Raw genomic sequence first — 85,720 nt, 5'->3', positions numbered from 1 at the left:
CAGCGGTCGAGTAGGATTGTCCTGCCCGACGGTAGTACTGTTAGATTTGGCGACTCGTACGGAAATGGTGGCTTTCCTCGTCCTGCGGGAAGGCGACGCACTCCATAAAGGATTTCATGATGGAAATCGACCGACTAGCGGATGAATTGCCTTTCCCGCTATCAGAATGGGTTCTCGTGCACTACGATGATCAGCCAGTAGAGGACGCTACCTTGTTCCATCTGCCGACTAAATCCGGGACTCTGATCGAAATTGACGATGAAGAGCACAGAGACTTGACCCGTCGTCTTATCGCCAGCGGTATGCCCGTCATTCACGAATTCTTGCGAGACTGACGGGGTTTCCTGTAATGGAGGTTGACGGCTCCGCGCAGTAACATTCACGTCTTGTGAGGCTGTCGGCCAAGCGTTGAGGATGGCTTTCGTGCTAGCGGTTTCTGCGGGGTCGTCGGTGATGGCGTCGCGGGTCGCGACTCGCCGGGCTGAGCTTGGGGTGTTTGCCGGTCCCTGGCCGGATGTGATGCGGTGCGCGGAGTTGGAGCGGATCAAGCGGCTGTACCTCAATATTGCCACCGCGGATGCCGGGCCACTACGCGACGAATTGATCGACTCCCTCAAGAAGGGCGCACCCGTCCACCCATGGACTGTCGGGGGGTCCGCCGATCACATCCGATCATCGGCCAGAATCCACGAGGCGATCGAGGGCGGCGATCAAGCTCACACGGCCCTGCAGAATACCGACCCGGCCACCGAAGCGCCGGTTGCCGTCGTCCGGCCCGACCAGCGCAGGCAACCCAAGCGCCGCGCCTCGTCAGCGAGCAGTCAGTCAAATGATTGCAACCCGTTGATAACAGGCGTCACCAACGCACGGTTCACCGCAGCTCTAGGCCACCACGCGACCACAAAGTCAGGCTCGCTTCGGCCAGGTCACCGCGCTCTCAAGGCGGTAGCGCCGGTTCGAATCCGGTCGGGGCTACAGTCCAATGGGTCCACCCTGTTCACGGGGTGGGCCCGTTCGCGTTGGTGGACTTCCGCATCCCCCGCGCAGCGGCTCCGCCGCCGCTCCCCAGTGGGGGATTCTCACCCCACGCCCCCAATGCTTCGCTTCGCTCGCACCGCTCGCTGCGCCTCGCGGGGGCGGGGCTTGCTTCGCATCGCACCGCTTTGGGCTGCTCGCCCACCCGAATCGGCTGCGCCGCGCCGTCAGACTTGCCCGCATCGCGCATAACGTCGACCAGCGCTCACGAGAGCGCAGCACCAGCCGAAACCGGACGGCCCCACCCCAAGGCACCACGCCGGCCAGAACCCGCCCCCACCCCGTTCCACGCCCGTCAGCCCACAGGACAGCGCCGCACCACCCGAAACGAACCGCCCCGAGCGCCACGCCACCCGCCCCATCCCCGCACCACACCCACCGGCCCATACGGGTGTCGCGCCGACAGGGTTCGCCTCGCACGGGGAGCCGCGGCGCTCAGTGCGCGCACTGGGATTACGAGCAGCAATGCCGCGCGGGTGCCACCCCACGCCGATCAGCGTCGCCAGACCGCCATACACCGCTGCGCGGACCACCTTGGCGGGTGCCCAGCAGGGGCAACACGCCGGCCAACCGGCTCAGCACCCTCCAGCTCGACGCTCCAGAGGGACAGCGGGTCGCTGCATACCCCCAGCGACCCGCAACCGCGTCAGGGTCGGCTCGGACAGTCCCGGGCCGTCGATCGTGTGGCCGCCTCGCACTGCCGGCTTCCCCGCACCGCCCTACAGCTCGGCGGTCTGCATGGCGCCGGGTAGCTCCGCAGGGCAGGCAGGGGCGGCGGGTGTGCTCGCCGGTCGCCGGCCGTGGGTGTTCGGCCCGCCGGAGCGCTGCGACGCGCCGGGACCGGCCGACGGCCGCTGCGTCGGATCCGTGCTGTCCCTCTCCACCGCGCTGCCACCGTGGGGCGAGGAGCTCTGCCGGCAGGCGGACCGGGCCCATCTGGAAGAGGTGCGGGAACCGGCTCGCCTGAACCGCGACAGGAGCAAGCCGGGAAGGCCCTTCGCGTCGGGAGGCGTCGGGAGGTGGGTCAGGCCGATGGTTGTCCGGGCGGTGGCTCGTCGAGGTTGAGCTTTGCCTTGCAGCCGGGGGATCCGCTCGTCCTGATGAGGACCTTGCCGTCCACGGCGATGCTGCATTCCAGCATGATCTCCAAGTCCTGCAGTCCGCGGTCGGATATCGCCTCCAGTTGGACCGTCCCCCCGGCCGCGGTCACATCCTTGGTCCAGTCGATCTCGCCGAGCTTGGTGTCGGTGCCCGTCTGGCCGCTGCTGGCGGTGTACCCGAAGATGACCTTGCTCTTCGTCGTGCCGCCCGTCACGTGGTAGGTGACCTTCTTCTTCGGCGGCTCCGAGGAGCACGCGGTTCCGGTGATCACCAGCAGCGCTGCGAGGCCTACGTGCGCGATCTGCCTTGTCCACACAGGAACGATCCCTCTCGCCACCCGCCGCACATTCATGGTCGATGATACGCGGCGGGGGCACCCGAGTGGGTCAGGCGTCGCGCTTCTTGAACAGGTAGGCGGCGACGGCCAGAAAAAGGGCGGTCCAGCCGGCGAAGACGGCCAGGCCCTGCCACTGGGTCAGCAGTGGGTCCGGGGGGAGGGTCGGCTTGTAGATGAGCTGGCCCGCGTTGGTGGGCATCCAGGCGTGGATGTGGGCGCCCCACGTGCCGGGGAGCAGGGCGGTCAGGTTGGAGACGACGAGGATCAGGCCGAGCACGCCGGTGATGGCGCCCGCGGTGTGGCGGATGATGGCGCCGAAGGCGAGGGCGAAGAGGCCCAGCACCGTCAGGTAGAGGCCGGCACCGAAGACGGATCTGGTGATGCCCGGGTCGGAGAGGGTGACCGGGATGTGGTCGGACATGATCCAGCGGCCGGTGAAAAAGGCGGCGAAGCTCAGGACCTCGCCGACGGCGAACATGAGGAGCGCGAAGACCAGGACCTTCGCGGACAGGACCAGCAGGCGGCGGGGCTGGGACTGGAGGGTGGAGCGGATCATGCCGGTGGTGTACTCGGCGGAGACGACCATGACGCCCAGGACGGCGACGACGAGCTGGGAGATGAAGACGGGCTGGTCGATGATGATCTGGAGGGGTTCGGCGGCCAGGGCGGCCTGGTCCTGCGGCGAGAACTGCGGCCACTGGCGCATGAGGAGCCAGGCGATGAGCGACATCAGGCCGACGGAGATGGCGGCCATCGCCACCAGGGACCAGGTGGTGGAGCGGACGGTGCGCAGCTTCGTCCACTCGGAGCGCAGCAGGCCGTCGAAGCCGGCGCGGCGGGCCGTCAAAGTCGTCATCGGGTCCCCCGGTATTCGACGCTGTCCTTGGTGAGCTCCATGAACACCTGCTCCAGCGACGCCTGCAGGGGCGCCAGCTCGTGCAGGCGCAGGCCGTGCGCGAACGCCAGGTCGCCGATGTCGCGCATCGGTAGCTCCGTGACGAGCAGCGAACCGTCGGGCTCGGCGACGGCGGTGGCGCCGGCCGCTCGTACCAACGCCGCCAACGTCGACACGTCGGGCGTGCGCACGCGGGTGGCCAGGACCGAGTTCTGCTCGATGAACTCCTGGACCGTGCAGTCGGCGATCAGCCTGCCGCGGCCGATGACGAGCAGGTGGTCGGCGGTCAGCGACATCTCGCTCATCAGGTGCGACGAGACGAAGACGGTGCGGCCCTCGGCGGCGAGGGACTTCATGAGGTTGCGGATCCAGAGGATGCCCTCGGGGTCCAGGCCGTTCACGGGCTCGTCGAACATGAGGATGCGCGGGTCGCCGAGCAGGGCCGTGGCGATGCCGAGCCGCTGGCCCATGCCGAGCGAGAAGCCCTTCGACCGCTTCCGCGCGACGGCGGTGAGCCCGACGATCTCCAGGACCTCGTCGACGCGCCGGCGCGGGATGTTGTTGGTCTGCGCGAGGCAGAGGAGGTGGTGGTACGCGCTGCGCCCACCGTGGATCGCCTTGGCGTCCAGCAGCGCGCCGACCTCGAGCATCGGGTTGTTGAGGCGGCCGAACGGGCGGCCGTCGATGGTGACCCGGCCGCTGGTGGGGGCGTCGAGCCCGAGGATCATCCGCATGGTGGTGGACTTGCCTGCGCCGTTCGGGCCGAGGAACCCGGTGACCTGGCCCGGCCGCACGGTGAACGACAGCTGGTCGACAGCGACGCGGTCGCCGTAGCGTTTGGTGAGGCCGACAGCCTCGATCATGGTGTGCCTCCCGTTGTAGCTGCAGCGGAAGGTATTCGAGTGTTGCTGTGGCGAGGGTGAGAGGACCTGAGACGGGCCTCAGCCGATCACGTTCACCGCGCGGGCCACGACGAGCAGGACGGTGGCGAGCGAGACGGCGGACTCGACGAGCATGCCGACCTTGGCCCAGGTGGACATCGGCAGGGTGTCGGTCGGGCTGAACGCGGTGGCGTTGGTGAACGACAGGTAGAAGTAGTCGAAGAACCCCGGCTCCCAGTCGCGGGGCACGAGGTCGCCGGCGGTCATCTGGGCGAAGAGGAAGTCGGGGTGCGGGTTGCTCCCCTCGGCGCGCGCCGCCGGGCCGCCGCGGTCGCCTTCCCAGAACCAGAGGGCGAACACGATGACGTTCGTCAGCCAGATCGCGGCGGCCCACAGCAGCAGGTGCGACGGCGCGATGTGCCCCTGCCCGAACAGCGCCCGCACGAGCAGCGCCGCCGACCACGCGGTCGCGACGCCGAGCAGCGCGGCCAGGCCGATGCTCAGCGGCCGCAGGATGCGGGTCTCCCGGTTGATCCGCAACGGGTTGACCACGACGACGCTGATCAGCAGGGCCGCCTCCAGACCCGGCAGCAGCCAGCGCGGGCGGGGCGCCAGGTCGGCCGGCAGCAGCAGGTGCACGGCCACCGCGACGGCGATCGCGAGCGCGGCGGGCCACCGCTGCTCGGCCTCGGTGCGCCGCAGCCAACCCGGTCTCGCATCGCTGCTCACGCGGCTAACGTACCGTGCGACGTGTGGCGAATCACGACCTGCACGCACACGTGACCTGTGTGGCCGCCCCGGCGACGTGGTTGTCAGGGCCGTCCGGTCAGCTCACCGGCGGCGCCGACGGGCTCTACGTCGAGGACCGCCGGGTGCTCGCCCGGCTGGAGGTCACGGTCGACGGCGTGGCCGTGGCGGCGCGGGACGTGCGTCGCACCGGTGCTGCTTCAGCGGTTTTCGCGGATGTACGGGGAAACCTCGCCATCGCACGTAACCGGCTGGCCGAGCCGCTGGGTGGCACCGAGACCATCTCGTTGGCCAACAAGGGCGACGAGCCGCGGGTGGTCACCCTGGCGGTGGCGGCCGCGACGGACTTCGCCACCACCGGTGCGGTCCGCGACGGCTCCACAGTGGACATCGTGCCGCTGCTCGCCGAGGCGCGGGCCGAAGACGGCATGTCGGTCCGCCTCGACGCCACGCCGGCGCCCGATGAGGCCGGCGACGCGTTGCGGTGGACCGTCACGCTGACGCCCGGGGCACAGTGGACGGTCGAGCTGCGCTTCACCCGCACCGACGTCCCGCCGATCCCGCGGGCCAAGCGGTTCAGCACGCTGCGGGTGGCGGCCGGCGACGCCCGGCTCGACGCGCTGGTGCGCACCGGCGTCCAGGACCTCGACGCGCTGCGCCGCGGCGACCTGTACTACAGCGCCGGCAGCCCGTGGTACCTGACGCTGTTCGGCCGGGACGCGCTCTGGTCGGCGCGGCTCGCCCTGCCGCTGGGGACCGACGTCGCCGCCGGCACACTACGAACCCTCGCCGCCCACCAAGGCACCGTGGCCCGTCAAGGCGCTTCGGCCGAACAGGACTCCTCGAAACAGCACGGCACCGCGGCCCGCCAAGGCGCTTCGGCCGAGCAGGACACCTCGAAACAGCACGGCACCGCGGCCCGCCACGACATCTCGTACACCGGCGAAACCGAAGAAGAGCCCGGCCGGATCCCGCACGAGATCCGCCGCGAGGACGCCGCGCACCGACTGCCGCCGGTGTATTACGGCACCGTCGACGCGACCGCGCTCTTCGTCTGCACCCTCGCCGACGCGTACCGCTGGGGCATGCGCCCCGACGCCGTGGAGGCCCTGCTGCCCGCCGCGGAGGCCGCCCTCGCGTGGCTCGCCGGGCACGATGGCCTCGTCACCTACCGCACCACCGGCGCCGGCCTCACCCACCAGGGCTGGAAGGACTCCGCCGACGGCATCCAGTTCGCCGACGGGCGCGTCGCGAGCGGGATCCTGGCGTTGTGCGAGGTCCAGGCGTACGCGTTCCAGGCGTTCCGCGAAGGCGCCGGCCTGCTCGACGCGTTCGGCCGCCCGGGCGCCGCGCGGTGGCGCTCGGCGGCGGCCGACCTCGCGGACCGGTTCCGGGCCGCGTTCTGGTGCCCGGGCGGCTATCCGGCGCTCGCCGTCACCGGCACCGGCGAGCAGGTCGACGCGGTGGCGTCGAACATGGGCCACCTGCTCGGCACCGGCCTGCTGTCACCCGCCGAGAGCACCGCGGTCGCCGGCTGGCTGACCCGCCTGCGCTCCCCGTTCGGGCTGCGGACCCTCGCCGAGTCCTCGGCCGGCTACGACCCCGGCTCCTACCACGCCGGCTCGGTCTGGCCGCACGACACCGCGATCGCGCTGCTCGGCCTGGCCCGCGACGGCCACCGCAAGGAGGCGGCGGCGCTGGTGGGCGCCCTCCTCGACGCCGCCGGGCGCTTCGATTCCCGGCTGCCCGAGCTGTACGGCGGCGACGATGCCGCGACGCCGTTCCCGGCGGCGTGCCGCCCGCAGGCCTGGGCCGCCGCGGCCGGTCCGGCGGTGCTCGTCGCGCTGCTGGGTCTGGACGTCGACATCCCCGCAGGCCGCGTCACGTTCGACCCGCTCACCCCGTCGCCGGTCGGCGCGTTCCGTGTCCGGGGCCTGAAGGTCGCCGACGGCCTGCTGGACGTCTCCGTCTCCGCCGACGGCGCCGTCACGGTCCACAATGGACCCGTCGGCGTCGCGTTCCTGCTCGCCGACGGCACCCCCGCGAAGATCGGGTCTACTTCGGCGGGGTGAGGCGCAGGATCGTACCGGCGAAATCATCGCTGACAAGGATGGAGCCGTCGGCGTCGAGGGCGGCGTCCACCGGGCGGAGCCAGGGCTTGCCGGCCTTCGTGTCGACGAGGCCGCTGAGGAGGTCGACCGGGTCGCCGGGGCCGCCGGTGGTCCACGGGACGAAGACGACCTTGTAGCCGACGGGCTTCGTGCTGTTCCACGAGCCGTGCAACGGCACGACGGCACCTTCAAGGGCCGGCACGAAGGTCAGGCCCAGCGGCGCGGTGTGCGCGGGCAGGCCGAGGTCGATCGGGTCGGCCTTGGCGCAGTCGGCCTTCTGGCCGTCACGGTTGAGCTCGTAGTCGCGGTGGAACGGCAGGTCGTGGGTGCCGTTGTCGCTGTTGGGGTTGCAGAACGGCCAGCCGTAGAAGCCGCCGTCGCGGACCTTGATGAGCTCCTCGACCGGATACTGGTCGACGAACTGGCTCATCCGCTTGCCCTTGTCGGACTTGCCGTCGCCGTCGACGTCGCGGTCGTCGGGGACGAGCGTGTTGTCGCGGTTGTTGACCACGGCCCACAGCTCGTCGGTGCCGGGCCGGAAGGCCAGCCCTTCGGCGTTGCGGATGCCGCGCGCCAGCAGGTGCTTGCCCGCGTTCTTCCCCGCGGCGTCGAACGTGTAGATCGCGGCGCGCTGCGGGTCGCTGACGGTGTCCTCGACGCACGCGTTGCAGGTGGAGGCGATCGACACGTACAGCTTGCCGTCCTTCACCGCGATGTTCTTCAACACGTGCGCGTAGTTGCCGCGCAGCTCCGGCGTGCTGGTGTCGGGAAGCCCGTCGACGACCACCTGGCCGTCGTGCGCCTTGAGGTCCCCGCTCTGGTACGGGTAGCGCACGACCTGGTCCGCCTCGGCCACGAACAGCCACGTCGCCCCGCCGACCTCGGCGAACACCATGTCGTGCGGCCGGTTGAGCCCGGACGCGAACTCGGTGACCTTCCCGCCCCGCACCACGCGGATCTTGCCCTGCGCGGGCTGGGACACCAGCAGGTCACCGCTCGGCGTGACCGCCAGGAACCTGGCCTTCTCGACCCGCGCGTAGACCGACGCGCTCCACCCCGCCGGCATCGTCACGTTGCGCGCCACGTCGAACGGTGCCCCGTTCACCCCCGCGCCCACGGCGACCTTGACGCTCGTCGGCTTCCCGAGCGCCAGTGCCGGCGCCCCCGTGGAGGCGCCTCCCGCCGTGGACGAGCTCGGCGCCGCCGGCTCGCCCCGCTCCTTCGGCTCGCCACCACACCCCGCGAGCAGCAGTGTGCAGGCCGTGGTCGCGACGAGCAGTGCACCGAGCTTGCGCATGCGTGTGACGGTACAACCTAAGCTTGTCGCGTGCTCTCAGACGACGCCCGCAGGGCCGCCCACGAGGCACGGGTCGACCAGTGGATCGTGCCGCACCTGGAGCGCCGTCGCCGCGGCGAGAAGCACCCGGTGCTCGACTTCCTGTTCACGTACTACTCGTTCCGGCCCGCGCAGCTGCGCCAGTGGCGTCCGGGCGGCGCCCCGCACCGCCGGCCGGAGACCGTCGCCTGGGTCCGGGACCTGCTCGTGGCGACCGCGGCCCGACCCCCGCACCTGGGCTGCTTCGGCCTGCACGAGTGGGCGATGGTCTACCGCCAGACGCAGGACGAGCTCCGCCACAACGCCTGGCCGCTGCGCCTCGGCCCCACCGGCACCGACGCCGTCGTCGAGGCGAGCCGCATCCGCTGCAGCCACTTCGACGCCTTCCGCTTCTACACCGCCCCCGCCCGGTCGCTGAACCTGCTGCAACCGACCCGCGAAACCCAGCTCGCCAACGAGCAACCAGGCTGCCTGCACGCCAACATGGACCTGTACAAGTGGTCCTACAAGCTCAGCCCGCTGACCCCCGGCGAACTGATCGCCGACTGCTTCGAGCTGGCCGCCGACATCCGCACCCTCGACATGCAGGCCAGCCCGTACGACCTGGCCGCCCTCGGCTACCCCCCGGTCCCGATCGAAACCCCCGAGGGCCGCGCCGAGTACACCCGCCGCCAACGCGAACTGTCGGAGCGTGCGGCACCGCTGCGCGCGGCCCTCATCGCCGTCTGCGACGAGGCGGGCGCGCAACAGCCGAACGATTGACGGAAGGACTCGACGTGCCCGCAGAGTTCGAGGCGAAGGTGCTCGACATCGACCCGGCCGCGATGGCGGACCTGATTCTTTCCAGAGGCGGCAGCGAGGTCAGCGCCTCGACGCTCCAGCGCCGCTACGTGTACGACATCGTCGCGGGCGACGAGAGCAGGTGGATCCGGCTGCGCGACAACGGCACGAAGGCCACGCTCGCGGTCAAGGAGATCTCCCACGACGGCATCGACGGCACCTACGAGGTCGAGGTCACCGTGGACGACCTGGACGCGACGAACGAGCTCCTGGGCTTCCTCGGCTTCCACCCGAAGTCCTACCAGGAGAACCGCCGGACGAGCTTCACCCTCGACGGCGCCCAGCTGGAGATCGACGAATGGCCGATGATCCCGCCGTACCTGGAGATCGAGGCCGGTTCGCCTGAAGAGGTGCGCCGCGTTGCCGCCCTCCTCGGTTTCGAGGAGTCGCAGCTCACGAGCGAGAACACCACGAAGGTCTACAAGCGGTACGGCATCGTGCTTGGCGAACATGAGGTCGTGAGCTTCTCGTGACCTCGGAGCCCCCCTCTGGGCAGTCCGCTTGATCGGTCCCCCGGCCGCCGGCTCCGGGCAGCGGCATGGCGTGCGGTGTCGGGTTGGCGGCGTGACCGTTCGGCCTGAATCCGCTCAACGGCGCGATGACCCATGCAGAGCCGGCCAGGCGACGCGGTGACCGTGTGGGGTGGGCCCAGCGGCGTGGATGGATCACGTTGGACGCAGGAATGGCACGACCGCCCACCTGGATTGAGCGGACGATCCCACGATGCTCTGCGCGGCTATGCGCTGTGCTGATCTGCGCTGTGCCGGCCCACGCCGCGATGCTCTGTGCCGTGATGGTTCGTGTGGCGAGCGCCGACGCCGTGGTGGTCAGATGCTGCCCCGCGTGGCATGACACCCCCGTGCGGTGCTGATGCAGCGGTGCGATCGTCGCCCCGGAAGCCAACCGAGCGGCCCGGTGACCCGCGCGGGATGGGGCGGCCGGCTGCGGCGTGATCCTCGAACGCCTGCTCCGCGGAGAACACTCGTTGATCGGCATCACGTTCGTGACCCGGGCCGGTGCAGAGCCGGCCCACGACCTCACCCTCGAGCAAGCCACGCTGCTGGCGACCCAGATCGCCGACGCCGTTCACGAGGCCCGCCGGGGTCAGGTGAGCCAGGTGTAGACGTTCCAGGTGATGCCGGCGGTGGCGGCCAGGGTCAGGGCGGCCAGGTAGGTCAGGACCAGGCGGGTGTCGCGCAGGACGCACTTGGAGCGGGTCAGGCCCTGGCGGCGGGCGCGGAGGTAGCCGAAGAAGCCGAGCAGGGCGAAGCCGAGCAGGGCGATCGGGCCCAGGAGCCACGCGAGGGCGGCGATCGTCGCGTACACGCAGAGGCGCAGCGGATCGTAGGGCTGCGCGGGCGGGGTCGTCACAGCGCCCTGGGCAGGCGTTGGGCGGAGAGGGCCGGCCAGGCCTGGACGGCGCAGAACGGGGCGCACTGGTGGGCCCGGGAGCCGTCAGCGGCGGCGGCGACGGTGGCGACGTGCACGCAGCACTGCAGGAGGCGCTCCTCGATCATCGTGTGCATGTCCATGAAGGGCTTGACCGTGATGCGTTTGACGCGTTCGCCGAGCATCTTGCGCAGGCGGTTGCGGCCGCCGGGCAGGGACGAGGAGACCAGCGTGGTGAGGGTCGAGATGCCGAGGTCGCAGTTCTCGCAGATGTCGCGCCAGAGCGATCCGACGTCGGGGTGGGACAGCGAGGACTGCTCGGACAGCAGGCCCAGCAGCGAGTCCTTGACGGCGGTCCGCAGCGCCAGCGGGAGCTGGACGTCGGCGATGCGGTTGGCGACGAGGTCCGGGGAGAGGTCCAGGAACGTCAGGAGGCGGTCGTGGCCGATGAGCTTGGTCATCGACTGCCACTCCCCCGCGTCGTCGCGCAGCAGGTACCCCACGGAGCAGCAGTGCGGGTGCGAGCAGGGCAGGGCGGTCAGGTCGCGCCAGGTGACCTGGTCACCGGTCTGCGGGCCGAGGCGGGCCAGGACGCCGGTGTGGGTGAGACGGTCGAGGGGGTCGATCGCACCCGAACGACCGGACCCGAACTGCGGCTGCAGGGAGACGCCGCCGACGTACGGGGTGTCGAGCGCGCGCTTCACGACGGCGCCGATCTCGTCGTCGTTGACGCCGAGGGCGCACGTCATGGTGAGGGTGGTGAAGATGCCGCGGGAGGAGAGCCGGTCGACCGCCTGGTCCTTGAGGCGGCGCAGGTCGGCGCCGCGGTGGTGGCGGGCGGCGCGCTCGGAGACGCCGTCGTACTGGAGGTAGACCTCGACCCGCTCGCGGTGCTCGGTGAGCAGGTCCAGCAGCGCGTCGTCGCGGGCGATCTTCACGCCGTTGGAGTTGATGAGGATCCGCACGACGTTGCGGGCGGACACCTCCCGCAGCAGCTCGGCCAGCCGCGGGTACAGCGTGGGCTCGCCGCCGGACAGCATGAGCACGTCGATGCGCCCGTTCTCCCGGGACAGCTTCGTGTCGACGCCGGCCAGCACCTCGGCGAGCGGCACGACGCCCTCGATCGCCGGGGAGGAGTCGGTGAAGCAGGTGGGGCAGCGCAGGTTGCAGCTGTCGGTGAGGTCCGCGAGCAGGATGCACGTGTGCTGGGTCTGCATCTCCGGCAGGCCGGCGAGGTACGCCGACGGCACGGGCGCGAAGTTCCCGGCGAGGTCCGGCACGTGCGACTTCGTCGGGGCGGTCCACTGCTCCAGGTACCGCAGGATCTCCGGCGACTCGTCGTACAGCGTGCGGACGAGACCGTGCGAGGGGCAGCCGCGCTCCAGCCAGATCCGGCCGTCTCGCTCGGCGAGCCAGCCCGACAGCCGCTGCACCGTCTCCAGTGGACGGTCGGGGCGCTCGTCGTGGCACTGTGGACAGAAGGCGTTGACGTACCGGTGGATCCGATCCCCGCGAAGCGGCATGCCCGTGCTCATGCTGTCCCCGTGTTCGCGTTGACGATGGCGAGGCAGACGCCGATCCCCGCGATGGGGAAGACGATGACGCTGACCGCCCAGCCGATGAGGATGCCGATGCCGAGGCCCCGGTCGCGGCGCACGATCCAGACGATGCCGACCACCAGGCACGCGACGAACAGCACCACCTGCAGCAGCATCTCCAGGTAGACGCCGAGCAGCGCGTTCTCGCTGTTGTCCGACGCGCCGAAGGCGATCGTCACGACCACGCCGATGATGATGACGAGGACCTGCGCGGCGGCGGCGATGCCGAGCCCCGCGGCGACCTTCCTGCCGCGGATCGGGCGCTCCCCGCCCGGCGGCGGCGTCGGCACCGTCCAGTTCGGATTCATGCGGCCACCGTTTCCTTCTGTCGCACCAGATCCTTGACGAGGCCCGCCACGATGAGCGGCAGGCAGGCCAGGAGGAACAGCTGCGGCCGGGTCAGGCCGGCCCACACCACCTCGTTGCCCCGCACGAACTCCACCATGAAACGGAACGCGGCGTAAGCGGCCAGATAGATTTTGAACAGCGCGCCCGGCGCGGTCACCTTCCGGCGCAGCGCGAGCAGCGCGCCGAACGCGACGGCGTGGAAGAGGATCTCGTACGCGAAGGACGGGTGCAGCGGCACGCCGGCGGGCGTGTGCATCGCCTCGGCCTGCGCCGCGTCGAGCGTGATGCCCCACGGCAGGGCGGTCGGGGTGCCGGGCGGCTCGGCGAGCAGGCAGCCGACGCGGCCGACCGCCATCCCAGCCGCGACGGCGGGGGCGAAGAGGTCGCCGGTCCGCCACGGGTAGCCGGACACCTTCTTGGCCACGATCGCGCCGACGTACGCGCCGACGAGGCCGGACAGGATGCTGCGGTTGCCGTACGCCCACTGCTCCAGCAGCGACGCGTTGTCCCGCGGGTCGAGGTGCTGCGCCCACGTGCCGAGCCGGGCGAAGAGCGCTCCGCCGACGAGGGCGCCGGCCAGCACGTACCAGAGCCGGTCGTCCTGCGCCCGGCGGCGGCGGACCTCCCACAGGAAGACCAGCGCCGCGACCGCGATGCCGGCCGCCACGCACACGTCGTGGGTCAGGATCGCGACCGGGCCGAGCCGCACGATGACCGGATACACCTGCGCAGCGTAGTAGGCCGCCGGCGGGTTCTGTGAAGATTCTCAGCAGGGACCGGGCCGGCTGGCGCGCCTCGCCTACCCTGGCGGAATGGTCAGCACCGAGGAGTTCGCGCCCGCCGCCGAGATCTCCCGGCGGCGGCGGCCGTGGCTGACCGTGCTGCTGTGGCTGCTCATCGCGCCCTTCGCGGCGTGGGCGGCGGCCCGGGTGTTCGGCTTGGAGAGTGGCTTTCCGACGGTCCAGCTGATCGCGTTCACCCCTTATGTCGCGGTTGTTTCGCTGGTACCGCTGGCGATCGCCCTGCTGACGAAGCGGATCTGGCCGGCGGTCGCGGCGGCGGTGGTGACCGTCGCGTTCGCGGCGTGCGTGCTGCCCCGCTGGATCTCCGACGGCGACGCGGGCACGACCGAGGGGCCGACGCTGCGGGTCATGAGCGTCAACATGCTCATCGGCCGCGCCGACCCCGACCGCATCGTCGGCCTCGTGCGCGCGGGCTCCGTCGACCTGCTCGCCGTGCAGGAGTACACCGACGAGGCGCGCACCGCGCTGCGCCGGGCCGGCCTGGAGCAGCTGCTGCCCAACGCGGTGTCCTACCCGCGCCCCGGCGTGAGCGGCTCGGCCGTCTACAGCCGCTTCCCGCTCACCGACAAGGGATACCGGCGGTTCACGTCCGACTTCGGTCAGGCGCAGGCCGGTGTACGGGTCCCGGGCGCCCTCGAGCTGCACGTCGAGTCGGTGCACCCGTGCGCCCCGTCGGACGGCTCCCGAGACTCCTGCTGGGTGTCGGATCTGGCCGCGCAGCCGGCCGCCACCCCGGCCGGACCGGTCAACCTGCTCATCGGCGACTTCAACGCGACGCTCGACCACGAGGCGCTCCGCGATGTGCTCGCGAAGGGCTACCACGACGCCGCGGACGTCGTCGGCGCCGGGCTCGACACGTCGTGGCCCTACGACGATCGGTGGTTCATCCCGGGCGTGACGCTCGACCACGTGCTGACCGATGAGCGCGTCGGGGTGCGGAAGGTCGTGATCCACAAGATCGCGGGGACCGACCACAAGGCCGTCTTCGCCGAGCTGGTGCTCCCAAAGGCCGACGCCTGACCTGTCCGATCATGCCGAATGGCGCCCGAAAGATCACTCGCGCGTACCTCCGGCTATACGCGGTTCGTTGGCCGGGAGTACCTTCACGTACGGATCGGGCGGAACGCCCCGACAGAACCACGTTGGAGCAGATGGGTGACACGAACCTTCCGCGGCATCGCGCTCGCCGTCATCGCGCCGGTTGTGCTGACGAGCGTCCTTGCGGGCTGCTCGGACAAGAAGGATGACTCGGGCGAGTCACCGTCCGCCGACCGTCCGACGGTAGAGGTGACCGCACAGCCGCAGGACCCACAGACCGCGCAGGTCACGGCGGAGCAGGTGTTCGAAAACCTGTCATCCGGCGACTGGGCCGGAGCCTGGGAGCTCTGGACCGACACCGCGCAGTCGGCCATCAACAAGGACGCCTACGTCGACCTGGTGTCGACCTGCACCGGGCTGCAGGGCGACTACCTGGTCACCGGCGTGACACCGGTCGACGACTCCACGGCCACGGTCAAGTGGACGCGGACGCCGGCGACCGGGGCCGCGGCGAGCGGCACCAACACCATCAAGTATCAGAACGGCCAGTGGAAGTTCGAGCCGGACGCAGCATCACTGACCGCCTTCCGGCAGAACAAGTGCCCGTGACGGGTGGGGCCGCTGACGGCCCCACCCTTCGGGTTCGCTACACCCGCACCTGGCGGGACAGGCCGTAGCTCAGCGCGTCGACCAGCGCGGTCCAGCTCGCCTCCACGACGTTCTCGTGGACGCCGACGGTCGTCCAGTCCTCCCCCGTCGAACGCGTCTCGACCAGCACCCGCGTGACGGCACCCGTGCCGTGGCTGCCCTCGAGGATGCGGACCTTGTAGTCGGCCAGCTCGAAGCGCGACAGCTCGGGGTAGTGCCGGGTCAGCGCCACCCGCAGCGCCTCGTCGAGGGCGTTGACCGGGCCGTTGCCCTCCGCCGTCGCGATGATCCGCTCACCCCGGACGCGGACCTTCACCGTCGCCTCCGACACCACGGCGCCGTCCTCGCGGTGCTCGACGATGACGCGGTACGACTCCAGCGCGAACGGCTTCGGCACCGCACCGTCGGCGAGCTCGGCGCGGGCCAGCAGCTCGAACGACGCGTCGGCGGCCTCGAACGACCAGCCCCGCGCCTCCAGGTCCTTCACGCGGGTCGTGACCCGCGACAGCGCCTCCGGATGACCGGACAGGTCGACGCCGAGCTCGCGTGCCTTGAGCTCGATGCTGGCCCGTCCGGCCATCTCGGTGACAAGGATCCGCATGTCATTGCCCACGACGACCGGGTCGATGTGGTTGTAGAGCACGGGATCCACTTTGATCGCGCTCGCGTGCAGGCCCGCCTTGTGAGCGAACGCTGACGACCCGACATAAGCCTGGTGGGTGTCGGGTGCGATGTTTGCGATCTCTGCGATGGCGTGCGAGACGCGCACCATCTGCTCGACGCACCCGTCCGGTAGGACCGGCATGCCGAGCTTCAGCTGAAGGTTGCCGACCACGGCGAAGAGGTCGGCGTTGCCGGGCCGCTCGCCGTAGCCGTTCGCGGTGCACTGGAAGTGCGGGACGCCCGCCTCGACGGCGGCGACCGTGTTGGCGACCGCGCACGAGGTGTCGTTCTGGCAGTGGATGCCGAGCCGGTCGACCGCCTCGGCCTCGGAGATCCCGAGCGCGACCGAGAGCCTGCCCTTGACCTCGCCGATCGCCCTGGTGATCAGCGACGGCAGCATCCCGCCGTTCGTGTCGCACATGACCGCCTTCTCGGCGCCGGCGGCGAGCGCGGTCGCGGCGACCTTCGCGGTGTACTCCGGGTCGAAGGTGTACCCGTCGAAGAAGTGCTCCAGGTCCAGGAACACCCGCCGCCCCTCGGCCACCAGGTATGCGACGGTGTCGTGGACCATCGCCAGGTTCTCTTCCGCCGTGGTGCGCAGGGCCCGCTCCACGTGCCGCAGGTCGGACTTGGCGACCAGGGTCACGGCCGGCGTCTCCGCGTCGAGCAGCGCCCGCACCTGCTGGTCGTCCTGCACCCGGACGCCGGCCTTGCGGGTGGCCCCGAACGCGACGAACACCGCGTGCTTGAGGTCCAGCTCGGTCCTGGCTCTCCGGAAGAACTCCGTGTCCTTCGGCATCGCTCCCGGCCAGCCGCCCTCGATGAACCCGACGCCGAACTCGTCGAGCAGCCGGGCGACCGCCAGCTTGTCGACGACTGAGTAGCTGATCGCCTCGCGCTGGGCCCCGTCGCGCAGCGTGGTGTCGTACACCTGCATGGTCTTCTCCTGGCTTTGGGCTTGGGGATTTTGCTTCTGGGCGGCCCTGGGCGGCCCTGGCGGCTACCGGCGGGTGGACCAACAAAAAGACCCCTCGCGAATGCGAGAGGTCTGCGCGGCCAGCGAGGGGATGCTGGTCGCGCTAAGGGCCAATAATGAGCCGAGTCACGTTGGGTAGCTTGCCACGACCGCGCGATCCGTGACATGTGATTCCGAATTCTGAGAACCCAGGTGATCTGCTTCACGATTCACCCTGTTCGTCATGTCCCCGTAACGAGCGTCGGTCAAGGTTGGAACCAGTCAAGCGAACGCACCAAGGAGGTTCCTGTGCTCACCGTTGGTGAGGCCCGTCCGGGTAGGCCGTCGGTCTGATGTCGATCGAGGCACTGAAGGCCGCGCTGCCGTCGTATGCGAAGGACGTCGAGCTGAACCTCGACGCCGCCCTCGCCGGCACGCTGCTCACCAAGCAGCAGCTGTGGGGCACCGCGCTCTCCTGCGCGATGACCACACGGAGCGCCTTCGTGTTCCGCTCGATCCTCGCCGAGGCCGGGAATCATCTGAAGCCTGAGGCTGTTGAAGCAGCCAAGGCGGTTGCCGCGCGCATGGCCGTCCACAACGTATATTTCCGCGCCAAGCACCTCATCGGTGACGAGGCGTACCAGCACCTGCCGGCGCGGTTGCGCCGCCAGGTGACCACCTGGCCCGGCGTCGGCACGGTCGACACCGAGCTGTGGTCCATAGCAGTATCCGCGATCACCGGGTGCGGGGTGTGCCTGGAATCGCACGAAAGATCACTTCGTGGTGCAGGGGTGTCCCGCGAAGTGGTCGACGAGGGTTTGCGCGTCGCCGCGGTAGTTCACGCGTTGGCCGTGACCCTCGATGCAGAGGCAGCTTCCGTCTAGGGGCTTTCCTCTTGTACGGGTGTCGGAGTGGCGGCTCCGGCACCCGTACTCTGCATTCCGCCCAGGTTCGCCCCAGGCGACCAGCCACACGACACCCGCAAATCCGACGCCGCAGCCAGCCCGATGTGCACTGGTCCTGAAACCAACGACGCCGGCGGCCGGTGTGTGGTGGACGGGTCGTAAAGCCGACGACGGTGTGGAAGCACCGGACGACGCCCTCGACGGCACTGGACCATGCGAGAACGGCGGCCGGAGGAACATCACCGCGACCACAGCAAGGACGGTGACGACGAGAGCCGACCGCCACCATGATCGAAGGACAACCTTGGCCGCCCGGACAGCCCCCACGCGACTTCGATCCCCCCAACCACGGCCCCGACCCACAGAGAAACCCGCGACGACGGAAGCCAAACCCGCGGCCAGGTCCGTTGCGCCGGTCGTGAACCACGGCGGCGAGCGCGACGGCGGCGGCCGGTGTGTGGTGGACGGATCGTGAAAGCCGACGACGGTGTGGAAGCACCGGACGACGCCCTCGACGGCACTGGACCATGCGAGAACGGCGGCCGGAGGAACATCACCGCGACCACGCCACCTGGCGCCCGGCCCAGCCGGGCGGAAAACCCCGCCTCCGCGCTGGCCTGACCCCCAGACGGGATCAGCGAACCCGCACGCGGATAGCAACCACCACCTCCCCCGTAGAGCACCCCCGATGGCATCGAACCTATCGCCGAGGTATGACACTTTTCGGGTCGTTGTGGGCTGCCGGTTCGGGTGGGGTTTTGGTCGGGCCGTGGGGTGTTTGTCCTGGTCGGACCCGGTAGCGCAGGGGGACGGTGTCGCCCGGTCGTGCAAGTTGCGCACAGCGTGTCTGCGCCGGGGCGGGATCGGCGGTTACCGTTTCGGCAGCAGTCGCCGGAACGCGGGCCGGCGGCGGTGGGACATGGAGCCTGGGGGCGACGGAAAATGATCGACGAGGGTGTTCCGCCGGGATCCGGTGGCGAGGCGGGGGGTGAGCCGCCGCTCGAGCCTCCGTTCGGCTGCGCTGATCCGATGCTGTGGCGCGTCGCTCGGGCGCTGCACGACGCGCACAAGCCGCGGACCGACAACTTCTGCGAATGCAAGGCGTTCTGGCCGTGCCCGGACGCGCAGCTCGCCGAGGAGGCGTTGCTGCTGGCGTACGAGCGGCCGACCCCACGCGGCGTCCGCCCCAGCTACGGGCGGACGTCCAACCTGGGCCGCTGGTCCGCGTAACAAACCCGGCCAAAACCGGCGAACCAGCACGCGCCTGACAGAAGCCCGACAGTACGAACGCCCGTAACACGCGGGTGCTACAGGACGCGGTGCACCCAGCCGTGCGGGTCCGCAGCGGTGCCGCGCTGGATGCCGACCAGGCTCTCCCGCAGGTCCATCGTGACCTTGCCCGCGGCGCCGTCGGCGATCGTGAACTCGCCGTCGCGGTCACGCACGACGCCGATCGGGGTGATGACGGCGGCGGTCCCGCAGGCGAAGGCCTCCCGCAGGCGGCCGCTGCGCGCGTCGGCCTGCCACTGCTCGTACGAGTACGGCTCCTCGCGGACGGTCATACCCTGGTCGCCGGCGAGCCGCAGCACGGACTCGCGCGTGATGCCGGGCAGGATCGTGCCGGTCAGCGGCGGCGTGAGCAGGCTGCCGTCGTCGAAGACGTAGAAGACGTTCATGCCGCCGAGCTCGTCGACGTAGTGCTGCTCGACGGCGTCGAGGAAGACGACCTGGTCGCAGCCGTGCTCGATGGCCTCCGCCTGGGCGACGAGGCTGGCGGCGTAGTTGCCGCCGCACTTGGCCGCGCCGGTGCCGCCCGGGGCGGCGCGCGTGTAGTCGCGGGAGACCCAGACGCTGACGGGCTTGACGCCGCCCTTGAAGTAGCTGCCGACCGGGGAGGCGATGACCAGGAACAGATACTCGGAGGAGGGCTTGACGCCGAGGAAGACCTCGCTCGCGTACTGGAACGGGCGCAGGTAGAGGCTGCCCTCGGGGTCGGAGGGGACCCAGTCGCGGTCGACCCGGATCAGCTCGCTGAGCGCGTCCAGGAACAGCTGCTGCGGCACGGGCGCCATGGCCATGCGGGCCGCCGACTGCTGGAAGCGGTCGGCGTTGGCGTCGGGGCGGAAGAGCGTGACGCCGCCGTCGGCCGCGCGGTAGGCCTTCAGCCCCTCGAAGATCTCCTGCGCGTAGTGCAGGACGGCGGTCGCCGGGTCCATGGGGATCGGCGCGCGGGCCTCGACGCGGGCGTCATACCAGCCCTTGCCCTCGGCATAGCGCACCGTGACCATGTGGTCGGTGAAGATCCGCCCGAAGCCGGGGTTGGTGAGCAGCGCGGACCGCTCCGCGGCGCTCACCGGCGCCGGGTTGGGACGGATCTCGAAGTCGAGCGTTTCCCCGCCGTTCATGGTCTGCCTCCAGTTGCGCGTCGTGTCTGCAACTTACCCCGAACGGTCGTTCAACCGCATTCAGGCCACGGCTTCGGCGAGCTGGTCGCCGATCGCCTCGGTGGACAGCACCGATCCGGGCGTGCGGGCGGCCACCGAAGCGCCCACGGCGGCGGTGACCTTCTCGGCGGCCTCGGGGTGGCCGAGGTGGTCCAGCAGCAGCGCCGTGGACAGCACGGCGGCGGACGGGTCGGCGATGCCCTTGCCGGCGATGTCCGGCGCGGAGCCGTGGACCGGCTCGAACATCGACGGGAAGGCGCGCTCGGGGTTGATCGAGCCGCTGGCCGCGAGGCCGATACCGCCCGTGACGGCGGCCGCGATGTCGGTCAGGATGTCGCCGAAGAGGTTGTCGGTGACGACGACGTCGTAGCGCTGCGGGTTGCTCACCAGGAACATGGCGGCGGCGTCGACGTGCTGGTACTCGGTCTCGATGTCCGGGAACTCGGCCTTCACCGCGTTGAACGTGCGGGCCCACAGGCCACCGGCGTGGGTGAGCACGTTGGTCTTGTGCACCAGGGTCACCTTGCGCCGCTCACGCTTCGCGGCCCGGGCGAACGCGTCGCGGATGACCCGCTCGACGCCGTGGCGGGTGTTGAGGCTCTCCTCGGTGGCGACCTCGGCGGGCGTGCCCGGGTGCAGGTTGCCGCCGGCCCCGACGTAGAGGCCCTCGGTGCCCTCGCGGACGACCACGAGGTCGATCTCGCCGGGCTTCACGCCGGCGAGCGGGCTGGTGGTGCCGGGCCACAGGCGCGACGGGCGCAGGTTCACGTACTGGTCGAAGTCGAACCGCAGCTTCAGCAGCAGGCCGCGCTCCAGCACGCCCGGCGGGACGGTCGGGTCGCCGACGGCGCCGAGCAGGATGGCGTCGTGGCCGCGCAGCTCCTCCAGGACGCTGTCGGGCAGCACCTCGCCGGTGCGGTGGTAGCGGGCGGCGCCGAGGTCATAGTCGGTCGTCTCGACGTCCGGAAGGATGACCCGCAGGACCTTGAGCGCCTGCGCCACCACTTCGGTCCCGATGCCGTCCCCGGCCACGACCGCGATCTTCGCCACCACTGTGCCCCTTTCCTCGGACCTGCCCACGGTACGCGCTTGTCCTAGAGCGTGGACGCGCATCTCAAACAATGGACAGCGGATGAAATAAGACGGGGGCAGGGAGAGCCGCCACTCTCCCCGCCCCCTAGGAGGAACGTCTTACTCGCCCGACAGGTCGACCGTGCTCGCCGCCGTGGCGCCGATGGCCTGCTGGGCCTCGTTGAGCAGGTCCGCGTGCACGGACTGGTCGACGGTCAGCGTCATCAGCGCCTCGCCGCCGGCTTCGCGCCGGGCGACCTGCATCGCCGCGATGTTGACCCCCGCAGTCCCCAGTATCGACCCCACCAATCCGACGACGCCGGGGCGGTCGGCATATCGGAAGAACAGCAGCACACCCTCCGCGGCGAGCTCGAGGCTGAAGCCGTCGATCTCCGTCAGCTTCAGGGCCTCTCGCGGTCCCGCGACATACGTGCCGGACACGGAGGCTACCCTGCCGTCGGGCAGTACACCGCGCACGGTCACCAGGTTGGTCTGATCGGCGGACTCGGTGAACACCGCGAGGGCCACCTCGACCCCCCGATCGGCCGCCAGATGCGGTGCGTTCACATAGGTGACCTGCTCTGCGACGACGCTGCTGAACAGGCCTTTCGTCGCGGCGAGCTTCAGCACCGACACGTCGTGATGCGCCACCTCGCCGTGCACCTCGACGGTGACGGCCGAGGCGATCCCGCCGGCGACCGCGGTGAAGGCCCGGCCGAGCTTCTCCGCGAGCGGCAGCAGCGGCCGCACCTCCTCGGCGACGACGCCGCCGACCTGGACGTTGACCGCGTCGGGGACGAACTCGCCGTCCAGCGCCAGCTTGACGCTGCGGGCGACGGCCAGCCCGGCCTTGTCCTGCGCCTCGACCGTCGACGCGCCCAGGTGCGGGGTGGCGACCACGTTGTCGAACGCGAACAGTGGCGAAGCGACGCATGGCTCCTTGGCGAAGACGTCGATGCCGGCACCGGCGACCCGGCCGTCGGCGATCGCGTCGGCGAGGGCCTGCTCGTCGACGAGGCCGCCGCGGGCCGCGTTGATGATCCTCACACCCGGCTTGACGATGCCCAGCTCACGGGCGCCGATGAGGCCGACGGTCTCCGGGGTCTTCGGCAGGTGGATCGAGATGAAGTCGCTCTCGCGCAGCAGCTCGTCGAGGCCGAGCAGGCGCACGCCGAGGGCGGCCGCACGGGCCGGCTGGATGTAGGGGTCGTACGCGACGAGCCGGACCCCGAACGCCGCAATCCGCTGGGCGAACAGCACGCCGATGCGGCCGAGGCCGACGACGCCGACGACCTTGCCGGACAGCTCGACGCCGGTGTACTTGGACCGCTTCCACTCCCCCGCCTTCAGCGCGGCGGAGGCGGCGGCGGTGTTGCGGGCGACGGCGAGCAGCAGCGCGACGGCCTGCTCGGCGGCGGAGACGATGTTGGACGTCGGCGCGTTGACGACCATGACACCGCGGGCGGTGGCGGCGGGGACGTCGACGTTGTCGAGGCCGACGCCGGCGCGGGCGACGACCTTGAGCCTCGGCGCGGCGGCGACGGCCTCGGCGTCGACCTGGGTGGCGCTGCGCACGATGATCGCGCTGGCGTCGGCGAGTGACTTGAGCAGCGCCGGACGGTCGGTGCCGTCGATGTGACGGACCTCGTAGTCGTCGGCGAGCACCTCTAGGGCGGAAGGAGCGAGCTCCTCGGCGATCAGCACCACCGGGCGTTCAGGAGGGAGGGTCATACGGACCTCGACTCTCGGGCTTCGGCTGGCGTCGATGCGAGGCGCGCGGCACTGCACGCCACGCACGTGGAACGGCGACGGGACCGGGCGGGGCGGCCTCTTCCGCCGATGGTAGGCCCGGGGCCGCGACCGCCCGTCCCCGCGCGGACGTGAGCGCGATCACAGCTGCCCGTTCGGGTGACCGGCCGGCAACGACCCGACCTGCCCCTTCTGAAGCCCCTGGCGCACCCGAAGGGTCCGCTTGACTCTCCTGCCACTGGAGACCTGACGCTGGTCGTACCGACGCAGCAAAGGAGACGAAGATGGAGAATCCCTACGCGGAAGAGGCCGAGCAGCGGTGGGGCCAGACCGAGGCCTACCGGCAGTCGGCGGAGCGGACCGCGAAGTACACGCCGCAGGACTGGGAACGCATCAAGGCCGAGGCGGCCGCGAACACGGCGGCGTTCACCAGGGCGTTCGTCGACGGCGAGCCGGCGCAGGGGGAGCTGGCGATGGATCTGGCCGAGGCGCACCGGCAGCACCTCAGCCGCTGGTTCTACGACTGCGGCAGTGAGCTCCACCGCGGCCTCGGCGACATGTACGTCGCGGACCCGCGCTTCACGGCGAACTACGACACGGACCACCCGGGTCTGGCGCAGTTCATCCGGGACGCGATCCACGCGAACGCGGCGCGCGCGTAACGAAGAAGGGGGGCCGAGGCCCCCCTTCCCAGATGTCAGGCCGTCTCGGTGATGGGCCGGTCGACCCAGCTCATCATCGAGCGCAGCTTCTGGCCGGTCTCCTCGATCGGGTGCGCCGCACCCTGCTCGCGGAGCTTGGTGAAGTTGGGGCGGCCGGCGTCGTCCTCGGCGATCCACTCGCGGGCGAACTCGCCCGACTGGATCTCGGCGAGGATCTTCTTCATCTCCTCCTTGGTCCGGGCGTCGACGACGCGCGGGCCGCGGGAGTAGTCGCCGTACTCGGCGGTGTCGGACACGCTGTAGCGCATCCGGGCGATGCCGCCCTCGTACATGAGGTCCACGATCAGCTTGAGCTCGTGGAGGCACTCGAAGTAGGCGATCTCCGGGGCGTAGCCCGCCTCGGTGAGCACCTCGAAACCGGTCTGGACGAGCGCCGAGGCGCCGCCGCAGAGGACCGCCTGCTCGCCGAACAGGTCGGTCTCGGTCTCCTCCTTGAACGTGGTCTTGATGGCGCCGGCACGGGTGCCGCCGATGCCGGCCGCGTACGCGAGGGCGAGGGCGAACGCGTTTCCGGTCGCGTCCTGCTCGACCGCGACGAGGCACGGCACGCCCTTGCCGTCCACGAACTGGCGGCGGACCAGGTGGCCCGGGCCCTTCGGGGCGACCATCGCGACGTCGACGTCGGCGGGGGGCGTGATGAACCCGTACCGGATGTTGAGACCGTGACCGAAGAACAGCGCCTTGCCGGCGGTCAGGTGCGGCTCGACCGACTCGGTGTAGAGGGAGCGCTGCGCGGTGTCGGGCGCCAGGATCATGATGACGTCCGCCTCGGCGGAGGCCTCGGCCGGCGAGAGGACCCGCAGGCCCTGCTCCTCCGCCTTCGCCCGGCTCTTGGAACCCTCCGGAAGGCCGACGCGGACGTCGACACCGGAGTCACGCAGGGACAGCGCGTGGGCGTGGCCCTGGCTGCCGTAACCGAGGACCGCGACCTTGCGGCCCTGGATCAACGACAGGTCGGCGTCGTCGTCGTAGAACACCTCGGCGGACATTGTGTTTCCTTTCAACATTTGTCAGGACGCGGCGCGCAGCGCCGGGCCCGTGGTGATGGAGCGGGAGCCACGGCCGATGGCCACGACGCCGGACTGGACCATTTCCTTGATACCGAACGGCTCCAGGTCCCGGAGCAGCGCGTCCAGTTTTTCCGACGTGCCGGTGGCCTCGATCGTGAGGGCGTCCGGCGAGACGTCGACCACGCGGGCCCGGAACAGGTTCACCGTCTCCAGGACCTGAGAGCGGACCGGCCGCTCGGCGCGCACCTTCACCAGCAGCAGCTCGCGCTGGACGCTGGCGTTGCCGTCGAGCTCGACGATCTTCAGGACCTGCACCAGCTTGTTGAGCTGCTTGGTCACCTGCTCGAGCGGGCTGTCCTCGGCGTTGACGACGATCGTCATCCGGGAGACCTCGGGGTGCTCGGTCTCACCGACCGCGAGGGAGTCGATGTTGAAGCCACGGCGGGCGAACAGGCCGGCGACCCTCGCGAGGATGCCCGGCTTGTTCTCCACCAGGACTGACAGGGTGTGGGTGGTCATCTCAGACGTCGTCCTTATCGAACTTGGGCGCGACCCCGCGGGCGAACATGATCTCGTCGTTGCTGGTGCCGGCGGCGACCATCGGCCACACCATGGCGTCCTTGCCGACGACGAAGTCGATGACGACCGGCTGGTCGGTGACCTTCATCGCCGCCTCGATCGTGGCGTCGACGTCCTGCTTGCTCTCGCAGCGCAGGCCGACGCAGCCGAGCGCGTCGGCGAGCTTCACGAAGTCGGGGATGCGGTGCTTGTGGGTGCCCAGCTCGGTGTTGGAGTACCGCTGGTCGTAGAAGAGCGTCTGCCACTGCCGGACCATGCCGAGGTTGCCGTTGTTGATGACGGCGACCTTGATCGGGATGCCTTCCAGGGCGCAGGTGGCGAGCTCCTGGTTGGTCATCTGGAAGCAGCCGTCGCCGTCGATCGCCCAGACGACCTTGTCGGGCCGGCCGACCTTGGCGCCCATCGCGGCGGGCACCGCGTAGCCCATCGTGCCGAGACCGCCGGAGTTGAGCCAGGTCGCCGGGTGCTCGTACTTCACGAACTGCGCGGCCCACATCTGGTGCTGGCCGACCCCGGCGGTGTAGATCGCCTCGGGACCGACGATCGCGCCGATGCGTTCGATGACGTACTGCGGGGCAAGGGTGCCGTCGGACGGCTCCTCGTATCCGAGGGGGTACCGGCCGCGGATGTCGTCCAGCGTCGCCCACCAGTCGGTCAGCGCGACCTTGTGCCCCGCGGTGTGCTCTGCGGTGACGGCGCCGATCAGCTCCTCGATGACGTGCTTGGCGTCGCCGACGATCGGCACGTCCGCCACCCGGTTCTTGCCGATCTCGGCGGGGTCGATGTCGGCGTGGATGACCAGCGCGTTCGGCGCGAACGTGCTCAGGTCGCCGGTGACCCGGTCGTCGAAGCGGGCGCCGAGGGTGATCAGCAGGTCGGCCTTCTGCAGCGCGTAGACGGCGCCGACGCTGCCGTGCATGCCGGGCATGCCCAGGTGCTGCGGGTGCGAGTCGGGGAACGCGCCGCGGGCCATCAGCGTCGTGACGACCGGCGCGCCGGTCAGCTCGGCGAGCTTGCGCAGCACCTCCGACGCGTGGGCCTTGATGACGCCGCCGCCGACGTAGAGCACGGGCCGCTTCGCGGCGGCGATGAGCCGGGCCGCCTCACGGATCTGCTTGCCGTGCGGGTGCAGCGTCGGGTGGTAGCCGGGCAGGTCCAGCGTCGGCGGCCACTTGAACGTCGTCTGCTTGACCAGCACGTCCTTGGGGATGTCGACGAGGACCGGGCCGGGGCGGCCGGTCGAGGCCAGGTGGAACGCCTCGGCCAGGATCCGCGGCAGCTCCTCGCCGGTCTTGACCAGGTAGTTGTGCTTGGTGATCGGCAGCGTGATCCCGGCGATGTCGGCTTCCTGGAACGCGTCGGTGCCGATGGAGGCCGAGGCGACCTGGCCGGTGATCGCGACCATCGCGACGGAGTCCATGTACGCGTCGGCGATCGGCGTGACCAGGTTGGTCGCGCCCGGGCCGGACGTCGCCATGCAGACGCCGACCTTGCCGGTGGCCTGCGCGTAGCCGGTCGCGGCGTGCCCGGCGCCCTGCTCGTGGCGGACCAGGATGTGCCTGACGGACTCGGAGTCGAACAGCGGGTCGTACGCGGGGAGGATCGCGCCGCCGGGAATGCCGAAGACGACGTCCGCGCCGAGCGCCTCGAGCGACCGCACCAGCACCTGAGCGCCGGTCAGAAGCTCCGGCTTCTTCTCTACGGCCGTCTTGTCCGACCGGTCGGCGGCGGCCGGCGCGGTGGAGCCCGGCGGCGTCGCCGGAGCGGCGGGTGCGGCCGGGTGCGCTCGGTGGGCGAGGACTTCAGGCGTGGGTCTCGTCATCGCATTTCGCACTTTCGCTCGAATGGTGTCTTGGTCGCGGCTCGGACTGGCTTGGACATGAAAAAACCCCTCCGTGCGATGCACGAGGGGCTAGCGCGCTGACGGCAGGCGTCGGCGCGCTAGATGATAAGTACTCGCAGCGACCTCGACGACATTCCCCCACTCTTGCGCATCTCACCGCCCGAGTCAACCGGTCCCACGATCTGGAACGTGTCAGACTCACAAGTATGCCCGAGCTGCGATCCAAAACCTCCACTTCTGGTCGCAACATGGCCGGCGCACGCGCCCTCTGGCGCGCCACCGGCATGACCGACGCAGATTTCGGTAAGCCCATCGTCGCCATCGCCAACAGCTTCACGCAGTTCGTGCCGGGCCATGTCCACCTGCGCAACCTCGGGATCATCGTCGCGGACGCGGTCGCCGAGGCCGGTGGGGTCGCCAAGGAGTTCAACACCATCGCCGTCGACGACGGCATCGCCATGGGCCACGGCGGGATGCTCTACTCGCTGCCCAGCCGCGAGCTCATCGCCGACGCCGTCGAGTACATGGTGCAGGCGCACTGCGCCGACGCGCTCGTGTGCATCTCCAACTGCGACAAGATCACGCCCGGCATGCTGCTCGCCGCGCTCCGCCTCAACATCCCCACCGTCTTCGTCTCCGGCGGCCCCATGGAAGCCGGAAAGACCGTCGCGATCGAGGGCGTCGTGCACGCCAAGCTCGACCTCATCGACGCGATGATCGCCTCCGCCAACGAGGCGGTCACCGACGAGCAGCTGGGCCAGATCGAGCGCTCCGCCTGCCCGACCTGCGGCTCCTGCTCCGGCATGTTCACCGCCAACTCGATGAACTGCCTCACCGAGGCGATCGGCCTCGCCCTGCCCGGCAACGGCTCCACCCTCGCCACCCACAGCGCCCGCAAGGCCCTCTTCGAGCGGGCCGGCTCGCTCGTCGTCGAGCTGTGCAAGCAGTACTACGAGGGTGATGACGCGTCGGTACTGCCGCGCGCGATCGCCACCCGCGAGGCGTTCGAGAACGCGGTCGCCCTCGACGTCGCCATGGGCGGGTCCACCAACACCGTCCTGCACCTGCTCGCGGCCGCCCGCGAGGCCGAGGTCGACTTCAGCGTCGCCGACATCGACGGCATCTCCCGCCGGGTGCCGTGCCTGTCGAAGGTCGCGCCCAACAGCCCCAAGTACCACATGGAGGACGTCCACCGCGCCGGCGGCATCCCTGCCATCCTCGGCGAGCTCAACCGCGCGGGCCTGCTCCGGGACGGGGTCCGCAGCGTTCACTCGCCCGACCTGTCCAGCTGGCTGGCCGAATGGGACATCCGTTCCGGGACCGCTTCCGACACCGCGCTCGAGCTCTTCCACGCCGCGCCCGGCGGGGTCCGCACCGTCGAGCCGTTCTCCACGTCCAACCGCTGGGCGACGCTCGACACCGACGCCGCCGAGGGCTGCATCCGCTCCAAGGAGCACGCCTACAGCGCCGACGGCGGCCTCGCGATCCTGTTCGGCAACATCGCCCCCGACGGCTGCGTCGTCAAGACCGCCGGCGTGCCCGAGGAGAACCTCGTCTTCCACGGCACGGCACGGGTCTTCGAGTCGCAGGAGTCCGCGGTGGACGGCATCCTCGCCAAGGAGGTCGTCCCCGGTGACGTGGTGGTCATCCGGTACGAGGGCCCGAAGGGCGGGCCGGGCATGCAGGAGATGCTCTACCCGACGTCGTTCCTGAAGGGGCGGGGCCTGGGGCGCGCCTGCGCGCTCATCACCGACGGCCGCTTCTCCGGCGGCACCTCCGGCCTCTCCATCGGTCACATCTCGCCCGAGGCGGCCGGCGGCGGGCTCATCGCCCTCGTCGAGGACGGCGACCGGATCGAGATCGACATCCCGCACCGCTCGATCAGCCTCATCGTCGACGAGGACGTGCTGACCGCGCGCCGCGTCGCGCAGGAGAAGCGCGAGCGGCCGTACACGCCGCTGGACCGGCAGCGACCCGTCTCGGCGGCGCTGCGCGCGTATGCGTCGATGGCCACCGCGGCCAGCGACGGCGCCTACCGCAAGGTGCCGTAACGGTCGTCACCCCGGGCCAGTTCGATCGGATTGGCCCGGGGTTTCTGCCCGGTCGTGCACTAGCATCGCTGGTACTGCGACTGGCGCACATCAAGGTGGAACCGACCACCGGGGAGCTTCCTGCATCGCTGGCACCGCGCGCCTGGGTGTCACGGTCACCCGTATGGGAGGAAGCCCCATGCATGTTCCCGCCCTGCCGTCGATCACCTCGGCCGACCCCGACCTCGCGGACCTGATCCAGCGCGAGGCCGCCCGGCAGCACGACACGCTGCGGATGATCGCCTCCGAGAACTACGTCTCCCAGGCCGTCCTCGAAGCGACCGGCACCGTCCTCACCAACAAGTACTCCGAGGGCTACCCCGGCAAGCGGTACTACGAGGGCCAGCGCTTCATCGACCCGATCGAGGAGCTGGCGATCGCCCGCGCCAAGTCGGTCTTCGGCGTCGAGCACGCCAACGTGCAGCCCTACTCCGGCTCCCCCGCGAACCTCGCCGTCTACATGGCCCTGGCCGCCCCCGGCGACACCGTCATGGGCATGGCCCTGCCGATGGGCGGCCACCTCACCCACGGCTGGTCCGTCTCGGCGACCGGCGCGTGGTTCCGCCCCGTGCAGTACACGGTCCGCCGGTCCGACGGCCTCATCGACTTCGACGAGGTCCGCGACATCGCCCTGCGGGAACGCCCGAAGCTGATCTTCTCCGGCGGCACGGCCATCCCCCGCACCATCGACTTCCCGCGCTTCGCCGAGATCGCCCGCGAGGTCGGCGCGGTCCTCGTCGCCGACGTCGCGCACATCGCGGGCCTCATCGCCGGCGGTGCGCACCCCTCCCCCGTCGGCCACGCCTCCGTCATCACGACCACCACCCACAAGACCCTCCGCGGCCCTCGCGGCGCGATGCTCCTCTCCACCGCGGAGTACGCCAAGGCGATCGACAAGGCCGTCTTCCCAGGCCTGCAGGGCGGCCCGCACAACCACACGACCGCGGGCATCGCCGTCGCGCTCCGCGAGGCGGCCCAGCCGTCGTTCCGCGCCTACGCCCACCAGATCGTCGCCAACGCCCGCGCCCTCGCCGCCGCCCTGCTGGAGCGCGGCTTCGACCTGGTCTCCGGCGGCACCGACAACCACCTCATCCTGATCGACCTCACCGGCAAGAACATCGGCGGCAAGCCCGCCGCCCGCGCCCTCGACCGCGCCGGCATCGAGACGAACTACAACACCGTCCCGTATGACACCCGCAAGCCCTTCGACCCCTCCGGCCTGCGCATCGGCACGCCCGCCCTCACCACCCGCGGCCTCACCGAGGCCCAGATGCCCCAGGTCGCCGACTGGATCTCCCGCGCCGTCGACGCCGCCGTCAAGTCCGACGACGACGCCTTGGACACGATCGCCGCCGAGGTCCGCGAGCTGCTGTCCGCGTACCCGATGCCCGGCTGGCACTGACCCCACAACACACGGGGGCGGTTCCGGTTCGTGTGACCGGATCCGCCCCTCGTGTGGTTGTTCGTCGCTACTTGCCGCGACGCAGGAACCGCCGCGACTTCTGGTCGGGATTCTTGGGCTCCTCGTCGAGGTTGAGCTCCAGAGGCGCCACATCGTCGTCGAACACCATGTCCCGCGCCCGCTGTCGCTGCCCCGGCACACCCCCGCCGAACCCGCCCCGCTCCCCCCGGCCACGATCCCCGGCCCGCTCGACGTCCTCGCCGCGCCCGCCGAGCCCACCCCGGTCTTCACTGCGGCCGCCGAGCCCACCCCGGTCTTCGCTGCGCCCGCCGAGCCCACCCCGGTCTTCGCTGCGGCCACCCGGCCCGCCGCGGTCCGCCCCACCCCAGTCCCCACCGCGATCCGAACCGCCGCGGTCCGAACTGGCCCAGTCACCGCCACCCCGGCCGTTGTCAGCACCGCGCCCCGAACCACTGGCCCAGTCGTCGCCGCCCCGGCCGTTGTCGCCGCTGCGGTCCAAGCCGCTGGCCCAGTCGTCACTGCCCCGGCTGTTGTCGCCGCTGCGGTCCAAGCCGGTGGCCCAGTCGCCGGTGTGGTCGGGACGGGTGGAGCCGGTGGTGCCGGTGGTGCGCGACGCGGAGCCGGCACGCCGCTCGGACGTGAACTCCCCACTCGGGTCGCTCTCCCAGCCGGTCGTCGGGTCGGTCGCCCAGGAAGGCCGTCCCGCGGGCGTCGAGGGATCGGCCGCCCCGGCCCGTTGCCCGGCCTCCGTCCCTGCGGCCCAGTCACTCCCGGCCGCAGGCGCTCCGGACCCGGGACGCCTGGCCGGGGCATCGCCCGCAGCAGACGCGGCGGCGGTTTGGCCTTTCTTGCCCTTCCCCGCCTTCGAGAACCCCCACCGCGACCGCTTGGCAGGCTGCTCCACCGGCGCCTCGTCGACACCGGCCCGGGACCCTGCCGCCGCCTCGGCGTCCCACCAGTCAGCGCCATCCTCAGTGGCACCCGCCGCCCTCATGCCCGGCTGCGCACCGGCCCGGTCGTCGTCTCGTCCACCCGCTCGCGATACGCCGCTCTGCCCCTGCTCCGACCACAAGGCTGCAGAAGCCCCAGCCCTCGGAACCCCCACCTGCCCCTCGTCCGACCCCGCCCGATCCGACCAGTCCTGCTCCGACCGCGCAGACTCCGAACGCCAAGACTCCGAACGCGAAGGCTCTGGACTCGAAAACTCCGAACGCGAAGACTCTGGACGCGAAGGCTCCAGACGCGAAGGCTCCGACCAAGCGCGATCCGAACCAGCCACATCCGAAGCAGCTCGATCCGAGCTCGGAGCGTCTGACCAGTTCCGATCGGAGCGGAGATGATCCGTCTGCGAAGAGTCAGACCAGGACGAGCCCGACCACGAATCCTCGGAACGGCCCTGCGCCGGCCGCGCGGAGTCCGACCATGAGGAGCCCGAGGACGATCGCTCCGCCGGTGCCGGCCCCGCGGACGAGCCCTGCGACCAAGAGTCACGTCCCCACGAAGGTTCCGGCAACGCGTCCGCCCGGGACGGCGTCGACGGCGGGACGGAAGGCCGCTCGACAGGGCCGGCGGAGGGGGCCGGGCCGGCAGAGGCAGGCGAGGACACCGGCCATGCACCAGAGGGACCGTCCGACGAGCTCCCGAACGCAGAGCCGTCGAACCGGGAGCCGCCCGACCCCGGGAAACCGGAGGCCGGCGCACCCGACGTGGATCCACCGTAGGCCGGAGCACCTGACGTGGGGCCGCCGAAGGTCGGCGCGCCGGACGTGGGGATGCGGGAGGTGGGCCCGCCCGACGTCGGGATGCCGGAGGTGGGAACGCCCGACGTCGGAGCGCTGGACACGGGGTCGTCGGCGGAGTTGTGGGTGGCGGAGGGCTGCTGGCGCTCGCGCCGGCGGAGGGAGCGGGCCTCGGGGTCGGCCTGCCAGGAGCGGCTGAGCTCAAGGGGCTCGGCGACGAGCTCGGGCTTCTCGCCGTCGAACAGGCTGCCGGTCCATGCCGGCCGCTCGGCCGGCCGCTCGACGGGGCGCCGGGCCGGGCGGTCGCTCGCCGGCGTGCCGAAACGCACCGGGTCTGCCGGAGTCCGGCCCGGACCGTCCAGGTCGGAGAAGCCACCGCGATCCGACGCCCGGTCGCCGAGATCCGACGCCGGCCCAGGCTCCGACGACCAACCACGCTCCGACGAGCCACCGGCCAGATCCGCCGCCGGCTCACGGGACGAGGACCAACCGCGGTCCGGCAAGGCACCGGCCAGGTCCGACGACGACCCACGAGAAGACGACCAACCACGATCCGACGAATCACCGATCGAATCCGCCGCCGACTCACGAGACGACGACCAACCACGCTCCGACGAGCCACCGGCCAGATCCGCCGCCGGCTCACGGGAGGACCAGGCACGGTCCGGCGAGGCACCGGCCAGGTCCGACGACGAAGCACGAGAAGACGACCAACCACGATCCGACGAATCACCGATCGAATCCGCCGCCGACTCACGAGACGAGGACCAGCCAACCGGCTCCGCCGCCGACTCAAGGGACGAGGACCAGCTGCGATCCGGCGAGCCACCGGCCAGATCCGACGACGACCCACGAGAAGACGACCAACCACGATCCGACGAATCACCGATCGAATCCGCCGCCGGCTCACGGGACGAGGACCAGGCACGGTCCGATGAGCCATCGGTCAGATCCGGCGACGACCCACGGGGCGAGGACCAGGCACGGTCTGTGGAGCTGCTGGGCGACGTCGAGGGCGGGGTGTCCGGGTCTGCGGGCGTGTCCAGGGCGAACCCGAACCGGTCAGGGTCGCTGGCGATCTGGTCGAACTCGGACATCAGCGACGCGAACCGGTCGGCCGACGGCTCCGGTGCCGGAGGAGCGGGCCGGAACTCGGGAGTGGGTGGCAGCGTCGACGCGGCGGGGGACGGCGGCTCAGCCGACGCGGCGGGCCAGGTCGAGGGCGGCGGGGACGACGGCCGGGACGGGAAGGGCTCTTCCTCGGGAGCGCGGCGGCGGCCCACGCCCCTGGGCGCATCCGACTCCGCCAAGGCCGGCTCGGCTCGGTCCGACGACCACGAGAACCGGGCTTCCCCGTCGCTGTCGGACAACGACGGGGAAGAGGAGGACCGGCGGCGGTCAGCGGCCGGCCGGCTGCCGAAGTCCTCAAGCGGCACGTGGTCGTCAGCGTCCTCGTCGGCACGGGGATCGGCGCCGGAGCCCGCCGCCGCCCACGCGGCCAACTTGTTGGCCGACTCGCTGTCCCACGAGCCGACCAGCTCCCGGGTGGTGCGGGACTCCCACGAGTCGCTGGCCGGGACGGCCGACTCAGGATCCGAGGAGGAAGACGGAGAAGACAGGTCCGACGAGCGGCCGAAGCGGCTGCGGACCGAGCCGTCCTCCTCGTAGTCGCCGCGGCGGGGCGAGAACCCGTCGTCGTCGGATAAGCGGTCGCGCACCGAGCCGTCCTCGTCATGGTCGCCGCGGCGGGAAGCCGGCGGGGAAGTGGGGTTGGCCGAACTGGCGGAGCGGCCGAAGCGGCCCCGGGTGAGCCGGTCGCGGAGGGAGGCGGGCTCCGCGTCGGTGGACGTGCCGGCGGCCGCTGCGAAGGCGGCGTCCGCGACGGTGGGCGACGCCGGGACGGTGGGGTGCGAGCCGGTGGTCATACGGGCGAAGGAGCGGGCCAGGGGCGACGGCTCGGGCAGCTTGTTGCCGGCGGCGATCACCAGGAGGCGCTCCATGACGGAGAGCTCGACCCGGTAGGGCTCGGCGGCGAGCCAGCGCCCCGCGGCCTCGACCATCTCGTGGGCGTGCACGAGGTGGAGGTGCTCGCCGGGGGCGACGGAGATGACGAGATCCTCGCTGACGTCGCCGCGTGAGGGGGCGACGACGAGGTAGCCGCGGACGGCGCCGCCGACCTTGCCGAGCTGCTCGCGCCAGGTGTGCACCTCGGCGGCGAGGCCGTCGACGTCCTCGGAGCCGGGGACGAAGAGGCGGCCGCCGCGCAGGACCTGGCCGGAGGCGTCCATGGAGAACTCGCCGTGTGGCCAGACGGTCGGCAGGAACAGGGCGACCCGCCGCCCGGCGACGACGAGATGGGTGCAGCCGCCCTCGCCGAGGGCGAAGAACCGGGCCGACGGCAGCACCTCGAGCTCCTTGAGCCGCGGCAGGTGGTCGTCGGGCTTGCCCCACCAGCGGCGGCCGCTGACCGCCTCGTCGATGGCGGCGCGGGACAGCCGGCGCGCGTCGAGCATCAGCGCGGCGAGGAAGGCGCCGATGAGCGGCACGTCGAAGCCGAGGTTGACGCCGATGAACTTGATGATGCCGAGGAAGTCGGTCCAGCCGCCGGGCAGCCAGGTGCGGGTGGCCGCGCCCCAGGCGACTGCGCCGGTGACCGCGGCGAGGATCGCGAACATGGGGAAGCCACGCAGCGTGAGGACGAGCACACCGATGAGCGACAGGACCGCGGCGACGCTCCAGATGAGGCTGAGCTCCATGACGCCCCAGCCGGCGACGGCGAGGGCGAGCAGGGCCGCCGCGACGATCAACGCACCCGCGAGCACGCCTGTGGGGCGCACGCCGACCCGGCGGCTGCTCTTGACGCCGGAGTGCCACGTGTTGCCGGTCAAATCCGGGCCTCCAAGCAGCCGCGACCACCGGCACGCCGACTTGTCGCGATCTCGACGAACACGGCACCGAGCGTAACCCTGAGCGCTGTGCCGGGCGAGAGCCGCCCGTCCCGATCCTGCTCCCCCACCGCGCCAGTATGCCCCGACCCACCGACAAGAAGCAGTTCCACGAAAGGTGCGAGACTTGTCCTCGTGACCACCCGAACCACACGTCCCAAGGTCAGGTTCCGGCGCAGCGCATCGCTCGCCGTGGCGGCCGGCATCGCCACCATCGGCGCCATCCCGCTGCTGGCCGAGAGCCTCTGGTTCCTGCCCGTCCTGCTGGTGCCGATCGCGATCGCCGTGTGGGCGTGGCGGGCCGGCACCGACGTGGACGACGACGGTTTCACGGTGCGGGCGCTGCTGGGCAGCCGCCGCGTGCCATGGGCCGCGGTCGACGGCCTGGTCAGTCAGGAGGGGGTCGTCCAGGCCCGCCTCGCCAACGGACATTTCGTGAAGCTCGACGCGGTCCGCCCCCAGGACGTCGAGCGCATCACGGCGATGACTCAGTAGCCGTCGACCACCACGTTGATGAGCGGCTGCCCGGCGGCGAACCGTCGCACCTGGTCTCCCGCCAGCGCATAGGCACGGCGGAGCAGACCTCGTACAGAACCCGCGACGTGCGGAGTGATCAGCACGTTCGGCAGGTCCCAGAGCGGATGTGACGCCGGCAACGGCTCAGGGTCGGTGACGTCCGTCGCAAAGCCGAGCCGCCCCGACGCCGTCTCGGCGAGGATCGCGCCGGTGTCGACCACGGGTCCCCGTGCCGCGTTGACCAGCAGCGCCCCGTCCGGCATCGCCGCCAGGAACGAGGCCGAGACCAGTCCGGTCGTCTCGGGCGTCAGCGGCACCAGCAGCACCACCACGTCCGCGGACGGCAGCAGCGACGGCAGCTCCTCCACACCGTGGACGCCGTCCCGCGCGCGCCGGGCGACCGAGGTCACCGACACCTCGAACGGCGCCAGCCGGGCCTCGACCGCGGCGCCGATCGAGCCGGCACCGACGATGAGCACCCGCTTGCCCGCGAGCTCGTCGGTCTGCCGGTACGACCACTCCCGTCCCGTCCGCACGAAATGCGGGAAATCGCGCAGATAGGCCAGGATCGCCGCCACCACCCACTCCGACGTGGACGAGTCGTGCACCCCGCGGGCGTCGCACAGCTGCACGCCGGGGCGCAGCCGGCCCGCCCACCGGTCGGCGCCGGCGCTCATGAGCTGCACGACCGCGAGCCGCGGCAGCGACGCCGCCAGCTCGACCACGTCCGGCGAGGCGAGGAACGGCGGCACCCAGAACTCGACGTCGTCGGGCGTGACGGAGACGGTGACCGAGACCTCGGCGGGCAGCGGGCCGAGCAGCGCCAGCCCGTCCTCGTGCGGGATGCAAACCTTCACCGGCGAACAGTAGCGATCAGGACTCCCAGTCCGAGACGAGCCTCTCCCCGAACAGCTGCGGCACCTCCTCCAGCAGCCACGTCGAGCCGATCTCCGCCCCGGTGGCGTCCCGGACGGAGACCGGCCCGGGCCGGGCGTTCGTCACGGCGACGCCGCCGGTCAGCGCCGCGCCGAGGCCGCCGATCTCCGCCCGGACGTAGGCCTGGGTCGCTCCCGGCTTCGCTGTGAAAATCAGCACCCGGTCGCCGAGCCGGCCCGCAGGGGACGGCACCCGGATGACGATCGTGTCCGGGTCGGCGCTGATGGAGGTGGACACCACCCCGGAGCCGCCGCGGCCGGGCGCCGCCGTGAACGTGGTCGCGACGGTCGCCGCGGCGGGGGCGTCGGCGAGCACCACCGCGACGGCCCCGGAGGGTAGGCGGGCGGTCGACAGCGTCCACGTGCCGGCGGATCCCTCGATCGGACCGCTCCAGCGCTGCCGCAGCGGCTCGTGCTGGATGCCGGCGGAGGAGATCAGGCGCTCGTAGGAGGAGGTGTCGAGCACGGCCGGCGCCTCCGAGCGGATCTTGCCGTCGCAGCTGACCCGCCAGCGTTCCTGCGGGTCGGGCGCCGCCCAGACCGTCCAGCTGCCGTCCGGCGCGCCCGCCCACTTGTGCTCGACGGTGTCCTCCGGGCTGGCGGAGGCGCCGATGGACCGTTCGATCGCGCAGGCCGCCGGGGCGAGCCCGATGGTGACCGGCACGGCGGTGCTGGTGACGGTGACCAGCGGCCCGAGCGGCCCCGCGACAGCACCGCCGACGAGGTCCTCCACGGCACCCTGGATGGGGATGTCGCTGTGGTACAGCGTCGCCGAGCGCTCGTCGTAGCGCACGTACACGAGGAACCGGCGCCCCGACACGTCGCCGAGGAACAGCACCTTGACGCCGCCGGAGAAGGAGGAGCCGACGGCGCGCAGCAGGTCCGCGTCGCCGGCGAGCGAGCCGCGGGTCGGCGAGTCGAGCAGCGCCCGCGTCCACGTCGACAGCGGCGGATACGGCCGCTGCTGCTCGGACGTCGCCGGCTGCACGGCGGGGACCACCCCCGCGACGATCGCGACGGCGACCGTGGCCAGCAGCGACAGCAGCCCGGCCCACCGGCGCCGGCGGCGGCGCAGGAGCCGGCGCATCGGCTCCGGCCGGGGCACGACGGTCCCGGCCGCGTCGCGGAAGGCGTCGCGGAGCGCCTGTTCCAGCTCGGTGCTCATGACGCCCTCCCGGCCAGCAGATCCACACCGAGCACGCCGCGCAGCCGGGCCAGCCCGCGCGACGCCTGGCTCTTCACCGATCCGACCGAGATGCCCAGCAGCGAAGCGGTCTCCGTCTCGGTCAGGTCCTCCCAGTACCGCAGCACCAGCACGGCCCGCATCCGCGCCGGCAGCCCGTCCAGCGCCTCCAGCAGCATCCGCCGGACGAGGATCTGATCGGACGGATCCGCCCCCGGCCGGTCCGGTGGATCGCCGGTCAGGACCTCGGCGTTGCGCAGCCGCCGCCAGATGCTGGTGCGCTGGTTGACCATGACCCGCCGCACGTAGGCGAGCGGCTCGTCGACCCGGTCCCAGTGCCGCATGACCTTCAGCAGGCTGCTCTGCAGCAGGTCCTCGGCGGCGTGCCGGCTGCCGGTCAGCAGAAACGCGGTGCGCAGCAGGTCGCCGTATCGAACCTCGACGAAGTCCTGGAACTCCTCGGCCGCCATGTGGCTCCTCTGCACAAGGTCGCAACGCACCGTCACACCAGCAGACGCCGACCCGCGGACAAAGGTTGAAAGGAAGAAGATGTATCGCAACGCTAGTCTTGGGCGGGTGAAAGCCCGGACGTACGCGAAGTGCCTGGCGGCGAGCGCCACGGTCATGCTGGCCCTCGCCGGCTGCTCGTTCGGCCCGCCGCCCCCTGATGAGCTGGGCTCCCCGCCGAAGCTGTCGCCGTATCCGAGCGCGTCGACGTCCGGCGGCGAGGAGGAGGGCGGCCAGACGCAGGTCGCGACGACCGTGCTGGCCAAGGGCCTGGCGGTGCCGTGGGGCATCGCGTTCCTTCCGGACGGTTCCGCGCTGGTCACTGAGCGTGACAGCAAGAAGCTGCTGAAGGTCGGCAAGGAGTCCACGTCCGACGGGCTCACCGTGACGACCGTGCAGACCATCGACGAAGTCGTGCCGGGCGGCGAGGGCGGCCTGATGGGCATCGCGGTGTCGCCGCAGTACGACACGGACAAGACGGTGTTCGTCTACTACACCGCCAAGGACGACAACCGGGTCGCCAAGCTCACGCTCGGCGCGCCGCCGACCCCGATCCTGACCGGCATCCCGAAGGCGGGGATCCACAACGGCGGCCAGATCCACTTCGGACCCGACGGGTTCCTGTACGTGTCGACCGGCGACGCGTCGAAGCCGGAGAACGCGCCGAACCTCAACAGCCTCGGCGGCAAGATCCTGCGGATCCAGCCCGACGGGAAGCCGGCCCCCGGTAACCCGTTCGGAACCGCCGTGTACAGCCTCGGACATCGCAACGTGCAAGGGTTCGCCTGGGACAAGAACAACCGGCTGTATGCCGTGGAGTTCGGCGCCGGCGAATGGGACGAGATCAACGTGATCGAGGCGGGCAAGAACTACGGCTGGCCGACGTACGAGGGCAAGGGCAACGACCCGAAGTTCGTCGACCCGATCCAGGTGTGGAAGACGTCCGAGGCGTCGTGCTCCGGGCTCGCGGCCATGGAGGGGTTCCTCGTCACCTCGTGTCTGAAGGGCGAGCGGCTGTACGTGATGCAGCTCACCGACAAGGGCGGCCTCCTCGGCGAGCCGAGCGCGCTGCTCAAGGACACGCACGGGCGGCTGCGCGCCGCGGTCGCCGCGCCGGACAACAGCATCTGGGTCTCGACGTCGAACAAGGACGGCCGCGGCACGCCGAAGGCCGACGATGACAAGCTGCTGCGGATCGTGATCAGCAACGTGGGCGGGGCCGGAAAGAGTTGACCTCACCGTTCCACCGACGGGCCGCGCTGGCCGCCCGCCGGCTCCAGCGCCGGACGATCATGGCGGCCGCCCGGCGGCGACGCCGCACGTTCCGCACCAGCCAGACGGTATGGCGGCGGATCCTGCACGGCGCGCTGCTCGGGGTCGTCGCGATCGTCGGCATGCTCATCGGCGTCGAGCTCGGCGGGCACACGACCCAGGACATCGGGCCGTTCCAGGCTCAGCTGTCGCTGACGCCGTCGTGGCACGGCGACACGTCGGTGGAGATCCCGCCGCTGGGGTCGCTGGAGCTGGACAGCCACGACGGCCCGGCCCACCTGGAGATCCGCCTGGAGTCGCTCGACGAGGCGCGGACCAGGGCGGTCGTCGCCGGCGGCGGCAACCTGGAGCAGGTCAGCCACGACGCCGTCGACCAGCTCAACCTGGGCGTACGCCGGCTGGCGCTGCAGACCGCCGGCTCCGGGCTGCTCGGCGCGCTGGTCCTCTGCGGGCTGGTGTTCCGGGCCCGTCGCGAGACGGCGATCGGCGGCCTGGTGGTCGTGGCGGTGCTCGCCTCGGTCGGCGGCGCGACCGCGCTGACGTTCAAGCCTGCCGCGATCCAGGAGCCGACCTACCGCGGCCTGCTGGTGAACGCGCCGGCGATCATTGGTGACGCCCGCCGGATCACCGACCGCTACGAGGAGTACCGCGCGCAGCTGCAGAAGCTGGTCCTCAACGTCTCCAAGCTGTACGGCACGATCTCCGCGCTGCCCGTGTACGAGCCCGACACCAGCGCGACCAAGGTCCTGCACATCTCCGACATGCACCTCAACCCGGCGGCGTGGGGCGTGGTCCGCACCGTCGCCGACCAGTTCAGCGTCGACGTCGTCGTCGACACCGGCGACATCAACGACTGGGGCAGCGAGCCGGAGGCCTCCTACGTCGGGGAGATCAGCAAGCTGCGGGTGCCGTACCTGTACATCCGCGGCAACCACGACTCGGCGGTCACCGCCGCCGCGGTCGCGAAGCAGCCCAACGCGACCGTGCTCGACAACTCGATCACCACGGTCAAGGGCCTGACGTTCGCCGGGATCGGCGACCCGCGGTTCACCCCGGACAAGTCGACCGACGCGACCAACGAGGAGCAGCACGCGGCGGTCGTCTCCTCCGGCCAGCTCCTCGCGGACAAGATCCTGGCCAGCCCGAAGCCCGTCGACGTCGCCCTCGTCCACGACCCGGTGGCCGCGCAGCCCCTCGCGGGGATCTGCCCGCTGGTCCTGGCCGGGCACCGGCACGCCCGCTCGATCACGCGGCTCGACCCGACCATTCCGGTCGTGCTGCCGTCCAACGGCGCGTCGCCCGCGGTCACGCAGCCGGAGCGCACCCTGCTGATGGTCGAGGGCTCCACCGGCGGCGCCGGGCTGCGCGGCCTGGAGAGCGCCAAGCCGCTGCCGCTCGCGCTGTCCATCCTGTACTTCGACAAAGACCGCCACCTGACGGCGTACGACGACATCCAGGTCGGCGGGACCGGCCTGACGGAGGTGTCGCTCCAGCGGCACATCGTGGCCCCCGACAAGGCGGCGCCACCACCGTCCCCCTCGCCGACGCCGTCCATGTCCGTGACCCCGTCGCCGACGGCCAGCGGGTGATGGGCCAGCTCGACATCGTCATCACCGGCAAGCGTTGCCGACGCCGAGCGCACGATCACCAGCTCGGCATGGCGGTCGCCGACAAGCGGCACCGACGCCGTCCGTGACCCGTCGTCGACGGCAAGCGCGATGGCCGGCTCGACATCGTGATCACCGACCAGCATTGCCGGCGCCGAGCGCACGATCACCGGCTCGGCTTCGTGACCGCCGACGAGCGGTGCCGACGCCGAGCGCGGTGACCAGCTCGACTTCCTGACCGATGGCAAAGCGGCGCCGGCACCATCTGCGGTGCCGGCGCCGCCCTCGTCCGTGCCCCCGCCGCCTACGACAAGCGGGCGATGACCAGCTCGCGGACCGTCTTCGCGTCCGCCTTGCCACCGGTGGCCTTCATGACCGCGCCGACGAGCGCACCCGCGGCGGCGACCTTGCCGTCGCGGACCTTCGCGGCGATGTCGGGGTTGGCGGCGATCGCCTCGTCGACGGCCTTCGTCAGCGCGCCCTCGTCGGAGACGACCTCCAGCCCGCGGGCCGCGACGACCTCGGCGGGCGTGCCCTCACCGGCGATGACGCCTTCCAGCACCACCCGGGCGAGCTTGTCGTTGATCTTGCCGGCGTCGACCAGGCCCTGCAGCTGCGCGACCGCCTCCGGGCTGACGCCGAGCGCGTCGAGCTCCTTGTCGGTCTCGTTGGCGTGCCGGGCCAGCTCCCCCAGCCACCACTTGCGGGCGGCGGCCGCGTTGGTGCCGGCGGCGACGGTCGCCTCGATCAGCTCCCACGCGCCGGCGTTGAGCACCGACTGCATGTCGAGGTCGGAGAAGCCCCACTCGGCCTGCTGGCGCTGGCGGCGGACCCGCGGCAGCTCCGGCAGCGCGGCCTTGAGCTCCGCGACCCACTCCGCGGACGGCGCGAGCGGCACGAGGTCCGGCTCCGGGAAGTACCGGTAGTCGGTCGCCGTCTCCTTGCTGCGGCCGGACGTGGTCTCGCCGGTGTTCTCGTGGAAGTGCCGGGTCTCCTGGATGATCGTCCCGCCGTCGGTGAGGACCCCGGACTGCCGGATGATCTCGGACCGGACGGCCCGCTCGACGCTGCGCAGCGAGTTGACGTTCTTCGTCTCGGTGCGGGTGCCCCACTCCTCGCCGGGCCGGTTCAGCGACGTGTTCACGTCGCAGCGCATCGAGCCCTGCTCCATCCGCACATCGGAGACACCCAGCGAGCGGATGACGTCGCGCAGCTCCGTGACATAGGCCTTCGCGATCTGCGGCGCCCGGGCCCCGGTGCCCGGCACGGGCTTGGTCACGATCTCGACGAGGGGGATGCCGGCGCGGTTGTAGTCCACGAGGGACTCGGTGGCGCCGTGGATACGCCCGGTCGAGCCGCCGACGTGCAGCGACTTGCCCGTGTCCTCCTCCAGGTGGACCCGCTCGATGCCGATGCGGACCAGCTCCCCGTCGACCTCGACCTCAAGGAAGCCGTCGACGCACAGCGGCTCGTCGTACTGGCTGATCTGGAAGTTCTTCGGCATGTCCGGGTAGAAGTAGTTCTTGCGGGCGAAGCGGCCCCACGGCGCGATCGAGCAGTTGAGCGCGAGCCCGATGCGGATCGTCGCCTCGATCGCGGCGCGGTTGGCGACCGGCAGGGAGCCGGGCAGGCCGAGGCAGACCGGGCAGACCTGCGTGTTGGGCTCCGCGCCGAACTCGGTCGGGCAGCCGCAGAACATCTTCGTGTTGGTGCCGAGCTCGACGTGCGTCTCCAGGCCGATGACCGGCTCGAAGCGCGCCACCGCCTCGTCGTACGACAGCTGGGTCGCGGTGCTCATCTAACGCCTACTTTCAGCCTCTGGTGTATCCATGCCCGGCATTGGGTACCAACTGCTCACCTGGAGAGGAGAACGCCATGCCGGTGCAGTTTCGGAAGAGCAAGAAGTTCGGCCCGTTCATTTTCCACTTCACCCAGGAAGGGTTCTCTTCCTGGAGCTTCAAGCTGGGCCCCTGGTCGTGGAACTCGCGGACCAAGAAGAACCGCGTCGACCTCCCCGGCCCCTTCTCGTGGCGCCAGGGCAGCCGCGGCTGAAGCCCGGTGAAAGGGCGGCTCTTCACAGGGCCGCCCTTCGACGGTTACAGCGCGGGCGGGGTCAACGGCGGCAGCGCCGACTCGAGGGCCGCGGCGACCCGGTACATCCGGTCGTCGGCCATCGTCGGCGCCATGATCTGCAGCCCCACCGGCAGCCCTTCGGACAGACCGGCCGGCACGGAGATCGCGGGCCCGCCATACAGGTTCGACGGGATCGTGTAGAGGTCCGCCAGATACATCTGGTAGGGGTCCGACGTGCGTGACCCGAGCGGGAACGCCACGAACGGCGTGGTCGGCGCGACCAGCACGTCCGCCTTGCCGAAGGCCTGCTCGAAGTCCCTGGAGATCAGGGTCCGCACCTTCTGCGCCTGCCCGTAGTAGGCGTCGTAGTAGCCGGCGGACAGCGCATAGGTGCCCAGGATGATCCGGCGCTTGACCTCGGGGCCGAAGCCTTCCTCCCGGGTCAGCTGCATGACCTCTTCGAGCGACCGCTTGCCGTCGTCGCCGCTGCGCAACCCGAACCGCACGCCGTCGAACCTGGCCAGGTTGGACGAGCACTCGCTCGGTGCGATCAGGTAGTAGGCCGGCAGCGCGAACTTGAAGTTGGGGCACGAGACCTCGACGATCTCCGCGCCCAGCTTCACCAGCGCGTCGACCGACTCGCGATACGCGGCGGCGACGCCGGGCTCGGCACCTTCCCCGGCGAACTCCTTGACCAGGCCGAGCCGGACCCCGCTGAGGTCACCGGTCGCGCCGAGCCGGGCCGCGCCGACCACGTCGGGCATCGGCTGCGGGATCGACGTCGAGTCGCGCGGGTCGTGGCCGCCGATGATCGCGTGCAGCAGCGCCGCGTCCTCGACGGTCCGCGCGCACGGGCCCGGGGTGTCCAGCGAGCTGGAGAAGGCGACGAGACCGTAGCGCGACGTGCCGCCATAGGTCGGCTTCGCGCCGACGGTGCCGGTGACCGCGGCCGGCTGGCGGATCGAGCCGCCGGTGTCGGTGCCGATGGCCAGGGGCGCCTCATACGCCGCGACCGCCGCGGCCGAGCCACCGCCGGAGCCGCCGGGGATCCGGCCGGTGTCCCAGGGGTTGTACGTGGGCCCATACGCCGAATACTCGGTCGAGCTGCCCATCGCGAACTCGTCCATGTTGGTCTTGCCGAGCATGACGAGCCCGGCCTCGCGCATCCGCGTCATGATCGTCGCGTCGTACGGCGGCCGCCAGCCCTCGAGAATCTTCGATCCCGCGGTGGTCGGCACGCCCTTGGTCGTGATCACGTCCTTGACGGCGACAGGCACGCCGGCGAGCGGGCGGACCTCGTCGCCCTTGGCGCGGGCGTCGTCGATCTTCTTCGCCTCCGCGAGCGCGCCGTCGCGGTCGACGTGCAGGAACGCGTGGACCTTGCCCTCGACCGCCTCGATCCGCTCCAGGTGGGCGGTGGCGACCTCGACCGCGGACAGCTCCTTCGCGGCGAGCTTGCGGCCGAGCTCGGCCGCGGTCAGCTTGGTGACGTCAGACATCGCTCAGGCCTCCTCGTCCAGGATCCGCGGGACGCGGAAGCGGTTCTCCTCGGCGTCGGGCGCGCCCGACAGCGCCTCCTCGCGCGTCAGCCCCGGCACGACGACGTCGTCGCGGAACACGTTGGTCAGCGGCACGGAGTGCGACGTCGGCGGCACGTCAACCGCGGCGACCTCGCCCACCTGGGCGACGGCCTGCAGGATCACGTCGAGCTGCCCGGCGAATGTGTCGAGCTCGTCATCGGTGACTGCAAGCCGCGCGAGGCGGGCGAGATGCGCCACCTCTTCGCGGGAAATGGTGGCCATGGGTGCGATGCTCCTTCAACAGTCGGCTCGACGCAGTCTATTTCGTCCCCTGCGGTCGCCGTGCGCGACGGTCCGCTCGCCGTTGTCCAATGGCGTTTCCGGCGGGTGTACCCAACGCCGCGGCGCTCTCACCCGGACAGCATTCCTTCACCGTGTCCCCCCACAGTCTTTCCCGCGCGAGCTTCGAACTGCCACTGCCGTCGCGCTTCGATCTGCCACTGAACCTACTCGGGGGGTGTGACAGTTTCGTTCAGCTGCTGTGGGCGACCGCGGAACGGCGGTGGCGGGTCAGCCAGTCGAGCAGGCCGTCCGGCGGCATCGGCCGGGCGAAGTACCAGCCCTGCGCCAGGTCGCAGCCCGCCTCGACGAGCATCCGCCAGGTCCGTTCGTCCTCGACGCCCTCCGCCACGATCCGCAGCCCGAGTGCCCGCGCCAGGTCGATCATCGACCGCACGATCGCCGCGTCGTCGGGGTCCGTCGCCACCCCGAGCACGAACGACCGGTCGATCTTCACCTCCCTGAGCGGCAGCCGGCGCAGGTGCAGCATCGAGGAGTATCCGGTGCCGAAGTCGTCCAGCGCGATCGCGATCCCGAGCCGCTCCAGCCTGGCGAGCGTCGCCAGGACCCGCCGCGGGTCGGCCATCAGCGCGCTCTCCGTGATCTCCAGCTCCAGCCGCTCCGGCTCGATCCCCGTCTGCCGCAGCTTCGCCTCGATCCGGTCCGCGATCTCGCCGGTGTGCAGGTCCCGGACGCTCACGTTCACCGCGACGCGCACCCGCCCGGCCCGGTCGCCCCACGCCGCGAGCTGGTCGATCGCGTTGTCGATCAGCCGGAACGTCAGCAGCCGCATCACCGAGCTGTGCTCCGCGACCTTGATGAGCTCCTCCGGGTCGACGAGCCCCCGCTGCGGGTGGTGCCACCGCAGCAGCGCCTCCAGCCCCACCACGTCGCCGGTCGCCAGCTCGACCTGCGGCTGGTAGTACAGCGCGATGCCCCGGTCGCCGGGGGTCTCCAGCGCCCTGCGCAGGTCGGCGAGCAGGCTCAGCCGCTCCGGCGAGTTGTGGTCGGCCTCCGGCGCGTAGACGGCGAGGTTGTCGCCGCGTCCCTTCGCGTCGTACATCGCCACGTCCGCGTGCTGCATCAGCTCCTCGAAGCCCGTGCCGTGCTCCGGGTACACCGCCACCCCCACCGACCCGCCCACGTCGATCGGCAACCCGTCCAGCAGCACCGGCTCCCGCAACGCGTCCATGATCTTCTCCGCGTGCACCCTTGCCTCGGCGACGTCGCGCAGGTGCGGCACCACGATCGCGAACTCGTCGCCGCCGAGCCGCCCCACCTCCGCGTCGGCCCGCTCGCTCAGCCGCCGCGACACCTCGATCAGCAGCCGGTCCCCTACCCGGTGCCCCAGCGAGTCGTTGACCTGCTTGAACCCGTCGAGGTCCAGCAGCAGCAGCGCCAGCCGCCGCGCCGTCTGCCGGGTCGCGGCCCGCTCCGCGTGCTCCTCCAGCCGCTGCTCGACCGCCCGCTCCAGCCCCTTCCGGTTCGCCAGCCCGGTCAGCGGATCGCGCCGCGCCTCGAGCGCCCGCTGCGCCGACAGGGAGGTCATCCGGCGCACCGCGTACAGCGTGACCAGCGCCAACGGGATCAGCAGCACGTCCACCCCGGCGGCCGCCACCAGCCCCGGCGCCGACAGCAGCAGGGCCCCGGTCGCCAGCGCGTCGGTCTTGACCGCCCGCGCGAACCGCGCCCGCCACCCCTGCCCGAACCGCAACCACACCGCCGTCGAGACCAGCAGGTTGTTGACCACGAACCACGCGACCGCCGCCACCACGATCCACCCGACGTGATGCGACCCGCGCAGGATCAGATCCGCCACCGCGAACGACACGAAGTACTGGGCCGCGTTGAACGCCGCCCGCCACACCGTGTGCCGCAACCACCCCGCCGTGATCACCACCGCCGCCAGCTGCACCAGCGCCGCCGGCGCGAACCCGAACGCCAGCATGACCGCGAACGTGAAGCACACCGACGGGAAGGTCATCATCGCGTCGTCGCGGCCCACCTGCACGAACGGCTTGGTGTCAGCGACGACCGCACACCCCGCCAGCACCCAGAACGCCGCCGGAAGACTCGCCGGGAACCCGCCGGGCAGGCTGCCCACCAGCAGCATCGCGCCGGCACCCACCACTACCGCGACATAGGCGAAGAACCGATGAGCATGCCTGGGCGGCGCGACGTTACGCAGCGCGCTCTGCTCCATCCACTCCCCCGCTCGGGTGCCATCGACCACTCCGTCGAAACGCCCTGCGAGCGTGCACCTCAACCGCGACCCAAACCGGAAAGGATGCTGAATCGATGCACAAAACCCCCGCCATTCCACCGACCGGGCGATCACGTCCCATCGAATATCACTACCGCGTAGCGATACCCGAACGTTCCGTGAGCCGCTCAGACGAGGGACGACCGGGGCCGTCCCCGATCAGCCGGCCGCGGGAGCCGTGTCCTCGGCAGCGGGGTCCGCGGGCTGGGCCAGGGCGCGCGCGGCGTCGGGGCCTTCGGTGAGCAGGACCTCGAAGGCGGCCTCGTCGAGGATCGGGACCTTCAGGGTCGCGGCCTTCTCGGCCTTGGAGCCCGGTGACTCGCCGACGACGACGAAGTGCGTCTTCTTGGACACGGAGCCGGAGACCTTGCCGCCGCGGGAGGTGATGGCCTCGGCGGCCTGGTCGCGGGAGTAGCGGTCGAGGGAGCCGGTGACGACGACCGTGATGCCGTCGAGGGGGCGGGGGCCGGAGGCCACCTGCTCCTCGACCATGCGGACGCCGGCGGCGGCCCAGCGGTCGACGATCTCGCGGTGCCAGTCGACGGCGAACCAGTCGTGGACGGCGCGGGCGATGGTGGGGCCGACGCCCTCGACCGCGGCGAGCTCCTCCGGGGTCGCGGTGGCGATGGTCTCCATGGAGCCGATGGAGTTGGCCAGGGCCTGCGCGGCGGTGGGGCCGACGTGGCGGATGGAGAGGGCGACCAGGATGCGCCAGAGGGGGCGCTCCTTGACCTCCTGGAGGTTGACCAGCAGCAGCTGGGCGGTGCTGCTGAGCGAGCCGTCCTTGTTGACGAAGAACGGCGACTTGGCGAGCATGTCGGCGTCGATGTCGAAGAGCTCGGCCTCGTTGGTGAGGACGGACTCGAGGAGGGCGGCGGCGGACTTCCAGCCGAGGGCCTCGATGTCCAGGGCGTTGCGGCTGGCGAGGGCGAAGAGGCGCTCGCGGAGCTGGCCCGGGCAGACCCGCGAGTTGGGGCAGCGGATGTCCTTGTCGCTCTCCTTCTCGGGAGCGAGGGCCGTGCCGCACGACGGGCAGTGCGTCGGCATGACGAAGGCGACCTCGGATCCGTCGCGGCGGTCGGCGACCGGGCCGAGGACCTCGGGGATGACGTCGCCGGCGCGGCGGATGACGACGGTGTCGCCGATGAGGATGCCCTTGCGGACGACCTCCTGCGCGTTGTGCAACGTCGCCTGCGCGACCTTGACGCCGCCCACGGCGACGGGCTCCATCACGGCGAACGGGGTGACGCGGCCCGTGCGCCCGACGTTGACCTCGATGCCGAGCAGCTTGGTCATCGCCTCCTCGGGCGGATACTTGAAGGCGATCGCCCAGCGGGGCGCCTTGCTGGTGGAGCCGAGGCGGCGCTGGATGGACATCTGGTCGACCTTGACGACCACGCCGTCGATCTCGTGCTCGATGGTGTGGCGGCGCTTGCCGTAGTCGGCGATGTAGGCGCGGACGCCGTCGAGGTCGTCGAGGACCTTCCACCGGGGGGAGGTCGGCAGCCCCCAGGCATGCATCAGCTCATAGGCCTCGGACTGGGTGGCCGGATTGAACCCCTCGCGGGCGCCGAAGCCGTGGACCAGCATCTGCATCGGGCGGGACGCGGTGATCCGTGGATCCTTCTGTCGGAGGCTGCCGCTGGCCGCGTTGCGCGGGTTGGCGAACGGCGGCTCACCAGCGGCGACCTGGGCCGCATTGACCTCCTCGAAGCCGGCCAGGGTGAAGAACACCTCGCCGCGGACCTCCAGCAGGTCGGGCAGGTCGGTGCCGGTGAGGTGCTCCGGGATGCCCGCGATGGTCCGCACGTTGAGCGTGATGTCCTCGCCGGTGCGGCCGTCGCCGCGGGTGGCGGCGCGCACCAGGCGCCCGCGCTCATACGTGAGGTTGACGGCGAGGCCGTCGATCTTCAGCTCGCACAGGTAGCGGGGAGCGCTGCCGGCGTCGCGCTCGATGCGCTGGACCCAGGCGGCGAGCGCCTCGTCGTTGAGCGCGTTGTCGAGGCTGAGCATGCGCTCGGCGTGCTGCACCGACGCGAAGTCGGTGGAGAAGGTGCCGCCGACCCGCTGGCTGGGCGAGTCGGGCGTGACGAGCGCCGGGAACTCGGCCTCGATCGCCTCCAGCTCCCGCATCAGCGTGTCATAGACCGAGTCGTCGATGGCCGGCGACTGCAGGATGTAATACCGATACTGATGCTCGTCCAGCTCGCGGGACAGCTCGGTGTGCCGCTCGCGCGCTTCGAGGGTGGGCTCGGTCCCTGCGTCGTTCATGCCACGAACTTACCGCCCGGGTACGACAAAAAATGGCTACAGATGATCCGTGAGCCGCCGGCCGGCGTCGCGCAGCGCCCGCAGCACCTTCACCGGCGGCACCGAGATCCCGCACGGTGGCGTGACGACGACCTGCGCCGGCAGCGAGCTGAGCGGGAACCCGAGCTTGCGCCACAGATCAGTCACGGTCGAAGCGGGCGACGGCCCGGTCACGCCGGCGAAGAGCCCCGCGCCGCCGTCGAGGAGCTCGCCGAGCGCGTCCAGGTCGGCGATCAGCGACAGGTCCACGGCGACCGCCACCGCCCCCGCCTCGCGCAGGAGCGCGAAGGGGACGCCGGGGGCGCAGCAGTGCACGACCACCGGCACGCCGGCCGCCGAGACCACCGACGACAGCGCGGACCGCGCGACGGAGACGTCCACGGCGCGCAGCGTGCCATACCCGCTCTCCGAGGGCACCCGGCCGGCCAGCACCGCGGGCAGGGACGGCTCGTCGACCTGCAGCAGGATCGTGGCGTGCGGCAGCCGGGCCCGCACCGACGCGACATGCGCGGCCACGCCGTCCGCGAGGGACCCGGCGAGGTCGCGCGCGGCGCCGTGGTCGCGCAGGACCGCCCCGCCGATCGGCAGCTGCAGCGACGCCGCGAGCGTCCACGGGCCGGGCACCTGGACCTTGAACGTGCCGGCGAACGAGGACGCCTGCTCGGTCATCGTGTCGAGATCGCGCTCGAGGAAGTCCAGTGCCACCCGCAGGTCGTGGCCGGGCCGGGAGGCCACGCGCCAGCGCCCCGCGTACAGCTCGATCGGCAGCTCCGTCAGCAGCGCCCCGCCCCTGCCGATCATGTCGGCGCCGGGGCCTCGGCCGGGCAGCTCCGGCAGGTGGGGCAGGTCCGGCAGCTCGCCGAGCACGATCCTCTGCGCCTCGGCGATGTCGGTGCCCGGCATGGAGCCGATCCCGGTGGCGGACCCCACCGGCCAGGGAAATGTCATGAAGTTTCCGAAATAGTCGCCGAACCGAGCACGATGTCGCCTTCGTCAGATGGCTGGTAGCAGACGATCGCCTGCCCGGCGGCGACGCCGCGGGCGGGCGAATGCAGCGAGGCCGTCAGGGCCGAGCCGTCGAGCACCACCGAGGCGGGGAACACGGACCCGTGCGCCCTGAGCTGCACGGAGCAGTCCAGGGCCGACGCCGATCCGTGCCACACCGGCCGCGCACCCACCACGGTGGACACCTCGAGCGCGGACGCCGGCCCCACCGTCACCGTGTTGGTGGCGGGCGTGATCGAGAGCACGTAGCGAGGGTTGCGGTCGGGCGCCGAGACCCGCAGGTCGAGCCCGCGGCGCTGGCCCACGGTGTAGGCGAACGCCCCCTCGTGCCGCCCGACGACCGCCCCGGTGCTGGCCTCCACGATGTCGCCGGGCTGCGACCCCAGCCGGTCGGCGAGGAACTTCCGCGTGTCACCGTCGGCGATGAAGCAGATGTCGTGGCTGTCCGGCTTGTCCGCCACGGCCAGGCCGCGCGCGGCGGCCTCCTCGCGGACGGCGGCCTTCGTGGAGTCGCCCAGCGGGAACATCGCCCGGGACAGCTGCGCGGCCGTCAGCACCGCCAGCACGTAGGACTGGTCCTTCGCGTAGTCGACGCTGCGCCGCAGCAGCCCGTCGGCGCCGAGCCGCGCGTGGTGACCGGTGACGACCGCGTCGAACCCCAGCGCCACGGCCCGGTCCAGCACCGCCTCGAACTTGATCTTCTCGTTGCACCGCAGGCACGGGTTCGGCGTCCGCCCGGCCGCGTACTCGGCGACGAAGTCGTCCACGACCGAGTCGTGGAACTGCTCGGCCATGTCCCACACGTAGAACGGGATCCCGATCACGTCGGCGGCGCGCCGCGCGTCGCGGGCGTCCTCCAGGGTGCAGCAGCCGCGGGCGCCGCTGCGATACGTCTGCGGGTTGCGCGCCAGAGCGAGGTGGACTCCGGTCACGTCGTGGCCGGCCTCAGCCGCCCGCGCGGCCGCGACCGCCGAGTCGACCCCACCTGACATCGCCGCGAGCACTCTCACAACGAAAGCCTACCCAGCGCCTGTTTCATAAGGGATGGCCGGGCTGCGGCGGGCCCAGACGCCGCCTGGCCGCACGCCGCGGCCGCCCGGATACAACCCCGGTATCCGGACAACCACGGCGCACACCCAGACGACCCCTGGACCTCGCCTCGCCTCGACCCCCCTTATGAAACAGGCGCTAGAGGCGCGACTTGACCGCGCCGGCCCGGCGGGCCCGGTCCACGACGGCGGGCAGCGCGGCGACGAGCGCGTCGACGTCGGCCCCGGTCGACGTGTGCCCGAGGGTGAACCGCAGCGACGAGCGGGCCTCGGCGTCACCGGCGCCCATCGCGATCAGTACATGCGACGGCTGCGCCACACCGGCGGAGCAGGCCGAGCCGGTCGAGCACGCGATGCCCTGCGCGTCGAGCAGGAGCAGCAGCGCGTCGCCCTCGCAGCCCGGGAACGAGAAGTGCGCGTTGCCCGGCAGCCGGTCCGCGGGGTCGCCGTTGAGGATCGCGCCGGGCACGGCGTCGCGGACCCGGGCGACGAGGTCGTCGCGCAGGCGTCCGATCCGCTCCGCGGTCTCGCGCTGGGTCTTGACCGACAGCTCGACCGCGACGGCGAGCGCGACGATCCCGGGCACGTCCAGGGTGCCGGAGCGCACGTCGCGCTCCTGGCCTCCGCCGTGCAGCAGCGGCGTGCAGGCGACCTCGCGGCCGAGCAGGAGCGCGCCGACGCCGATCGGGCCGCCGAGCTTGTGCCCGCTGACCGTGAGCGCGGCGGCGCCGCTGGCGGCGAAGTCGACGGGGACCTGCCCGACGGCCTGCACCGCGTCGGTGTGGAACGGCACCCCCGCGGAGGCGGCGAGGGCCGCCAGCTCGGCGACCGGCTGGATCGTGCCGACCTCGTTGTTGGCCCACATCACGGTGGCGACCGCCACGTCGTCGCCGGACACGGCCTGCGCGAAGTCGTCGACCGAGACCCGGCCCGACGAGGAGACCGGCAGCCACGTGACCGCCGCGCCCTCGTGCCGCTCCAGCCAGGTGACCGCGTCGAGCACCGCGTGGTGCTCGACGGAGCTGGCCACGATCCGGTTGCGCCGCGGGTCCGCGGCCCGCCGGGCCCAGAAGATGCCCTTGGTGGCGAGGTTGTCGCTCTCGGTGCCGCCCCCGGTGAAGATCACCTCAGACGGCCTGGCGGCGAGCGCGGCGGCGATCTGCTCGCGCGACTCCTCCACCCGGCGGCGGGCCTGGCGGCCGGAAGCGTGCAGCGACGAGGCGTTGCCGACTGCACGCGCCGCGGCGACGAAGGCGTCGAGCGCCTCCGGGAGCATCGGCGTAGTGGCGGCATGGTCGAGGTACGACATCGGACCCAAGCCTAACGGCCGTCCGCTCCTTACCGCGCCGCCGGTTGCACGGTGATCACCACGGGGTCCCGGCGGCGGCGGTCTTCGCGCCGGACCGGGCCACCGCACGTGATGAGGGGCCGCCGCCCCGCGCGGGGCATCGCTCCAGCGGGACGGCGGTCTCGACGGCGTGCACCCGTCGCGTCCCGTCACTGCCGGTGACGGTCAGCGGGTCGCGCGGAGCCAATTCGCGCAGTATGAAAAACGCGCTCTTGCCCTGCACTGCATCCAACACCCCCTCCCGCGCCGAATACGTAGACGGAAGTCCCCTGTGAGATGCGATAACTTCAGGACGTGCCTGTGCGATGGCGACAACCACGGCGAGCCCGGTGAGTGCCGGGCATCCGGCGGACGGCGAGGACGGCTTCGCCGAGCTGTTCCGCGCCGGTGACGAGCGCGCGCTGCGGCAGGCGTACGAGCGGTTCGGGCCGGCCGTGTTTCACCTCGCCGCTCGTGGGCTGGCGAGCACGACGGACGCCGAGGACGTCACGCAGGCCACGTTCGTGGCGGCGTGGCTGGGCCGGGAGAGCTTCGACCCCGCCCGCGGGTCGATGCTCGGCTGGCTGCTCGGGATCGCCCGGCGCAAGGTCGTCGACCAGATCCGGGCGGCGGCCCGCGACGACCGGATCGCCGACTCGGTCCGCCGGCTCGCGCCCGCCGTCGAGGTCGAGGCGCCGCCGGACCGGGTCGTCGACCGGCTGGTCGTCGCCGACGAGATGGCCCAGCTGCCCGGCGAGCAGCGGCGGGTGCTGGAGCTGGCGTTCTACGACGACCTGACCCACCCGCAGATCGCGGCGGTGACGGGCCTGCCGCTGGGCACGGTGAAGAGCCACCTGCGGCGCGGGATGGCGAGACTTCGCAGTCGATGGGAGGTGGACGGTGTCACATTTGGAGCCCGAGCGGCTGGTGCTTCTGGCGCTCGGTGAGGAGACCCTCGACCAGCACGAGACCGGCCACCTCGACACCTGCGGGCGGTGCCGCACCGAGGTGGACGAGCTGCGCGACGTCGCCGGCCTCGGCCGTCAGACGCAGCGGCTGCGCGACCTGCCACCCCCGCCGGAGCACGTCTGGCAGCGGATCCGGGCGGAGCTGGCGGCGACCGACCGGGCCACACCCCCACCCGCCGTGACGCTGCACACCGACCCACCCCCGACCGCCACACGTCCTCGTGTCGCTGCAGCGGCCGCGGTACTGCCCGCTGACGTCACCGTCCGTCGTCGGCACAGCTGGCGGGTCACCGCCGCTGTCGCGGCGGCGGCGGCCGTCGTGGCCGCGATCGCCGCCGCGGCCGGGACCGCGCTGGTGCTGCGGGACGGGCCCGCCGCCCCCGCCGTCGCCTCCTGCCCGGCCGGCTCGCCCAGGGTGTCGCTGGAAGCGCTGCCGGGCGCACCGGCCGGGGCGGGCGGCTACGCCTGCCTGGTCAGCGTCGACGGGGAGCGGAAGCTGTTCGTGCACGCCGAGGGGATGCCGGACCAGCCGGACGGCGACTACGAGGCCTGGCTGCTCGACTCGACCAGCCTGGACGCCCCCGCGCTGCGCATGCAGCCGCTCGGCGTGATGGGCGCGAAGCCCGACCAGCAGCTGACCGTGCCCGGCGCGCTCGACCTGCGCAAGTTCAACATCGTCGACATCTCCGCCGAGCCGCACGACGGCGACGCCACCCACTCCGGCAAGAGCCTGCTCCGCGGCACGCTCCCGTAGCTCCGATACTCCGGAGCACGGAAAGCGCCGCCCGCCGGAGACGGCGGGCGGCGCTTCTTGTCGGCGCGGGGTTACTTGCGCTTGCGGATCTCCTCAGCGGCCTGCGGGACGACCTTGAACAGGTCGCCGACCACGCCGAAGTCGGCCAGCTCGAAGATCGGCGCCTCGGGGTCCTTGTTGACCGCGACGATCGTCTTCGACGTCTGCATGCCGGCCCGGTGCTGGATCGCGCCGGAGATGCCGAGCGCCACGTACAGCTGCGGCGACACCGTCTTGCCGGTCTGGCCGACCTGGAACTGGTGCGGGTAGAAGCCCGAGTCGACCGCCGCCCGGGACGCGCCGACGGCGGCGCCGAGCAGGTCGGCCAGCTCCTCGACGAGCTTGAAGTTGTCGGCGCTGCCGACGCCGCGGCCGCCGGAGACGACGATCGAGGCCTCGGCGAGCTCCGGACGGGCGCCCTTCGCCTCGACCTTGCGCTCGACGACCTTCGCCAGCTTGTCCTTGTCGGTCAGCGCGACCTCGACCTGCTCGACCGACGGGGTGGCCGGCGAGGGGGTGGGGGTGAGCGAGTTGGGCCGGACCGTGACGATCGGCAGGCCCTTGCTGACCTTCGACTTCACGATCGTCGAGCCGGCGAAGACGACCTGCGTGGCGACACCCTCGGCGTCGAGGGCGACGACGTCGGTGAGCAGCCCGTTGTCGAGCTTGACGGCGACCCGTCCGGCGATCTCCTTGCCCTCCTGGCTGGAGGCGACGAGCACCGCGGCGGGCGACACGCGCTGGATCAGCGACGCGAGGACGGTGGCCTTGCCGGCCACGAGGTAACCGTCGAGGTCCTCGCTCTCGGCGGCGTAGATCTTCGAGGCGCCGAACTCGCCGAGCTTGTCGGCGACCGCCGCGGCGGAGCCGCCGAGGACGACGGCGGAGACGTCGCCCAGCGTGCGGGCGAGGGTCAGCATCTCGAGGGTGACCTTCTTGACGGCACCCTGGGAGGCCTCGACGACGACCAGTACTTCAGCCATGGTTCCGAACTCCCTTAGACGAACTTCTCGGAGGCCAGGTACTCGACGAGCTTGCTGCCGCCGTCGTCACCCGCGTCGATCTTGTTGCCGGCCTGGCGGGGCGGGCGCTTGCTGTGCTCCACGACGGCGCTGGTCGAGCCCTCGAAGCCGACCTCGCCCGCGGCGATGCCCAGGTCGCCCAGCGACAGGGTCTGCAGCGGCTTCTTCTTGGCCGCCATGATGCCCTTGAACGACGGGTAGCGCGGGTCGTTGATCGTGTCCCACACGCTGACCAGGGCGGGGGTGGAAGCGGTGACGACCTCGTAGCCCTCGTCGGTCTGCCGCTCGATGGTGAGCGTGGAGCCCTCGACGGTGAGCTTGCGGGCACCGGTCAGGGCCGCGATCCCGAGCCGCTCGGCGATCATGTGCGGCATGACCTGGACGCGGCCGTCGGTCGACTCGGCGCCGCAGATGACCAGGTCGGCCTGCTGCTGCGCGATGGCGGCGGCGAGCACCTTCGAGGTGGCGACGGCACACGAGCCGTGCAGCGCGTCGTCGACGACGTGGACGGCGGAGTCCGGGCCCATCGACAGGGCCTTGCGGATCGACTCCGTGGCACGGTCGGGGCCGACGGTCAGGACGACCACCTCGCCGCCGTGCGCCTCCTGGAGGCTCAGCGCCTCCTCGATGGCGTATTCGTCCATCTCGTTGATCACGTTGCTGGCCGACGCGCGGTCGACGGTGTTGTCGTCACTGCGCAGGTTGCGGTCCGCGCCGGAGTCCGGCACCTGCTTGACGAGTACGACGATCTTCATCGTGGTCCGAGGTCCTCCTGCTTGACAGTCACCGCGCCATCGCGGCCGACTTGCGCCCCACGTTACGGCTCATCCTGGTCGCGAACAGGTTCGCCTCTCGTACGTTACTCAAGAGTAGGTTCGAAAGTGTCGTGAAAAGTGTCACCGGAGCGCTCACCCTGAATCTGGGGGTGGGTGAAATGTCACAGAACACCGCACTTGTCGAGCCGGCGCGTGAGCTCTCCGCGGCGGTCGCCAAACACGCTGCGGAAAAGGTCACACACCGTCGCTGCGAGCCACCGGATGAGCATCGGTGCACGTGCGGTCACCCCCGCGAACGCTGCGTGACCGAGACCATCCGCGCGCTCTGGCACATGCCGGTCTAGCCTCGGCACCTGCGGGCTTTCAGTCGTCGACCATGACCGCGGCGACCTCGGTGCGCGCCGCCCGCCGGGCGGGCAGCAGCGCGGCCACCGCACCGGCGGCCGCGGCGATGACGACGTAGAGCAGGAGCTGGCCGTACGGCACGACGGGGTGCCCATGGCCGAACTGCCGGATCAGCCCCACCGACGCGGCCACGCCGACCAGCACGCCGAACCCGACGCCGACCACCGCGCCGACGAAGGCCATGAGCATCGCCTCGAGCACCAGCATCCCGCGCAGCTGGCCGCGGGACAGCCCGAGCGCCCGCAGCAGGGCCGACTCCCGGGTGCGCTCCAGCACCGACAGGGCGAGGGTGTTGGCGATGCCCGTCAGGCCGATCACGATCGACATGCCCAGCAGCGCGGAGAACACGCCGAGCTGCTCGTCGAGCGTGCCGGTGATCCGGGCCCGCCACTCGGCCTGGCTGCTGACCTGGGTGAGCGGCGCCTCCTTCAGCGCCGCGTCGACCGCCGCCCGCGAGTCGACCGGCGCGACCCCCTCGGCGGCCTTGACCAGCACCTGGTCGGGGTCGCCGGCGCCGAACACGGTCGCGTAGTCGCTCCAGTCCAGCAGTGCCTGCCCGTCGGTCGGCGCGTCGTCGTACAGTGCGGCGACGGTCAACGTGAGCGTGCGGACCTGCACGGACGAGCCGACGCGGGCCCCGATCTCGTCGGCGAAGAACCGGTTGAGCGCGACCGCGCCGGGCTTGAGCGCGCCGGCCGAGCCCGCGGTGATCTCGGGGCGCAGGACGGTGTCGAGGGCGCCGGGCTCCATCGTCCAGATCTGGGTGAACCGGCCGCCGACGTCGCCCTCGCGGCTGCGGGACGCGGCGACCGCGGCCAGCTCGCCGTGCGAGCGCAGGGTCGTCGTCACGGCCAGGGGCACCTTCCGGCTCTGCCCGTTGGGCGTGTAGACGCCGCTGATGATGTAGTCGACCGCGAAGTTCTCGTCGAGCTCCTGCTCGGCCTGCGCCCGCGCGGTCGCCAGCAGCACGCTGAAGACGCTCATCAGCGCCAGGCCGACCATGAGGGCGCTGGTGGTCGCCGCGACCCGCTTCGGGTTGCGCAGGGCGTTGGTGACCGCGAGCCGGCCGGCGGCGCCGAACACCTTCGCCGGCGCCCAGCCCGCCCACGCCGTCAGCCGCGACACGATCAGCGGCGCCGCGATCACGATGCCGGTGAACACGAAGATGGCGCCCAGGAACACGATGGGCACGCCGCTGAACCCCGGCACCCTCGTGCCGGCGAGCATCAGCAGCGCGCCGCCGGCCGCGGGCACCCCGGCCAGGACGATCCGCAGCAGCCGCCGGCCGGGCGCGACCTCGGCCAGGGCGGTGGTGCGCAGCGCCGCGATCGGCGGGATGCGGCTCGCGGTCGCGGCCGGCAGCAGCGACGCGATCACCGTGAAGAGCGTGCCGGCGAAGACCCCGACCAGCACGGTGGTGGGCGTGACGATCAGCCGGTCGACGCGGACCCCGCTGCCGACGGTGTTGCGCCCGATGAGCAGCCCCTCGCCGACGACGGTGCTCACCAGCAGGCCGCCGAGGGAGGCGACGACGCCGACGACCACCGCCTCCAGGATCACCGAGCCGAACAGCTGCCGCCTGGACGCGCCGACGCAGCGCAGCAGCGCCAGCTCCCGGATCCGCTGCGCGACCAGGATCGCGAACGTGTTGTAGATGACGAACACGGAGACGGCGAGCGCGATCAGCCCGAATCCGAAGATCACGATCAGGAAGCCGTCGACGTACTTGGCGGCGGCCACGGCGTACTCGGCGCGCATCTGCGCACCCGTCATCACCCAGGCCCGGCCGCCGAGGGCCGACTCCAGGCGGGCGGCGAGCTCGTCCTGCGACACGCCCGGCTGCGCGGACACCACGACCTGCGCGTAGCCGTCGGCGCCGGTGAGCGTGCGCATGTCCGCCGGGGTGAGCGCGGCGACGGTGAAGCCCGCGAAGCGCTTGTTGGCGCCGAGATCCATGATGCCGACGAGGGTCAGCGCGACCGGCTTCTGGTCGGGGCCGACCACCGACACCTGCTCGCCGACCTTGAAGCCGTAGATCTCCGCGGTGGTGTCGTCGACCGCGATCTCGCCGGGCCGCTGTGGCTGCCGTCCGGTGCCGATGTCGTACATCGACAGGTGCTCGTCGCCGGGGGTCGACAGCGCCCAGCCGATCCGGCCCAGGTAGGAGATCAGCCGGCCGTTCCGGTCGAGCATGGGCAGCCGCTCGGCCATCCTGCCGTCGGCGTGCGCGACGCCGGGCACGGCCTTGACCTCCTCGACGATGCCGGTCTCGAAGCGCTGCCCGGACTCGCTGAACCCGGACGAGCCCACCGACGCGTCGACGTGCTTCGCGGCGCGCGCGAGATCGTCGTAGAAGGCGGCCTTGGCCGTATCGCCATAGACCAGGGTGCCGGCGAGGAAGCCGACACCGATCATGATGGCCGTAGCGGTCAGCAGCAGCCGGAGCTTGTGCGCCCGGAGCCCGGCGAGAGTTGTTCGCAGCATCGGCCGCGACTGTACCCAGAGCAGCTGAGGGGAGTCTGACAATGGTGTCGATGTGGGCACTCATCCGGCGCTGGTTCGACCCCGACGAGGTGCGCTCGGTCGGCACCACGCCCGACTACCGGTTCTCCCTGGCCAACGAGCGCACGTTCCTGGCCTGGCTGCGCACGGCGCTCGCGCTGGTCGGCGGCGGGCTGGCGGTCGCGCAGTTCCTGCCCGGGCACCGGCTGCGGATCGTCATCGCGGTGTCGCTCTTCGCGCTCGGCGGGCTGGTCGCGATCCGCGCGGTCGACCACTGGGCCCGCAGCGAACGGGCGATGCGGCTGGGTGAGGCGCTGCCACCGTCGCGCTTCCCCGGCATCCTGGCGCTGATCGTCGCGGTGGGGGCGGTCGCGCTGCTGGTGGCGACGTTCCTGTGACGCCCTCCGACGACGACTCACACACCGTGCAGCCCTCGGACGACGGGCCGCCGGGCGCGCAGCTGGAGCGCACCATGCTCTCGTGGCGCCGCACGACCGTGTCCTTCACCGCTGTGGCGCTGCTCCTGGCGAGGTTCGCCGTGATCGAGGCACCCCGGCCGGTCGCCCTCGCCGCGGTCGCCGCCGTCGGCCTCACCTGGGCCGTCGCGATTCACCTGATCAGGATGAGAATCGCCGGGCTCACCCGCCCTGTGCGCCGCACACTGCCCCTCGTCGTGACGCTCATCCTCCTGTACAGCCTGACGGGCACCCTCTTGCTGGTGTCATAGGGCGCCCCACTGCGTCATGATGGCGAAATGGGACGTGCGCTGCCCTTTCTCATCGTTCTCGTCGCGACGCTGGTCGCGTTGATCGACTGCCTGTCCACGGACCGCGACGACGTCCGGGGACTGCCCAAGACCGTCTGGTGTCTCGCCATCCTGCTGCTGCCCGTCGTGGGCGTGATCGCCTGGTTCTTCGCGGGCCGGCCCTTCACGACCGAACAGCACGCCGGCGTCGCCGCCGCGGGCGGGGCCCGTCGCCGGCCGTCGAGGCCCGTCGCCCCCGACGACGACCCCGACTTCCTGCGCAACATCGACACCACCCGGGCCCGCAACGACGCCGAGCTCCTGCGTCGCTGGGAGGAAGACCTCAAGCGCCGCGAGGAGGAGTAGCCCGCGCCGCCTCCGGTGCTGCCGGCGACTCCGGCGGCTCCGGCGACGCGGGCGTCCTCGGTACACACAACGTCAGCGCGGCGGGTGCGATCCGGGCCACCAGCATCCGGGCCGGCGCGACCACGTCGCCGTCCAGCTCGCGGGCCTGGTCCTGGCCGGTGTGCACCTCGACCTTCCGCGCCCGGAAGGTCTCCAGCTGCCGGGTCCCGCCCCGGCGCATGACCACGCCCCAGCCGAGCATGATCCAGTCGGTGAGGTCGCGCGGGGTCAGGACCGCCACGTCGAGCCAGCCGTCGTCCGGCCGCGCGTCCGGCAGCAGCGGGATCCCGCCCTGCAGGCGGCCCACGTTGGCGACGAGCACGCTGCGGGCCCGGCGGCGGATCCAGCGGCCGCCGTCCAGCCGGATCCGCATCAGGACCCGCTTGCGGGTCAGCCTCCGGGCGCCCGCCGCGACGTACGCCAGCCAGCCGAAGCGGCGCTTCGCGGTGTCGGGGGTGGCGTCGAGCATCTCCGCGTCGAAGCCCATGCCCGCCATGACGGTGAACGTGCCGGGGTGCCCGGTGCTGGTGTCGGCGCCCTCCACGATGCCGACGTCGATGCGGCGCCGGTCCCCGTGGATCGCGACCTCGACCGCGGTCCGCACGTCGCGGGTGATGCCCAGGTTGGTGGCGAGCAGGTTCCCGGTGCCGGACGGGACGAGCGCCAGGGCGACGTCCGTGCCGGCGAGCACCGAAGCGACCGCCATCACGGTGCCGTCGCCGCCGCAGACGAACGCCACGTCGACGCCGGCCTCCACCGCCTGGACCGCCATCCCGCAGCCGGGGTCCTCGGGGGTGGTGGTGAGCCACAGCGGCTCCGGCCAGCCCGCCGCGCCGAGCAGGTCACAGATCTCCCTGCGCCGCTCGTCCAGGTCGATGACCTTCGACGGGTTGACGATGACCGCGCTGCTGGTCACGGTCACGTACCCACCTTGCGGAAGCGTGCCTGGAAGAAGCAGTACACCCCGAACGCCGCGACGCCGACAGCGACGGCGAGCAGGAGGAACTTGCCGAACGGCTGGGCGGCGAGGGTGTGCAGCGCCGCGTCGAGCCCGCGGGACTTGCCGGGGTCGTTGGTGATCGCGGCCTGGAGCAGCAGGACGCCCACGATGCCGAACGCGACCCCCTTGGCGATGTAGCCGACCTGCCCCGCCCTGGTCGCCGTCTTGCGGGTCTTCGGGTTCGCCGCGCCGAAGCTCAGCTTCCGCTCGAACTTGCGCTTCCACCCGTACCAGAGCATCCCGGCACCGAAGGCGAGCACACCCAGCCCGATCAGCCCCACCAGCCAGACCCCGGCGGGCTTCGCCATGATCCCGGCGGTGAACTGCTGCTGCTGGTTGGCGCTGGACGACGGCGTACCCGTGATGACCTTGCCGGCGGTCCACGCGAGTGCGGCGTAGATCACAACCCGCCCGGCCGAGGCGACCCGCTCCCAGACCCGCTCCTTGCCCTGCACGTCGCGGTGACCCCAGATCGCGAGGGCGACCTGCCACAGCGCGAGCGCGACCAGGCAGATGAGCACGAACCACAGCAGCAGCTTGCCGAACGGCTGCTCCGCGAGCTTCTGGAAGGCGCCGGACTGGTCGCCCTCCTGCCCTGCCTCGCCGAACGCGATCTGTGCCGCCACCCAGGCGAGCGCGAGGTGCAGCAGGCCGTATCCGACGAACCCGACCTTGGTCAAATTCTTGAACAGGTCACTCTGCGTGGCGCGGTGTGCTGTATCGGCGGGGGTCATGTTCTCGTTCTCCCCCGACTGGGCATGTTGGCAAACGTGAGGACGCAGAGATCCGCTCTTTGGCGCATGGCCGGCTTCGGTGCCGCCGCGCTGCTGTTCAGCCTCCTGATCATCGCCGTGCGCGTGCGCTGGGTGCCGCTGGAGTCGGTCGACCGCGGCGTCGCCGAGCGCCTCAACGAGGCCGTCGCCCCGAGCGACTTCCTGGTGACGCTCATGGGAGGCATCAGCAGGATCGGCAGCTTCGGCGTGATGGCCTGGCTCGTCGCGATCGGCACGACGCTCGTGCTGATCCGCAAGCAGTACAAGCTCGCCGCGTTCCTGGTGGCGACCACCGTCGGCGGGCTCATCCTCGACCCGACGCTGAAGCTGGCCGTCGGCCGGCTGCGGCCGGTCGTCGAGCAGCCCGTCGCGCACGGCGGCGGCAACAGCTTCCCCAGCGGCCACTCGCTCAACTCGCTGATCTGCTACACGGCGCTGCTGCTGGTGTTCCTGCCGGCGCTGCGGCCCCGCTGGCGCAGGCCGGCGGTCATCGCGGTGGCATTCGTCGTCGCGCTCGTCGGGTTCAGCCGGCTGGCGCTCGGCGTGCACTTCCTGTCCGACGTGATCGGCGGCTGGTCGCTGGGCATCGCCTGGCTCGGGCTGTGCGCCACCGCGTTCGAGCTGATCCGGCACCACGAAGGTCTGCGGGTCACCGAGCCGCTCGAGGAGGGCCTGGAGCCGGAGGCCGCCGACGACCTGCGGCCCACGGAGCCGCACGCGCACCGCCCGGGCACCGCGCGGACCCTCGCCCTGGGCGCCGTCGCCTGGGTCTTCACGTTCGGCACGCTCGTCGCGCTCGGTCTGCCCCTCGCGCGGTACCGCGACGGCAACGGCAACGTCCTGTGGGACTCGACGATCCCGCACTGGTTCGCCGCGCACCGCAGCGACGTCCTCGGCCACGTGTCGATCGTCGGCAGCGAGGTCGGCAACACTCACGCGATCCTCGCGATCGGCCTCGTCATCGGCGCCGTGTCCCTGGCCGCGATCCGCCGCTGGCGGCCGGTCATCTTCCTGGTGGCGGTCATGTTCGGCGAGCTGAGCCTGTTCCTGGCCAGCGCCGCGATCGTCGGCCGGGCCCGGCCCGACGTGGAGAACATGGACGGGCCGATGCCGACGTCGAGCTTCCCGTCCGGGCACGTCGCCGCCACGATCATGATCTGGGCGACCGCGGCCCTGCTGGTCTTCCCGCGGACCCGGGCCTGGTGGCGGTGGGTGCTGCCGGTGCTGGCGGTCGCGATGCCGCTGTGGGTCGCGGTTTCTCGCATGTACCGCGGAATGCACCACCCGACCGACATCGTCGGCAGCGCCCTGCTGGCAGCGCTGTGGCTTTCGGCAATGTACCGGCTGGTCACGCCCAACTGCGACCTCGCCGAGCAGCCGTGCGAGGAGGACCTGGCGGAGCCGGCCGGCGACTTGCAGGACGCTCCACCGGCCCGATCCGGTCCACCCGCTCCACCCGCTTCCGGCGCCTCCGTCTCCAAGGCGGCGGGTGCGTCCCGATGACGTCGGACTGGTTCCTCACGGAGGAGGAGCGGGGCAACCCGCACACCAGGATCACAGCGTGGACCGACGGCAACGCCGTCCGGCCGCTGATCGACGGCAAGGCGTACTTCGCCGAGCTGTACACCGCGATCGAACGGATGGAGCGCGGCGACCTGCTGCTGTTCACCGACTGGCGCGGCGACGTCAGCCAGAAGGTCACCAGGAACGGCCCGTCGATCGGCGACGTGCTGTGCGACGCCGCCCGCCGCGGCGTGCGCGTCAAGGGGCTCATCTGGCGCTCGCACTGGAACGCGCTGCAGTTCAGCGCGGCGGAGAACCGGCGCTTCGCCCGGAAGATCGAGGCGGCCGGCGGCGAGTGCCTGCGCGACATGCGGGTCCTCGTCGGCGGCTCGCACCACCAGAAGCTGGTCGTCCTGCGCCACCCCGGCCGGCCGGAGCTGGACCGCGCGTACGTCGGCGGCATCGACCTCTGCCATGGCCGCCGCGACACCCAGTCCCACGAGGGCGACCCGCAGGCAGTCGAGATCACCCCGAAGTACGGCAAGCGCCCACCGTGGCACGACGTGCAGCTGGAGCTGCGCGGCCCGGTGGTCGGCCAGGTCGAGGCCACGTTCCGGGAACGCTGGGAGGACCCGTCGGCGCTGTCGCGCAACCCGCTGCACTGGTTCCAGGGCAAGGTCGAGGACGAGAACCTGGACCCCGACCGGCTGCCGCCGCAGCTTCCCGACCCGCCGCCGGCCGGCTCACTGAGCGTGCAGCTGCTCCGGACGTACCCCTACCGGCGCGGCGGCTACCCGTTCGCCCCCGAGGGCGAGTTCAGCGTCGCGCGCGGCTACGGCAAGGCGGTCCGGCGCGCGCGGCGGCTGATCTACCTGGAGGACCAGTACCTCTGGTCGCCGAAGGTCGCCAGCTGCTTCGCCGACGCCCTGCGGGAGCACCCGGAGCTGCACCTGATCGCCGTCGTCCCGCGCCATCCGGACCGGCCCGACAAACTCGGCAGCATGCCGCAGCTGTACGGACGGGAGCGCGCCCTCGCCATGCTCCGCGAGGCGGGCGGCGACCGGCTGCACGTCTTCAGCCCGGAGAACGCCGCCGGCACCCCCATCTACGTGCACGCCAAGGTCTGCGTCGTGGACGACACCTGGGCCACCACCGGCTCCGACAACGTGTCGCTGCGCTCCTGGACCCACGACTCGGAGCTGACCTGCGCGGTCCTCGACCCCGCCGGCAGCTACGCCCGGGACCTGCGCGAACGGCTGTGCCGGGAGCACCTGGGGCTCGACGAGCTGCCCGAGGGCCCGATCGAGGAGGTCTTCGACGCCTCCGCGAAGGCGCTGCAGGCGTGGCACGACAGCGGCCGGATCGGTCCCCGCCCACCCGGGCGGCTGCTGCCATACCGCCCGCCCACGGTTCCGCGCCGTACCGCCACCTGGGCGCGTGTGGTGTACAACACCATCCACGACCCGGATGGCAGGCCACGGCGGCTGCGCCGGGAGGGTGCCTTCTGAGCGTTTTGCGCCGTTCACCAAGCCGTCTTGTCGGCATGCTCATATTGCGCGATGACAGCGTGGCAGCTCGCCTGCATCGACATGGCGGGGACGACGGTGCGGGACGACGGCCTGGTCGAGCAGGCCTTCACGGTCGCCTTCGCGGGCGAGGGCGTGGCCCCCGGCACCCCGCAGCACGAGCGGATGCTCGCCGTCGTCCGCAAGACGATGGGCCAGAGCCGCATCGAGGTCTTCCGCCTGCTCCTCGACGGTGACGAGAAGCGCGCCCAGGCCGCCAACGAGACCTTCGAGGAGGCCTACGGCCTGCTCGTCGACGAAGGCGCCGTGCTGCCCATCCCCGGCGCGCTGGAGGCCATCAAGACGCTCCGCACGGCGGGGATCAAGGTCGCCCTGACCACCGGCTTCGCCCGCGCCACCCAGGAAGCCATCATGGACGCCCTGGGCTGGTGGGGGCAGGTCGACCTGGTCCTCTCCCCCGCCGACGCCGGCCGCGGCCGCCCCTTCCCCGACTTCATGCTGGTCGCCGCCCTGAAGCTCGGCGTCGAGGACGTCCGCCGCATGCTCGTCGTCGGCGACACCCCGCTCGACCTCATCGCCGGCCGCCGCGCCGGCGCCGGCCTGCTCGTGGGCGTCCTCACCGGCGCCGGCGACCGCCAGGCCCTCCAGTCCTCCGGCGCGGACGAGGTGATCGGCTCGATCGGCTCCCTCCCCCGCCTCCTAGGCCTGGAGTAGTCCCACCCCTCACTTCCCCCATGATCCGGAAGACTTTATTGCCGCCAGAGCGACAAAATCTCTTCCGGATCACGAGAACCGCGCCGATCGACCGCCGACGCCACGCGTGATCCGGAAGACCTTGTGCACCTATGACTGCACAAGGTCTTCGGGATCATGACGGGCGCTAGGCGAGGTTGGACGAGCGGGGGTAGGCGTCCTCCGGGTCGGTGAGGACGTTGACCAGGTACGGCACTCCTGAGGCGAACGCCCGCTCGAAGGCGCCCGCGAGGTCGGCCGGCTTCTCGACGGTCTCGCCGGCGCCGCCGAGGGCCTTGACCACGTCGTCGTAGCGGAGGCCGGGCTGCAGGTCGGCGGCGACGTCGTAGCCGTAGATGTTGCGCATCGGGTGCTTCTCCAGGCCCCAGATGCCGTTGTTGCCGACCACGATCACGACGGGCAGCTGCTGGCGGACCAGCGACTCGACGTCCATCAGCGAGAAGCCGGCCGCGCCGTCGCCCATCAGGACGCAGATCTGCCGGTCCGGGTACGTCACCCGGGCGCCCATGGCGTAGCCCATGCCGGTGCCGAGGCAGCCATACGGCCCCGGGTCCAGCCACGTGCCCGGCTGTGCCGGCTCGAGGTACTTGCCCGCGTAGGAGACGAAGTCGCCGCCGTCGCCGATCGTGACGGCGTCGTCGGCGAGGACCTTGCGGAGCTCGCCGTAGACCCGGCTCGGCTTGATCGGATCGGTGTCCGCCTCCAGGGCCTGCTGCTCCTTGGCCCGGCCGGCGTCCTCCGCGGCCCGCAGCGCCTCGATCCACTCCTCGTGGTCGGCGACCGGCCCACCGTGCGCCGCGAACGCCCCCAGAATCGCGCGCAGGTCGCCCGACGGAGCGGCCGCCGGGGTGACGTGCCCGGCCCGCTGCGACGGCGCGTCGGTGACGTGCACGACCTGCGCGCCGCCGAAGTCGCCGAACCCGAGCCGGAAGTCGAGCGGGGTGCCGACGACGGCGATCACGTCCGCGCCGCCGAACGCCGCCTTGCGTGCCCGCGAGAACGCCAGCGCGTGCGACGGCGGCAGCGTGCCCCGGCCCATGCCGTTGGCGAACACGGGGATCCGCAGCGCCTCGGCCGCCTCCCGCAGCGCGCCGGTCGCGTGCCCGGCCCACACGTCCGAACCCGCGATGATCACGGGCCGCTGCGCGGCGGCGAGCAGCTGGACCGCCCGCGCGACCTCGTCCGGATCCGGTTCTTCAGCCGGTACCGCCGGCGCGGGCGCCAACTCGACGCCGTCCGCCTGCGAGAACACCACCTCCAGCGGCAGGTCCACGAAGACGGGGCCGCGGTGCGGGGTCAGCGCGGCGAGCGCCGCCGCCTGCATGCGGGCATAGACCTCGTCGGTGGCGAAGATGGTCTCCGCGTGCTTCGTGACCGCGCGGACGATCGGCAGGTGGTCCATCTCCTGCAGGCTGCCCGAGCCCCAGCGGAACTGCGGCGCCCTGCCGCCGATCACGACGACCGGAGCACCGTTGAACGACGCGCTGGTCAGCCCGGACACGCCGTTGGTGACGCCGGGGCCGGCGGTCAGGACGGCAAGGCCCGGACGGCGCTGGAGCTTGGCGACGGCCTCCGCGGCGAACACGGCGGACTGCTCGTGCCGCACGTCGACGATGCGCACGCCGGTCTTGTGGGCGGCGTCGTACAGCGGGAACACGTGCGCACCGGAGAGCGTGAACAGCTCCTCGACCCCGAACCCCCGCAGTGCCGCGAGAGCCAGGTCCCCGCCGTGCCCGTCGATCTGCGTCATGCACCCTCCTCGATCAGCTCCGACCGACGCGAATGTTACTCACTTTCGCCCGCCGGCGGGGGCTTCACCGCACACTCGGGTCGAGCCACCCGGCGACCGGCGGCGGCCAGTGGTCGGTGGTCAGGTAGTAGGAGACATACCCGGCGACGACCGGGGTCACGATCAGCAGCACGAGCACCAGCAGGGTGAGCATCGCACGCGCGAACGGCCCCCGCCGCTCACGCTGGCGAGGCCGCCGATCATCGCGCGGCGTGTTGCGTGACTGCGCCTGCCGCTCCTGCACCGGGCGCTGACCGCCGGAGGCCTGGCGGATCGGGCCGCCGTACTCGTCATAGCGCGTCGCGGGCTCGGCCGACGCACCCCCGGACACGAAGATCTGGCCACCGGCCCTGTTCGGGGGCGCCGACACCGGCGGCCCGCCGTAGTTGGCCGGCGGCCCGGACATCGGCTGGTTGTAGTTGGCCGGCGGCGCGGACGACGGCTGGTTGCGCCCATACGTCGCGGGCGGCCCCGACATCGGCTGGTTGAAGGCCTGCTGCCCACCCGCCGGCTGCCCATAGGTCGCCGGCGGCGCCGAGGACGGCTGGTTGCGCCCATACGTCGCAGGCGGCGCCGACATCGGCTGGTTGGTGCTGGCCGGCGGACCCGACGCGGGCTGACCGTAGCCGGCCGGGGGTGCGGACACCGGCGGCCCGTAGTTGACCGGGGGCGCCGAGGCCGGCACGCCATAGCCGCCCTGCGTGCCCGTGGCCTGCCCACCCGCGTAGTTGCCCGGCGGGGCCGACGCCGGATACGCCGGATACCCACCACCGCCGGCACCGGGCGGCGCCGAAACAGGCGGCGCCGACATCGGCACGCCGGACATCGGCGCGTTGCTCCCGGCCGGCTCCGTGGCGAACGTCCCCACCTCGGGCCACAACGGCGCATCCGCCCCCTGCGACCCACCGCCGCCCTGCCCGGCACCGCCCTGCCCACCGCTGGTCCCGCCGCCGCCCTGACCGCTGCCGGCACCAGCCTGAACCCCACCGCCTTGGCCCGGACCGCCCTGACCCGGACCGCCCTGACCTGGACCGCCCTGGCCCGCACTGAACTGGCCCGCATTGAACTGGCCGGCACCGCCCTGACTCGCGCCGAACTGCCCGTCACCAGGCCCCCCGCCGGCAGGCTGCCCCGCACCGAACTGCCCCGCCCCGGCCGCACCCGACAGGCCCGCCGCGCCGAACTGCCCCGCGCCCGACGGCCCACCCGCCCCGCCGAACTGCCCCGCGCCAGAGGGCCCGCCCGCGGCGCCGAACTGCGCACCCGCCTGCGGGCCGCCGGACGTCGGCGCCTGAGGCTGCCAGTCGAAGCCCTGCACCTGCGGGATCCTCCCGGTCGCCGGGCCGGGCGCGGGCGCCGCCGTCGCCTGGATCTCCGTCGAGCCGGTCAGCATGCTGCCCTCGGCGACCACCAGCTCGGGCTGCTCGATCACCACGGGGGCCGTGCCCAGCGCGCGGTGCAGCAGCGTGCCGACCAGGGGCATCCTGCTGGACCCGCCGACCAGGAACACGCCCGCGATGCTGCCCTCGCTCAGCTGGGCCCAGCGCATGACGCCCTGCGTGACGCGGACCGTCTGCTCGAGCAGCGGCTGCGCGAGGCGCTCCAGCTCGTCGCGGGTGAGGTGGACGTCGATGTTGAGCAGCGGCACCGTCAGGTCCGAGGCCGGCTGGCGGGACAGCCGCTCCTTCGCCACTCGCGCGTCGTCGAAGAGCAGCCGCCGGGCCCGGCGGTCCTCGACCGTCTGCGGGCTCATCAGCCGCTGCCACTCCTGCGGCGCCTGCGGCTCGCAGATGGAGGCGATGTGCGCCACGATCGCGTTGTCGACGTCGATGCCGCCGATGTCGTCGCGGCCGTCGACGGCGAGGACCTCGAAGCCGCCCTGCGTGCGGGCGACGACGCTGGCGTCGAACGTGCCGGCGCCGAAGTCGTGCACGACGACGACCGAGCCGACGGGCACGTCCTTGCCGAGCACCTGGGTGAAATAGGCCGCGGCCGCGACGGGCTCGGGCACCAGCCGCACCCGGCCCAGCCCCGCGGCCTGGGCAGCGTCGGAGACGGCGAGCCGGCGGGTGGCGCCCCACGACGCCGGGAAGGTCACGGTCACCTCGGACGCGACGTCGCCGACCGTGCGGGTCCACTCGTCGCGGACGCGCCGCAGGACGGTGGCGACCAGCTCATTGACGGGGATCTCCCGGTCGCCGAGCAGGACCGTGCCCTCGTCGATGCGACGCTTCGGGTTGGGCTCGAACCGGGCCGGCTCCAGGCGGGCGCTGTGCACCGCGTCGCGACCGACGATGACGGTGCCGCCGGGCTCGGCATAGACGGCGGAGGGCAGCAGCGGAGAGCCGTCGAAGAGCAGCGCACGGGACCGGCCGTCCGGCCACCGCACCACGGCGACGGTGTTGGAGGTGCCGAAGTCGACACCGAGCCGAATCCCTGGCGTTGGCATGCCCCGAAGTCTAGGCGCCGGGTACGACGGTTCTCACTCCTCGGCGTCTGCCGTCGCGTTGCCGACTGAAGGCGCTGGTGGACGCAGCGGACGGACCCAGGCACGGGCGCTCGGCAGCAGGAGCAGCAGCGCCGACCCCAGGTACACACCGGTGACCGCCAGCCAGGCGGGCTGGTGCGCCCCCGAGGCGGTGTACGCACCACCGAACGCGAGCAGCACGCACAGCGCGATCGGATACCAAAGGTGCCCGTTGCTGCCGCGGCGCAGCCGTCGCGCGCCGTGCGTGTACAGGATCGCGAACGCGAGCGAGCCCAGTCCGGCGTACAGGCCTGCCTGCCAGCCCGCGGCCGTCAGCTCCTCCGTGTCGCTCACCTTGTAGACGATCAGCACGAGGGCGACCAGGCCGGTCGAGATGTACATGAGCACGCCGTACAGGGTCAGGAAGCCCGCGGGCCAGCGGATCGCACCGGGCGCGATCCGGCGCGGCGGTGGCGGCACGGGCGGCATGACGTACTGCGGCACGTAGACGACCTGCGGCGGAGGCGGCTGGTAGAACACGGGCCGCGGCGGATACACCTGTTGCGGCGGCATCCGGTGTACCGGCGGCGCGGGGCTGAACGGCACGGCACCCGGCGAGACCGGCCCATTCGCACCCGAGACCGGCGCGACGCCCGGCCCGGCACCGGCCGGCGACACCGGCACCACGACCGGCGACCCAGCCGGCGACAGCACGCCAGGAGGCGGCACGGCCGGCGACCCGGCCGGCGGCAGCAACCCAGAAGGCGGCGGCGCCGGCGACCCGACCGGCGGCAGCGGCCCACGCGGCACGGGTGGCACGGACGGGGTCACCGGCGACCCCGCGGGCGGGACCACGACGGCGGGCGACGGCGCCGGCCGTACGGGCGAAACAACCGCGACAGGAGACTGTGATGGCGTCGCAGTCGGAGGTCGGGCGGCCGGGACCACGGCGGCGGACGGCTTGTCGATCCGCGCGCCGACCAGGACGCTGCCCTCGGCGACCACCATCTCCGGCTGCTCGATCGTCACCGGCGGCTTGCCGAACGCGCGGTGCAGCTCGGTGGCGACCAGCGGGATCTGGCTCGCCCCGCCGACCAGGAAGATGCCCGCGACCTGCCCGGCCGTGACCCGCGACAGCCGGACGGTCTCGGTCAGCACCCGCACCGAGCGCTCCACCAGCGGCCGCGCCGCCGCCTCGAACTCGTCGCGGGTGAGCTGCACGTCGACGTCCAGCAGCGGGACCAGCACCGTGACGGAGGAGGCACGCGACAGTCGCTCCTTCGCCTCCCGGACCTCGTCGCGCAGCAGCCGGGCGGCCCGCGCCTCCTCGATCGTCGACGGCGCGACCAGCCGCTGCCAGCGCTCCGGCGGCAGGGTCCGGCCGATCATCGCGAGGACGACCTCGTCGAAGTCGAGCCCGCCGAGGTCGTCGCGGCCGTCGACGGCGAGCACCTCGAAGCCGTCCGCGGTGCGCGCGACGACGCTGCCGTCGAACGTCCCGGCGCCCAGGTCGTAGACCACGACGGCGGAGCCGACGGGCACCATGTGGCGCAGCACCCGCACGAAGTAGGTCGCGGCGGCGACCGGCTCGGGGACCAGGGTCGCGTCCGGGAGGTCCGCCGCCCGCACCGCGGCCGCCAACGCCTTGCGACGGGTGGACGCCCAGTTGGCGGGGTGCGTCACGGTGACCGCCTCGGGCGGACCACCGGCCGTGCGGACGAACTCGGCGCGCACCCGCCGGAAGACGGCGACCAGCAGGTCGTGGACGGGCACCTCCTGCTCGCCCAGGAAGACGTGACCGTCGTCGATGCGGCGCTTCGGGTTGGGCTCGAAGCTGGCGGGGGCGCGCCGGGCGCTGTGCAGCGCGTCGCGGCCGACGACGAGCTCGCCGTCCTCCCAGAACGTCGCCGACGGCAGCAGCGGGGTGCCGTCGAAGAGCAGCGGCCGGGCCCGGCCGTCGGGCCAGCGGGCCACGGCGACGGTGTGCGACGTGCCGAAGTCCACGCCCAGGGCCACCATGCCGGAATCCTAAGGGTTACGCGGACTGCTCCACTGCCCGCTGCAAGGCGCGGTAGATCTGCCCGAACTTCGGGGAATCCGTGGTCGAGTAGATCATCGACTCGCCCTGCCGGGTGCGCACCCAGATCTCGTGCACGCCCTTGCCGTGGTCGTGCGCGCGGTCGAGCAGGTCCAGCAGCCCCTCCACGCTGAAGGCCACGATCCCGCCGATGACGATGATCCCGAGGATGCCGCCCGCGATGTACATCGTGGAGTCTGGCCCGTTGAAGTCGATCCGGCGCGCGGCCGTGCCGGCGGCGATGAGCAGCCCGATGATCAGCACCACCGCCCCGCCACGGGTCGCGAGCATGTACGCGCCCTGCACCAGCCGCCCGGATCGCCGGTGCCAGATGTACGTCAGCGTCTCCAGCGGATACCAGGCGGCGTCGACCTGCACACCGGCGGAGCTGATGTGCACCTCGTGATCGCGGTAGAACGTCGTCGCCATGGCACATCTGACGGTACGCCGGAATACGCTGCGGGCAACGACAACGACGTTGAGGAGACACAGTGGGCGACACCAGGCTGGTCCAGCTGGAGATCGAAGACGGTATCGGCACCATCCGCCTCTCCAGGCCGCCGGTCAACGCGCTGAACATCCAGATCCAGGAGGAGCTGCGCGAGGCCGCCGCGGCCGCGACCACCGATCCTTCGGTGCGGGCGGTCATCCTGTACGGGGGAGACAAGGTCTTCGCGGCCGGCGTCGACATCAAGGAGATGGCCGGAATGGGCTACTCCGAGATGGCCGCCAGGGCCACCGCGCTCACCGGGGCCTTCGACGCCGTCGCGCGCATCCCGAAGCCCGTCGTCGCGGCCGTCAACGGGTACGCCCTGGGCGGCGGCTGCGAGCTCGCCCTGACCGCCGACTGGCGCGTCGCCGCCGAGGACGCGACCCTGGGCCAGCCGGAGATCACTCTCGGCGTCATCCCCGGCGCGGGCGGCACGCAACGCCTGGCCCGCCTCATCGGCCCTGCCCGCGCCAAGGACCTCATCATGACCGGACGCTTCGTGAAGGCCCCCGAGGCGCTGACGATAGGCCTGGTCGACAAGGTCGTCCCCGCCGCCGAGGTGTACGCGACGGCGAAGGCCATGGTCGAGCCGTTCGTCCACGGCCCGGCCCTCGCCCTGCGCGCCGCGAAGCTCGCCGTCGACAACGGCCTGGACATGGACCTCGCCTCCGGCCTGGCCTGGGAGAGCCAGCTGTTCGCCGCCCTGTTCAGCACCGACGACAAGAACGAGGGCATGACCGCCTTCATCGAGAAGCGCAAGCCCAACTTCGCCTGACCCTCACCTCATGATCCCGTGCGATTTCGGTAGTCCTGGCTACCAGAACCGCACGGGATCATGAAGCGCACGGCACCTACGGCAACCACGACAGCCACTCGCCGCCATGATCGAAGGACACCCCTGGCCGCCCGGACAGCCACCCCGCGACTTCGATCACGCCAACCCCGGCCCCGACCGACAGGGAACCGCGACGGCGGAGGCCAAGTCCGCGGCCAGGATGCGTTGCTCGGGTTGCGAAGCCCAGGACGGCGAGTGCGGCAGGCGGCCGGTGCGATGCGGACGGGTTGTGAACCCACGGCGGAGGGTGCGGCGCCGGCGATCGGTCTGATGTGGACGGGTTGTGAAAGCCAACGGCGGCGTGGAAGCACCGAACGACGCCCCCAACTGCGCCGGACCATGCGAGAACGACGGCCGGGAAACATCACCGCAACCGCAGCACGGACCGCAACCACGAGAACCGACCGCCACCATGATCGAAGGACAGCCCTGGCCGGCCGCACAGCCACCACGCGACATCGATCACAACGCCCACCACCACGACGCCTCCGCGGGCAAGCAGTACCTCCCGCGCGTTCGGCGATCGCAGCAGTAGGGCAGCGCTGGTTGGGAAAGCCGACAACGGCGTGGAAACACCGAACGACGGCCTCGACGGATCGAGCGAACCCGCGCGCGGACAGCAACCACAGCACAGACCGCATCCATGATCGAAGGACGACCCTGGCCGCCCGCACAGCCACCACGCGACATCGATCACGACGCCGACCACCACGACGCCTCCGCGGGCAACCAGTGCCTCCCGCGCGCGTCCGGCGATCGCCAGCAGTAGGGCAGCGCTGGTGGTGAAAGCCGACGACGGTGTGGAAGCACCGAACGACGCCCTCGACGGATCCCCGCACGCGGACAGCGACCACCAACACCGTCAACCCAGCGGAAAGGCGCGACCGGCACGGAGGGCAGGTCAGCGGCGGCCCTCGCAGCGGGGGTCGGGCGGGGTGGGCCGGCGGGCCGGGGCGATCCAGCTCAGCGCCGTCTGCTCCACCGACCAGCCGTGCGCGTCGACGGTGCTGGCCGGTGGCTGGTCGCCCGCGTCGCAGAGGACCTTCGCCTGGACGCTGTCGTTGAGAACGAAGTGGACGGTGCCGCTCGTGTCGAGCAGCGTCATCATCCGGTCGTCGACGGTGATCACCGAGCCGACGAGCAGCCCGTCGTCGGTGTCGACGGCGACCGTCGGCAGGATCGGGGCGCGCAGGAACACGACGCCGACCAGGAACGGCGCCGCGAACGCGGCCACCACGGCCGGCCAGTGCGTCACGGCCCGCGCCGCCCACGCCGGCACCGGCCCGGTCAGCAGCGGCGTCACCAGCGGCGGCAATGCCAGCAGCACGAACGTGACCGGCTCACCCTCCCGCAGCGCCGCGACGATCGCCGGGCCGAGGAACGCATACTCCAGCACGGCAGCGACGAACGGCAGCACCACGCCCGTGGCGGCCGCCGCCGCGCCCACGCCGGCCGCCCGCTGCCGCACGACCAGGCCGAGGATCGACAGCGCGACCATGACCAACAGCGGCAGGAACCGCAGCTGCCAGGTCAGCCCGCCGATCACCAGCGCCACGACGACCACCCAGTCGGGGATCCGCCGGGCGGCCGCGGCCAGCCGGGACGTCGCCGCGGCGGCCGGGTCGCTGAGCTCCAGCAGCGCGCCCAGCACCCGGGTCAGCAGCAGCGTCGCCGGAAACACCCACAGCAGCGCGATCACCAGCGTGCTCAGCAGGCCCAGCGGGCTCACGTACTGCACGAAGAGCAGCATGGTCTGCACGTTCTGCCGGCTGAGATACCACAGCCGCAGCACCAGCAGGACGATCGGGAACGTGGGCAGCAACGGCAGCAGCCACTGCCGGTCGCCTACCTCTCCCACGGCCACTGACGGACGTCCACCTTCGGCACCTCGGGCTGGTGGTCGATCGCCACCTGCTGATTCGGGCTGAACCGCTGCTCGCTGCGCAGGTACTTGTCATACGCCTGCTCCCACCGCCGGTCGGTGGCGTCGTGCGCCGAGCGGTACAGGTACAGGTTCACCAGGGTCTGTAAGGCCTCGTTGTCGCCGCAGTTGATCCCCCACCGCTCGTCGCCGGTGAGCCCGACGTCGTGGTGCACGAGGGTCTGCCCGCCGTCCTCCGCGACGAAGCCGGCGAGGATCGCCGCGTCGGTCGTGACCGCGTCGAACTCACCCGCCTTGAGCCCGGCGACGCAGGCGCTGATCTCGTTCTTGCCCGAGAGGGTCACGCCGGCGGACCTGGCGACCTCGCTGGAGGTGGAGGTGGCCAGGGTGCAGACCCGCTCGCCGCGCAGGTCCTCGAGGCTGCTGACCGGCTTGTGCGCCTTGAGCGTCACCACCGACTGCTGGGTGCTCAGATACGGCCCGGCGAAGCGCACCCCCGGCTGCTCGGACCGCTCCTTGGTGATGCTGAAGCTGGCCACGACCAGGTCGACGGTGACGAACTTGCCGTCGCCCGACCGGGCCTGCATCCTGGCCCGGTCCTCGGTCTCGATCGACAGGAACTTGACCTGGTCGGGGCGGAACCCGAGGTCGCCCGCGACGAGATAGGCGATGTCGATGTCGAAGCCGGCATACTCGCCGGTGGTCCTGTCGCGCAGGCTCACGCCCGGGGTGTCGTCCTTGACCCCGATCAGCAGCTCGCCGCGCCCGCCGATGGCCCGCTGGCGCAGGTCGGCCTCCGACGGCGGCCCGACGTCGACGACCACGACGACCGCGACGACGATGACCGCCACGAGCACCACGACCCACGCGACCAGCCGCGCGACCCGGGTCCGGCGCACCGGCACAGGATCCGGGCCAGGGCCGGGATCGTCGGGTGGATCAACAACTGGATCAGCCACCGTCGAACCCCCCGTTCAGTTACATCGAACGGTACCGCTGGGGTACGACAGTTTTCTAGGCCGCCTGAGCGTGGTAGCGACCGTCCACGATCGACAGTCGCAGCGGCAGGCCGAACGCCGCGGAAAGGTTCTCGGCGGTCACCGTCTCGTGCAGCAGGCCCTGCGCCACGACGCCACCGTCGCGCATCAGCAGCGCGTGCGTGAACTCCGGCGGGATCTCCTCGACGTGGTGCGTGACCAGCACGATCGCCGGCGAGTCGGGGTCGGCGGCCAGCGCCGACAGGCGCCGCACGAGGTCCTCGCGGGCGCCGAGGTCCAGTCCGGCGGTCGGCTCGTCGAGCAGCAGCAGCTCCGGGTCGACCATCAGCGACCGGGCGATCTGCACCCGCTTGCGCTCGCCCTCTGACAGGGTGCCGTAGAGCCGGTCGGCCAGCGCGCCGACGCCGAACTGCTCCAGCAGCGCCTGGGCCCGGGCCTCGTCCATGCGGTCGTACCGCTCGGTGAAGCGCCCGACGACCGCCCACGACGCGGTCACGACCACGTCACGCACCGTCTCGTCGGGCGGCAGCTGCAGCCCGGCCGAGGAGAACCCGAGGCGGGTCTTGAGCTCGTTGATGTTGGTGCGACCGAGCCGCTCGCCGAGCACGGTCACCGTGCCACGGGTCGGATACAGTCGCGCACCGGCGAGATTCAGCAGCGTGGTCTTGCCCGCGCCGTTGGGGCCGAGCACCACCCAGCGCTCGTCGAGCTCCACCTGCCAGCTCACCGATCGGATGAGATCGGACCGGTTGCGGGTCACCGTCGCTTTGTCCACCGCGATGACAAGGTCATCTGACACGGCCCAATCCAACCACGTGCCCCAAGTGCGGAAGGTCCGGCCCCCCACGCTCAGGGCAAAAGCCGTATCGTGCGCGGGGATGAGTGCCGTACTGGAAATCGCCGGTCTGGTGAAGACCTACCAGACACTGTTCGGCAAGCCGCGCGTCGCGCTGGACCACCTCGACATGGAGGTCCACCAGGGCCAGATCCACGGGTTCCTCGGACCCAACGGATCCGGCAAGAGCACCACGCTCAAGACGCTGCTCGGGCTGCTGCGGGCCGAGTCCGGTCACATGCGCATCCTCGGCCAGCCGGTGCCGAGGGCATTGCCGCAGGTCGTGTCGCGGGTCGGCGCGATCGTCGAGGCGCCGGCCTTCTTCGGCAACTTCACCGGCCACAAGACGCTGAGCGTGTTGGCGAAGGCGGGTGGTGTACCGAAGCAGCGCGTCGACGTGGTGCTGGACCAGGTCGGTCTCGCCAACCGTGCCGAGGACCAGGTCAAGTCCTACTCCCTCGGCATGCGGCAGCGCCTCGCGGTGGCCTCCGCCCTGCTGAAGGACCCCGAGCTGCTGATCCTCGACGAGCCGAACAACGGCCTCGACCCGGCCGGCATCCGGGAGATGCGCGACCTGCTCCGCGAGCAGGCGGACCGCGGCACGACCGTGGTGATCTCCAGCCACATCCTCGCCGAGATCCAGCAGATCTGCGATTCGGTCACGATCATCTCCCGCGGCCGGCGGGTCGCGGCCGGGCCGGTGTCGGAGGTGCTCGCCGCCAACGACCGCGGCACGTACCGGGTCCGCGTCGACGACACCGAGCGGGCCGCGCAGGTGCTCGCCGACGCCGGCGCGCAGGTCACGCTGTCCGGCGACCAGATCATCGTGCACGACCTCGCCGACCCGGCCTGGGTCTCTCGGGCCCTGGGCGTCAACGACCTGTGGGTCCGCGAGCTCGCCCCGGTCCAGCAGCTGGAGGACGCGTTCCTGCAGCTCACCGGGGGCGGGCCCCGGCGCGGGCAGTTCCGCCCCGTCGACAACTCCGACTGGCCCGAGCAGGACATACCCGTACAACACCCGCAAAACGACAACGGTCAGATCATCGAGAACGGACGGCCCGCATGAACCAGCTGCTGCGGGCCGAGTGGACCCGACTGTTCAGCCGCCGGGTCACGCTGGTGACCCTGGTGCTCATCGCCGGCCTGCTCGCCTTCCTGACGTTCGGGTTCTCGCTGACCCGCAGCAACCCGTCCAGCGAGGAGTACCGCACCGCCACCGAGCGCGCCGCGTCCGCCGCGGCGATCTACGACGAGAACGTCGCGCTGTGCGAGGACGTGCAGAGCGGCGTGCGCTCCGGCCCGGCCGGCATGAAGTTCCCGCGCAACTGCGACTACGGCCCGCGCCCCACCGCCGACTCGATGCTCGACTACGGCTTCTCGTTCGCCCGCCAGTGGCCGGAGCTGTTCACGACCGCGGCGATCGTGCTGACGGTGGCCGGCTTCGTGCTCGGCGCGTCGTTCGTGGGCGTCGAGTGGAGCTCCGGCGGCATGCTCAACCTGCTGCTCTGGGCCCCCCGCCGCGGTGCCGTCCTGGGCAGCAAGCTGATCGCGGCCTGTGCCGGCATGGCTCTGGTGGCGGTGGTGTACCTCGCGGTCTGGACGGGCGCGTTCGTCGCCGTGGCCGCCACGAACGACACCGTCAGCACCATGGGCCTGGCGGACTGGTCGTCGCTGCTGATCACGGCCCTGCGGGTGATCCTGCTGACGATGGCCGGCACGGCGCTCGGCTTCGCGATCGCCTCCATCGGGCGGCACACGTCCGCGGCGCTCGGCGTCGGCATCGCGTACCTGCTGATCTACGAGCTCGGAGCGATCATCATCTTCGGGTTGATCGGCGGCACCGACTACTCCGAGAAGTACCGCCTCTCCAGCTACGTCTCCGCCTGGCTGAACAAGTCCTACACGTTCCAGGGCACGTCGGGGTACTGCACCGAGTCCGGCTGCGTGGTGCCGCAGGACACCTTCTGGGGCAGCTGGCAGCAGGGCGGCCTGGTGATCGGCGCGGTCGTGGCGGTCGTGCTGGCCGGCGCCTTCGCCTCGATGCGCCGGCGCGACACCAACTGAGGCACCGGCGCGACGCGCCGACTGAGGCACCGGCGCGACGCCGACCGAGGCGCCGGCCGGTGATCAGGCCGTGTCGCCGAAGACCTCTTCGCGGACCGCGTCGAGGCCGGTCAGGATGGCGCCGTTGAGGACCGGCTCGCTGGACACCTCGGTGGCGACCACCCGCGGCGACACCACGGCGATCGCGGCGACCTCGTGCTGCACCCGCTGCGCGAGGTCCGCGCCGCCCGCCTGGCCGATCTCGCCGGCGAGGACGACCAGCTCAGGGTCGAGCACCAGCCCCACCGAGGCCACCCCGAGGGAGATCCGGCGGGCCAGCTCGTCGAGGAACGGGCTGCCGTCGGTACCGGCGGCGATCGCGGCTCTGATGGCGTCGCCCGCACCGGCGGCCTTGAACCCGTGGGACTTGGCGACCGTCTTGACCGCCGCCGCGTCGGTGAGCATGCGGAAGCCGCTCTTCGCCCGGCGGGTCGCGTCCCGGCTGACCTGCGTGCCCGACACGGGCAGGTAGCCGATCTCGCCGGCCGCGCCGACGCTGCCGCGGTGCAGCCGCCCGCCGAGCACGACGGCGGTGCCGACGCCGCGGTCCAGCCAGACCAGCACGAAGTCCTTCGCCCCGATCGCGGCACCGCTGTGCTGCTCGGCGATGGCGGCGAGGTTCACGTCGTTCTCGAACACGACGGGCCGGCCGAGGTCCTCCCGCAGGGCCGTGAGCAGCCCCCGGTGCCAGCGCGGCAGGTCCCACGCGAACGTGATCTCGCCGCTCTTCGGGTCGACCAGGCCGGGCGTGCCGAGCACGATGCGGCGGATGCGCTCGATCGGCGCGCCGGCCTCCGCGGCCGCCTCGACCACGGCGGCGTGGACGACCTTGACCGGGTCGTCCCCCTCGCCGATGGAGACGTCGGTCCGCCCGACGATTTTGCCCGTGATGTCCGCCACGCCGGCGACCACGTGCTGCGGGCCGGCGTCGACGCCGACGACGTACGCGGTCGAGGGGACCACGGCGTACATCTGGGCGTTCGGCCCACGGCCGCCCGCCTGCTCGCCGACGCGCGCCACCAGGCCGCGCTCCTCCAGCCGCTCCACCAGCTGCGATGCGGTGACCTTGGACAGCCCGGTCAGCTCCCCGAGCTGCGCGCGGGTCAGTGGTCCCTTGCTCAGCAGCAGCTCGAGGGCGGCGCGGTCGTTGAGCGCGCGCAGCAACCTCGGGGTGCCTGGAAGGCGAGCAGAACTCATGGTGACGAACACCCCTAGTATTTAAGAAACTTTCCTATTAGATTGCCTCGGGCAACCTATACCGGAAAGCGTACGGTCACACCACCCACACGGCCTACGCACATCTGGTCAAGATGCTCCTACGATCGTGGATAGCGCATCAGTCTCGCACTGGTTCGCGCTGAGGGGGGAACACCGTGGCGAACGATCCAGGACTCCGCAGGCTGGCGCTGGGCACGCTGCTCGGCGCGTTCCCGGGCGCACAGGCCCCGGCCTGGGCCGTCGACCTGCTCGGCGAGGGCATGGCCGGCCACCTGCTGTTCGGTTACAACATCGTCGACCGCGACCAGGTCGCCGCGCTGACCGCCCAGCTGCACGCGGCCCGCGACGGCGTGCTCATCGCGATCGACGAGGAGGGCGGCGACGTCACCCGGCTGGCGCACCGGCTCGGCAGCCCGTACCCGGGCAACGCCGCACTCGGCGCGCTGGGCGACCCGGCGATCACCCGCCGCGTGTACCGCACCATCGGCGCCGAGCTCGACCAGCTGGGCCTCAACCTGAACCTGGCGCCCACCGTCGACGTCAACACGGCCGACGACAACCCGATCATCGGCACCCGCAGCTTCGGCGCCGACCCGCACCTGGTCGCGGCGCACACCGCCGCCGCCGTGCTGGGCCTGCAGAGCGCCCGCGTCGCGGCCTGCGCCAAGCACTTCCCCGGCCACGGCGCCACCCTCGCCGACTCGCACCTCGAGCTGCCGACCGTCGACATCACCCTCGACGAGCTGCGCGGCCGCGAGCTGCCACCGTTCGTCGCCGCCGTCGAGGCCGGCACCAAGTCGATCATGAGCGCGCACATCCGCGTGCCCGCCCTCACCGGCGACGCCCCGGCCACCTTCAGCCGCGCCGTCCTCGTCGACCTGCTGCGCACCGAGCTCGGCTTCACCGGCGTCGTCGTCACCGACGCCCTGGAGATGCTCGGCGCCGCCCGGTATGCCGGCAGCACCCAGGCGGGCGCCGTCCTCGCCCTCGCCGCCGGCGCCGACCTGCTCTGCATCGGCGCCGAGGTCGACGAGAAGCTGACCCTCGCCTGCGTCGACGAGATCGTCACCGCCGTCCAGGACGGCCGCCTGCCCCTGGCCCGCCTGGAGGAGGCCGTCGCCCGCGTCCAGGCACTGTCCGACTGGACCCGCCAGGGCGACCGGACCGACCGGGAGGAGCCCGGCCTCGGGTACCCGGCGGCACTCAGCGCCGTCCGCATCGAGGGCTCCGTGGACCGCTCCGACGCCCCGCTGATCGTCCAGCTGGAGTCGGAGTCGTCGATCGCCGCCGGCCGTGTCCCGTGGGGCCTCGGCCCGCACGTCAACGGCACCGAGCAGATCCGCGTCGTGGCCGAGCAGACCGCCGCCGAGGAGCTGCGCGCCAGGGCCGGTGCCCGCCCGATCGTCGTCGTGGGCCGCAACGTCCACCGCCTGCCGGGCGCCCGCACCCTGGTCGACACCCTGGCCGCCGCCCACCCCGTCACCGTCGTCGAGATGGGCTGGCCGTCCTCCTGGCGCCCAGCGCACGCCCGCGCCTTCATCACCACCTGGGGCGCCAGCCACGCCAACGGCCGCGCCGCTGCCGAAACCCTGGGCCTCGCCGCCTGACCCTCCCCCATGATCCGGAAGACTTGTGGTCGCCCTGGCGACAAAAAGTCTTCCGGATCATGAGAATGGGCGGCGGCGAGTAGTGCGGCGCACCGGGCAGTCGGGGCGGCGGCACGGCTGGAGCCTGCCCCGCCAGCCGCCGGCGCGGAGCGCCCGCGCGACCTGGATCGCGGTCGCACAGGGCGCCACCACGTCCGCCCAGCCGTAGCGGAGCGTCCGCTGCCCGTCGGAGGCCGTCGTGTTGTCACGCCGCTGGTCGCGCCGGCGGTGCTCGTCAGGGTGATAGGCGCGGCCGTCGAGCTCGACGACAGTGGCGAACGCCCGGTACTCGACGTCCCGGTACTGCGTCGCGCCCGCCTGCCGTCGACGGACCTGCCGCCGGCCGGTGGGCAGGCGGTGCCCCCGCTCCACGTCCTTCAGGTAGCGCAGCTCCAGCACGGAACGGGCGCCCACGGCGGCGTCGTCGACCGTCGCCTCCAGCAGCCTCCGCCAGCGCATCTTCTTGCGACGGCGCAGCGCGGCCGCCAGCCGATCAGGCGTGGTCAGGCCGCGACTGCACGCCGCGGTGAGCCATCCGATCGCCGATGCGAGGCGCCGCTCCTGCTCGGCCAGGTCGAGCACCGTGTCCTCGACCCGGGTGCGCCGGAGGGCCGGACCGGGGTGGACCGTGCCGGCGAGCCGGGCCCGATGATGCACGACCACCCCCGCCATCGGCCGGGTCCGCCGGTTGCCGGGAATGGTGACGTGGACGAAGTCGGACGGTCGATCCACGAGCCCGATGATCTCGGCGGCGGTCTCGTGGCTCAGCGCGGCGCCCGCGCCGGCGGACAGCACCGCCGCCCAGAGCGAGGCACGGCGGGGCAGCTCACCGGTGAAGGTCCGGTAGACCCCGTGGTGGACCGTCAGCCAGCGTCCCGCGTCCAGATGCGCGCGGATCGCGGCCGGGGTCCAGCCCGCCGCCAGTGCCTGACTGCGGGTCACGACCCCGGCCTGCGCCTCGATCAGCTCATCCCACACTCACCCCAGCCTGCGACCACCCCACCGCCGCGGGAAGCCTCAGCCGGCGCCTGTGGATAACTCTCCCGATGATCGGGAAGACTTCTTGCTGCTAGAGCGACAAGAAGTCTTCCGGATCATGGGAGGGGTCAGGCGGCGGAGGCGCGGACCAGGGTGCGGATCTGGCGGAGGAGGACGGAGAGGGCGGCGAGGTCGCCAGGGGACTCGGCGAACTCGCCGATGGCGTTGCGGGTGCGGGCGATCGACGTCGCGTTGCTCTGCTCCCACTCGTCGACCCGGGCCTCCGCGTCGCCGGAGGGGGCGGTGCCGTTGAGGACCTCCGCGGTCAGGGCCGCCAGCGCCGCGTACAGGTCGTAGCGCAGCGCCATGCGGGCCAGGGTCTGCCAGCGGTCCTCGCGCGGCAGGTTGGAGATCTTCGACAGCAGGTTGTCGATGCGGAAGCGCTCGGAGAGCACGTAGTAGACCGTGGCGACCTCGTTGACCTCGCGGCCGGTCTGCGAGGCGACCTCCACGATGTCGAGCAGGCCGAACCCGTACATGATGCGGGTGGTCTGCTCGGCCAGCTCCTCGGGCACGCCGAGGTCGCGCAGCCGGGCCGTGTTGGCCGTCAGGACGTCGCGCTCGCGCCCCCGGAAGAGGGTGTCGAGCTCGCCGAGCAGGCGCGAGATGCCGGGCCGCAGCCGGGCGACCTCGCCGGGCACGTCGATCGGCAGGCGCCGGTTGGAGACCAGCCAGCGCACGGCGCGGTCGAGCAGCCGGCGGATCTCCAGATAGACCTCGGTCTGCGACTCGGTCGGGATCTGGTTGTCGAGGTCCTCGACGGCGGCGCGCAGGGCGTTCAGCCCGTACACCTCGCGGATCACGACGGAGGCCCGCAGCACGTCGGCCGAGCCGGCGCCGGTCTCCTCCGAGGCGCGGTGGAAGAAGGACGTGCCGCCCCGGTTGACCGCCTCGTTGACGACGGCGGTGGTGACGATCTCGCGGCGCAGCGGGTGCTCCGCCATCGACTCGACGAAGCGCTCGCGGAGCGCGGTCGGGAAGTAGCCGACGAGCACCTCGTTGGTCCACTCCTCGTCGGGCAGGCCGGAGTCGAGGATCTCGTGCTCGAGCACGATCTTCACGTACGAGAGCATGACGGCGAACTCGGGTGAGGTCAGGCCGACGCCGAGCGCCGCCCTGGAGTCGAGCTCCTCGTCGGTCGGCAGCCCTTCGAGGGCCCGGTCGAGCTGGCCGCGGCGCTCCAGGTCGGCGATGAGCCGCTTGTGGACCGGCAGCAGCGACCGGGACTGGGCGCGGGCGTTGCCCAGCGCGGTGGCCTGGTCGTAGTTGTCGCGCAGGACCAGCTCGCCGACCTCGTCGGTCATCTGGGCCAGCAGCGGGTTGCGCTCGGCCTGGTCGAGCTCGCCGGCGGCGACCGCGCGGTCGAGCAGGATCTTGATGTTGACCTCGTGGTCGGAGCAGTCGACGCCGGCGGAATTGTCGATGAAGTCGGTGGCGATGCTGCCGCCGCCGAGCGCGAACTCGATCCTGCCCCGCTGGGTGAGGCCGAGGTTGCCGCCCTCGCCGACGACCTTGACCCGCAGCTCCCGGCCGTTGACCCGCAGGTAGTCGTTGGCCTTGTCGCCCACGTCGGCGTGCGACTCGCCGGTGGCCTTGACGTAGGTGCCGATCCCACCGTTCCAGAACAGGTCGACGGGGGCGGCGAGGATGGCGTGCATCAGCTCGTTGGGCGTCATGGAGGTCAGCGAGGACGGGATGCCCAGCGCCTCCTTCGCCTCCGCGGTGAGCTGGATCGACTTCGCGGTGCGCGGGTAGACCCCGCCGCCGGCGGAGATGATCGACTTGTCGTAGTCGCCCCAGGACGAGCGGGGCAGGTCGAACAGCCGCTGCCGCTCCGCGAACGACGCCACCCGGTCGGGCGTCGGGTCGATGAAGATGTGCCGGTGGTCGAAGGCCGCGACCAGCAGGATGTGCCGGGACAGCAGCATCCCGTTGCCGAAGACGTCGCCGGACATGTCGCCGACGCCGACCACCGTGAAGTCGGTGGTCTGGGTGTCGACGCCGAGCTCGCGGAAGTGCC

The 85,720-nt window shown here is 71.7% G+C and carries 72 protein-coding genes and 1 tRNA gene; 29 read left to right on the top strand and 44 right to left on the bottom strand.

Translation table 11 applies throughout. From position 1 onward, the window contains the following. Positions 1-116 precede the first annotated feature (116 nt). Both AB0I21_RS37040 and AB0I21_RS37035 read left to right on the top strand, forming a co-directional pair. Positions 117-335, top strand: a complete 219-nt coding sequence (locus AB0I21_RS37040; protein WP_360568273.1) for a hypothetical protein — start codon at positions 117-119, stop codon at positions 333-335. Between the two features lie 573 nt (positions 336-908). Continuing rightward, a tRNA-Glu gene (locus tag AB0I21_RS37035) sits at positions 909-972 on the top strand. A gap of 1,087 nt (positions 973-2,059) precedes the next feature. Here AB0I21_RS37035 and AB0I21_RS37030 read toward each other — a convergent pair. The 4 genes from AB0I21_RS37030 to AB0I21_RS37015 all read right to left on the bottom strand — a co-directional run bounded on the left by AB0I21_RS37030 (position 2,060) and on the right by AB0I21_RS37015 (position 4,978). Then, positions 2,060-2,488 (bottom strand): hypothetical protein, encoded by a 429-nt coding sequence (locus AB0I21_RS37030; RefSeq protein WP_360568271.1) that lies wholly within the window; start codon positions 2,486-2,488, stop codon positions 2,060-2,062. Positions 2,489-2,522: 34 nt separating this feature from the next. Beyond that, positions 2,523-3,329, bottom strand: coding sequence for an ABC transporter permease (locus AB0I21_RS37025; protein ID WP_360568269.1), 807 nt, complete (start codon positions 3,327-3,329; stop codon positions 2,523-2,525). Next, positions 3,326-4,231, bottom strand: coding sequence for an ATP-binding cassette domain-containing protein (locus tag AB0I21_RS37020; protein ID WP_360568267.1), 906 nt, complete (start codon positions 4,229-4,231; stop codon positions 3,326-3,328). The genes AB0I21_RS37025 and AB0I21_RS37020 overlap by 4 nt, the downstream gene beginning before the upstream one ends. A 78-nt stretch (positions 4,232-4,309) precedes the next feature. Beyond that, positions 4,310-4,978, bottom strand: coding sequence for a hypothetical protein (locus AB0I21_RS37015; RefSeq protein ID WP_360568265.1), 669 nt, complete (start codon positions 4,976-4,978; stop codon positions 4,310-4,312). Between the two features lie 23 nt (positions 4,979-5,001). On the opposite strand from AB0I21_RS37015, the gene AB0I21_RS37010 reads away from it, so the two are divergent. Further along, a complete protein-coding gene (locus tag AB0I21_RS37010; protein WP_360568263.1) occupies positions 5,002-7,068 on the top strand; it encodes a glycogen debranching N-terminal domain-containing protein in 2,067 nt (688 codons plus the stop codon). On the opposite strand, the gene AB0I21_RS37005 is transcribed toward AB0I21_RS37010, so the two are convergent. Next, positions 7,052-8,404 (bottom strand): gluconolaconase, encoded by a 1,353-nt coding sequence (locus tag AB0I21_RS37005; protein WP_360568262.1) that lies wholly within the window; start codon positions 8,402-8,404, stop codon positions 7,052-7,054. The two genes, AB0I21_RS37010 and AB0I21_RS37005, sit on opposite strands and share 17 nt — an antisense overlap. Positions 8,405-8,434: 30 nt before the next feature. Between AB0I21_RS37005 and AB0I21_RS37000 the strand changes: the two genes are divergently transcribed. The 3 genes from AB0I21_RS37000 (at position 8,435) to AB0I21_RS36990 (ending at position 10,406) form a co-directional block, all read left to right on the top strand. Continuing rightward, a complete protein-coding gene (locus AB0I21_RS37000) occupies positions 8,435-9,205 on the top strand; it encodes a 3-methyladenine DNA glycosylase (RefSeq protein WP_360568261.1) in 771 nt (256 codons plus the stop codon). A 14-nt stretch (positions 9,206-9,219) separates the two neighbouring features. Further along, on the top strand, positions 9,220-9,756 hold the full coding sequence (locus AB0I21_RS36995; protein WP_360568259.1) for a CYTH domain-containing protein: 537 nt from the start codon (positions 9,220-9,222) through the stop codon (positions 9,754-9,756). A 476-nt stretch (positions 9,757-10,232) separates the two neighbouring features. Further along, complete coding sequence (locus tag AB0I21_RS36990; protein WP_360568257.1) at positions 10,233-10,406, top strand: hypothetical protein; 174 nt, start codon at positions 10,233-10,235, stop codon at positions 10,404-10,406. Here AB0I21_RS36990 and AB0I21_RS36985 read toward each other — a convergent pair. From AB0I21_RS36985 to AB0I21_RS36970, 4 genes are read right to left on the bottom strand one after another with little or no spacing between them, the layout of a single operon-like run. Further along, the gene (locus AB0I21_RS36985) at positions 10,388-10,654 is read right to left on the bottom strand and encodes a hypothetical protein (RefSeq protein WP_360568255.1); all 267 of its coding nucleotides are present in this window, start codon (positions 10,652-10,654) and stop codon (positions 10,388-10,390) included. The two genes, AB0I21_RS36990 and AB0I21_RS36985, sit on opposite strands and share 19 nt — an antisense overlap. Beyond that, entirely contained in the window at positions 10,651-12,207 is a 1,557-nt protein-coding gene (locus AB0I21_RS36980; RefSeq protein ID WP_360568254.1) for a radical SAM protein, read from the bottom strand. The genes AB0I21_RS36985 and AB0I21_RS36980 overlap by 4 nt, the downstream gene beginning before the upstream one ends. Then, complete coding sequence (locus AB0I21_RS36975; RefSeq protein ID WP_360568252.1) at positions 12,204-12,578, bottom strand: hypothetical protein; 375 nt, start codon at positions 12,576-12,578, stop codon at positions 12,204-12,206. The genes AB0I21_RS36980 and AB0I21_RS36975 overlap by 4 nt, the downstream gene beginning before the upstream one ends. After that, entirely contained in the window at positions 12,575-13,342 is a 768-nt protein-coding gene (locus AB0I21_RS36970; RefSeq protein ID WP_360568250.1) for a prolipoprotein diacylglyceryl transferase family protein, read from the bottom strand. Before AB0I21_RS36970 ends, AB0I21_RS36975 begins: the two co-directional genes overlap by 4 nt. An 88-nt stretch (positions 13,343-13,430) precedes the next feature. On the opposite strand from AB0I21_RS36970, the gene AB0I21_RS36965 reads away from it, so the two are divergent. After that, on the top strand, positions 13,431-14,441 hold the full coding sequence (locus AB0I21_RS36965) for an endonuclease/exonuclease/phosphatase family protein (RefSeq protein ID WP_360568248.1): 1,011 nt from the start codon (positions 13,431-13,433) through the stop codon (positions 14,439-14,441). Positions 14,442-14,576: 135 nt separating this feature from the next. After that, entirely contained in the window at positions 14,577-15,068 is a 492-nt protein-coding gene (locus AB0I21_RS36960) for a hypothetical protein (RefSeq protein WP_360568246.1), read from the top strand. 37 nt (positions 15,069-15,105) lie between these two features. Here the strand turns inward: AB0I21_RS36960 and cimA are convergent, their stop codons facing one another. Next, on the bottom strand, positions 15,106-16,707 hold the full coding sequence (cimA, locus tag AB0I21_RS36955; protein ID WP_344508105.1) for a citramalate synthase: 1,602 nt from the start codon (positions 16,705-16,707) through the stop codon (positions 15,106-15,108). Between the two features lie 371 nt (positions 16,708-17,078). Between cimA and AB0I21_RS36950 the strand changes: the two genes are divergently transcribed. Beyond that, positions 17,079-17,609, top strand: a complete 531-nt coding sequence (locus tag AB0I21_RS36950; protein ID WP_344508107.1) for a carboxymuconolactone decarboxylase family protein — start codon at positions 17,079-17,081, stop codon at positions 17,607-17,609. A 1,050-nt stretch (positions 17,610-18,659) separates the two neighbouring features. Then, a complete protein-coding gene (locus tag AB0I21_RS36945) occupies positions 18,660-18,860 on the top strand; it encodes a hypothetical protein (RefSeq protein WP_344508109.1) in 201 nt (66 codons plus the stop codon). A gap of 77 nt (positions 18,861-18,937) precedes the next feature. On the opposite strand, the gene AB0I21_RS36940 is transcribed toward AB0I21_RS36945, so the two are convergent. The 3 genes from AB0I21_RS36940 to serA form a co-directional block, all read right to left on the bottom strand. Continuing rightward, a complete protein-coding gene (locus AB0I21_RS36940) occupies positions 18,938-20,035 on the bottom strand; it encodes a branched-chain amino acid aminotransferase (RefSeq protein ID WP_360568244.1) in 1,098 nt (365 codons plus the stop codon). A gap of 60 nt (positions 20,036-20,095) precedes the next feature. Beyond that, positions 20,096-21,124, bottom strand: a complete 1,029-nt coding sequence (locus AB0I21_RS36935) for a 3-isopropylmalate dehydrogenase (RefSeq protein ID WP_360568242.1) — start codon at positions 21,122-21,124, stop codon at positions 20,096-20,098. A 141-nt stretch (positions 21,125-21,265) separates the two neighbouring features. Further along, positions 21,266-22,876: a phosphoglycerate dehydrogenase gene (gene serA, locus AB0I21_RS36930; RefSeq protein WP_360568240.1), complete on the bottom strand. Its 1,611-nt coding sequence runs from the start codon at positions 22,874-22,876 to the stop codon at positions 21,266-21,268. 302 nt (positions 22,877-23,178) lie between these two features. On the opposite strand from serA, the gene AB0I21_RS36925 reads away from it, so the two are divergent. Then, positions 23,179-23,556, top strand: coding sequence for a TipAS antibiotic-recognition domain-containing protein (locus AB0I21_RS36925; RefSeq protein ID WP_360568238.1), 378 nt, complete (start codon positions 23,179-23,181; stop codon positions 23,554-23,556). A gap of 35 nt (positions 23,557-23,591) precedes the next feature. Here the strand turns inward: AB0I21_RS36925 and ilvC are convergent, their stop codons facing one another. Genes ilvC through AB0I21_RS36910 form a run of 3 tightly spaced genes read right to left on the bottom strand, consistent with a single transcriptional unit; the run spans position 23,592 to position 27,027 of the window. Then, positions 23,592-24,605, bottom strand: a complete 1,014-nt coding sequence (ilvC, locus tag AB0I21_RS36920; RefSeq protein WP_344508119.1) for a ketol-acid reductoisomerase — start codon at positions 24,603-24,605, stop codon at positions 23,592-23,594. A gap of 21 nt (positions 24,606-24,626) precedes the next feature. Beyond that, positions 24,627-25,145, bottom strand: coding sequence for an acetolactate synthase small subunit (gene ilvN / locus AB0I21_RS36915; RefSeq protein WP_344508120.1), 519 nt, complete (start codon positions 25,143-25,145; stop codon positions 24,627-24,629). 1 nt (position 25,146) lies between these two features. Beyond that, complete coding sequence (locus tag AB0I21_RS36910) at positions 25,147-27,027, bottom strand: acetolactate synthase large subunit (RefSeq protein ID WP_360568236.1); 1,881 nt, start codon at positions 27,025-27,027, stop codon at positions 25,147-25,149. A 227-nt stretch (positions 27,028-27,254) separates the two neighbouring features. Here AB0I21_RS36910 and ilvD point away from each other — a divergent pair, with 227 nt between their 5' ends. Beyond that, complete coding sequence (gene ilvD, locus AB0I21_RS36905) at positions 27,255-29,099, top strand: dihydroxy-acid dehydratase (RefSeq protein WP_360568234.1); 1,845 nt, start codon at positions 27,255-27,257, stop codon at positions 29,097-29,099. Positions 29,100-29,277: 178 nt separating this feature from the next. Then, entirely contained in the window at positions 29,278-30,540 is a 1,263-nt protein-coding gene (glyA, locus tag AB0I21_RS36900) for a serine hydroxymethyltransferase (RefSeq protein WP_360568232.1), read from the top strand. A 67-nt stretch (positions 30,541-30,607) separates the two neighbouring features. Here the strand turns inward: glyA and AB0I21_RS36895 are convergent, their stop codons facing one another. Next, complete coding sequence (locus AB0I21_RS36895) at positions 30,608-35,188, bottom strand: hypothetical protein (RefSeq protein WP_360568231.1); 4,581 nt, start codon at positions 35,186-35,188, stop codon at positions 30,608-30,610. Between the two features lie 192 nt (positions 35,189-35,380). On the opposite strand from AB0I21_RS36895, the gene AB0I21_RS36890 reads away from it, so the two are divergent. Then, positions 35,381-35,740: a PH domain-containing protein gene (locus AB0I21_RS36890; RefSeq protein WP_344508130.1), complete on the top strand. Its 360-nt coding sequence runs from the start codon at positions 35,381-35,383 to the stop codon at positions 35,738-35,740. On the opposite strand, the gene AB0I21_RS36885 is transcribed toward AB0I21_RS36890, so the two are convergent. The 3 genes from AB0I21_RS36885 to AB0I21_RS36875 are packed head-to-tail and all read right to left on the bottom strand — an operon-like array spanning position 35,734 to position 38,349. After that, a complete protein-coding gene (locus AB0I21_RS36885; RefSeq protein ID WP_360568230.1) occupies positions 35,734-36,618 on the bottom strand; it encodes a 2-hydroxyacid dehydrogenase in 885 nt (294 codons plus the stop codon). The genes AB0I21_RS36890 and AB0I21_RS36885 overlap by 7 nt on opposite strands. 16 nt (positions 36,619-36,634) lie before the next feature. Next, positions 36,635-37,861, bottom strand: coding sequence for a hypothetical protein (locus AB0I21_RS36880; protein WP_360568228.1), 1,227 nt, complete (start codon positions 37,859-37,861; stop codon positions 36,635-36,637). Continuing rightward, complete coding sequence (locus AB0I21_RS36875) at positions 37,858-38,349, bottom strand: SigE family RNA polymerase sigma factor (RefSeq protein WP_360568227.1); 492 nt, start codon at positions 38,347-38,349, stop codon at positions 37,858-37,860. Before AB0I21_RS36875 ends, AB0I21_RS36880 begins: the two co-directional genes overlap by 4 nt. A gap of 154 nt (positions 38,350-38,503) precedes the next feature. On the opposite strand from AB0I21_RS36875, the gene AB0I21_RS36870 reads away from it, so the two are divergent. After that, the gene (locus AB0I21_RS36870; RefSeq protein WP_360568275.1) at positions 38,504-39,619 is read left to right on the top strand and encodes a PQQ-dependent sugar dehydrogenase; all 1,116 of its coding nucleotides are present in this window, start codon (positions 38,504-38,506) and stop codon (positions 39,617-39,619) included. Further along, positions 39,616-41,247, top strand: coding sequence for a metallophosphoesterase (locus AB0I21_RS36865; protein ID WP_360568225.1), 1,632 nt, complete (start codon positions 39,616-39,618; stop codon positions 41,245-41,247). The genes AB0I21_RS36870 and AB0I21_RS36865 overlap by 4 nt, the downstream gene beginning before the upstream one ends. Positions 41,248-41,569: 322 nt before the next feature. On the opposite strand, the gene gatB is transcribed toward AB0I21_RS36865, so the two are convergent. Further along, the gene (gatB, locus tag AB0I21_RS36860; RefSeq protein ID WP_360568224.1) at positions 41,570-43,063 is read right to left on the bottom strand and encodes an Asp-tRNA(Asn)/Glu-tRNA(Gln) amidotransferase subunit GatB; all 1,494 of its coding nucleotides are present in this window, start codon (positions 43,061-43,063) and stop codon (positions 41,570-41,572) included. A 77-nt stretch (positions 43,064-43,140) separates the two neighbouring features. Here gatB and AB0I21_RS36855 point away from each other — a divergent pair, with 77 nt between their 5' ends. After that, positions 43,141-43,317, top strand: a complete 177-nt coding sequence (locus AB0I21_RS36855; RefSeq protein WP_344508140.1) for a DUF4236 domain-containing protein — start codon at positions 43,141-43,143, stop codon at positions 43,315-43,317. Positions 43,318-43,361: 44 nt separating this feature from the next. Here the strand turns inward: AB0I21_RS36855 and gatA are convergent, their stop codons facing one another. The 8 genes from gatA to AB0I21_RS36815 all read right to left on the bottom strand — a co-directional run bounded on the left by gatA (position 43,362) and on the right by AB0I21_RS36815 (position 53,359). Next, positions 43,362-44,837 (bottom strand): Asp-tRNA(Asn)/Glu-tRNA(Gln) amidotransferase subunit GatA, encoded by a 1,476-nt coding sequence (gene gatA, locus AB0I21_RS36850; RefSeq protein ID WP_360568222.1) that lies wholly within the window; start codon positions 44,835-44,837, stop codon positions 43,362-43,364. 3 nt (positions 44,838-44,840) lie between these two features. Then, the gene (gatC, locus tag AB0I21_RS36845; protein ID WP_344508144.1) at positions 44,841-45,140 is read right to left on the bottom strand and encodes an Asp-tRNA(Asn)/Glu-tRNA(Gln) amidotransferase subunit GatC; all 300 of its coding nucleotides are present in this window, start codon (positions 45,138-45,140) and stop codon (positions 44,841-44,843) included. A gap of 250 nt (positions 45,141-45,390) precedes the next feature. Then, positions 45,391-47,400 carry a bifunctional diguanylate cyclase/phosphodiesterase gene (locus tag AB0I21_RS36840; RefSeq protein ID WP_360568221.1) on the bottom strand — a complete coding sequence of 670 codons (2,010 nt, stop codon included), beginning with the start codon at positions 47,398-47,400 and terminating at the stop codon, positions 45,391-45,393. A 219-nt stretch (positions 47,401-47,619) separates the two neighbouring features. Further along, on the bottom strand, positions 47,620-49,731 hold the full coding sequence (gene ligA / locus AB0I21_RS36835; RefSeq protein ID WP_360568219.1) for an NAD-dependent DNA ligase LigA: 2,112 nt from the start codon (positions 49,729-49,731) through the stop codon (positions 47,620-47,622). 36 nt (positions 49,732-49,767) lie between these two features. Beyond that, positions 49,768-50,718, bottom strand: coding sequence for a methionine synthase (locus AB0I21_RS36830; RefSeq protein WP_360568217.1), 951 nt, complete (start codon positions 50,716-50,718; stop codon positions 49,768-49,770). Then, entirely contained in the window at positions 50,715-51,785 is a 1,071-nt protein-coding gene (gene mnmA / locus AB0I21_RS36825) for a tRNA 2-thiouridine(34) synthase MnmA (RefSeq protein ID WP_360568215.1), read from the bottom strand. The genes AB0I21_RS36830 and mnmA overlap by 4 nt, the downstream gene beginning before the upstream one ends. Positions 51,786-51,963: 178 nt before the next feature. After that, positions 51,964-53,133 (bottom strand): cysteine desulfurase family protein, encoded by a 1,170-nt coding sequence (locus AB0I21_RS36820; RefSeq protein WP_360568213.1) that lies wholly within the window; start codon positions 53,131-53,133, stop codon positions 51,964-51,966. 55 nt (positions 53,134-53,188) lie between these two features. Further along, a complete protein-coding gene (locus tag AB0I21_RS36815; RefSeq protein ID WP_360568212.1) occupies positions 53,189-53,359 on the bottom strand; it encodes a hypothetical protein in 171 nt (56 codons plus the stop codon). 118 nt (positions 53,360-53,477) lie between these two features. On the opposite strand from AB0I21_RS36815, the gene AB0I21_RS36810 reads away from it, so the two are divergent. Together AB0I21_RS36810 and AB0I21_RS36805 are read left to right on the top strand one after the other, a co-directional pair. Next, complete coding sequence (locus AB0I21_RS36810) at positions 53,478-54,098, top strand: sigma-70 family RNA polymerase sigma factor (RefSeq protein WP_360568210.1); 621 nt, start codon at positions 53,478-53,480, stop codon at positions 54,096-54,098. Further along, the gene (locus AB0I21_RS36805; RefSeq protein ID WP_360568208.1) at positions 54,052-54,873 is read left to right on the top strand and encodes an anti-sigma factor; all 822 of its coding nucleotides are present in this window, start codon (positions 54,052-54,054) and stop codon (positions 54,871-54,873) included. Before AB0I21_RS36810 ends, AB0I21_RS36805 begins: the two co-directional genes overlap by 47 nt. 71 nt (positions 54,874-54,944) lie before the next feature. On the opposite strand, the gene AB0I21_RS36800 is transcribed toward AB0I21_RS36805, so the two are convergent. From AB0I21_RS36800 to AB0I21_RS36790, 3 genes are all read right to left on the bottom strand, one after another. Then, the gene (locus AB0I21_RS36800) at positions 54,945-55,895 is read right to left on the bottom strand and encodes an electron transfer flavoprotein subunit alpha/FixB family protein (RefSeq protein WP_360568206.1); all 951 of its coding nucleotides are present in this window, start codon (positions 55,893-55,895) and stop codon (positions 54,945-54,947) included. Positions 55,896-55,909: 14 nt separating this feature from the next. Beyond that, positions 55,910-56,689 (bottom strand): electron transfer flavoprotein subunit beta/FixA family protein, encoded by a 780-nt coding sequence (locus tag AB0I21_RS36795; protein WP_360568204.1) that lies wholly within the window; start codon positions 56,687-56,689, stop codon positions 55,910-55,912. A gap of 384 nt (positions 56,690-57,073) precedes the next feature. After that, complete coding sequence (locus AB0I21_RS36790; protein ID WP_360568202.1) at positions 57,074-59,599, bottom strand: FtsX-like permease family protein; 2,526 nt, start codon at positions 59,597-59,599, stop codon at positions 57,074-57,076. Positions 59,600-59,649: 50 nt separating this feature from the next. Between AB0I21_RS36790 and AB0I21_RS36785 the strand changes: the two genes are divergently transcribed. Genes AB0I21_RS36785 through AB0I21_RS36775 form a run of 3 tightly spaced genes read left to right on the top strand, consistent with a single transcriptional unit; the run spans position 59,650 to position 60,728 of the window. Further along, positions 59,650-60,015: a DUF202 domain-containing protein gene (locus tag AB0I21_RS36785; RefSeq protein ID WP_360568201.1), complete on the top strand. Its 366-nt coding sequence runs from the start codon at positions 59,650-59,652 to the stop codon at positions 60,013-60,015. Next, positions 60,012-60,344 (top strand): DUF202 domain-containing protein, encoded by a 333-nt coding sequence (locus AB0I21_RS36780; protein ID WP_360568199.1) that lies wholly within the window; start codon positions 60,012-60,014, stop codon positions 60,342-60,344. The genes AB0I21_RS36785 and AB0I21_RS36780 overlap by 4 nt, the downstream gene beginning before the upstream one ends. A 27-nt stretch (positions 60,345-60,371) precedes the next feature. Further along, positions 60,372-60,728 (top strand): PLD nuclease N-terminal domain-containing protein, encoded by a 357-nt coding sequence (locus AB0I21_RS36775; RefSeq protein ID WP_360568197.1) that lies wholly within the window; start codon positions 60,372-60,374, stop codon positions 60,726-60,728. On the opposite strand, the gene AB0I21_RS36770 is transcribed toward AB0I21_RS36775, so the two are convergent. Together AB0I21_RS36770 and AB0I21_RS36765 are read right to left on the bottom strand one after the other, a co-directional pair. Beyond that, complete coding sequence (locus AB0I21_RS36770; protein WP_360568195.1) at positions 60,706-61,689, bottom strand: diacylglycerol kinase family protein; 984 nt, start codon at positions 61,687-61,689, stop codon at positions 60,706-60,708. The two genes, AB0I21_RS36775 and AB0I21_RS36770, sit on opposite strands and share 23 nt — an antisense overlap. Continuing rightward, entirely contained in the window at positions 61,686-62,501 is an 816-nt protein-coding gene (locus AB0I21_RS36765; protein ID WP_360568194.1) for a DUF1206 domain-containing protein, read from the bottom strand. The genes AB0I21_RS36770 and AB0I21_RS36765 overlap by 4 nt, the downstream gene beginning before the upstream one ends. Before the next feature lie 36 nt (positions 62,502-62,537). On the opposite strand from AB0I21_RS36765, the gene AB0I21_RS36760 reads away from it, so the two are divergent. The 3 genes from AB0I21_RS36760 to AB0I21_RS36750 are packed head-to-tail and all read left to right on the top strand — an operon-like array spanning position 62,538 to position 66,283. Continuing rightward, positions 62,538-64,043, top strand: a complete 1,506-nt coding sequence (locus AB0I21_RS36760) for a phosphatase PAP2 family protein (protein WP_360568193.1) — start codon at positions 62,538-62,540, stop codon at positions 64,041-64,043. Next, positions 64,040-65,551 (top strand): phospholipase D-like domain-containing protein, encoded by a 1,512-nt coding sequence (locus AB0I21_RS36755; protein ID WP_360568191.1) that lies wholly within the window; start codon positions 64,040-64,042, stop codon positions 65,549-65,551. The genes AB0I21_RS36760 and AB0I21_RS36755 overlap by 4 nt, the downstream gene beginning before the upstream one ends. A gap of 51 nt (positions 65,552-65,602) precedes the next feature. Next, entirely contained in the window at positions 65,603-66,283 is a 681-nt protein-coding gene (locus AB0I21_RS36750) for a phosphonatase-like hydrolase (RefSeq protein WP_344510163.1), read from the top strand. Between the two features lie 166 nt (positions 66,284-66,449). Here the strand turns inward: AB0I21_RS36750 and AB0I21_RS36745 are convergent, their stop codons facing one another. From AB0I21_RS36745 to AB0I21_RS36730, 4 genes are all read right to left on the bottom strand, one after another. Then, positions 66,450-68,072: an acetolactate synthase gene (locus AB0I21_RS36745; protein WP_360568190.1), complete on the bottom strand. Its 1,623-nt coding sequence runs from the start codon at positions 68,070-68,072 to the stop codon at positions 66,450-66,452. A 64-nt stretch (positions 68,073-68,136) separates the two neighbouring features. Next, positions 68,137-70,560, bottom strand: a complete 2,424-nt coding sequence (locus AB0I21_RS36740; RefSeq protein ID WP_360568188.1) for an Hsp70 family protein — start codon at positions 70,558-70,560, stop codon at positions 68,137-68,139. A gap of 33 nt (positions 70,561-70,593) precedes the next feature. Further along, positions 70,594-72,597 (bottom strand): Hsp70 family protein, encoded by a 2,004-nt coding sequence (locus AB0I21_RS36735; RefSeq protein ID WP_360568186.1) that lies wholly within the window; start codon positions 72,595-72,597, stop codon positions 70,594-70,596. A gap of 16 nt (positions 72,598-72,613) precedes the next feature. Beyond that, positions 72,614-73,084, bottom strand: a complete 471-nt coding sequence (locus tag AB0I21_RS36730) for a DUF6232 family protein (RefSeq protein WP_360568184.1) — start codon at positions 73,082-73,084, stop codon at positions 72,614-72,616. Between the two features lie 62 nt (positions 73,085-73,146). Between AB0I21_RS36730 and AB0I21_RS36725 the strand changes: the two genes are divergently transcribed. Beyond that, a complete protein-coding gene (locus AB0I21_RS36725; RefSeq protein ID WP_344510173.1) occupies positions 73,147-73,920 on the top strand; it encodes an enoyl-CoA hydratase-related protein in 774 nt (257 codons plus the stop codon). Between the two features lie 961 nt (positions 73,921-74,881). Here AB0I21_RS36725 and AB0I21_RS36720 read toward each other — a convergent pair. The 3 genes from AB0I21_RS36720 to AB0I21_RS36710 form a co-directional block, all read right to left on the bottom strand. Next, a complete protein-coding gene (locus AB0I21_RS36720) occupies positions 74,882-75,844 on the bottom strand; it encodes a hypothetical protein (protein ID WP_360568182.1) in 963 nt (320 codons plus the stop codon). Next, positions 75,826-76,761 (bottom strand): transporter substrate-binding domain-containing protein, encoded by a 936-nt coding sequence (locus tag AB0I21_RS36715; RefSeq protein ID WP_360568180.1) that lies wholly within the window; start codon positions 76,759-76,761, stop codon positions 75,826-75,828. Before AB0I21_RS36715 ends, AB0I21_RS36720 begins: the two co-directional genes overlap by 19 nt. 115 nt (positions 76,762-76,876) lie before the next feature. Then, positions 76,877-77,659 carry an ABC transporter ATP-binding protein gene (locus tag AB0I21_RS36710; RefSeq protein ID WP_360568178.1) on the bottom strand — a complete coding sequence of 261 codons (783 nt, stop codon included), beginning with the start codon at positions 77,657-77,659 and terminating at the stop codon, positions 76,877-76,879. Between the two features lie 79 nt (positions 77,660-77,738). On the opposite strand from AB0I21_RS36710, the gene AB0I21_RS36705 reads away from it, so the two are divergent. Both AB0I21_RS36705 and AB0I21_RS36700 read left to right on the top strand, forming a co-directional pair. After that, the gene (locus AB0I21_RS36705; protein ID WP_344510181.1) at positions 77,739-78,761 is read left to right on the top strand and encodes an ATP-binding cassette domain-containing protein; all 1,023 of its coding nucleotides are present in this window, start codon (positions 77,739-77,741) and stop codon (positions 78,759-78,761) included. Beyond that, entirely contained in the window at positions 78,758-79,759 is a 1,002-nt protein-coding gene (locus tag AB0I21_RS36700; protein ID WP_360568176.1) for an ABC transporter permease subunit, read from the top strand. Before AB0I21_RS36705 ends, AB0I21_RS36700 begins: the two co-directional genes overlap by 4 nt. Positions 79,760-79,822: 63 nt before the next feature. Here AB0I21_RS36700 and AB0I21_RS36695 read toward each other — a convergent pair whose 3' ends face one another. Next, positions 79,823-80,995 carry an ROK family transcriptional regulator gene (locus AB0I21_RS36695; protein WP_360568174.1) on the bottom strand — a complete coding sequence of 391 codons (1,173 nt, stop codon included), beginning with the start codon at positions 80,993-80,995 and terminating at the stop codon, positions 79,823-79,825. Between the two features lie 176 nt (positions 80,996-81,171). Between AB0I21_RS36695 and AB0I21_RS36690 the strand changes: the two genes are divergently transcribed. Then, positions 81,172-82,623 carry a glycoside hydrolase family 3 N-terminal domain-containing protein gene (locus AB0I21_RS36690; RefSeq protein WP_360568172.1) on the top strand — a complete coding sequence of 484 codons (1,452 nt, stop codon included), beginning with the start codon at positions 81,172-81,174 and terminating at the stop codon, positions 82,621-82,623. Positions 82,624-82,680: 57 nt separating this feature from the next. On the opposite strand, the gene AB0I21_RS36685 is transcribed toward AB0I21_RS36690, so the two are convergent. Both AB0I21_RS36685 and AB0I21_RS36680 read right to left on the bottom strand, forming a co-directional pair. After that, positions 82,681-83,640 carry a type IV toxin-antitoxin system AbiEi family antitoxin domain-containing protein gene (locus tag AB0I21_RS36685; RefSeq protein WP_360568170.1) on the bottom strand — a complete coding sequence of 320 codons (960 nt, stop codon included), beginning with the start codon at positions 83,638-83,640 and terminating at the stop codon, positions 82,681-82,683. A 128-nt stretch (positions 83,641-83,768) separates the two neighbouring features. After that, positions 83,769-85,720 (bottom strand): NAD-glutamate dehydrogenase domain-containing protein (locus tag AB0I21_RS36680; protein ID WP_360568168.1); only part of this gene is annotated, 1,952 nt, incomplete at its 5' end.

The organism is Dactylosporangium sp. NPDC050588 (genome assembly GCF_040654975.1).
GTDB classification, from domain to species: domain Bacteria; phylum Actinomycetota; class Actinomycetes; order Mycobacteriales; family Micromonosporaceae; genus Dactylosporangium; species Dactylosporangium maewongense.
The sequence above is the reverse complement of the archived record's forward strand: the minus strand, read 5'-3'. Positions and strand labels throughout refer to the sequence as shown.

Bases quoted from the DNA above. Each gene is read 5' to 3' on its own strand.
- AB0I21_RS36855 (WP_344508140.1), top strand. From the start codon at position 43,141: ATGCCGGTGCAGTTTCGGAAGAGCAAGAAGTTCGGCCCGTTCATTTTC.
- AB0I21_RS36750 (WP_344510163.1), top strand. From the start codon at position 65,603: ATGACAGCGTGGCAGCTCGCCTGCATCGACATGGCGGGGACGACGGTG.
- AB0I21_RS36695 (WP_360568174.1), bottom strand. From the start codon at position 80,995: ATGAGTTCTGCTCGCCTTCCAGGCACCCCGAGGTTGCTGCGCGCGCTC.
- AB0I21_RS36810 (WP_360568210.1), top strand. From the start codon at position 53,478: ATGGCGACAACCACGGCGAGCCCGGTGAGTGCCGGGCATCCGGCGGAC.
- serA (WP_360568240.1), bottom strand. From the start codon at position 22,876: ATGACCCTCCCTCCTGAACGCCCGGTGGTGCTGATCGCCGAGGAGCTC.
- AB0I21_RS36820 (WP_360568213.1), bottom strand. From the start codon at position 53,133: ATGTCGTACCTCGACCATGCCGCCACTACGCCGATGCTCCCGGAGGCG.
- AB0I21_RS36975 (WP_360568252.1), bottom strand. From the start codon at position 12,578: ATGAATCCGAACTGGACGGTGCCGACGCCGCCGCCGGGCGGGGAGCGC.
- AB0I21_RS36875 (WP_360568227.1), bottom strand. From the start codon at position 38,349: ATGGCGGCCGAGGAGTTCCAGGACTTCGTCGAGGTTCGATACGGCGAC.
- AB0I21_RS36735 (WP_360568186.1), bottom strand. From the start codon at position 72,597: ATGGTGGCCCTGGGCGTGGACTTCGGCACGTCGCACACCGTCGCCGTG.
- AB0I21_RS36925 (WP_360568238.1), top strand. From the start codon at position 23,179: ATGGAGAATCCCTACGCGGAAGAGGCCGAGCAGCGGTGGGGCCAGACC.
- AB0I21_RS37030 (WP_360568271.1), bottom strand. From the start codon at position 2,488: ATGAATGTGCGGCGGGTGGCGAGAGGGATCGTTCCTGTGTGGACAAGG.
- gatC (WP_344508144.1), bottom strand. From the start codon at position 45,140: ATGGCCACCATTTCCCGCGAAGAGGTGGCGCATCTCGCCCGCCTCGCG.
- AB0I21_RS36755 (WP_360568191.1), top strand. From the start codon at position 64,040: ATGACGTCGGACTGGTTCCTCACGGAGGAGGAGCGGGGCAACCCGCAC.
- AB0I21_RS37025 (WP_360568269.1), bottom strand. From the start codon at position 3,329: ATGACGACTTTGACGGCCCGCCGCGCCGGCTTCGACGGCCTGCTGCGC.
- ligA (WP_360568219.1), bottom strand. From the start codon at position 49,731: ATGAACGACGCAGGGACCGAGCCCACCCTCGAAGCGCGCGAGCGGCAC.
- AB0I21_RS36950 (WP_344508107.1), top strand. From the start codon at position 17,079: ATGTCGATCGAGGCACTGAAGGCCGCGCTGCCGTCGTATGCGAAGGAC.
- AB0I21_RS36700 (WP_360568176.1), top strand. From the start codon at position 78,758: ATGAACCAGCTGCTGCGGGCCGAGTGGACCCGACTGTTCAGCCGCCGG.
- AB0I21_RS37020 (WP_360568267.1), bottom strand. From the start codon at position 4,231: ATGATCGAGGCTGTCGGCCTCACCAAACGCTACGGCGACCGCGTCGCT.
- AB0I21_RS36870 (WP_360568275.1), top strand. From the start codon at position 38,504: ATGCTGGCCCTCGCCGGCTGCTCGTTCGGCCCGCCGCCCCCTGATGAG.
- ilvC (WP_344508119.1), bottom strand. From the start codon at position 24,605: ATGTCCGCCGAGGTGTTCTACGACGACGACGCCGACCTGTCGTTGATC.
- AB0I21_RS36965 (WP_360568248.1), top strand. From the start codon at position 13,431: ATGGTCAGCACCGAGGAGTTCGCGCCCGCCGCCGAGATCTCCCGGCGG.
- AB0I21_RS37005 (WP_360568262.1), bottom strand. From the start codon at position 8,404: ATGCGCAAGCTCGGTGCACTGCTCGTCGCGACCACGGCCTGCACACTG.
- glyA (WP_360568232.1), top strand. From the start codon at position 29,278: ATGCATGTTCCCGCCCTGCCGTCGATCACCTCGGCCGACCCCGACCTC.
- AB0I21_RS36880 (WP_360568228.1), bottom strand. From the start codon at position 37,861: ATGAGCACCGAGCTGGAACAGGCGCTCCGCGACGCCTTCCGCGACGCG.
- AB0I21_RS37040 (WP_360568273.1), top strand. From the start codon at position 117: ATGATGGAAATCGACCGACTAGCGGATGAATTGCCTTTCCCGCTATCA.
- AB0I21_RS36790 (WP_360568202.1), bottom strand. From the start codon at position 59,599: ATGCTGCGAACAACTCTCGCCGGGCTCCGGGCGCACAAGCTCCGGCTG.
- AB0I21_RS36945 (WP_344508109.1), top strand. From the start codon at position 18,660: ATGCTGTGGCGCGTCGCTCGGGCGCTGCACGACGCGCACAAGCCGCGG.
- AB0I21_RS36740 (WP_360568188.1), bottom strand. From the start codon at position 70,560: ATGCCAACGCCAGGGATTCGGCTCGGTGTCGACTTCGGCACCTCCAAC.
- gatB (WP_360568224.1), bottom strand. From the start codon at position 43,063: ATGAGCACCGCGACCCAGCTGTCGTACGACGAGGCGGTGGCGCGCTTC.
- AB0I21_RS36730 (WP_360568184.1), bottom strand. From the start codon at position 73,084: ATGGCGACGACGTTCTACCGCGATCACGAGGTGCACATCAGCTCCGCC.
- AB0I21_RS36910 (WP_360568236.1), bottom strand. From the start codon at position 27,027: ATGACGAGACCCACGCCTGAAGTCCTCGCCCACCGAGCGCACCCGGCC.
- AB0I21_RS36785 (WP_360568201.1), top strand. From the start codon at position 59,650: ATGTGGGCACTCATCCGGCGCTGGTTCGACCCCGACGAGGTGCGCTCG.
- AB0I21_RS36800 (WP_360568206.1), bottom strand. From the start codon at position 55,895: ATGGCTGAAGTACTGGTCGTCGTCGAGGCCTCCCAGGGTGCCGTCAAG.
- ilvD (WP_360568234.1), top strand. From the start codon at position 27,255: ATGCCCGAGCTGCGATCCAAAACCTCCACTTCTGGTCGCAACATGGCC.
- AB0I21_RS36795 (WP_360568204.1), bottom strand. From the start codon at position 56,689: ATGAAGATCGTCGTACTCGTCAAGCAGGTGCCGGACTCCGGCGCGGAC.
- AB0I21_RS36765 (WP_360568194.1), bottom strand. From the start codon at position 62,501: ATGACCCCCGCCGATACAGCACACCGCGCCACGCAGAGTGACCTGTTC.
- AB0I21_RS36830 (WP_360568217.1), bottom strand. From the start codon at position 50,718: ATGACATTTCCCTGGCCGGTGGGGTCCGCCACCGGGATCGGCTCCATG.
- AB0I21_RS36980 (WP_360568254.1), bottom strand. From the start codon at position 12,207: ATGAGCACGGGCATGCCGCTTCGCGGGGATCGGATCCACCGGTACGTC.
- AB0I21_RS36705 (WP_344510181.1), top strand. From the start codon at position 77,739: ATGAGTGCCGTACTGGAAATCGCCGGTCTGGTGAAGACCTACCAGACA.
- AB0I21_RS36840 (WP_360568221.1), bottom strand. From the start codon at position 47,400: ATGGAGCAGAGCGCGCTGCGTAACGTCGCGCCGCCCAGGCATGCTCAT.
- AB0I21_RS36775 (WP_360568197.1), top strand. From the start codon at position 60,372: ATGGGACGTGCGCTGCCCTTTCTCATCGTTCTCGTCGCGACGCTGGTC.
- cimA (WP_344508105.1), bottom strand. From the start codon at position 16,707: ATGCAGGTGTACGACACCACGCTGCGCGACGGGGCCCAGCGCGAGGCG.
- AB0I21_RS36940 (WP_360568244.1), bottom strand. From the start codon at position 20,035: ATGAACGGCGGGGAAACGCTCGACTTCGAGATCCGTCCCAACCCGGCG.
- AB0I21_RS36745 (WP_360568190.1), bottom strand. From the start codon at position 68,072: ATGACGCAGATCGACGGGCACGGCGGGGACCTGGCTCTCGCGGCACTG.
- ilvN (WP_344508120.1), bottom strand. From the start codon at position 25,145: ATGACCACCCACACCCTGTCAGTCCTGGTGGAGAACAAGCCGGGCATC.
- gatA (WP_360568222.1), bottom strand. From the start codon at position 44,837: ATGTCTGACGTCACCAAGCTGACCGCGGCCGAGCTCGGCCGCAAGCTC.